This is a genomic window from Roseovarius lutimaris (assembly GCF_900115165.1).
Lineage (GTDB): Bacteria > Pseudomonadota > Alphaproteobacteria > Rhodobacterales > Rhodobacteraceae > Roseovarius > Roseovarius lutimaris.
This window is the reverse complement of record NZ_FOVP01000011.1, coordinates 56,252-151,050: the sequence shown is the minus strand read 5'-3', so window position 1 is coordinate 151,050 and position 94,799 is coordinate 56,252. Positions and strand designations below refer to the sequence as shown.

Annotated in this window: 100 protein-coding genes, 1 tRNA gene, 1 pseudogene and 1 riboswitch (1 of these 103 cut by a window edge); of the genes and pseudogenes, 52 read left to right on the top strand and 50 right to left on the bottom strand. The window is 61.0% G+C overall.

From position 1 onward, the window contains the following. Window positions 1-262, bottom strand: a pseudogene (locus tag BMZ91_RS21625) (integrase); the annotation flags it as partial. A 412-nt stretch (window positions 263-674) separates the two neighbouring features. On the opposite strand from BMZ91_RS21625, the gene BMZ91_RS11395 reads away from it, so the two are divergent. Both BMZ91_RS11395 and BMZ91_RS11390 read left to right on the top strand, forming a co-directional pair. Then, window positions 675-1,943 (top strand): glycerate kinase type-2 family protein, encoded by a 1,269-nt coding sequence (locus tag BMZ91_RS11395; protein ID WP_092838735.1) that lies wholly within the window; start codon window positions 675-677, stop codon window positions 1,941-1,943. A 95-nt stretch (window positions 1,944-2,038) separates the two neighbouring features. After that, window positions 2,039-2,422: a hypothetical protein gene (locus BMZ91_RS11390; RefSeq protein ID WP_092838684.1), complete on the top strand. Its 384-nt coding sequence runs from the start codon at window positions 2,039-2,041 to the stop codon at window positions 2,420-2,422. A gap of 41 nt (window positions 2,423-2,463) precedes the next feature. Here BMZ91_RS11390 and BMZ91_RS11385 read toward each other — a convergent pair whose 3' ends face one another. The 7 genes from BMZ91_RS11385 to BMZ91_RS11355 all read right to left on the bottom strand — a co-directional run bounded on the left by BMZ91_RS11385 (window position 2,464) and on the right by BMZ91_RS11355 (window position 12,764). Next, window positions 2,464-3,207 (bottom strand): SDR family NAD(P)-dependent oxidoreductase, encoded by a 744-nt coding sequence (locus tag BMZ91_RS11385; protein WP_092838681.1) that lies wholly within the window; start codon window positions 3,205-3,207, stop codon window positions 2,464-2,466. A gap of 133 nt (window positions 3,208-3,340) precedes the next feature. After that, window positions 3,341-4,681 carry a UDP-glucose dehydrogenase family protein gene (locus tag BMZ91_RS11380; RefSeq protein ID WP_092838678.1) on the bottom strand — a complete coding sequence of 447 codons (1,341 nt, stop codon included), beginning with the start codon at window positions 4,679-4,681 and terminating at the stop codon, window positions 3,341-3,343. Between the two features lie 83 nt (window positions 4,682-4,764). Beyond that, the gene (locus BMZ91_RS11375) at window positions 4,765-6,504 is read right to left on the bottom strand and encodes a hydantoinase B/oxoprolinase family protein (RefSeq protein WP_092838675.1); all 1,740 of its coding nucleotides are present in this window, start codon (window positions 6,502-6,504) and stop codon (window positions 4,765-4,767) included. Next, window positions 6,494-8,560: a hydantoinase/oxoprolinase family protein gene (locus BMZ91_RS11370; RefSeq protein ID WP_092838672.1), complete on the bottom strand. Its 2,067-nt coding sequence runs from the start codon at window positions 8,558-8,560 to the stop codon at window positions 6,494-6,496. Before BMZ91_RS11370 ends, BMZ91_RS11375 begins: the two co-directional genes overlap by 11 nt. Before the next feature lie 147 nt (window positions 8,561-8,707). Continuing rightward, window positions 8,708-10,444, bottom strand: a complete 1,737-nt coding sequence (gene rpsA, locus BMZ91_RS11365) for a 30S ribosomal protein S1 (protein WP_281243355.1) — start codon at window positions 10,442-10,444, stop codon at window positions 8,708-8,710. A gap of 153 nt (window positions 10,445-10,597) precedes the next feature. Further along, a complete protein-coding gene (locus BMZ91_RS11360; RefSeq protein ID WP_092838666.1) occupies window positions 10,598-12,007 on the bottom strand; it encodes a KAP family P-loop NTPase fold protein in 1,410 nt (469 codons plus the stop codon). Between the two features lie 106 nt (window positions 12,008-12,113). Beyond that, the gene (locus tag BMZ91_RS11355; RefSeq protein ID WP_092838663.1) at window positions 12,114-12,764 is read right to left on the bottom strand and encodes a (d)CMP kinase; all 651 of its coding nucleotides are present in this window, start codon (window positions 12,762-12,764) and stop codon (window positions 12,114-12,116) included. A 108-nt stretch (window positions 12,765-12,872) separates the two neighbouring features. On the opposite strand from BMZ91_RS11355, the gene BMZ91_RS11350 reads away from it, so the two are divergent. Genes BMZ91_RS11350 through arsC form a run of 3 tightly spaced genes read left to right on the top strand, consistent with a single transcriptional unit; the run spans window position 12,873 to window position 14,604 of the window. Next, window positions 12,873-13,211, top strand: coding sequence for a DUF952 domain-containing protein (locus BMZ91_RS11350; protein WP_092838733.1), 339 nt, complete (start codon window positions 12,873-12,875; stop codon window positions 13,209-13,211). Continuing rightward, window positions 13,208-14,266 carry a quinone-dependent dihydroorotate dehydrogenase gene (locus BMZ91_RS11345; RefSeq protein ID WP_092838660.1) on the top strand — a complete coding sequence of 353 codons (1,059 nt, stop codon included), beginning with the start codon at window positions 13,208-13,210 and terminating at the stop codon, window positions 14,264-14,266. The genes BMZ91_RS11350 and BMZ91_RS11345 overlap by 4 nt, the downstream gene beginning before the upstream one ends. Next, window positions 14,263-14,604: an arsenate reductase (glutaredoxin) gene (gene arsC, locus BMZ91_RS11340; protein WP_092838657.1), complete on the top strand. Its 342-nt coding sequence runs from the start codon at window positions 14,263-14,265 to the stop codon at window positions 14,602-14,604. The genes BMZ91_RS11345 and arsC overlap by 4 nt, the downstream gene beginning before the upstream one ends. Window positions 14,605-14,652: 48 nt before the next feature. On the opposite strand, the gene BMZ91_RS11335 is transcribed toward arsC, so the two are convergent. The 4 genes from BMZ91_RS11335 to BMZ91_RS11320 form a co-directional block, all read right to left on the bottom strand. Continuing rightward, on the bottom strand, window positions 14,653-16,026 hold the full coding sequence (locus BMZ91_RS11335) for an L-serine ammonia-lyase (protein ID WP_092838654.1): 1,374 nt from the start codon (window positions 16,024-16,026) through the stop codon (window positions 14,653-14,655). Continuing rightward, entirely contained in the window at window positions 16,026-16,736 is a 711-nt protein-coding gene (locus BMZ91_RS11330; RefSeq protein ID WP_092838651.1) for a glutathione S-transferase family protein, read from the bottom strand. Before BMZ91_RS11330 ends, BMZ91_RS11335 begins: the two co-directional genes overlap by 1 nt. 74 nt (window positions 16,737-16,810) lie before the next feature. Then, the gene (locus tag BMZ91_RS11325) at window positions 16,811-17,125 is read right to left on the bottom strand and encodes a DUF1244 domain-containing protein (protein WP_092838648.1); all 315 of its coding nucleotides are present in this window, start codon (window positions 17,123-17,125) and stop codon (window positions 16,811-16,813) included. 67 nt (window positions 17,126-17,192) lie between these two features. Then, entirely contained in the window at window positions 17,193-17,933 is a 741-nt protein-coding gene (locus tag BMZ91_RS11320; protein WP_092838645.1) for an N-formylglutamate amidohydrolase, read from the bottom strand. A gap of 129 nt (window positions 17,934-18,062) precedes the next feature. Here BMZ91_RS11320 and pyk point away from each other — a divergent pair, with 129 nt between their 5' ends. The 8 genes from pyk to BMZ91_RS11280 all read left to right on the top strand — a co-directional run bounded on the left by pyk (window position 18,063) and on the right by BMZ91_RS11280 (window position 24,029). Continuing rightward, window positions 18,063-19,508 (top strand): pyruvate kinase, encoded by a 1,446-nt coding sequence (gene pyk, locus BMZ91_RS11315; RefSeq protein WP_092838642.1) that lies wholly within the window; start codon window positions 18,063-18,065, stop codon window positions 19,506-19,508. Window positions 19,509-19,550: 42 nt separating this feature from the next. Continuing rightward, window positions 19,551-19,775 (top strand): hypothetical protein, encoded by a 225-nt coding sequence (locus BMZ91_RS11310; protein WP_092838639.1) that lies wholly within the window; start codon window positions 19,551-19,553, stop codon window positions 19,773-19,775. A 132-nt stretch (window positions 19,776-19,907) separates the two neighbouring features. After that, window positions 19,908-20,108: a 50S ribosomal protein L35 gene (rpmI, locus tag BMZ91_RS11305; protein WP_073196644.1), complete on the top strand. Its 201-nt coding sequence runs from the start codon at window positions 19,908-19,910 to the stop codon at window positions 20,106-20,108. A gap of 14 nt (window positions 20,109-20,122) precedes the next feature. Then, complete coding sequence (gene rplT / locus BMZ91_RS11300; RefSeq protein WP_092838635.1) at window positions 20,123-20,488, top strand: 50S ribosomal protein L20; 366 nt, start codon at window positions 20,123-20,125, stop codon at window positions 20,486-20,488. Between the two features lie 182 nt (window positions 20,489-20,670). Continuing rightward, window positions 20,671-20,744: transfer RNA gene (locus tag BMZ91_RS11295), tRNA-Gly, on the top strand. A 144-nt stretch (window positions 20,745-20,888) separates the two neighbouring features. Further along, window positions 20,889-21,872, top strand: coding sequence for a DNA cytosine methyltransferase (locus tag BMZ91_RS11290; protein WP_245736327.1), 984 nt, complete (start codon window positions 20,889-20,891; stop codon window positions 21,870-21,872). Window positions 21,873-21,936: 64 nt separating this feature from the next. Further along, complete coding sequence (locus BMZ91_RS11285) at window positions 21,937-22,830, top strand: NaeI family type II restriction endonuclease (protein WP_092838632.1); 894 nt, start codon at window positions 21,937-21,939, stop codon at window positions 22,828-22,830. A 323-nt stretch (window positions 22,831-23,153) separates the two neighbouring features. Next, complete coding sequence (locus tag BMZ91_RS11280; RefSeq protein WP_092838629.1) at window positions 23,154-24,029, top strand: AEC family transporter; 876 nt, start codon at window positions 23,154-23,156, stop codon at window positions 24,027-24,029. 11 nt (window positions 24,030-24,040) lie between these two features. On the opposite strand, the gene pyrF is transcribed toward BMZ91_RS11280, so the two are convergent. From pyrF to BMZ91_RS11265, 3 genes are all read right to left on the bottom strand, one after another. After that, window positions 24,041-24,754: an orotidine-5'-phosphate decarboxylase gene (gene pyrF, locus BMZ91_RS11275; RefSeq protein ID WP_177193851.1), complete on the bottom strand. Its 714-nt coding sequence runs from the start codon at window positions 24,752-24,754 to the stop codon at window positions 24,041-24,043. A 67-nt stretch (window positions 24,755-24,821) separates the two neighbouring features. After that, complete coding sequence (locus tag BMZ91_RS11270; RefSeq protein WP_092838622.1) at window positions 24,822-25,091, bottom strand: hypothetical protein; 270 nt, start codon at window positions 25,089-25,091, stop codon at window positions 24,822-24,824. Between the two features lie 143 nt (window positions 25,092-25,234). Continuing rightward, on the bottom strand, window positions 25,235-25,513 hold the full coding sequence (locus BMZ91_RS11265) for a hypothetical protein (RefSeq protein ID WP_092838619.1): 279 nt from the start codon (window positions 25,511-25,513) through the stop codon (window positions 25,235-25,237). A gap of 280 nt (window positions 25,514-25,793) precedes the next feature. Here BMZ91_RS11265 and clpB point away from each other — a divergent pair, with 280 nt between their 5' ends. Beyond that, a complete protein-coding gene (gene clpB / locus BMZ91_RS11260) occupies window positions 25,794-28,412 on the top strand; it encodes an ATP-dependent chaperone ClpB (RefSeq protein ID WP_092838616.1) in 2,619 nt (872 codons plus the stop codon). 43 nt (window positions 28,413-28,455) lie between these two features. Here clpB and BMZ91_RS11255 read toward each other — a convergent pair whose 3' ends face one another. The 15 genes from BMZ91_RS11255 to BMZ91_RS11190 form a co-directional block, all read right to left on the bottom strand. After that, a complete protein-coding gene (locus BMZ91_RS11255; RefSeq protein WP_092838613.1) occupies window positions 28,456-29,298 on the bottom strand; it encodes an urea carboxylase-associated family protein in 843 nt (280 codons plus the stop codon). 10 nt (window positions 29,299-29,308) lie between these two features. Further along, window positions 29,309-29,515, bottom strand: a complete 207-nt coding sequence (locus BMZ91_RS11250; RefSeq protein ID WP_092838610.1) for a hypothetical protein — start codon at window positions 29,513-29,515, stop codon at window positions 29,309-29,311. 3 nt (window positions 29,516-29,518) lie between these two features. Beyond that, the gene (locus tag BMZ91_RS11245; protein ID WP_177193850.1) at window positions 29,519-30,097 is read right to left on the bottom strand and encodes a carboxymuconolactone decarboxylase family protein; all 579 of its coding nucleotides are present in this window, start codon (window positions 30,095-30,097) and stop codon (window positions 29,519-29,521) included. Between the two features lie 109 nt (window positions 30,098-30,206). Then, complete coding sequence (locus BMZ91_RS21450; RefSeq protein WP_177193849.1) at window positions 30,207-30,368, bottom strand: hypothetical protein; 162 nt, start codon at window positions 30,366-30,368, stop codon at window positions 30,207-30,209. Window positions 30,369-30,520: 152 nt separating this feature from the next. Beyond that, entirely contained in the window at window positions 30,521-31,300 is a 780-nt protein-coding gene (locus BMZ91_RS11240; RefSeq protein WP_092838605.1) for a succinate dehydrogenase iron-sulfur subunit, read from the bottom strand. 77 nt (window positions 31,301-31,377) lie between these two features. Next, the gene (locus BMZ91_RS11235) at window positions 31,378-32,130 is read right to left on the bottom strand and encodes a class I SAM-dependent methyltransferase (RefSeq protein ID WP_092838602.1); all 753 of its coding nucleotides are present in this window, start codon (window positions 32,128-32,130) and stop codon (window positions 31,378-31,380) included. Further along, window positions 32,130-33,935: a succinate dehydrogenase flavoprotein subunit gene (gene sdhA / locus BMZ91_RS11230; protein ID WP_092838599.1), complete on the bottom strand. Its 1,806-nt coding sequence runs from the start codon at window positions 33,933-33,935 to the stop codon at window positions 32,130-32,132. Before sdhA ends, BMZ91_RS11235 begins: the two co-directional genes overlap by 1 nt. Before the next feature lie 10 nt (window positions 33,936-33,945). Beyond that, the gene (gene sdhD, locus BMZ91_RS11225; RefSeq protein WP_092838596.1) at window positions 33,946-34,317 is read right to left on the bottom strand and encodes a succinate dehydrogenase, hydrophobic membrane anchor protein; all 372 of its coding nucleotides are present in this window, start codon (window positions 34,315-34,317) and stop codon (window positions 33,946-33,948) included. Window positions 34,318-34,327: 10 nt separating this feature from the next. Continuing rightward, window positions 34,328-34,711, bottom strand: coding sequence for a succinate dehydrogenase, cytochrome b556 subunit (gene sdhC, locus BMZ91_RS11220; RefSeq protein WP_092838593.1), 384 nt, complete (start codon window positions 34,709-34,711; stop codon window positions 34,328-34,330). A 362-nt stretch (window positions 34,712-35,073) separates the two neighbouring features. Then, on the bottom strand, window positions 35,074-35,634 hold the full coding sequence (locus BMZ91_RS11215; protein ID WP_092838590.1) for a F0F1 ATP synthase subunit B: 561 nt from the start codon (window positions 35,632-35,634) through the stop codon (window positions 35,074-35,076). 4 nt (window positions 35,635-35,638) lie between these two features. Further along, window positions 35,639-36,172, bottom strand: a complete 534-nt coding sequence (locus BMZ91_RS11210) for a F0F1 ATP synthase subunit B' (RefSeq protein ID WP_092838587.1) — start codon at window positions 36,170-36,172, stop codon at window positions 35,639-35,641. A gap of 87 nt (window positions 36,173-36,259) precedes the next feature. Further along, complete coding sequence (locus BMZ91_RS11205; protein WP_073198584.1) at window positions 36,260-36,496, bottom strand: F0F1 ATP synthase subunit C; 237 nt, start codon at window positions 36,494-36,496, stop codon at window positions 36,260-36,262. Between the two features lie 102 nt (window positions 36,497-36,598). Further along, on the bottom strand, window positions 36,599-37,381 hold the full coding sequence (locus tag BMZ91_RS11200; protein WP_092838584.1) for a F0F1 ATP synthase subunit A: 783 nt from the start codon (window positions 37,379-37,381) through the stop codon (window positions 36,599-36,601). Next, complete coding sequence (locus tag BMZ91_RS11195; RefSeq protein WP_092838727.1) at window positions 37,371-37,733, bottom strand: AtpZ/AtpI family protein; 363 nt, start codon at window positions 37,731-37,733, stop codon at window positions 37,371-37,373. Before BMZ91_RS11195 ends, BMZ91_RS11200 begins: the two co-directional genes overlap by 11 nt. A gap of 265 nt (window positions 37,734-37,998) precedes the next feature. After that, a complete protein-coding gene (locus BMZ91_RS11190) occupies window positions 37,999-38,412 on the bottom strand; it encodes a universal stress protein (protein ID WP_092838581.1) in 414 nt (137 codons plus the stop codon). A gap of 188 nt (window positions 38,413-38,600) precedes the next feature. On the opposite strand from BMZ91_RS11190, the gene BMZ91_RS11185 reads away from it, so the two are divergent. Beyond that, window positions 38,601-38,936, top strand: a complete 336-nt coding sequence (locus BMZ91_RS11185; protein ID WP_092838724.1) for an ArsR/SmtB family transcription factor — start codon at window positions 38,601-38,603, stop codon at window positions 38,934-38,936. After that, entirely contained in the window at window positions 38,926-39,909 is a 984-nt protein-coding gene (locus BMZ91_RS11180; protein ID WP_177193848.1) for a glycosyltransferase family 61 protein, read from the top strand. The genes BMZ91_RS11185 and BMZ91_RS11180 overlap by 11 nt, the downstream gene beginning before the upstream one ends. On the opposite strand, the gene BMZ91_RS11175 is transcribed toward BMZ91_RS11180, so the two are convergent. Continuing rightward, window positions 39,902-40,795, bottom strand: a complete 894-nt coding sequence (locus BMZ91_RS11175) for a DMT family transporter (RefSeq protein ID WP_092838575.1) — start codon at window positions 40,793-40,795, stop codon at window positions 39,902-39,904. The two genes, BMZ91_RS11180 and BMZ91_RS11175, sit on opposite strands and share 8 nt — an antisense overlap. After that, window positions 40,792-41,673, bottom strand: coding sequence for a LysR family transcriptional regulator (locus tag BMZ91_RS11170; RefSeq protein WP_092838571.1), 882 nt, complete (start codon window positions 41,671-41,673; stop codon window positions 40,792-40,794). Before BMZ91_RS11170 ends, BMZ91_RS11175 begins: the two co-directional genes overlap by 4 nt. Before the next feature lie 539 nt (window positions 41,674-42,212). On the opposite strand from BMZ91_RS11170, the gene ffh reads away from it, so the two are divergent. From ffh to rpmE, 10 genes are all read left to right on the top strand, one after another. Beyond that, complete coding sequence (gene ffh / locus BMZ91_RS11165; protein WP_092838568.1) at window positions 42,213-43,718, top strand: signal recognition particle protein; 1,506 nt, start codon at window positions 42,213-42,215, stop codon at window positions 43,716-43,718. A 74-nt stretch (window positions 43,719-43,792) separates the two neighbouring features. Then, the gene (locus tag BMZ91_RS11160) at window positions 43,793-44,362 is read left to right on the top strand and encodes a GNAT family N-acetyltransferase (protein WP_092838721.1); all 570 of its coding nucleotides are present in this window, start codon (window positions 43,793-43,795) and stop codon (window positions 44,360-44,362) included. Then, window positions 44,359-44,964 (top strand): GNAT family N-acetyltransferase, encoded by a 606-nt coding sequence (locus BMZ91_RS11155; protein ID WP_092838565.1) that lies wholly within the window; start codon window positions 44,359-44,361, stop codon window positions 44,962-44,964. Before BMZ91_RS11160 ends, BMZ91_RS11155 begins: the two co-directional genes overlap by 4 nt. After that, window positions 44,957-45,253: a chorismate mutase gene (locus tag BMZ91_RS11150; protein ID WP_092838562.1), complete on the top strand. Its 297-nt coding sequence runs from the start codon at window positions 44,957-44,959 to the stop codon at window positions 45,251-45,253. Before BMZ91_RS11155 ends, BMZ91_RS11150 begins: the two co-directional genes overlap by 8 nt. Before the next feature lie 48 nt (window positions 45,254-45,301). Next, window positions 45,302-45,703 (top strand): 30S ribosomal protein S16, encoded by a 402-nt coding sequence (gene rpsP, locus BMZ91_RS11145; protein ID WP_092838560.1) that lies wholly within the window; start codon window positions 45,302-45,304, stop codon window positions 45,701-45,703. A gap of 18 nt (window positions 45,704-45,721) precedes the next feature. Next, window positions 45,722-46,351 (top strand): 5,6-dimethylbenzimidazole synthase, encoded by a 630-nt coding sequence (gene bluB, locus BMZ91_RS11140; protein ID WP_092838557.1) that lies wholly within the window; start codon window positions 45,722-45,724, stop codon window positions 46,349-46,351. Window positions 46,352-46,494: 143 nt separating this feature from the next. Continuing rightward, on the top strand, window positions 46,495-47,004 hold the full coding sequence (gene rimM / locus BMZ91_RS11135) for a ribosome maturation factor RimM (protein ID WP_092838554.1): 510 nt from the start codon (window positions 46,495-46,497) through the stop codon (window positions 47,002-47,004). 68 nt (window positions 47,005-47,072) lie between these two features. Continuing rightward, complete coding sequence (gene trmD, locus BMZ91_RS11130) at window positions 47,073-47,873, top strand: tRNA (guanosine(37)-N1)-methyltransferase TrmD (RefSeq protein ID WP_092838551.1); 801 nt, start codon at window positions 47,073-47,075, stop codon at window positions 47,871-47,873. 299 nt (window positions 47,874-48,172) lie between these two features. Then, window positions 48,173-48,556 carry a 50S ribosomal protein L19 gene (gene rplS / locus BMZ91_RS11125; protein ID WP_092838548.1) on the top strand — a complete coding sequence of 128 codons (384 nt, stop codon included), beginning with the start codon at window positions 48,173-48,175 and terminating at the stop codon, window positions 48,554-48,556. A gap of 11 nt (window positions 48,557-48,567) precedes the next feature. Then, on the top strand, window positions 48,568-48,789 hold the full coding sequence (rpmE, locus tag BMZ91_RS11120; protein WP_092838545.1) for a 50S ribosomal protein L31: 222 nt from the start codon (window positions 48,568-48,570) through the stop codon (window positions 48,787-48,789). Between the two features lie 80 nt (window positions 48,790-48,869). Here rpmE and smc read toward each other — a convergent pair whose 3' ends face one another. Continuing rightward, on the bottom strand, window positions 48,870-52,325 hold the full coding sequence (gene smc, locus BMZ91_RS11115) for a chromosome segregation protein SMC (RefSeq protein WP_092838542.1): 3,456 nt from the start codon (window positions 52,323-52,325) through the stop codon (window positions 48,870-48,872). Between the two features lie 224 nt (window positions 52,326-52,549). Further along, window positions 52,550-52,772, top strand: a riboswitch (cobalamin riboswitch). Between the two features lie 33 nt (window positions 52,773-52,805). On the opposite strand from smc, the gene BMZ91_RS11110 reads away from it, so the two are divergent. From BMZ91_RS11110 to BMZ91_RS11100, 3 genes are read left to right on the top strand one after another with little or no spacing between them, the layout of a single operon-like run. Then, window positions 52,806-52,970, top strand: a complete 165-nt coding sequence (locus BMZ91_RS11110) for a CbtB domain-containing protein (protein ID WP_073198549.1) — start codon at window positions 52,806-52,808, stop codon at window positions 52,968-52,970. Between the two features lie 3 nt (window positions 52,971-52,973). Next, window positions 52,974-53,654: a CbtA family protein gene (locus tag BMZ91_RS11105; RefSeq protein WP_092838539.1), complete on the top strand. Its 681-nt coding sequence runs from the start codon at window positions 52,974-52,976 to the stop codon at window positions 53,652-53,654. Between the two features lie 54 nt (window positions 53,655-53,708). Beyond that, a complete protein-coding gene (locus BMZ91_RS11100; RefSeq protein WP_092838536.1) occupies window positions 53,709-54,206 on the top strand; it encodes a hypothetical protein in 498 nt (165 codons plus the stop codon). A 4-nt stretch (window positions 54,207-54,210) separates the two neighbouring features. Here BMZ91_RS11100 and BMZ91_RS11095 read toward each other — a convergent pair whose 3' ends face one another. After that, window positions 54,211-54,540 (bottom strand): DUF1636 family protein, encoded by a 330-nt coding sequence (locus BMZ91_RS11095; RefSeq protein WP_092838718.1) that lies wholly within the window; start codon window positions 54,538-54,540, stop codon window positions 54,211-54,213. Between the two features lie 72 nt (window positions 54,541-54,612). Between BMZ91_RS11095 and cobW the strand changes: the two genes are divergently transcribed. Both cobW and BMZ91_RS11085 read left to right on the top strand, forming a co-directional pair. Then, the gene (gene cobW, locus BMZ91_RS11090; RefSeq protein ID WP_092838534.1) at window positions 54,613-55,689 is read left to right on the top strand and encodes a cobalamin biosynthesis protein CobW; all 1,077 of its coding nucleotides are present in this window, start codon (window positions 54,613-54,615) and stop codon (window positions 55,687-55,689) included. Continuing rightward, complete coding sequence (locus BMZ91_RS11085; protein WP_092838531.1) at window positions 55,686-56,135, top strand: GNAT family N-acetyltransferase; 450 nt, start codon at window positions 55,686-55,688, stop codon at window positions 56,133-56,135. Before cobW ends, BMZ91_RS11085 begins: the two co-directional genes overlap by 4 nt. Before the next feature lie 2 nt (window positions 56,136-56,137). On the opposite strand, the gene BMZ91_RS21445 is transcribed toward BMZ91_RS11085, so the two are convergent. Continuing rightward, window positions 56,138-56,305 (bottom strand): hypothetical protein, encoded by a 168-nt coding sequence (locus BMZ91_RS21445; RefSeq protein ID WP_092838528.1) that lies wholly within the window; start codon window positions 56,303-56,305, stop codon window positions 56,138-56,140. A gap of 92 nt (window positions 56,306-56,397) precedes the next feature. On the opposite strand from BMZ91_RS21445, the gene cobN reads away from it, so the two are divergent. Together cobN and BMZ91_RS11065 are read left to right on the top strand one after the other, a co-directional pair. Beyond that, the gene (gene cobN, locus BMZ91_RS11075; protein ID WP_092838525.1) at window positions 56,398-60,114 is read left to right on the top strand and encodes a cobaltochelatase subunit CobN; all 3,717 of its coding nucleotides are present in this window, start codon (window positions 56,398-56,400) and stop codon (window positions 60,112-60,114) included. Window positions 60,115-60,369: 255 nt separating this feature from the next. Then, a complete protein-coding gene (locus tag BMZ91_RS11065; RefSeq protein WP_092838522.1) occupies window positions 60,370-60,738 on the top strand; it encodes a GFA family protein in 369 nt (122 codons plus the stop codon). Here BMZ91_RS11065 and BMZ91_RS11060 read toward each other — a convergent pair. Continuing rightward, entirely contained in the window at window positions 60,735-61,118 is a 384-nt protein-coding gene (locus BMZ91_RS11060; RefSeq protein ID WP_092838519.1) for a hypothetical protein, read from the bottom strand. The two genes, BMZ91_RS11065 and BMZ91_RS11060, sit on opposite strands and share 4 nt — an antisense overlap. Window positions 61,119-61,242: 124 nt before the next feature. Between BMZ91_RS11060 and BMZ91_RS11055 the strand changes: the two genes are divergently transcribed. The 8 genes from BMZ91_RS11055 to preA all read left to right on the top strand — a co-directional run bounded on the left by BMZ91_RS11055 (window position 61,243) and on the right by preA (window position 67,341). Next, window positions 61,243-61,602 (top strand): CidA/LrgA family protein, encoded by a 360-nt coding sequence (locus BMZ91_RS11055; RefSeq protein WP_092838517.1) that lies wholly within the window; start codon window positions 61,243-61,245, stop codon window positions 61,600-61,602. Next, a complete protein-coding gene (locus BMZ91_RS11050; RefSeq protein ID WP_092838514.1) occupies window positions 61,599-62,315 on the top strand; it encodes an LrgB family protein in 717 nt (238 codons plus the stop codon). The genes BMZ91_RS11055 and BMZ91_RS11050 overlap by 4 nt, the downstream gene beginning before the upstream one ends. A gap of 18 nt (window positions 62,316-62,333) precedes the next feature. Beyond that, on the top strand, window positions 62,334-62,942 hold the full coding sequence (cobO, locus tag BMZ91_RS11045) for a cob(I)yrinic acid a,c-diamide adenosyltransferase (RefSeq protein ID WP_092838511.1): 609 nt from the start codon (window positions 62,334-62,336) through the stop codon (window positions 62,940-62,942). A 3-nt stretch (window positions 62,943-62,945) separates the two neighbouring features. After that, complete coding sequence (locus BMZ91_RS11040; RefSeq protein ID WP_092838508.1) at window positions 62,946-63,296, top strand: Lin0512 family protein; 351 nt, start codon at window positions 62,946-62,948, stop codon at window positions 63,294-63,296. Beyond that, window positions 63,289-63,663 carry a Lin0512 family protein gene (locus BMZ91_RS11035; RefSeq protein ID WP_092838505.1) on the top strand — a complete coding sequence of 125 codons (375 nt, stop codon included), beginning with the start codon at window positions 63,289-63,291 and terminating at the stop codon, window positions 63,661-63,663. Before BMZ91_RS11040 ends, BMZ91_RS11035 begins: the two co-directional genes overlap by 8 nt. A 64-nt stretch (window positions 63,664-63,727) precedes the next feature. Beyond that, the gene (locus BMZ91_RS11030; protein ID WP_092838715.1) at window positions 63,728-64,495 is read left to right on the top strand and encodes an FCD domain-containing protein; all 768 of its coding nucleotides are present in this window, start codon (window positions 63,728-63,730) and stop codon (window positions 64,493-64,495) included. Window positions 64,496-64,704: 209 nt separating this feature from the next. Further along, entirely contained in the window at window positions 64,705-66,033 is a 1,329-nt protein-coding gene (locus BMZ91_RS11025) for an NAD(P)-dependent oxidoreductase (protein ID WP_092838712.1), read from the top strand. 3 nt (window positions 66,034-66,036) lie between these two features. Next, window positions 66,037-67,341, top strand: coding sequence for an NAD-dependent dihydropyrimidine dehydrogenase subunit PreA (gene preA, locus BMZ91_RS11020; RefSeq protein ID WP_092838502.1), 1,305 nt, complete (start codon window positions 66,037-66,039; stop codon window positions 67,339-67,341). A 28-nt stretch (window positions 67,342-67,369) separates the two neighbouring features. Here the strand turns inward: preA and BMZ91_RS11015 are convergent, their stop codons facing one another. The 3 genes from BMZ91_RS11015 to BMZ91_RS11005 form a co-directional block, all read right to left on the bottom strand. Further along, window positions 67,370-69,331 (bottom strand): tetratricopeptide repeat protein, encoded by a 1,962-nt coding sequence (locus BMZ91_RS11015; RefSeq protein WP_177193847.1) that lies wholly within the window; start codon window positions 69,329-69,331, stop codon window positions 67,370-67,372. A 269-nt stretch (window positions 69,332-69,600) separates the two neighbouring features. Continuing rightward, window positions 69,601-70,218: a TetR family transcriptional regulator C-terminal domain-containing protein gene (locus BMZ91_RS11010; RefSeq protein ID WP_092838495.1), complete on the bottom strand. Its 618-nt coding sequence runs from the start codon at window positions 70,216-70,218 to the stop codon at window positions 69,601-69,603. A 38-nt stretch (window positions 70,219-70,256) separates the two neighbouring features. Continuing rightward, window positions 70,257-70,904 (bottom strand): TetR/AcrR family transcriptional regulator, encoded by a 648-nt coding sequence (locus BMZ91_RS11005; RefSeq protein WP_092838492.1) that lies wholly within the window; start codon window positions 70,902-70,904, stop codon window positions 70,257-70,259. Between the two features lie 134 nt (window positions 70,905-71,038). Here BMZ91_RS11005 and BMZ91_RS11000 point away from each other — a divergent pair, with 134 nt between their 5' ends. The 8 genes from BMZ91_RS11000 (at window position 71,039) to BMZ91_RS10965 (ending at window position 80,771) form a co-directional block, all read left to right on the top strand. After that, the gene (locus BMZ91_RS11000) at window positions 71,039-72,289 is read left to right on the top strand and encodes a Zn-dependent hydrolase (protein WP_092838489.1); all 1,251 of its coding nucleotides are present in this window, start codon (window positions 71,039-71,041) and stop codon (window positions 72,287-72,289) included. 95 nt (window positions 72,290-72,384) lie between these two features. Further along, complete coding sequence (hydA, locus tag BMZ91_RS10995) at window positions 72,385-73,848, top strand: dihydropyrimidinase (protein ID WP_092838486.1); 1,464 nt, start codon at window positions 72,385-72,387, stop codon at window positions 73,846-73,848. 93 nt (window positions 73,849-73,941) lie between these two features. Continuing rightward, window positions 73,942-74,727: an ABC transporter ATP-binding protein gene (locus BMZ91_RS10990; protein ID WP_092838483.1), complete on the top strand. Its 786-nt coding sequence runs from the start codon at window positions 73,942-73,944 to the stop codon at window positions 74,725-74,727. 198 nt (window positions 74,728-74,925) lie between these two features. Then, window positions 74,926-75,801, top strand: coding sequence for an ABC transporter permease (locus tag BMZ91_RS10985; RefSeq protein WP_092838480.1), 876 nt, complete (start codon window positions 74,926-74,928; stop codon window positions 75,799-75,801). Continuing rightward, complete coding sequence (locus BMZ91_RS10980) at window positions 75,801-76,646, top strand: ABC transporter permease (protein WP_092838477.1); 846 nt, start codon at window positions 75,801-75,803, stop codon at window positions 76,644-76,646. The genes BMZ91_RS10985 and BMZ91_RS10980 overlap by 1 nt, the downstream gene beginning before the upstream one ends. A 28-nt stretch (window positions 76,647-76,674) precedes the next feature. After that, window positions 76,675-77,667, top strand: a complete 993-nt coding sequence (locus tag BMZ91_RS10975; RefSeq protein ID WP_218145660.1) for an ABC transporter substrate-binding protein — start codon at window positions 76,675-76,677, stop codon at window positions 77,665-77,667. A 258-nt stretch (window positions 77,668-77,925) separates the two neighbouring features. Next, entirely contained in the window at window positions 77,926-79,398 is a 1,473-nt protein-coding gene (locus BMZ91_RS10970) for a D-alanyl-D-alanine carboxypeptidase family protein (protein WP_092838474.1), read from the top strand. Window positions 79,399-79,622: 224 nt separating this feature from the next. Further along, the gene (locus BMZ91_RS10965; RefSeq protein WP_425441563.1) at window positions 79,623-80,771 is read left to right on the top strand and encodes an HPP family protein; all 1,149 of its coding nucleotides are present in this window, start codon (window positions 79,623-79,625) and stop codon (window positions 80,769-80,771) included. 94 nt (window positions 80,772-80,865) lie between these two features. On the opposite strand, the gene ccoS is transcribed toward BMZ91_RS10965, so the two are convergent. From ccoS to BMZ91_RS10940, 5 genes are all read right to left on the bottom strand, one after another. Beyond that, window positions 80,866-81,024 carry a cbb3-type cytochrome oxidase assembly protein CcoS gene (gene ccoS, locus BMZ91_RS10960; protein ID WP_092838472.1) on the bottom strand — a complete coding sequence of 53 codons (159 nt, stop codon included), beginning with the start codon at window positions 81,022-81,024 and terminating at the stop codon, window positions 80,866-80,868. 5 nt (window positions 81,025-81,029) lie between these two features. Then, entirely contained in the window at window positions 81,030-83,213 is a 2,184-nt protein-coding gene (locus BMZ91_RS10955) for a heavy metal translocating P-type ATPase (RefSeq protein WP_092838469.1), read from the bottom strand. Between the two features lie 6 nt (window positions 83,214-83,219). Next, a complete protein-coding gene (locus tag BMZ91_RS10950) occupies window positions 83,220-83,675 on the bottom strand; it encodes a FixH family protein (RefSeq protein WP_177193846.1) in 456 nt (151 codons plus the stop codon). After that, window positions 83,675-85,111, bottom strand: a complete 1,437-nt coding sequence (gene ccoG, locus BMZ91_RS10945; protein WP_092838463.1) for a cytochrome c oxidase accessory protein CcoG — start codon at window positions 85,109-85,111, stop codon at window positions 83,675-83,677. The genes BMZ91_RS10950 and ccoG overlap by 1 nt, the downstream gene beginning before the upstream one ends. A 96-nt stretch (window positions 85,112-85,207) precedes the next feature. Then, on the bottom strand, window positions 85,208-86,092 hold the full coding sequence (locus BMZ91_RS10940; protein WP_092838703.1) for a LysR family transcriptional regulator: 885 nt from the start codon (window positions 86,090-86,092) through the stop codon (window positions 85,208-85,210). Window positions 86,093-86,194: 102 nt separating this feature from the next. Here BMZ91_RS10940 and BMZ91_RS21440 point away from each other — a divergent pair, with 102 nt between their 5' ends. After that, the gene (locus BMZ91_RS21440) at window positions 86,195-86,362 is read left to right on the top strand and encodes a hypothetical protein (RefSeq protein WP_177193845.1); all 168 of its coding nucleotides are present in this window, start codon (window positions 86,195-86,197) and stop codon (window positions 86,360-86,362) included. A gap of 247 nt (window positions 86,363-86,609) precedes the next feature. On the opposite strand, the gene ccoP is transcribed toward BMZ91_RS21440, so the two are convergent. Genes ccoP through ccoN form a run of 4 tightly spaced genes read right to left on the bottom strand, consistent with a single transcriptional unit; the run spans window position 86,610 to window position 90,033 of the window. Then, window positions 86,610-87,473 carry a cytochrome-c oxidase, cbb3-type subunit III gene (gene ccoP, locus BMZ91_RS10935; RefSeq protein ID WP_092838460.1) on the bottom strand — a complete coding sequence of 288 codons (864 nt, stop codon included), beginning with the start codon at window positions 87,471-87,473 and terminating at the stop codon, window positions 86,610-86,612. A gap of 5 nt (window positions 87,474-87,478) precedes the next feature. After that, a complete protein-coding gene (locus tag BMZ91_RS10930) occupies window positions 87,479-87,673 on the bottom strand; it encodes a cbb3-type cytochrome c oxidase subunit 3 (RefSeq protein ID WP_092838457.1) in 195 nt (64 codons plus the stop codon). A gap of 15 nt (window positions 87,674-87,688) precedes the next feature. Beyond that, window positions 87,689-88,414: a cytochrome-c oxidase, cbb3-type subunit II gene (ccoO, locus tag BMZ91_RS10925; RefSeq protein ID WP_092838454.1), complete on the bottom strand. Its 726-nt coding sequence runs from the start codon at window positions 88,412-88,414 to the stop codon at window positions 87,689-87,691. Window positions 88,415-88,428: 14 nt separating this feature from the next. After that, the gene (gene ccoN / locus BMZ91_RS10920) at window positions 88,429-90,033 is read right to left on the bottom strand and encodes a cytochrome-c oxidase, cbb3-type subunit I (RefSeq protein WP_092838451.1); all 1,605 of its coding nucleotides are present in this window, start codon (window positions 90,031-90,033) and stop codon (window positions 88,429-88,431) included. Between the two features lie 205 nt (window positions 90,034-90,238). Here ccoN and BMZ91_RS10915 point away from each other — a divergent pair, with 205 nt between their 5' ends. After that, on the top strand, window positions 90,239-91,078 hold the full coding sequence (locus BMZ91_RS10915) for a universal stress protein (protein ID WP_092838448.1): 840 nt from the start codon (window positions 90,239-90,241) through the stop codon (window positions 91,076-91,078). A 49-nt stretch (window positions 91,079-91,127) separates the two neighbouring features. Here BMZ91_RS10915 and fnrL read toward each other — a convergent pair whose 3' ends face one another. Further along, on the bottom strand, window positions 91,128-91,874 hold the full coding sequence (fnrL, locus tag BMZ91_RS10910) for a transcriptional regulator FnrL (RefSeq protein ID WP_092838445.1): 747 nt from the start codon (window positions 91,872-91,874) through the stop codon (window positions 91,128-91,130). Between the two features lie 70 nt (window positions 91,875-91,944). On the opposite strand from fnrL, the gene hemN reads away from it, so the two are divergent. Next, window positions 91,945-93,300: an oxygen-independent coproporphyrinogen III oxidase gene (gene hemN, locus BMZ91_RS10905; RefSeq protein ID WP_092838442.1), complete on the top strand. Its 1,356-nt coding sequence runs from the start codon at window positions 91,945-91,947 to the stop codon at window positions 93,298-93,300. Window positions 93,301-93,389: 89 nt separating this feature from the next. Here the strand turns inward: hemN and BMZ91_RS10900 are convergent, their stop codons facing one another. Then, a protein-coding gene (locus tag BMZ91_RS10900) for an ABC transporter ATP-binding protein (protein WP_092838439.1) crosses the window boundary here: on the bottom strand, window positions 93,390-94,799 show its 3' portion. The gene runs 180 nt beyond the window's last position; 1,410 of the gene's 1,590 nt are visible here — the last part of the coding sequence; the start codon falls outside the window, past its right edge; it ends in the stop codon at window positions 93,390-93,392.

Here is a 94,799-nt window from a genome sequence, read left to right as displayed (position 1 = left end):
TCTTGCCCAGCTTGGGTAGGAGGTGCAGGCGCAGCGGGCTGACCCATAGCCCGTCCGCGCCGCCATGCTTCAGGCTTGCCTTATGAATTTCGTACGCCTCCCATGCGAGGTTCTCCAGGCGACCATCCCTGGAGTTGGACTGCTGTCTCTGCAGGCGCCGCTGTTTGACCGGATGGATCTCCGTCTGCACCTGCTGACGGGCCCAGTCAGCCTTCTTGCAGGCCTCGGCCAGGCCGACCCGCTTGAACGACCCAAGCCCCATTTCCCGTTGACGGCCCTACAGTTGAAAGCGAAATATCCATTAGCCGCCGCCATCCGCGCGCTTGTGAAGCCATAGACCCTGTCCATCGCAATGTTTTCCCATTGGTAGTGATTTCAGTTGTGCGACCGTGAATGCATTTGATTTTGCCATTGATACATCTCCTTTGTTATCTACGATCTCAATTGACACTGCCCGAAATTTCCCGGAACACAGTGACACCTTAAACCACTGACCTTTAAAGAACTTTAAAGCGGGTTGAGACGTCTTGAGACCGCATGACACAAGGAGGATACCCCTTCCGAGGGGAGTATTTCTGGAAAGATGAAAATGGGCCAGAGGCTGAGCGGGGTCTTTTGCCCATGACCCAAGGCCGCTAGGGTGCCGCTGAATGGATGCCTGTGAGGACAAGACGATGAACACCCCCATCGACCCGCCGACCGTTTTGCGCGACCTGTTTGACCGGGCCGTTGCGGTGGCCGATCCGATGCAAAGCCTGCATCACGCCCTGCCCGCGCGCGCGCAAGGCCGGTTGGTTGTTGTCGGCGCGGGCAAGGCAAGTGCGCGCATGGCCGAAGCGGTCGAGGCGGTCTATGGCCCCTGCGAGGGCCTGGTGATCACGCGCTATGGTTATGGCCGCCCCTGTCAGGGCATCGAGATTGTCGAGGCCGCGCATCCGGTGCCGGACGAGGCCGGGCTTGCCGCGACCGCGCGGATGCTTGATCTGGTGGCGGGGCTTGGCGAGGGCGACATGGTGCTTGCGCTGATCTCGGGCGGGGCCTCGGCGCTTTTGGTGCAGCCTGCGGGTGACATGACATTGCCGCAAAAGCAGGCGGTCAACGCCGCGCTTCTGGCCTCGGGGGCCCCGATTGGCCAGATGAACGTGGTGCGCAAGCATCTGAGCCGGGTGAAGGGCGGGCAGCTGGCCGCGGCGGCCTATCCTGCGCGGCTGCTGGCGTTGATGATCTCGGATGTGCCGGGCGATGACCCCGGCCAGATCGGATCGGGCCCGACCGTGGGCGAGGCCAGCACCCCCGCCGAGGCCCGCGCCATTCTTGAGCGGTTCGGGATCGAGGTGCCGGACGCGGCGATGGCGGCACTGAACAACCAAAGCGGGGTGATAGCGCCGGATGATATCCGTCTGAGCCGGGTTGAGAACGTGATATACGCGGCCCCCTCGCAATCGCTTGCAGCCGCTGCCGATCTGGCCCGCGCGCAGGGGATCGCGCCGCAGATCCTTGGCGACGCGCTTGAGGGCGAGGCCCGCGAGGTGGCCCGCGCCCATGCCAATGAGGCGCTTGCGATACAGGCTGATCTTGCGGCAGGGGCGGCGCCTGCGCTCTTGCTCTCGGGTGGAGAACTGACCGTCACGCGGCGCGGCGACGGGGTTGGCGGGCCGAATGCGGAATATGCGCTTGCCCTCGCCCTGGCGCTTGACGGCGCGGCGGGCATTCACGCGATTGCCTGTGACACAGACGGCGTTGATGGCGCCGCAGAGGTGGCCGGGGCGGTGATCGGGCCGGAAACATTGGCCAAGGCACAGGCGGCAGGGCGCGATCCGCACCGCGCGCTTGATCGCAATGATGCGCATGGGTTTTTCGGCGCGATCGGCGATCAGGTGGTGACCGGCCCGACCCTGACCAATGTCAACGATTTCCGCGCCATTCTCATAGAGCCGGTCTGACGTCGGGGTGCAGCAGCTGCGCTCGCGTAAAAATTGAGTCGCGTCTTCATTCGGGATTTGCAACACTGGAGCTTGTCTAAGAAAGAGGATCACCCATGCGCCGAAGATGTTTCATCGCCGCTGTTCTGGCCAGCACGCTGGGGCCTTGCCTGCCTTTGGCGGCGGCCCCCATGGCTATCACAGCAGAGGAAATTTCTGCCCTGCTGACCGGTAACACGATTATCGGCACCTGGTCCGGCACCCGCTATCGCCAGTATTTCGATGCCAATGGCACAACCATTTACGCACCCGAAGGCGGGCGTGCCGATGATGGGCGCTGGCGGGTGAACCCCGACACCAATGACTACGAAAGCTGGTGGCGCAGCACCGGCTGGACGCCCTACCTTCTGGTGCGCACCGAGGAGGGGGGATATGCTTGGGTCAACGGCGATCGGCTTGAGCCCTTCAAGGTCGTGCAGGGCAAACAGATTGACGGGTAGACACCGCCGCGAGGCGCGCTGTCAGGCGTGATGAGCCGCCCCTAGCGCAGATCGGGCAGGCCGATACCGGTCGACTCGAATCCACCATCGACGGCAATGATCTGGCCGGTGACATAGCTGGCGTTTTCTGAACAGAGGAAGGTGATCATCGAGGCGATTTCATCCTCGGTGCCATAGCGGTTCAACGGGATCGCATCGTGATAGGCCGCAATGATCGCGGGGCTGTGCACCGCCATGGCAAGCTTGGTCGCCACTGGCCCCGGACAGACGCAATTGGCGCGCACGCCAAACTCGCCAAGCTCTGCCGCTTGCTGTTGGGTCAGGTGTTTCACCGCCGCCTTCGAGGTGCCATAGGCCACCCGCAGGGTCGAGGCCCGCAAGCCCGAGATCGAGGCGATGTTCACAATCGCACCGCGCGCCGCGCAAAGCGCCTCGCGCAGGGCCTGACTTGTCAGAAACACACCATCAAGGTTGGTCTCCATCACCGTGCGCCAGCGGGCAAAATCGGTTTCGGCAATCGGGCCGAAATCGGCCACGCCGGCATTGTTGACCAGGGCATCGACACTCTCGCTTGTGGCCGTGACATGCGCCGCCAACTGCGCCACCTGATCGGGCTTTGATACGTCACAAACCACCGCATCAACGCCCACAAGCCCAGGTGCGGCCTGTTCAAGTGCGGGTTCGTCCCGGTCGACCATGACGACGCGCCAGCCCTGGTCGAGAAACTGCTTGGTGGTGGCAAGGCCGATTCCGCGGGCGGCCCCGGTAACGATGGCGGTTTTCATTTCTGGCCTTTCTGGTGACTATAGTTCGCCAGGAGTTTACGCCGGATCGGCAGGTCTTGACCATAAGGCTTTCACGGATGCGCGAAGTCTGACAGGCTGGCGCGAAAGGGCGCCGGATCAGTCCGAAACGGAGTCAGCCGTCGCTCTGGTCTGAGTTACGCTCAAACCCTGCCCGACCGATGCTTTCATAGGCCTCGAACCCGGCGCGTCTGGCATCCTGGACCGAATAGATATTGCGCAGGTCGGCCATGCGCGGGGTGTTCATCTTGCGCGCGATACGTTTGAGGTCGAGCGCGCGAAATTCGTTCCACTCGGTCAGGATCACCAGAAGATCGGCGTTATGGACGCATTTATAGGGGTCTTCCTGCCAGACCACGCCGGGCAAAAGCGCCTCGCCTTCGCGCTTGCCCTGCGGGTCGGCCACCCGCACCTTGGCGCCACCACCCACCATCGCGGGAATGATTGTCAGGCTGGGCGCGTCGCGCATGTCATCGGTATTGGGCTTGAAGGTCACACCAAGCACGCCGATGATCTTGCCGTTAAAGCTTCCGCCGCAGAGATCGAGAAGCTTGTCGATCATCCGGCGCTTGACCTCTTCGTTGACCTTGATCACCGTCTCGGTGATCTGCATCGGTAGCCCGTGTTCCTGTCCGATCCGGGCCAGAGCCTTGGTATCCTTGGGAAAGCACGAACCGCCATAGCCGGGGCCGGCATGCAGGAACTTATTGCCGATGCGGCCATCAAGCCCGATGCCATGGCTGACCTGTTTCACATCCGCGCCGGTGCGTTCGCATAGCGCCGCAATTTCGTTGATAAAGGTGATCTTGACCGCCAGAAAGGCGTTGGCGGCATATTTGATCATCTCGGCGCTTTCCAGATCGGTGGTCAGGATCGGAAAATCGCGCAGGTACAACGGGCGATAGATATCGGCCATCACCTCTGCGGCGCGATCCGTCTGAACCCCGACGACCACGCGATCGGGCTTCATGAAATCGTCGATCGCCGCCCCTTCGCGCAGAAACTCGGGGTTGCTGGCCACGTCAAACTCAAGGTCCGGGCGGGCCTTTTTGACCACCTGCTTGACCTGGCGATTGGTGCCGACGGGCACGGTGGATTTGGTGACGATCACCACATATTCCCTGGCCGCAAGGGCAATCTCTTCGGCCGCTGCCATCACATAGGTCAGATCGGCATGCCCGTCCCCGCGCCGTGTCGGTGTGCCGACGGCGATAAAAACCGCCTCGGCCCCGTCAACAGCCGCCACAAGATCGGTGGTAAAGGTCAGGCGTCCGGCCTCGACATTCTTGGCCATCAGCGTCTCAAGCCCCGGCTCGAAAATCGGCACCTCGCCGCTCTCCAGCGTGGCGATCTTGTCAGGGTTCTTGTCAACGCAGACCACGTCATGTCCGAAATCCGAGAAACAAACCCCGGACACAAGCCCGACATAGCCGGTGCCGATCATTGCAATTTTCATCTTCAATACCCCTGACTGTCACCAAGACCTTGGCCTGTAATGCGGTCCACAGGCAAGAGTGTCAACGATGCCCAAAGGCGGGTCTAGCGTGCCGCCCCGCGGGCGATATGGGTCGCCGCCCCGTCCACCGCGCCATGCACCAGAACGACCCCGAAAAGCGCATGCGCCTGATCAATAGAGTAGCGCCCAAGACGCACGTCCTCGGCCACTGCCTCTGGGTCGCGTGCAAACGGGTCGCCATAGCCGCCTCCGCCCGGCGTGCGCACATGCACGCGGTCGCCGGGGCCAAGCGGGATATCCTGCTCTTTTGACAGATGCGGCGGCGTATAAGGCAGCCCGCCGCGCCAGACCGTCACCTCGTTTGGCGCGCCGTCCGCCCCGCCAAGCGCGCCTTGCGGGCCAAAGCGGCCATGATCCATCACGAAACTCGCCTGCGCCTGGCCGCGCCGCAACTCGACCTCGTAATCAAGCCCGAAACCGCCGCGATATTCCCCCGCCCCGCCAGAGCCTTCGCGCAGACCATAATGGTGATAAAGCACCGGATAGGCCTGCTCCATGATCTCGACCGGTGGCGCCTTGGATATCCCGATGGTCGAGCAGCCATTGCTAAGACCATCGCCCATGGCAGAGCCGCCATAGCCGCCGCCAGACAGCTGATACATCACGAAATCGCGGCGCTTTTCGGGGTCATGCCCGCCAAGCGCGAAATTGCCGCTTGTCCCGGCGGGCGCGGCGGTTACCCGATCCGGCAAGGCCGCCACAAGCGCGGCAAAGACCGCCTCGGCGATCCGCTGGCTGACCTCGGCGGCACAGCCAGAGACCGGGCGCGGATACTGCGCATCCAGAAACGTGCCCTCAATCCCGGTCACGCAGAGCGGCTCGAACGCGCCGGCGCTTATCGGCACCTCGGGAAAGATATGGCGCATCGCGAGATAAACCGAGCTTAGCGTCGTGGCGCGCACCGAATTCATCGGCCCCCGGCAAGGCGCGCTTGAGCCGGTAAAGTCAAACAGCAAATCCTCGCCGTCGCGGGTCACGCTGAGCCGGATTTCCAGCGGCTCGTTGACCACGCCGTCGCTGTCGACATAGGCAATTGCGCGGTGCGGGCCGGGGCCGATGCCGTCGATGAAACTGCGCATTTGCGCCGCCGCGCGGCTGCGCAATTCGGCAATCGCCGCCGCCACCACGCCATCGCCATAGCGATCCAGCAGCGCATCAAGCCGCGCCGCACCAAAGTCAAGCGCCGCCGCCTGCGCCGTGACATCGCCAATCCGCTGATCTGCGACGCGGATGTTGGAGCAGATGATCGCGTAGATCTCGGTATCCATCACCCCGCGCTTGAACAGCTTGACCGGCGGCAGGCGCAGACCCTCTTGCTCGACCGAGGTGGCCGAGGCCGAAAATCCGCCCGGCACAGCGCCCCCGGTATCGGGCCAATGCCCGGTGTTGCTGAGCCAGCAAAACAGCGCGCCACCCCGGTAATAGGGCCGCGCAAAGCGCACATCCATGAGGTGCGTACCGCCAAGGTAAGGATCGTTAACGATATAGATATCGCCCGGTTCCGGCGTGCCGGCGCGGCCCTCCCTGATCATCGAGATCAGGGTGCGGGTCGAATATTGCATGGTGCCGACAAAGACCGGCAAGCCGCCCAACCCCTGGGCAATCAAGGCACCGTCAACCGCGTCATATATCCCGTCAGAACGGTCATTCGCCTCGGCGATCACCGGCGAAAAGGCGGCGCGAGAAAACGCCAGGTCCATCTCGTCGCAGACCTGTTGCAACCCGGCCTGAATGACCGACAGGGTGATCGGATCAAGCGTCATTACACTGCCCCCCGATATGCATGATGATATTGCCATTTGCATCGCCCGTGGCGCGATCGCCCGGCTCGATCAGAGTGGTGGTGTCCATCTGCTCGATCACCGCCGGGCCGGTCATCTCGAAGGCCAGCGGCAGGTAATCGCGCCAATAGATCGCCACATCGTGCCAGTCCCCGCCAAAATAGACAGGGCGCCGCCCGATTTCGGCCTCTTGCACGGTGGCGCGGCGGCCCTCGGGATCAATCAGCGTCGACAAATCAAGCGGCGCGCGCGCGCCGATCACCGAGCAATTGGCATTGACCAGATTGGCGCGGATATCGGCAAGCCTGACCCGGAAACGATTGAAATAGGCCGTCTCGAACAGCGCGTGAAGCGTGGCCTTGTCCACCTCTGGCCCCGGCAGATCAACCCGGAGCAAATGGGTCTGGCCGATGAACTGCATATCCACCGAATAGAGATAACGCCGCCCGCTGAGCGCAATCGTCTCGCGGTCAACCAGCCGGTCGCCCTCGGCGGATTGCGCGGCAAAGACCTCGGCCAAGGCCCCCTCGGGCAGGGCATCCAGCGGTGTGTTCAGGGTGCGCACGAAATCATGGCGCAGGTCGGCCACGACACAGCCGATGGCATTGGTGATGCCGGGGCGCGCAGGCACAAGTACGCGCGGCAGGCCCAATTCACGCGCCAGAGCGGCGGCATGCAAGGGCCCGGCCCCGCCAAAGGCAAACAGCGCGAAATCACGCGGGTCGGCGCCAAGCGACAGCGACACCATGCGAATGGCCCCGGCCATCTTGGTGTTGGCGATGCGGATCACCGCCTCGGCTGCGGCGGTCACATCAAGCCCGAGAGGCGCACCAAGCCGGGTTGCAAACACCCGCGCCACCGCATCCGTTGCAATTGCCCCGGTCTTGGCAAGCTGCGCCGGGTTGAGCCGCCCGAGAATAAGGTTGGCATCCGAAATCGTCGGCTCTGTGCCGCCGCGCCCGTAACAGACCGGGCCGGGCTCGGCGCCGGCACTTTCGGGGCCGACCTCAAGCAGACCGGCGGCATTCACGCGCGCGATTGATCCACCGCCGGCCCCCACGGTGCGCACATCGACCATCGGCACATGGATCGGCATGGCATATTCGATCTCGATCTCGCCCGACACGGCCGGTTCCGCCCCCCGGATCAATGCCACATCGGTCGAGGTGCCGCCCATGTCATAGGTGATCAGGTTCTCCATCCCCGCCAGCCGCCCGGTATAGGCCGCCGCCATCACGCCCGACGCGGGCCCCGACATGACCGTCTTGGCAGCCTCGTGCGCAACGCTGCGGGCCGAGACCATGCCGCCATTGCCGTTCATCACCAACACATCACGGGTATAGCCCCCCGCCGCCAGCTCATCCGTAAGCCGGGTCAGATAGCGCGCCAGAATGGGTTGCACACTGGCATTGACCGCCGCCGTCACACCGCGCTCGAACTCGCGGCTTTCCGACAGGATCGCATGGCCCATGGTGATGTGGTCATTGGGCCAGATTCCGGCCAAAATCTCGGCGGCGCGACGCTCGTGAGCGGGGTTGGCATAAGCGTGCAGGAAATGCACCACCACCGAGATACAGCCCTGATCGAGCAACTGTTGCCCGGCGGCCAGAACCGCCGCCTCGTCCAGCTGGGTCACGACCGCGCCGCTGGCATCGACACGCTCGGCCACCTCGAGGCGCAGATCGCGCGGAATGATCGGGATGAATTGCCCCGTCATGCCATAGGCCTGAGGCCGCGTGCGTCGGCCCAGCTCAAGCACATCGCGGAACCCGGCGGTGGTGATCAGCCCGGTGCGACTCAGCTTGCGTTCGAGCACGGCGTTGGTGGTGGTCGTGGTGCCATGCACGATAAGGTCAAGCGCCGCCAGATCACACTCGGCGGCGGCGAGCGCCTCGATCACGCCATGGGCCTGATTGTCGATGGTGCTTGGCACCTTGGCAAGGCGCACGCTGCCGGTCTTTGCATCAAGCTGCACGAGATCCGTGAAGGTACCGCCGACGTCTATTCCGGCCACCTGCCCTGTTTGCCGCTTGTCCATCTGCCCGCCTTTGCCCCGCTTTTGCCCCAGCTTGGCGAGGGCTGGGCAAAAGTCAACGCGCTTGCGCCGATGGGGCGGGTCCGCAAAGAAAAACGGCCCCGCCAGTCAAGGCGGGGCCGTTCAATCTCTGCCTAAAGCCGGGTGGCCTTAGTCTTTGTCGCCCTTCAGGGCCGCGCCAAGAATATCGCCCAGCGAGGCGCCCGAATCGGACGAGCCATACTGTTCGACGGCTTCTTTTTCTTCGGCAATCTCACGCGCCTTGATCGACAGGCCAAGACGACGGGTCTTGCTATCGACGTTGGTCACGCGGGCGTCGATCTTGTCACCGACCGAGAAACGCTCGGGGCGCTGTTCGGCACGGTCACGCGACAGATCAGAGCGGCGGATGAAGGATTTCATGCCTTCATATTCCACTTCGATCCCGCCATCTTCGATCGCGGTCACGGCAACGGTGATGATCGAGCCACGCTTCACGCCACCAACGGCCTCGGCGAATTTGTCACCGCCAAGCGCCTTGATCGACAGCGAAATACGCTCTTTCTCGATATCGACTTCCGAGACAACCGCCTGAACCATATCGCCTTTGCGATAGTTCTGGATGGCTTCCTCGCCGCGCTCGTCCCAGCTCAGGTCGCTGAGGTGAACCATGCCGTCGATTTCGCCTTCGAGGCCAATGAACAGACCGAATTCGGTGATGTTCTTGACTTCGCCTTCGACCTCGGTGCCCTCGGGGTGGGTTTCTGCAAACACTTCCCACGGGTTGCGCATGGTCTGTTTGAGACCAAGGCTGACGCGGCGCTTGGCCCCGTCGATTTCCAGAACCATGACTTCGACTTCCTGGCTCGTCGAAACGATCTTGCCGGGATGTACGTTCTTCTTGGTCCAGGACATTTCCGAAACGTGAACAAGGCCTTCTACGCCGGGCTCAAGCTCAACAAATGCACCGTAATCGGTGATGTTGGTCACGCGGCCGGTGTGTACCGATTCCAGCGGATACTTAGCAGCAACCAGATCCCACGGATCTTCCTGCAACTGCTTCATACCAAGGCTGATACGGTGGGTTTCCTTGTTGATCTTGATGACCTGAACCTTGACGGTTTCGCCAATCGCCAGGATCTCGCTGGGGTGGTTCACACGGCGCCATGCCATGTCGGTCACGTGCAGCAACCCGTCAACACCGCCCAGATCAACGAACGCACCGTATTCGGTGATGTTCTTGACCACGCCCTCGACATTCTGACCCTCGGTCAGGTTGCCAATGACTTCGGCGCGCTGTTCGGCACGGCTTTCTTCGAGGATGGCGCGACGCGACACAACGATGTTGCCACGGCGACGATCCATTTTCAGGATCTGGAAGGGCTGTTTCAGACCCATCAGCGGGCCGGCATCGCGCACGGGGCGCACATCAACCTGAGAGCCGGGCAGGAACGCAACAGCGCCGCCCAGATCAACAGTAAAGCCACCTTTGACACGGCCAAAGATCGCGCCTTCAACGCGCTCTTCGTCGGCATAGGCTTTTTCAAGACGATCCCAGGCTTCTTCGCGGCGGGCCATTTCACGCGAAATGACGGCTTCGCCACGCGAGTTTTCGGCCGAGCGCAGGAAGACTTCTACCTCGTCGCCAACGGCGATTTCGGGGGCTTCACCGGGATTTGCGAATTCTTTAAGATCGACGCGACCTTCCATCTTGTAGCCTACGTCGATGATGGCTTGGCCTGCTTCGATTGCGATGACCTTGCCTTTGACAACAGACCCTTCGTCGGGTGTGTCCATTTCGAAGCTTTCGTTCAGGAGGGCTTCGAATTCCTCCATAGATGTGTTCTGAGCCATGTGGTCTCTGGTTTCCTTTACAAAATTTTTCTGGCCACGCGGTTGTCTCCGCAGGTCTTGAGGGTTTCATTGGTCAAAGACAGAACGCAAAACAAAGAGGGCCGGTTGTCCCGACCCTGCTCAATCTCAATGTGGTGCGGTGGTTTCCACCTTCTCGACGAGGCGTCTATAGCGCCTGCCCAAGCGATGTTCAAGCCATTCCTGCGTCTAAGCGGCGGGCGGCTCAGTGACCTCTAACCGGTGCAGGGCGTCCAGTATCGCCTGATGACCCGGAACATAGTGTTCTGCCAAATGAACGCAGACCGGAACCCACTCGAAATAGGTTCGGCCATTTCCTAAATGCGGCGACTTATATCTATCCTCAGGTAAACCAAGAAGCTCTTGGCAATTTTTTTGAATAAACTCCTTTGCTTCATACTCCCGCTTTTGCTCCTCACGCCCACTTCTATAGTTGAGCGGCTCAGAGAATTGCTCTGCTACCTTGGGCGTCAGGCACGCACGCCGAAGAAACCCTTCTGCAATCAATTCCCTGCCGTCAGGCGCAAGTCCAGACGCACCCTTGAAGGCCAGAAAAACCAAAAGCGCGCAATCCAGAGGTTCGTTGCGATAACATCGCAATGCCAGTTCGACCTTTAACAACACCCGCTTTATCTGACGCATCGACAGCTTGCTGATCGGGGCCAATTCCCCGGCCAGTTTAGCAGCCCGCGCCACGCTAAATTCCTGATCCTCGCCATAGGGAATCTCCAACGGCAATTGCTCCGCAAGGTGCCGGGTCGCCGCCTTTAGCGTTTCATCCGTCTGGGGCAATTGCAGGCGAATATCGACAAACTTGTCGAGATAGCGCTCGCCCTCGACAAATGACCCGAACCTTTTGGCGGCCACGTTTTCAAGGTAATCCGCATTCACCATGAGGCAGAATACAAAGCCCGGATGATCAAAAACCAATTTCATCGCCTCAAGCAAGGCAATTGCATATTCCGGGTGACAGCGATCCAATTCGTCAATGAGGATCACGATGCGTTTGGTGTCGCTGTCCTTGGTCAAAGCGGCGTGCAAGGCAGAAAGCTGCTCTGGAAGCTCTTTCTGACGCACCTGTTCAGAGGCAAGCTGTGCGGCAATCAGATCACCGGCAAGCTTTGACATGCCATTGCCAACATCCTCTACCACGTTCTCCAGCGCTGAAATGCCTTCCACCTGATCCGCGGCAGTGTCCGTGACAAGATCAATCACCTCGTCCGCAGCACTGCGCGCAAGCATGCGCGTAACGGTGCGCGCGGTGAGGCCCGCGATCTTTTTGCCGCGTTCAAAGGCGTCTTGCCGTGCAGTCTTGTCCTCAATAGGCAACATATTGATGAGAGCACCGACAAAACTTACAACCGGATCGCCCGAGTGGTCGGATTGCTGTGCATCAATCTCGACAACGATCTCGCCCATCTGGCGCAGATGCTCGGCCCAAGCCTTGCGGAAGAAAGTCTTGCCGCGCCCAAAGCCCGCTTCAATCGAGATGACTTTGGCCTCGTCTATCGACGCGATGAGGTTGCCGAACGTCTCGCCGATTGCCTTGTACCCCGGAAGGTCTTCATTCCAAGGGTCCGGCGGTAAAGTTGCATTCATCTAAATAACTCTATAGGAAAAAAATTATTGTCAGATGATTGCCTGCGCCAAGTTGCTCTGCAAGAAAATTCTACAATATGGAGCTGAGCCAAAGGCGCGTATTTTCTCACGCTTGGCCGCCCCCTGCGCCATTTTGCGCCTGATCGGCCACAGCAAGCCCTTGCGCCACCAGATCAATTGCCGCCTGCACCGCCGATTCAATCGTCATCGCCGAGGTATCCAGCAAAAGCGCGTCTTTGGCGGGCTTCAACGGCGCGGTGGCGCGGGCGCTGTCGCGAGCGTCGCGGGTGCGCAGATCGTCAAGCACCTCTTCCAGGGTCACGTCCTGGCCCTTTTCACAAAGCTCCTTGTGGCGGCGGCGCGCGCGCTCGTCATCGCCTGCGGTCACGTAAAGCTTTACCTCGGCATCGGGGCAGATGACCGTGCCGATATCGCGCCCGTCAAGCACCGCCCCGCCCGAACGCCGCGCAAAGGCGCGTTGAAAATCCACCAGAGCGGCGCGCACTTCGGGGATCGCGGCGACGCGGCTGGCGGCCTGCCCAACCTCGGAGCTGCGCAGATCGTCGGCCTCAAGGTCCGCCGCCCGAAGGCTTTGCGCGGCCTCGACCGCATCGAGCCCCTGAAGCATCCGCCGCCCCGTTGCGCGGTACAAAAGTCCGGTATCAAGGTGGGCAAAGCCAAAATGCGCCGCCACAGCCCGGCCAATCGTGCCTTTGCCCGCTGCCGCAGGCCCGTCAATCGCAATGGTAAAGGCCATCGGCGCCATCCTATTCTTCCCGGGTCCCCTAGCTAGCCGATTGCCGCCAAAGGCTCAAGCGTCGCTTGCCGCTTGACCCGGGTGGATTGGCAAGGCATCACCACGGCCATGCAGATTTACAAGATTTTCCGCGCCCCCGAATGGGCCGAGTTGCGCGCCAAGGGCGAAACCCGCGGCGCCCCGGTGGATCTGGCCGATGGCTTTGTGCATTTCTCGACGCTTGAACAGACGCCTGAAACCGCCGCCAAGCACTTCGCGGGCGAGGACGGGTTGATGCTTGTGGCGATCGAGGTGGACCGGCTTGGGGATGACCTAAAGTGGGAGGCCTCTCGCGGCGGGGCGCTTTTCCCGCATCTTTACCGCACTCTGGCGCTCAGTGATGTGGCCTGGGGCCAGCCCCTGCCGCTGGTGGACGGCGTGCATCAGTTTCCCGCGGGTCTCGCATGACACCGCTGGAGCGGATCGGTCTTGCGGCGCTGCACCGGTGTGACCCCGAGACCGCCCATGGCCTTGCGCTCAAGGCACTGCGTCTCGGGCTGGCGCCCCGGCCCGGCCCATTCAGCACCACGCGCCTCAAGACCAGTGTTGCGGGGCTTTCCCTGCCCAATCCGGTTGGTCTGGCAGCCGGGTTTGACAAGAACGCCGAGGCCCTCACCCCGCTCTCACGTGCGGGTTTCGGGTTTGTCGAGGTCGGCGCCGTCACCCCCCGGCCACAGCCGGGCAACCCGCGCCCGCGTCTGTTTCGCCTGAGCGAAGACAGTGCCGTCATCAACCGCTTCGGCTTTAACAACCTCGGGATGGAGGCCGCCGCCACCCGCCTTGCCATGCGCCCAAAAGATGCCGTGATCGGGCTCAATCTTGGCGCCAACAAGGATAGCGATGATCGCGCCGAGGATTTCGCCCGCGTGCTGGCTCATTGCGGCGCGCATCTGGATTTTGCCACGGTCAATGTCTCAAGTCCCAACACCGAAAGGCTGCGCGATCTGCAAGGCGCCGAGGCGCTCACGGCGCTTCTCAAGGGGGTGATGGAGGCGCGCGACTGGCTTCCCACTCCGATCCCGATCTTCCTTAAAATCGCGCCCGATCTGGGCGATACAGAGCTGTCCGAGATCGCCGATGTGGCGCGCACGTCCGGCCTGAGCGGGATCATCGCCACCAACACGACCCTGTCGCGCGACGGACTAAACAGCGCGATGAAGGATCAGGCCGGCGGGCTCTCGGGCCAGCCGCTGTTTGAAAAATCAACCCGCGTTCTGGCGCGCCTGTCGCAATTGACGGACGGCGACATGCCCCTGATCGGGGTCGGCGGCATCGCGAGCGCAGAACAGGCCTATGCCAAGATTTGCGCCGGGGCCAGCGCGGTACAGCTTTATTCAGCGCTGGTGTATCAGGGGATATCACTGGCAGGTGAGATTGCGCAGGGCCTCGATGCCCTGCTCGCCAAAGACGGTTTTGCCAACGTCGCCGAGGCCGTCGGCAGTAAAAGAGGAGACTGGCTATGATCACGCTCTGGCACAATCCGCGCTGTTCCAAATCGCGCGCCGCGCTCGCGCTTTTGCGGGACAAGGGCGCGCCCCTCACCCTGCGCCGCTATCTTGACGATCCCCCTGACCTGGCCGAGCTGCGGCGCGTTCATGCCCTTCTGGGCGGCAAGGTCATCGACATGATGCGCCCCGGTGAGGCGCGCTTTAAAGAGCTTGGCCTTGGCCGCGACACGAGCGAGGACACGCTTTTGGCGGCGATGGCCGACAACCCCATTCTGATCGAGCGGCCCATCGCCATCGCCGGGACCCGCGCCGTGATCGGGCGCCCGCCCGAACAGGTGCTTGACCTGCTTTAAGGGCTAGACCGGCGGCACCGGGCGCGCCGGATTATCCATCAAGCGTGATCAGCAGTTCGGCACGTTGACGGCCAGACCGCCAAGCGAGGTTTCCTTGTATTTCTCGCTCATATCCGCGCCGGTCTGGCGCATAGTCTCGATACAGGCATCCAGCGGCACAAGATGCGTGCCATCGCCGCGCAAGGCCAGAGAGGCCGCCGAGACCGCCTTGATCGCGCCCAGACCGTTGCGCTCGATGCAGGGCACCTGCACAAGCCCGCGTACCGGATCGCAGGTCATGCCAAGGTGGTGCTCAAGCGCGATTTCCGCCGCGTTCTCGATCTGCTCCGGGGTGCCGCCCAGCACGGCGCAAAGCCCCGCCGCACCCATCGCCGCAGCCGAGCCGACCTCGGCCTGACATCCCGCCTCGGCGCCGGAAATAGAGGCGTTGAACTTGACCAGCCCGCCGATGGCGGCGGCGGTCAGAAGGAAAACCTCGATCTGCGCCTCATGCGCGCCCGGCACATGCTCAAGCCAGTATTTGATCACTGCGGGCACCACACCGGCCGCGCCATTGGTCGGCGCGGTCACCACCTGCCCGCCGGCGGCGTTTTCCTCGTTCACGGCCATCGCATAGGCGCTCATCCAGTCGTTGATCTTATGGGGCGCATTGAGGTTGGTGCCGCGCTCGGAGATCAGCGCATCGCGAATGCCCTTGGCACGGCGCTTGACGTTGAGGCCGCCAGGCAGGATGCCGTCGGCATTGAGGCCACGCTCGATGCAACCATCCATCACCTGCCAGATCCGTGCCACGCCCGAGCGCAGGTTTTCCGGCCCGCCGCGCGCGATCTCATTGGCCTTTTTCATCTGCGCGATGGTCTTGCCGCTGGTCTCGGCCATCTCAAGCATCTCGGCGGCGGATTTGAACGGATAGGGCACCGGGTCGCCCTCATCGGTGTTCTTGCCGGCGGCAAGCTCGGCCTCGGTCATTACGAAACCGCCGCCGATGGAATAATAGGTTTCCTGAAGGATCACATCGTCCTGCGCATCGGTTGCCATCAGGATCATGCCATTGGCATGGCCCGGAAGGTTCGGCCCGAAATCAAAGGTCAGGTCATCCTTGGGGTGAAACTTTAGCTCGGGCAAGCCCGGTGGCGTCACGGTTTCGGTCTCGCGAATCTGCTCAAGCGTGGCCTCGGCCTTGTCGTGGTCATAGGTGTCGGGCAAAAACCCGGCCAGCCCCAGAATGGTGGCGCGATCACTGGCATGGCCGACACCGGTAAAGGCCAGCGAGCCGTGCAGAGAGCCGCGCAAGCCGCCATAATGAAACGGCGCGGCGCGCATCTTGTCAAGAAAGCGCGCGGCGGCCACCATCGGCCCCATCGTATGCGACGAGGACGGGCCGATGCCCACTTTGAACATGTCGAAAACCGAAAGAAACATCAGGTGGCACTACCTTCTGGTGGTGTGGCATATATCGGGGCCGAAAAGGGCGCATCGCCCAGACCTTCGGCCCTTATCGCAGTAATAACACAGCCACGACTCTCAAGTCGCGTCACCATAGCGTGCAGGCGCGACCATTTCTCGATCGAAAACCAATCCGCCCCGCCATTCGGCGCAGGGTAAAGCACCATCCAGCGCAGCAGCGGCCCCAGATAGAGATCAAACAGTGACACCTCGGGCGCGCAAAACCACGGCGGCGCAGCGGCCGCCAGCCCCTCAAGCGTATCGAGATGGCGGGCAATTTCGGACTGCATATGGCGGCGCAGGATCGCCTGCGCGCTTTGGTCATCACCAATATATTGCGCCGGATAAAACGTCATCCGCAATGCCGGGTGCAGGGTATTGGCCATGAAGAACAGCCATTTCAGGAAATCACCTCGCTCTGGGCTATTGACCATCGGGGCAAGCCGACCGTGCCGATCCGCCAGCCAGAGCAGAATCGCGCCGGTCTCGAACAGCGCCCCTTCGGGGGTTTCCAGCACCGGAATCAACCCGTTCGGATTGAGCGCCAGATAGGCGGGCGATTTATGTGCCGCATCGGCGCGATCCACCAGAACGCAGGTATAGGGTGCGCCCAACTCTTCAAGCGCCAGCCGAATGATCAGCGAGGCATTGTCGGGCGCGTAGTGCAGGCGATAGGTCTCTGTCATGGCAAGCCTCTGACGCGCATCCGGGGGCCAAGGCGCGGATGAGTATTTGCAGAAAGATGAAAGATCAGCGGCGTCTAACCCTTATCGCCGACATTTTCGGCAAAGGCGGTCTTGAAGGCGGCCTGTTTGGCGGGGCTTGCCTCGGTCTGATGCTGGGCTTTCCAGTCGTCAAAGGGCATGCCGTAGTAGATTTCGCGTGCCTCATCCTTGGTCATGTCGATACCGCGCTCATTGGCGGCCTCCTGATACCAGCGCGACAGGCAGTTGCGGCAAAAGCCGGCCAGATTCATCATGTCGATATTCTGCACATCGGTGCGCTTTTCCATCAGATGATGGCGCAGGGTGCGAAAGGCTGCGGCCTCAAGTTCGGTCCGGGTTTGGTCATCCATGGCGTGTCTCCCTATTCTGAGGTCAAGATGTGATGGCAAAGGGCGCGGCGCAAGGGGCGCGGATTGCTCAAAGCCCGGTCTCGGCCAGACTTTCTTGCAGGATCGGCGCCAGCCGGGCCGCCCAGTCGGCCTGTTGTGCGGGTGTCTCGATCAGATCGTTGCGCAGCTCGATCAGAACATTCAGCCGCTCATGGGCAATCGCATGGCGCGCGATCGCATCGCCCGGCAAGTGACCACCGTAGGGCTCGTTCTCACCAACGCAAAGATCAGGCTCAGACCTGAGCCGGGCCAGCAAAGGCCGGGCCAGCCGCTCATCCGCCGCGTAAAGCAGACCGATATGCCAAGGCCGGGGCGGGCCTGATTTCAGCCGTGGGGTAAAGCTGTGCACCGACAAGATCACCGTATCCGTGCGCCGCGCCGCCAGTTCGGAGAGGGCGGTATGGTAGGGCCGGTGGCAGCGGTTCAGCCGCTCTTGCAGCGCCTCTGGTCCGGCGTGGCGGTTGCCGGGAATGATCGTGCCGTCGTAAAGCTTCATCAACAGGGTCGGGTCATCCTCGCCCCGGTTGGGATCTATCACCAGGCGCGAAAAGTTGGACAGGATCGCAGGCCCGTCCAGCGCTACCGCCAGCGCCCGCGCCACCCCCGCCGCGCCCACATCATAGGCGATATGTCGGTTCATATCCTCATCCATGAGCCCCAGCGAGCCGCCATTCACAAACGGCGGCACGGTATTGGTGGCGTGATCGCAGGTCACAAGCCAGCGGCCCGGGCGCGTGGCCCCTTCTATGTCATACGGCTGATACATCATCGGGTTGGTTTTTCCTTTGAACTTCCTCTAGGACAGTTGCGACAGGATGTGAATTGCGCAATAAGGCGATCACGGGCGTTGTTAGCGATAACACATGTTCCCGCGCCGCGAAGATGAGAGGACAGAGACATGAGACGCCACCGCAACGTCAAGATCGTAGCCACCCTCGGCCCCGCATCGTCAGATTACAAGACGATCCGCGCCCTGCACGAGGCCGGCGCTGACGTGTTTCGCCTCAACATGAGCCATGGCGCCCATGATGAGATCGCCGAACGCCATCGCATCATCCGCCAGATCGAGCAAGAGCTTGACAGCCCGATTGCCATTCTCGCCGACCTTCAGGGGCCGAAATTGCGGGTCGGGGTCTTTGCCAATGGCGAGGAAGACCTCGAAGAGGGCGCGGCGTTCCGGCTTGATCTCGACAAGGCCGAGGGCAGCGCGACCCGTGTCTGCCTGCCGCATCCCGAGATTTTCGCAGCCCTTGAACCGGGCGCAAACCTTTTGGTCAACGATGGCAAAATTCGCCTGCAAGTGACCGATTGCGGCAAGGATTTTGCCAATTGCATCGTGGTGGCCGGCGGCACCATCGCGAATCGCAAGGGTGTCAATGTTCCCGATGTGGTGTTGCCGCTGGCGGCACTGTCGGACAAGGACCGCGCAGACTTGGAATTTGTCTGCGAACTTGGCGTCGACTGGCTTGCGCTCAGTTTCGTGCAGCGCCCCGAGGATGTGAACGAGGCCCGCACCCTGACAAAGGGCCGCACGGCGATCATGTCGAAGATCGAGAAACCCGCCGCGGTGAAATGCTTTGACGATATCCTCGCCGTCAGCGACGGGATCATGGTGGCGCGCGGCGATCTTGGGGTCGAACTTCCGGTGCAGAACGTGCCGCCGATCCAGAAACGGCTTGTGCGGCGCTGTCGCGCAGTGGCCAAGCCGGTGATCGTGGCGACGCAAATGCTCGAATCGATGATCGAATCGCCGATGCCCACCCGCGCCGAAGTCTCGGACGTGGCCACCGCGATCTACGAAGGCTCTGACGCGATCATGCTTTCGGCGGAATCGGCGGCGGGCGATTTCCCGGTCGAGGCCGTCAGCACCATGAACAACGTCGCCATCGAGGTGGAAAGCGATCCGACCTATCGCGAGGTGATTGAGGCAAGCCGACGCGCCAACCGTCAGACCGTTGCCGACGCGATCGTTGCCGCCGCCCGTGAAATTGCGGAAACGACCGATATCAAGGCGATTTGCTGTTACACCCAATCTGGCACCACCGCGCTTTTGACCGCGCGCGAACGCCCGCGCGTGCCGATCATCGCCCTGACGAACCTGCGCGATACCGCCCGCCGACTCGCGCTGACCTGGGGGGTGAACTGTGTGATGACCGGCGAATTGACCCGGTTCAAGCTTGCGGTCATCAATGCCGCGCGCGCCGCATGTGCGCAGGGCTACACCGAGGAAAGCGATCAGATCGTAGTGATTGCGGGCGTGCCCTTCAACGTGCCGGGGTCTACCAACATTCTTCGTGTCGCCCCCTGTCAGGAAAGTTTGATTTACGCGACCGATCCGGGCTAAACTCGTTTAGTTTTGCCTTTATCGGTTTAGCGGAGTTGATTTATGGATCCTGATCTAGCCATGGCGATTGGCGTTGTGCTCGGCGTGTTTACCATCCCGTCGATCATGTCGGCCATCTCGGACGGGCGCGCGCCGCGCGTCGCGGCCTTTACCATGATTGCCGCCGGTGTTCTTATCCTCTGGGCACTGTCCAACAAACCCGGCGGATATAGCTTTAGCGAGTTGCCAAACGTTCTTGTCCGGGTGATCGCGCGCTATCTGACCTGAAGCGGATCAAACCGCGCCAAGACCCCTTGCGATTTCACCACGGGGCGCGTATACGGCGCCTCTCAATGCGCGACCGGCCGAAAGTGGCATGCCGAGTCGCGCCTATACCGTCCGATTTAAGAGGAGCCGGAAATGCCCAAGATGAAGACCAAATCGAGCTGTAAAAAGCGGTTCAAAGTAACGGCCAGCGGCCGTGTTGTTGCCGGTCAGGCAGGCAAGCGCCATGGCATGATCAAACGCAGCAACAAATTCCTTCGTAACGCTCGCGGTACGACCACGCTGTCAAAGGCTGATGAAGGTATCATCAAGCCAATGATGCCCTACGCGCGCTAAGGAGGATATGATCAATGTCACGCGTTAAAAGTGGGGTAGTTACCCACGCCCGTCACAAGAAAGTCATCAAGGCCGCCAAAGGCTATTATGGCCGCCGCAAGAACACCTTCAAGGTGGCCGCACAGGCCGTCGACAAGGCCAACCAATACGCCACACGCGACCGCAAGAACCGCAAGCGTAATTTCCGCGCCCTGTGGATCCAACGGATCAACGCCGCCGTGCGCAGCCACGACGAGGCGCTGACATATTCGCGTTTCATCAACGGCCTGACCCTGGCCGGTGTCGAAGTGGACCGTAAGGTTCTGGCCGATCTGGCCGTCCACGAACCCGCCGCCTTTGGCGCGATCGTGGCACAGGCGCAGACCGCACTGGCAAAATAAGCCAGTCGCCTGCGAGGGACGAAACGAGACGCCGCTGACCCATTGGTCGGCGGCGTTTTCTTTTGGCGCCCTGTACCAGCGTGGGTTTCACCCACCCTACGCCCCCCTTTGCGGAATCGTATCCCTGGCGCGCATCGGCCCTTGACCGCAAGCGTGCAACCCCATATTTCACCGGCTCAGATGCGGGTATGGTGAAAAGGTATCACGAAAGCTTCCCAAGCTTCAGTTACGGGTTCGATTCCCGTTACCCGCTCCAGACGTTCCCTCCCCCAAGAGATCGAAGTGTGACTGCCGCCTAGAGGTTCAGGCTTGATCGAAAAGCGCCCCTTCTGTAAGAACATATTGAGAACAAAATCGTCCCTCAACTCTGGCGTTGATCCGGGCGGGCAAACAGGGTTCTATGGGCAAAAATGGGGCGGGCGAGATGCTGACATCAGTGGAACTTTGTGCCGGCGCCGGCGGTCAGGCGCTTGGGCTTGAAAAGGCGGGATTCGCGCATACCGCCCTGGTCGAGATCGACAAACATTGCTGCAATACCCTACGCCACAATCGCCCCGAATGGAACGTGCTTGAAGAGGATATGCGCCTGTTCAAGGAACGCGCGGGCGATTACAAGGGGATGGACCTCTTGGCCGGCGGCCTGCCCTGCCCGCCGTTCTCGGTGGCAGGCAAGCAACTTGGCGAAAAGGACGAGCGCAACCTGTTCAATGACGCGCTCGACATTATCGACGCCGCCCGCCCGCGTGCGGTGATGATCGAAAACGTGCGCGGTTTTCTCGATGCGGTGTTTCACGATTACCGCGAGCGGCTCAAGACTCAGCTCGACAAGCTTGGCTACAAGACCGACTGGCGGCTGTTGAACGCGTCGGATTTCGGCGTGCCGCAACTGCGCCCGCGCGTGGTGATCGTGGCGGTGCAAAAGCAACGCGCCGATCTGTTCAACTGGCCCGAGCCGAACCCGCACAACCCGCCGACCGTTGGTGAGACCCTGCGCGATCTGATGGCGGCGCGCGGCTGGCGCGGGGCCGAAGATTGGGCCGCGAAGGCCGATGAGATCGCCCCGACCATCGTGGGCGGGTCGAAAAAGCACGGCGGCCCCGATCTTGGCCCGACCCGCGCACGCGCCGCCTGGGCCACCTTGGGCGTTGAGGGGCGCACCCTTGCCCCGGAGGCGCCGGATCCGTTTCACAACGGCATGCCACGCCTGACCGTGCCGATGGTGGCCCGGATACAGGGTTTTCCCGATGACTGGCACTTTACCGGCGCGAAAACCAACGCCTATCGTCAGGTCGGCAACGCCTTTCCGCCCCCCGTGGCGCAGGCGGTCTCAAACCAGATTGCCAAGGCCCTGCGCAAGCGCGTGTTGCGCACGCTTAGCGCCTGAACTTTTCAAATCACCCGCCACGTGACAGGGGTCGCGCACAGAGCGGTTTGTCGGGGCGGCGCAGTTGAAAAAGACCATTCCAGACAGCAGTGTCGTGGCCGGGCATCCGGATCACCCGCTGCTTGCGGCCATCGCCGATGAGATTACCAGACGCGCGGGCGGGCATGCGACACTGGCCGCCAGCTTCCCGGCGATGCTTCGACAGTGTATTGACGATGTGATCATGACGCCCAAGACCGGGCGGCGGTCTTATGACGAGCTTGAAAAGACGGAAAAGACCTATATCGGCACCCGGGTCGAGATCGAGTTGCGCGCGCTTCTGAGCTTGCCCAAGGGGCGGCTTGATACGCGTATTCTGGGCCATGATGTCGATATCAAGAACACCATGGGCAGCAATTGGATGATCCCGACCGAGGCGGTTGATCATCCTTGTATCCTTGTCGCCGCCGATGAGGGGCGCGCGCGCTGTTATCTTGGCCTGATCAACGCGCGGCCGGAGTATCTGACCCTTGGTCAGAACAAGGATGCCAAGAAAAGCGTTTCTGCTCAGGGCTTTGCCAATATTCTCTGGCTGCTCAGGGATCATCCCTATCCGGCGAATTTCTGGCGCACCGTGACGCCCGAGGCGGTCGAACGGATCTTTGCCGGGACATCGGGCAACAGGCGCATGGCGACGCTGTTTCGCGAGGTGCAACAGGTGGCCATCACCCGCGATGTGGTCGAGGCCGTGGCCCGGCAACATGACTTCATGCGCCGCATTCGCTCGGACAATGGCCGGGGCACGCGCGATCTTTTGGCGCGCGAGGGGATCTTGCTTTTATCGGGTCATTTCGATGCGCCGCTGATCCGCGCGCTTGGCCTGCCGCCCTGTTCGCCAAGCGAGTTTGTGTCCTACCGATTGGAGCACGTAAAAGAATTTGCGTTAGCTAGGCAGCATGGGTTTGACCTAATGGAATGAACCGCCTTCCCGTTAAATCGAAGCTATTGTTGCGAGCAATAGGTGGAAAGATAAGTATTCCGATGGACATCGAAGTTTTGAACAAGACCGTTTGCAGCCTTGCAGGACCTGGCGCGACCAGTGCGGACGTGTTCCGCAAACGCCTTCATCGGCACCGCCTGCCAGGCTTGCCCCGCTGACTGAACAAGCGGCGCTTGTGACGCTCTGACGACATTGATAGACGCTCAAGTGAGGTAGAGGGCAGTGTGTTGCGGCATCTCAAGGTAGCTCCAATGGCGCGACAAATCCGATTGGGATCAAGAAGTTAAAGTGATGAGATTTTCATGCTAGTTCAAATTCTAGAGATTACGATACCCATTTTCCTGATTGTTTCCATTGGGTTTTTCTACAGTAAAGCTGTCAAACCAGATTTTTCTGATGCAAACCGGTTGACCATAGATATCGCGCTTCCGATTTTGATTTTTACGTCACTTTCAAGTCGGGATTTCGATCCCGCGGGGGCACTTCTTTTTACTGCCGCCGCCACATTGCATATTTTGCTTAGCGGGTTAATCGCACTGCCCTTTGCTCGCGCTTCGAGCACTGAATGGCGCGCTTTTTTGCCTTGCGTAATGTTCACCAATGTCGGTCCTGTTGGGATTCCCTTGATCGTTCTAGCCTTTGGCCCTCAGGGATTGCCCATTGCCGTCGTATTGTTAGTCTTATCGAATATTCTTCATTTCACCTTGGGTGCGGGTTTGATGAGCGGGCGCATCGAATGGCGCACATTGTTTGCGAACCCTCTGGTTTGGGCAACCGTATTGGGGGTTTCATTCGCTCAATTTGATTTGCAACTGCCCGTCTGGTTGGACACACCTTTGTTGATGATCGGCAATATACTTGTCCCAATGATGCTATTGTCACTGGGTGCGCGATTGTCCACAAGTCAGGTAAAAGACGCAGGGGTCGGGGTGAAGGGCGCAATTCTGACAACAGGTTTGCGACTGATTGCTTGCTACAGTATTTTGTTTGTCATCCCGCTGGATGGGGTCGAACGTGGTGCATTCATCCTCTACGCTTGCATGCCCTCTGCGGTGTTCAACTATATGCTAGCTGACAAGTACCAGACCGAACCGAACAAAGTGGCTTCGATGGTCGTTATGGGGCATTTTGCCAGCATCGCGGTTTTGCCGCTCGGAATATGGCTCGCACTGCAATAAAATTCGAGTTCTTATTGACTCAAACCAGCTTGAGGATTGCGCAATTCGTCCAGGATCGCCGTGGCGGCGGCCTCGGGGTTGTCTGCGGCCCAGATCGGGCGGCCGACGACGATGTGATCGGCGCCATCAGCAATCGCCTCTGCCGGGGTGGCGACGCGCTTTTGATCGCCAAGCGCCGCGCCAACGGGGCGCACGCCCGGCGTCACGATCAACTTGCCCGCCGCAGTCGGCAGCGCCCGGATCATCGCCGCCTCTTGCGGGCTGGCGATCACGCCATCGGCCCCGGCCTCGAACGCGCGCCCGGCGCGCTCGGCCACCAGATCGGGGATATCCCCCGCCCGGATCAGCCCGGCATCAAGATCGGCCCGGTCGAGCGAGGTCAGAATCGTCACCGCCAGAATCTTGAGCGGCTTGCCCGAAGCCCCCTCTTTGGCGGCACGTACAACGTGCGGATCGCCATGCACGGTCAGAAAATCAAGGTCGTATTGCGCCAACCCACGCACCGCTGCCTCGATCGTCGCGCCGATATCGAAAAGCTTCATATCAAGGAAAATGCGCTTGCCGTGCTCGCGCTTCAACTCATCCGCAAGCGCAAGCCCGCCGCCGGTCAGCATCCCAAGACCGATCTTGTAGAATGAGACCGCATCGCCAAGTTGTTCGGCCAGTTGAAGCCCGGCAAGCGCATTGGGCACATCGAGGGCAACGATCAGGCGGTCATCGGACATTTGCGGCGCTCCGGGCATGGGGACAGGCGATAAAACTCTGCCCTTGTCGCGGCGCCATCGCGCGGCGTCAAGCCCCCTCGACCGCCCCGTCAAGCGCATCCCTGGCCACGGTGATCGACGTTTTGCCGGTGCGGTACTCGGGCAGCCGCGTCAATTGCCGGATCGCATCGGCAAGCAAGGCTTCGGCAAGCGCCATCGCGTCAACCCCCTCTTCGGTCGTGACGCTGGTCTTGAGGCTGATCTGGCCAGCCTCGTTTTCGAGCAAGACGACGGCGCTGTGACGGCGATTGACCACCTCGCTTTTCAGATCGTGCAGCCTGACCTTTGTAATATCCATCCACGCACCCGTAATACTTTCCACTGACGGGCACAGGTTTAGAGCAAAACCAACTGCCGACGACGGTGAAACTGCGCGCAACTCTCCCATCGGCAGGGCCGCGCCTGATCTGGCGCTCAATCGGCGGTTGTTTGCCTAAAATCTCAGGCTGCGATGTTGCGCAACATACGCTGCACCTGCAACATGGTGCTGGCCCGTGCCGCAGAGGCCGCGTTTCCTGCCGCAAGGCGAAGCCGCAGACCCGCCCGCTTACCACGGTGTGCGGCCTCGGCATCGGCCACCAGCCCGCGCATCACCCATCCATAATCGGCATGAAGCGGCGCACAGATCTGCGCCGGATAGCTGAACCAATCATCGCCCTGCCGGATACGCACCTGCGCCTCAAAGGCGCCACGCTCGGGGTTATATCTGATTTCGTCCATTGTTAGTTTCCGGATTTCCATTGCCTGCATCCTTGTGCTCCGGGCCATCTGCCCTGTGGATAACTTTTATTAAGATTGGGATTCCAGGCCCTTGCGCCAAGGGGAGGTCACAAAAATGTGCCCGTTTGATGTATATCATCGCGTGGCGCGCGCAAATCCGTGAGCCTTGGGCTTGAACCGATGGGGCGCAAAACCCATCTCGATCATGAGGTTCCCGAACGCGTATGCCTAATGTTGGGTGCGCAACCGGGATAACGCTTGCAACAAAAGGAGAAGCCCCATGGACTTCAACAAGTTCACGGAACGGTCACGTGGTTTTATTCAGGCCGCACAGACGATTGCGATGCGCGAAAGCCATCAGAAACTAGCCCCCGAACATATCCTGAAGGCCTTGATGGACGACCCCGAGGGACTTGCCAGCAACCTGATCCGCCGGGCCGGTGGCGCGCCCGAGCGCGTGGTGCAGGCGCTTGATCTGGCGATCGGGAAAATCCCGCAGGTGTCGGGCGATACGGGCCAGACCTATATGGATCAACAAACCGGCAAGGTTCTGGCCGAGGCTGAAAAGCTGGCCGAAAAGGCCGGTGACAGCTTTGTGCCGGTGGAACGCATCCTGACCGCGCTTGCGCTGGTCAAATCCCCCGCCAAGGACGCGCTTGAGGCCGGCGCCGTATCGGCGCAGAAACTCAACGAGGCGATCAACGATATCCGCAAGGGCCGCACCGCCGATAGCGCGAGCGCCGAGGATACCTATGAGGCGCTTGAGAAATACGCGCGCGACCTCACTAAGGCCGCCGAAGAGGGCAAGATCGACCCGATCATTGGCCGCGATGATGAAATCCGCCGCGCCATGCAGGTTTTGAGCCGCCGCACCAAGAACAACCCGGTCCTTATCGGTGAGCCGGGCGTGGGTAAAACCGCGATTGCCGAGGGCCTCGCGCTGCGCATTATCAATGGCGACGTGCCCGAAAGCCTGCGCAACAAAAAGCTGTTGTCGCTCGACATGGGCGCGCTTATCGCGGGCGCGAAATATCGCGGCGAGTTTGAAGAGCGGCTTAAGGCCGTCCTTAACGAGGTGACATCGGCCGCCGGTGAAATCATCCTGTTCATCGACGAAATGCACACCCTGATCGGGGCCGGCAAGGGCGATGGCGCGATGGATGCTGCCAACCTGATCAAACCGGCACTTGCGCGCGGCGAATTGCATTGCATCGGCGCAACCACGCTTGATGAATACCGCAAGCACGTTGAAAAAGACGCAGCCCTTGCCCGCCGGTTCCAACCGCTTGTGGTTGAGGAACCAACAGTCGAGGACACGATTTCGATCCTGCGCGGCATCAAGGAAAAATACGAGGTGCACCACGGTGTTCGGATCTCGGATTCGGCGCTGGTAACGGCTGCGACGCTGAGCCATCGCTATATCACCGACCGGTTTTTGCCCGACAAGGCGATCGACCTTATGGACGAGGCCGCAAGCCGTCTGCGCATGGAAGTGGATAGCAAACCCGAGGAACTCGACACGCTTGACCGCGATATCCTGCAAAAGCAGATCGAGGCAGAGGCACTCAAGAAGGAAGACGACGCGGCAAGCAAGGATCGGCTCGAAAAGCTGGAAAAAGAGCTGGCCGAGTTGCAGGAACGGTCTTCCGAGATGACCGCGCAATGGCAGGCAGAACGTGACGTGCTTGCCGGGGCGCGCGACCTCAAGGAACAGCTTGATCGTGCCCGCAACGAGCTTGACCATGCCAAACGCGAAGGCAATTTGGCCAAGGCCGGCGAGCTGTCCTATGGCGTCATTCCGGGGCTTGAGAAAAAGCTGGCCGAGGCCGAAAAGGCCGAGGACAAAGGCGTCATGGTCGAAGAGGCCGTGCGCCCCGAGCAGATCGCGCAGGTGGTGGAACGCTGGACCGGCATCCCGACCTCGAAGATGCTTGAGGGTGACCGCGAAAAACTGCTTGGGATGGAAGAGAACCTGCACAAGCGGGTGATCGGCCAGAACCTTGCGGTCAAGGCCGTGGCCAATGCCGTGCGCCGGGCGCGCGCGGGTCTTAACGACGAGAACCGCCCGCTCGGGTCGTTCCTCTTCCTTGGGCCAACCGGCGTGGGGAAAACCGAGTTGACCAAGGCGGTGGCCGAATATCTCTTTGACGATGACAACGCCATGGTGCGGATCGACATGTCGGAATTCATGGAGAAACACTCGGTCTCGCGTCTGATCGGTGCGCCTCCGGGCTATGTCGGCTATGACGAAGGCGGGGTCCTGACCGAGGCCGTGCGCCGCCGCCCCTATCAGGTGATCCTGTTTGACGAGGTCGAAAAGGCCCATGCGGATGTGTTCAACGTGCTGCTCCAGGTGCTTGACGATGGCGTTTTGACCGATGGTCAGGGGCATCGCGTGGACTTCAAGCAAACGCTGATCATCTTGACCTCGAACCTTGGGGCGCAGGCACTTAGCCAACTGCCCGAAGGCGCTGATGCAAGCGACGCCAAGCGCGACGTGATGGATGCGGTGCGGGCGCATTTCCGGCCTGAATTCCTCAACCGTCTGGATGAGACGATCATCTTTGACCGCCTCAGCCGGGGCGACATGGGGGCGATTGTCGATATTCAGCTTGGTCTTTTGATGAAACGTCTGGCTGGGCGCAAGATCACGCTGGATGTGGATGCCGACGCCCGCAAATGGCTGGCCGATGAGGGCTATGATCCGGTGTTTGGCGCGCGCCCCCTGAAACGGGTGATCCAGCGCGCCCTACAGGATCCTCTGGCAGAGTCGCTTTTGGCCGGGGATATTCTGGATGGCAGCACCGTGCCGGTCTCTGCCGGCGCGGAGGGGCTAATCATCGGGGATCGTGTCGGCACAACCCGGCAGGAACCACCACAGGATGCCGTGGTTCATTAACCTCAAAACGCCCCCGGATATCTTTCGGGGGCGTTTTTTTCATCTAGCGACCGTGGCTTTGATCATAGCCATTCACCAGCGGGCTGTGCCAGCCCGCAAGCGCGGCGGGGTCCGGCGCGAAGACCTCGACCAGCATCGGATAGCACGCCGCGCTATCGCTCGAATGCTCGGACGAGCAATCACCCCCTGGACAGGCACTTAGCGCGCCAAGAATGTCGATTTCGGCAAAAAATTCGAGGTAATCGCCGGGGCGCACCGGGCTGGCCTTCATGAAATACTGGCCGGTGTCGCGGGTGAACCCGGTACACATGAACACGTTGAGAACGTCATGTACATGACGCTCGGCCTCGGCCAAGGCAAGGCCGGTTTCATCGGCCAGCGCGCGGATCAGATTGGAATGACAGCAATGGTGATACTGCGTTCCCACCAGAAGATTGCCGGTATAGGGATCACAGCGCGTGCCGATCACATCATGCACCGAACCGCCAAATTCGTCGATCCCGTACCAGTCAAGCGTATCGCCCACAATCGTCGCCATCGGGCGCAGATAGGGGAAACTTGACCACATCCTCTCGCCCAAGGTGAGATGCGTGCCGTGCAAGGCGCGGGATTTTCCGGAATAGAACCGCTCTGAAAGGTCGCGCGCGTTCCACAGGTTAAGATCGCCCACCTGCGGGCCCTCGACGCTGGTGATGCGGAAAAACTGCCCGGCATCGGCACGAAAACACGCCGCCTCGCGCGCAGGAATCAGCACCTCTGACACCTTGCTGGCCCCTGCGCGCGCGGCTGCGTAAAGCGCCATGTCGGGCCGGGGAAGCGTGTCATTGGGATAACAGATCACCGGGCGCAGGGCGCGGCGGGCATCGGCATCGGCGGGTTGGGTCATCTCGGGCCTCTCAGGATTTCGGCGTGTTGGCCACGCAATCCAAAGGCGGTTTTCCGGTCGATGTAAAGACCTGCGCGCCGCAGGTCATGCAGTTGAAGCACGACTCACCCTCGCGATCCTGCCGCCTGTCGGCCCGCCACCGGCAAGCCCGCGTGCGCCGGTTCGACAGGATCAAAACCAGCACAAAGGCTATGATCAGACCGACAACGACAATCATTCCCTATCGCTCCTTTGCCGCCGCCTCGATCATGTCGCCGAATTTCCCATAGGTCCGGGTCTGATCTTCGGGGCGGGTGCCGCGAGCGTGATGCCCACCGGGCGCGGTGGCATAGTCAAAATTGATCCCGGTGCCCTCGATGATCCGATTCATCATGTTGAACAGGGCACAGACCTGCACCGCCTCGTAAAGCGCCGCCTCGCTCCAGCCGGCATCATAGACCGCCTGCGCGTCCCGCGTTACCAGTTTGCTTGGCAAAGTATTGAGCTTGGCAACATAGGCCAGAACCGGGCGCAATTTTTCATCCACGGGCGCGCGGTCAAAATCCTCGATCAGGGCGTCGATCAACGCCGGGGCGATGCCGAACACCTCGGCATAGGCCCGATGCGCGCCTGCGCAAAAGGTACAGGCATTGAGCGCCGACACATAAGTGGCAATCAATTCCCGCTCGCCCACACTTAACGCGCCATCCCCCCGAAGCAGACCATCGGTATATTCCATCAGCGGGCGCACATTCTCAGGGAACAGCATGTAAAGGTCGCTCAAATGGGCGGGCTCGGGCAGGCTTGGCAACAGCGGCATGATCTTTTTCCTTCTTTGCGCCAGAGCATCCCGCAGTACGCCAGAAATGAAAACCCCCGCCACATCGGGCAGGGGGCACATTTGCGTGACAGGTTCTAGGGGGGTGGCCCTAGGCCTCGTAATAGGCGTACATCTGTTCCAGCGCGCTTTGATGCGGCGGCTCAACCTGATTGGCGGGCTCGGAGGCCGTGAAATAGGCCGTTACCCAATCGGGCAAGGCCGCAGCCGGTTTGACAGGTTCGTATTTAATCTCTTCTGCTCGGTTCGCCATGGTATGTTCTCCATTTCTATCTGAACCGAACATAAGATGCTGCGTTGCGGCATTAAACCACCACTCTTGCACTCTCGCTATGCGCCAGGCGCAAGGCAAAGGGCCCCGAGGTATCCCCCGAGGCCCATCAATAACGCATCATGGCGGGTAAATCACACTGCGCGTTCGACCATCATCTTCTTGATTTCCGCGATTGCCTTGGCCGGGTTAAGGCCCTTGGGGCACGTCTTGGTACAGTTCATGATGGTATGACAGCGATAGAGTTTGAAAGGATCCTCAAGCTCGTCGAGACGCTCGCCCGTGGCCTCGTCGCGGCTGTCGATGATCCAGCGATAGGCATGCAGCAAGGCGGCCGGTCCGAGATATTTATCGCCATTCCACCAATAGCTTGGGCAGGACGTCGAGCAGGAAGCGCACATCACGCATTCATAAAGCCCGTCAAGCTTTTCGCGATCCTCGATCGACTGCCGCCATTCTTTTGCGGGTCGGTTGGTCTTGGTTTCAAGCCAGGGCATGATGCTGGCGTGCTGCGCATAGAAATGCGTCAGATCCGGGATCAGGTCACGCACCACTGGCATATGCGGCAGCGGATAGATTTTCACATCGCCCTTGATCTCATCCATGCCGTAAATACAGGCCAGCGTGTTGATACCGTCGATGTTCATCGCACAAGACCCGCAGATCCCCTCGCGGCAGGAGCGGCGGAAGGTCAGCGTCGGGTCAATCTCGTTCTTGATCTTGATCAGCGCGTCCAAAATCATCGGCCCGCAGGTATCCATATCGACGAAATAAGTGTCGACGCTGGGGTTTTTGCCGTCATCCGGCGTCCAGCGGTAAATCTGGAACTTGCGCAGGTTTGTGGCACCCTCGGGCTTGGGCCATGTCTTGCCCGTCACCATGCGCGAGTTTTTCGGAAGTCTGAATTGAACCATCTCGTCTACTCCTTCTCAGCCAGCCAGCGAGGTCGGGCTGTTTTGGGCCATACATGTCAGGGCTGAATTTGCCCATTTCATCGCGCTGCACCCTCAGCGATTGCATCGCCGACCAGCACATCCATCACCGGCGTCATTCTTGCCATCTCGCGAAACGCGGTCAGGCCGTAGTCTTCGATTGTCAGGTCACGATAGGCGGTAACGATCTCGTCAAACGCCTCGTCAAGGACGCGGTTCTCAGGGTCAAGCCCCGACACCAACCCCAAGCCGCTTGGGCGGGGGTCCAGCACGGTGAAATCGAGATCGGGCCGATACGTCCGCAAGATCAGGATCATTTTCCAGACATCCCCGGACCAGCCTTTGGTTACCTCCGGATCCCACTCACGCGTGGCGGCAGGGGCCGAGAATGGCACCAGATCATGCAGCAACACAACGCTGTCGCGGTGACAGAGCTTTTCGGTGTTGATAAAATCGCGCAGGACATTCTCAAACAGGTGCATCCCGTCGATAAAGGTCAGATCAATCCGGTCGGTCAGCCTCTTGACCGCGCCGCTGGCAAAGAAATCATCACTGGTCTGGCGATAGAAATGCAACTCGGCGCGGTGTCCGATGACATCCTGTTTCACGCGGAAATCAGGATCGACACAGATCGCCTTGCCGGTGCCGCGCGCAAGGGAATTGCCGCGCCCGGTGCCGATTTCAAGATACCAGTCCGGATCAAGCAAGCGTTGCAGCCGTTCAATCACATCAAGATAATGTGGCCCGCTTGCGCGGAGCCACTCATCGGTGCCCGGCATCGCCGAACCCCGGTCTTGATGCGGTTTTGCCATCAGAACGTCCGTTCTTTCGGCGCAATGGTCTTGAGAGAGATACCGCCCTCGGCCTCGGTGGTGAGGGGATCGGTGACAATCGGGCGATAGTTGAGGTCAACCTTTGCCCCATCGACATGGGCGATGGTGTGGACCCGCCATTTCTTGTCATCCCGCGTGCTGAAATCTTCATGCGCGTGGGCGCCACGGCTTTCCTTACGGGCCTCAGCGCCGTTGATCGTGGCAAGCGCGTTGGGCATGAGGTTGGTCAACTCAAGCGTTTCCATCAGGTCGCTGTTCCACACGAGGCTTCGGTCGGTGACCTGAATATCACCCATCTTGGCGGCCACGGCCTGCATCTTTTCAACACCCTCGGCGAGGGTTTTCGAGGTGCGGAATACGGCGGCATCGGCCTGCATGGTTTTCTGCATCTCAAGGCGCAGATCGGCGGTTGGCACGTTGCCCTTGGCATGGCGCAGGGTGTCAAAGCGATCAAGCGCCTTGTCGACCTGCGCAGTATTGGTTGCGGGCACGGCGGAGTCAGGATCAACAACCTTGCCGGCTCGAATGGCGGCGGCACGACCAAAGACCACAAGGTCAATAAGGCTGTTCGAGCCAAGCCGGTTGGCGCCATGCACCGAGGCACAGCCCGCCTCGCCCACGGCCATCAGGCCGGGCACGATGGCGGTCGGGTCTTCCTTGGACGGGTTCAGAACCTCGCCCCAATAGTTGGTCGGAATGCCGCCCATGTTGTAATGCACCGTCGGCAGAACCGGGATCGGTTCCTTGTTGACATCAACCCCGGCAAAGATGCGCGCGCTTTCCGAAATCCCCGGCAGGCGCAGCTTGAGCGCCTCGGGCGGAAGGTGGCTCAGGTTGAGGTGGATATGATCGCCATCGGCGCCGACCCCCCGGCCTTCGCGGATTTCCATGGTCATGCAACGGCTAACATAGTCGCGCGGGGCAAGGTCTTTATAGTTGGGCGCATAACGCTCCATGAAACGCTCGCCCTCGGAGTTGGTAAGATAGCCGCCCTCGCCGCGCGCGCCCTCGGTGATAAGGCAGCCGGCGCCGAAAATGCCTGTCGGATGAAATTGCACGAATTCCATATCCTGAAGCGGAAGGCCCGCCCGCGCCACCATACCGCCACCGTCACCGGTACAGGTATGCGCCGATGTGGCGCTAAAGTAGGCGCGGCCATAGCCGCCGGTCGCAAGCACGACGGTCTTGGCGTTGAACACATGGATCGTGCCATCGTCCAGCTTCCAGCAGACAACGCCGGTACAAGCGCCATCCTCAGACATAATCAGGTCAATCGCGAAATACTCGATATAGAATTCCGCGTTGTTCTTGAGGCTTTGACCATAAAGCGTGTGCAGAATGGCGTGGCCGGTGCGGTCAGCGGCGGCGCAGGTGCGCTGCACCGGGGGGCCTTCGCCGAATTCGGTGGTGTGGCCGCCAAACGGGCGCTGATAGATCTTGCCCTGTTCGGTGCGCGAGAACGGCACGCCGTAATGTTCAAGCTCGTAAACCGCCTTGGGCGCTTCGCGAGCGAGATATTCCATCGCGTCGGTATCACCCAGCCAGTCAGAGCCCTTGACCGTGTCATACATATGCCACTGCCAGCTGTCGGGGCCCATGTTGCCAAGGCTCGCGGCGATGCCGCCCTGTGCGGCCACGGTGTGGCTGCGGGTCGGGAACACCTTGGTCACACAGGCGGTGCGCAGGCCCTGTTCGGCCATCCCGAGGGTCGCGCGCAGGCCGGCACCCCCGGCCCCCACGACAACGACGTCATAATCATGTGTCTCGTATTCGTAAGCGGCCATGGTCAATTCCTCAAAGCGCGATCTTGGCAAGGGCAAAAAGCCCGGTTGCGGTCAGCCCGTAACACAGTGCGGTTACAGCAATGATCAGGGCCCGTCGCGTGGTGCCCTTGCTATAATCTTCAATCATCGTCTGCGCGCCATTCTGGAAATGACGCAGGCCGACGAACAGGACAAGCCCGGTCAGAATGGCCACGAACGGATGGGCGAATGTGTCAATCACCTCTTGGCGGCTTCCGCCAAGGGCACGACCAAATACAAAAAGATATATAGGAACAATCAGGGCAAGGCCCACACCGCTAACCTTCATATGCCAGAAATGTTCGGTTCCGGTTCCCGAGGCACCTTTGCCTTCGGCACGTTTACGGGCGGTCAGATAACGCATGGCAGCCTCCTCAGACCAACAACAGGGTGATAAGGGTCAGAACAACCGACCCGACGATCAGACCCCAGCCGAGCTTTTCCGCCGTGGGGATATCCATGCCCTTGCCCGCATCGAAATAGAGATGCCGCAGACCGGCGAGATAGTGATACCAGATCGCCCAGAGCGAGAGCGTGAAGATCAGATCGCCGAACCACGAGGTGACAACCGCATCCGCAACCGCGAAATACGCATCGGACGTCGAGGCCGCCAAAAGCCACCACACCATCAACAGCACCGCCACGATAAGACCATTGCCGGTGATCCGGGTCAGGATCGACGTGATCGAGGTAAGTTGTGGGCGGTAAACTTGCAGATGCGGGGAAAGCGGGCGTTCAACCGGTTTGGTGTCAGCCATGGATGATCTCCTTCATGCGTACGGGCGGCGCGGCGCAAGCGTCGGCGCGGGCTGTGCCTTTGTGAAATGTTTTAGCGCCGATGTCACCTGTTGCCAGCCAGAAAATCGCGGAATGGGGCCAATGGTCGCAAATTTCGACGCTTTGTGATCACGTAAATTATCGCGTGATCACATAATGCCGCTCAATGTATCAACGACCCGACTCAACCCGGCCCTTTTCACGCCAGGGCATCGGCAGAGCACGACAGGCACCTGTGCCCGCGCGACCCCACTTGTGATCACAAAACCCGAGCCCTTGCCATTGAAACGCAAAAGCCCGGGCCGTTGCCGGTCCGGGCTTTGATACTCGCATAGTGCCGCGCTTAATGCAGCTTGGCGTCGACCTCGGAAATCGAGTCTTCGATCAGTTTGTTGCCCTCAGCGGCAGACATCTGCTTGGCGATGACATCCTTGGCCGCCGCGATGGCGATGGCGACCGCCTGATCACGCACCTCGCGGACGGCGCGCGCCTCGGCAGAGCCGATCTGATCTTCGGCCGACTGAAGCCGACGCGCGATCGAGTCTTTCAGGTCTGCCTTGGCGTCTTCGGCGGCCACAGCCGCTTCTTCCTTGGCATGGGCGACAATACGGTCGGCCTGATCCTGAACTTCTTTTTGCTTGCGCTCATAGTTGGCCAGAAGGGTCTGGGCCTCTTCACGCAGCGAACGAGCCTCATCAAGCTCGGCTTGGATACCCTCGGCGCGTTCATCAAGTTTTTTGCCAAGCAAGCCCGGCACCTTGAGGTACACAAGCGCGCCGACAAAGATCAGGAACGAGATCAGAACGACAAAGTTGGTATTGGCCAGCGAAACGAACGGCCCCGATGCCGCCAGCGCAGGGCTGGCGAGTGTGGCGGCGGCCAGGGTGGCTAGAATTTTCCGCATGCGATTACCCTTTCATCCGGGCGGTCACAGCCGCAGTTACGGTGCGCTTGTCGGCCTTGCCCCCAAGAGCAGCAACGATTTCACCGGTGGTGTCGTTGGCAACCTCTTTGACGCTTTCCAGAGCGTTGGCGCGGATTTCAGCGATCTTCTTTTCGCCCTCGGCCGTCTTCGCCGCAATTTCTGCGTCGGCCTTGGCAATCGCCTTGTCGAGATCGGCTTTGATCTCGGCCTTGGCTTGATTGACGATGGTCTGTGCCTCGCCACGGGCATCGGCCAGAGCCTTGTTATAGGCCTCTTCGGCCTCGACCGCTTTGGCCTTGAGGTCTTCGGCGGCAGCAAGGTCATTGGTGATCGTGCCTTGACGCTCTGCCAGCACAGCCGCAATCCGCGGCAGCGCAATGCGCGACAGGACAAAATAGATCACGACCAGCGTGACCAGAAGCCAGAAAATCTGGTTGCCGAAGTGATCGAAATTCAGCTGCGGCAGCCCCGGCGCGGATGCGGCGGCGTCAGCGGCGTTATGCGTTTCGCTTGCCATGTCGTTCTCCTAAGGGAAAGTTCCGTGCACCGGGCGGCGGCGACAATGCGCCGCCCCCCGGTCGAAAGGATCAGCTACCCGAGAGTCTTAGACAGCGAACATCAGCAGAAGCGCGACGAGGAACGAGAAGATCCCCAGAGCTTCGGCAAATGCGATACCGATGAACAGCGTCGCGGTCTGGCCAGCAGCGGCCGAAGGGTTACGCAGAGCGCCCGAGAGGAAGTTGCCGGCCACGTGACCCACACCAAGAGCTGCACCACCCATGCCTGTGCATGCGAGGCCTGCGCCGATGTAGGCACCCATTTGTACGATATCGCCTTCCATGTGATTTCTCCTTAAGTTGGAATTGGCATTGATCAGTCGGTCGTGAGGCAGGCGAACCCGCCGTCGTCAGGTTGTTCGTAGGGTGGGTGAAACCCACGCCGCCTAGTGGCTCGGATGCAGCGCATCCTTGAGGTAGACACAGGTCAGGATTGTAAAGACATAGGCCTGAATGAAGGCCACCAGCACCTCAAGCGCATAGATCGTCGAGATCGCAAGGATCGACAACGGCGTGACCGCAAGGCCGATACCGGTCGAAATCAGGATCATCGGCGCGAAGGCCGCGAAGACTTTCACCACGGCGTGACCGGCCATCATATTGCCTGCAAGACGAATGGAGTGGCTGACCGGGCGCACAAAGTAGGAAATCACCTCGATCAACGCCAGCACCGGGCGTAGCGCCAAAGGTGCCGAGCTTACCCAGAAGAGGCCGAGAAAGCCAAAGCCGTGCTTGACGAAGCCCACGATGGTCACGGTGAGGAACACCATCACCGCCATCACAGCCGTCACCGCGATATGGCTTGTGGTCGTAAAGGCCATCGGCAGAAGGCCGAGGAAGTTGGCAAAGAGAATGAACAGGAACAGCGTCATGATGTACGGAAAGAACACCAGTGCATCCTTGCCGGCCACATCCTCGACCATTTTACGAATGAAGTCATAGGCCAACTCGGCAATCGACTGAACCCGGCTCGGGATTGTGGCGCGCCCGGAGGTGCCCATAACCAGCAACGCAAAGATCGCCAGCACGGTCAGCGCCATCCAAAGGGTCACATTGGTCAGGGTGAAAAGGCCAACCGGCCCGTCGCCGAACAGGGGTTTGACGATGAACTGATCCATCGGGTGAAAAACCAGACCGCCTTGATCGGCACCATGCGTTTCAGTCGCCATTTTTTGCCCTCTCATTCGCACCCTTTTCGGGCGCATTGCCGTTGACCGTGTCGGCCGTGTTCTTTTGCTGCAACTCGGCCGCGCTTCGCATCATCGTCTTGATGCCGGCCGCCAGCCCCAGCAGGGTAAACAGCACAAGGAAAACCGGGAGCGTCCCGAACAGGACATCAAGCCCGTACCCTATGCCAAAACCGATCAGCAGACCGGCAACAAGTTCGATCACCATCCGCCAGGCGAGATTTGCCTGAGAATAATGCTCCTCCTGATGAGGCTTTGGCGCGTCCTTGGCCTTGAGCCGGTTGATCCTCGCCTCAAGCTGCGCAAGTCGCTCTGCCTGATCGGGATCTGTCACGCCATTGCCCCTCAAGTCTGTTGCGCCTTTGCTATGCGGCACCAGCCCTCAAGTCAAGCGCCAGGCGGCAGCGCAGAAAAACGATGTAACATTTTGTTTTCTTGAGTATTTTTAGAAAGATGAAAGGCGCGTGCGATTCCGCCGCAGGCCCTCTTTCGTGGCTTTCGCGCGCTTTGGCCATATTCAACCAAGTGGTTGAGCTTTGCCAGAGCTTTGGCGCGCCGACCCGGAGGGTCACCTGAACCGACCCGGCGCGCAGAGGTCTTCAGCGAACGATAAAGACGGAAACCTTGGCATGCTGTGCGATATAGCCGCCGTGCGAACTGAAGATATGTTCGAGGACACCCGGCACATGGCTTGCCATGATCACAAGGTCGGCGCCGGTGCGGTCGATCGCCTTCATCAGCGCAGAGGTGGTTTCAACCTCGGGGTCGTGGCTAATGATCGTCTCGGCCTCAACCTCGACCCCGTATTTGTCGCGCAGGCCCTGGGCAAAACCGGTCACGGTTTCGGTAAACTCATCCGCATTATGGCCAAGCTCGCTTGGCATTTCCCCGCCCACGCTTACCACCTTGATCATTGCGCCGTACCGCTTGGCCATATCGCCCGCAGCGTCCAGTGCCTTGGCCAGCGTATCCTTGTGAACCAGATCGACGGGAACCATGATTGTTGAAAACATTATATTTCCTTTCGCGTTTCCTGTTGTTGCGTCGCGAGCCTAGACCGGCGCCTGTTGCTTGGCTTTGTCACAGATCAACCGGTATTTGCGGCCAAATGAGCCGGAAAAGACACACTCCGCCCGCCCGACCGATGCACGGGCCCCGCATAGGCGTTGACGCCGTGCATCCGGTTAGGCTTAACAAGATCATGAGCAAATCCCAAGCACTTGATACCGTTTTTGCGGCCCTTGGCGACCCGACCCGCCGCGCGATCCTGTCGATGCTGCTTGAGGATGACATGGCCGTGACCGATGTCGCCCAACCCTTCGAGATGAGCCTTGCGGCGATTTCCAAGCACCTCAACATCCTGAGCCGCGCAGGCCTTATAAGCCAGGAACGGCGCGGGCGGGTGAAGTGGTGCAAGCTGGAACCGGACGCGCTTCGTGATGCCAGCATCTGGATGCAGGGGTTTGGCCAGTTCGAGGCGATCCATCTTGACGCTTTTGAAAGGTTCCTGCGCACAGAGTTGCCCGATGATACCTGACGCCAAGAATCTCCCCGAGGCCCGGATCGACAGGGTCAGCGGCGCGATTGTTGTGCCGATGGCGGCGGACAAAAGGCATGCCTGCGGTGTCGTGACATCAGAGGGTAAGCCGGTGGCGCAGGCACGCACCCTGTTGTCGGGCGGCCGATTTACGCCAGATCCTGACGCACCCTGCGGGCCGGTCGCGCGCCTGCCCGGTCGCTGGCTATATGCCGGGGTCGGACGGCATCATTTCGGTCATTTCCTTCTGGAATGCATAAGCCGCCTTTGGGCGCTTGATCATGCCGGAGGGCAGTTTGACGGGATCACCATCATCCCGATGCATGGCCGCGACATCGCGGCGGTGATCCGGCGCCGCCTTGGCCCGCTTCTCGACATCCTCGGGCAGGGCCTGCCCGTGCATCTTGCGACAGAGCCGGTGCAGGTCGACGAATTGGTGATCCCCAGCCAGGGCATGGGGCATATGCACTGGACGCCTGGCACACCAGAGTTTCGCGCCTATGTGCGGCGGCATCTTTGCGCCGCGATTGCGCCCGAGGGGCCGGAAAAGCTCTATATCTCGCGCCGTCGGCTCAAAAATCCTGCCCAGCAGGTGCCCCATGAGCAACAGATCGAACGCTGGCTGTCGGCGGCAGGGTTTACGGTCTTTCACCCCGAACGCCACACGATCGCGGTGCAATGCCAACGCTACATGGCCGCGCATGAGATTGTCGGCCCGGATGGCTCGGCCTTTCACATGGCGCCTTTCGTGATGCCGCTCGGCACCCGCGTCGGCCTTATCCAGCGCCGCACGCGCCAGCCGGTGTTCGACGCCATCGCGCGCCAGATCACCAGCTTTGCCAAGGCCGACCTCTGGACCACCGCCGCACTCGCGCAGTTGAAAACGGCCCCCGCCCCGAATGAGCGTGAAAGCGCGCTGCCGCCTGAATTGCGCCAATTGCGGCTGGACCTGAGAGAGGCCGGATTTATCTGAAGGCGGCAGCTTCGTCCTTGAGCAACAGGAAAAGCGCCACAACGGTCAATCCGACCCCCGCAAGCACAAGACCGCCCGGCACCGGATGGCCAAGCGCCACCTGCCAGCAGATCACCCAGCTTGGCGTGAGATAGGTATAGGCCATCACCTTGGCGCTTGGCAGGTGCAGGCTGGCATATTGCAGCAACACAAAGGTCAGCGCGGTGGCAAACACCGCCGTATAGATCAGCGTGACCCACACGATGCCCGGCAAAGCGCCCCAATCCGTTGCCGCAATATCGGACCAGCCCGCGAGCGTGATCAGACCCGCCGCCGCCAGCATCGTGCCAAAGGAAAACACCACCGGGCGCTCGCCGCGATTGAGCAGACGCACCAGCGGCGTATAGATCGCATGCGCCGCGCAGCCCCAGAAATAAATGACCTCGCCGCGCCCGACCTCAAAGGCAAACAAGGCGCCAAGGTCGGCGCGAAAGATCACCCAAAGCGCGCCAAATGCGCCGATGCCAAGCGCAAGCGCCATGCGCGGCGTGGTGATCTGGCGCAGCATGACATAGCCCGCCAGCCCCGCCATCACCGGCGTCAGGGTAAACACCGCCGCCGCAGAGACCGGCGGCGCGGTTTTCAGCCCCTCGAACATCAGCACGAAATAAAGCCCCATCGCCCCGCCCAGAAGCAGATACCGCCAGGGCGCACGCCATGTCGCGCGCGGGATGCCGGTGGTCAGGGCCGCGCCGCCCCCCACGATCATCGCCGCAATCACAAAGCGCGGCGCATTCAGAGCGGCCGGCGCAATATGACCCGCCGCCATTGACCCAAGCGCAAACGACCCTGCCACAAGCGCCGAAAACGCCAGCATCGCAAGATGCCCGCGCGCCGCTTCGTTCATTCGGGCTGCCATGCCTTGGAGCGATCCTTGAGAAAGGCCAGAAACGCCTGAACCTTGGTGGTGCGGTGCAGATCCATATGTGTCACCAACCACAGCGGTGCGACCCATTCGGGTTTGGGCGGCATCACCTGCACCAGTCCCTCGACCTCGGCGGCCTGAAGCACCGAGGTAAAGCCGATACCCGCCCCGCTTTGGATCGCGCGGCGCTGCGCATGCACGTCACCGCTGCGAAAGATGATGTTGTCGGCGGGGACGTTGTCTTGCATCCAGCGGGCAAAGGGCGCGCGGGTTTTGGGATCATCGACGCCGATAAAGCGGTGGCTGATAAAATCGCCCTCAGTCTTGGGCAGGCCATGGCGCGCCACATAGCTTTCGCTGGCATAAAGCGTGAATTCCTGACGAAAGAACGGTTGCACCACATTGTCGGGCTGATCGGGAACAGAGCCCGCGCGCACCGCCACATGCGCCTCGCCATATTCCAGCCGGAACAGGCGGTCCCCGGTCAGATAGCGCACGGTCAGCCCCGGAAAATCCTCCTGAAAATCCGCCAGCACCGGCACCAGAAGATGACTTAGCCCGCCGATGGAGGTAACCACCAATTCGCCGGACACCTCGTTGCCGCGCCCTTTGATCCGCCCGGCCAGCTGGCTGAACTGATCAGCGGTGGCCTGCGCCACACGCAACAGGTCGCTGCCCGCTTCGGTTGGCGTGTAGCCGCGCGCGTGGCGCTGAAAGAGCTTGACGCCAAGCCGTTCCTCCAGCGCGTCAATATGGCGGATCACCGTGGCATGATGCACGCCCAATACGTCCGCAGCGCCGCTGACCGTACCTATGCGCGCGACGTTATAGGCGGTGCGCACTTCATCCCAATGTTCCATTGTTCTCTCTGTGCGTTAATTCACATCACTCCCCGGAAAAACGATCGGGGGTTCATATCTTGGTAAAGCGCACACCCCCATCCTGCAACGGCAAAACGAAATCCGGCCGATTGATCTGACGCAATGCGCCATCGCCTTTGAGGGATAAAATGGACAGATCATTGATCGGACACTGCATATGCCAAATCCATTGTCCATACTCGCGCAGGCCCTTTTGATCCTGATGCTTGCCTCAGGGGCCAGCAGCGCACAGGCTCTTGATCCACACGATACATTCGAGGCGGACCAGATATATCGGATTCTTGAGGGCTTTCTTTTGCCGCCCCGCTAAGGCGTGGCGCGGCGGCGCCAAGGCTTGACTCATGAGGCGCGCGCGCGTAAACGCCCCCCAACCTCCGGAAGTTCAACGCTTCCGGTCCCTTTGCCATTGTGCAGGGATCGCCCCCCGTCAGCGCGTTGCGCCCACGGGGGAGATTGGCATTTGCACCGTCCCTGCCTATTTTGGGGCTAATGATCAACGGCTCAAAGGAGCGCTTGAGATGTTTGAAAATCTGTCCGAACGCCTCTCCGGTGTCTTTGACCGGCTGACAAAACAAGGGGCCTTGTCCGAAGAGGATGTCAAAACCGCCCTGCGTGAGGTGCGTGTCGCCCTGCTTGAGGCCGATGTATCGCTGCCCGTGGCGCGCGATTTCGTCAAGGCGATTCAGCAAAAGGCCACCGGTCAGGCGGTTACCAAATCCATCACCCCTGGCCAGCAGGTCGTCAAGATCGTGCATGACGCACTGATCGACACGCTGCGCGGGTCGGATGATCCCGGCGCGCTGCGCATCGACAACCCGCCTGCCCCGATCCTGATGGTCGGCCTGCAAGGTTCGGGCAAGACCACCACCACCGCCAAGCTTGCCAAGCGCCTGAAAGAGCGCGAGGGCAAGCGCGTGCTGATGGCCTCGCTTGACGTGAACCGCCCGGCGGCGATGGAACAGCTGCAAATTCTCGGCACCCAGATCGGGGTCGATACCCTGCCGATCGTCAAGGGCGAAGACCCGGTGACGATCGCCAAACGCGCCAAGACCCAGGCCGCGATGGGCGGCTATGACGTCTATATCCTCGACACCGCCGGCCGATTGCATATCGACACCGACCTGATCGCCCAGGCCGCCGCCGTGCGCGACGTGGCCAAGCCACGCGAAACCCTGCTGGTGGTCGATGGTCTCACCGGTCAGGACGCGGTCAACGTGGCGACGGAATTTGACGACAAGATCGGCGTGACCGGCGTGATCCTGACCCGGATGGATGGCGACGGGCGTGGCGGTGCGGCGCTCTCAATGCGCGCCGTAACCGGCAAGCCGATCCGCTTTGTCGGCCTTGGCGAAAAGCTTGACGCGCTTGAGACGTTTGAGCCAGAGCGCATCGCCGGGCGCATCCTTGGCATGGGCGACATCGTAAGCCTTGTGGAAAAGGCCCAGGCCACCATCGAGGCTGAACAGGCCGAGCGGATGATGAAGCGCTTTCAGAAGGGTCAGTTCAACATGAACGACCTCAGGATGCAGCTTGAACAGATGCAGAAAATGGGCGGCATGGAAGGCGTGATGGGGATGATGCCCGGCATGGGCAAAATGGCCAAACAGGTCCAGGACGCCGGATTTGACGACAAGATCATCACCCGCCAGATCGCGCTTGTCCAATCCATGACCAGGAAAGAGCGCGCCAATCCCGCCCTGCTTCAGGCCAGTCGCAAAAAACGGATCGCGGCGGGGGCCGGGCTTGAGGTGTCCGAGCTCAACAAGCTTCTCAAGATGCATCGCCAGATGGCTGACATGATGAAGAAGATGGGCAAGGGTGGCATGCTCAAACAGGCCATGAAAGGCATGTTTGGCGGCAAGGGGGCGGGCGGCGGCATGCCCGACATGAACGACCCCAAGGCGATGGAAGAGGCGGCGCGCGCCATGGGTGGCAAGCTGCCCGGTGGTTTGGGCGGCCTCGGCGGCATGGGCGGTGGCATGGGTCTGCCCCCCGGCCTGTCAGGCTTTGGGAAAAAGAAATAACCCATGCTTTCATCTTTCCTCAAATACTCGAATCCGACGCGGCCAACGGCATGGCGCTTGAAGGGGGCACAGCAATGAGCCTGACCCAAGCCCCCATTCTCGAAACCGAACGCCTTATCTTGCGTGGCCCCGAGCCGCGCGATATCGAGCCGATGATTGCGTTCCTGCTCGACCAAAACCGCGCGAGCGGCTTTGGCGCCGCGCCCAATCGCGGCGAGGCCTGGCGCTGGTTTGCGCTGAACGTCGGGCATTGGCATATCCACGGCTACGGCTATTTCAGCATCGAGATGAAAGACAGTGGCGAAACCGCTGGCATTTCCGGCATCTGGAACCCCGAAGGCTGGCCCGAGCCAGAGCTTGGCTGGGTCGTATTTGATGGCTTCGAGGGCAAAGGCATCGCCCAAGAGGCGGCCGCGCGTGCGCGCCGTTATGCCTATCAGGATCTTGGCTTTACCACGCTCACCTCGAATATCGTGCCGGGCAATACCCGCTCCATCGCACTTGCCGAACGGCTTGGCGCGTGGTTCGAGCGCGAATATGAAAACGTCCACATGGGCCACGATCTTTTGTATCGCCACCCCGGCCCGGGCGACCTGTTTGAGGACGACGCAGATGATGACGGCTCGGTCGAGGCCTACGCATGAGCCTGACCAGCATCCCCACCATCGAAACGCGCCGCCTTGTGCTGCGCGGGCCCACCCCCGAGGATTATCCCGACTTCAAGGCCACGTTCAGCTCCTATCGCTCGCGCTTCATGGGCGGGCCGCTCAACAAATACGAGGCCTGGATGCTTTATGCCGCCGAGATCGGCCACTGGCAGGTCCGCGGGTTTGGCATGTGGATGATCCACGACAAGATCAGTGAGACCACCCTTGGCATGGCCGGCGGCTGGTTTCCCGCCGCCTGGCCTGAACGCGAGATCGCCTGGATCATCTGGCCCGACAAGGCCGGTCATGGCTATGCACTTGAGGCCACCCATGCCGCGCGTCGCTATTTCTATACTCAACAGGGCTGGGACGGCGCGGTCAGTTATATCGACCCCAAGAACCTTGACAGCATCCGCCTTGCCGAACGCCTTGGCGCCATCAAAGACAAGGATGCGACGACCATTGACGGCAACGATGCCGTCTATCGCCACCCCTCGCCCGAGCGCCTCAAATCCGGCCAGATCGCCGACGGGATCGAGCTTGAGATCAACCATTACTGCGACCCGCTTTTCAAACCGAAAGGGATGCCCCTTGACTGATCAAAGCACCCGCGCCGCCGCGCTTTTGAAAGAGCACCGCGAGTCGATTGACCGGCTTGACGCGATCCTTGTCTATACCCTTGGCGAGCGCTTCAAGCACACTCAGGCGGTTGGCCGTCTCAAGGCCGAACACGACCTTCCCCCGTCCGATCTTGCCCGCGAAGCGGCCCAGATCGCGCGGCTCGAAGACCTGGCGCATCAGGCCGATCTTGACCCTGAATTTGCCAAAAAGTTTCTCAACTTCATCATCGCTGAAGTGATCCGACACCATCAACAACACCAATCCTAAGGTGGCACAAACGCCCCCTGATCCACGCCATTCAAAGGAGAACATCAAATGGCTATGAAAATTCGTCTTGCCCGTGGCGGCAGCAAAAAGCGCCCCTTCTATCGCATCGTAGCGGCCGACAGCCGCATGCCGCGCGATGGCCGTTTCATCGAGAAACTGGGCACCTATAACCCGCTTCTGCCCAAAGACAGCGAAGAGCGCGTCAAAATGGACGTCGAGCGCGTTCAGCACTGGATTTCCAAGGGCGCCCAGCCCACCGATCGCATCAGCCGCATGCTTGAAGCTGCCGGTGTTGTGCCGAAAACCGAGCGTGCCAACCTGAAAAAAGGCACACCCGGCAAGAAGGCCCAGGATCGCGCGGAAGAGAAAGCCGCCAAGGCGGCCGCCGCCGCTGAAGCTGCTGCTGCCCCCGCAGAAGAGCCGGCCGCAGAGGCTGGCGCAGAAGAGTAAGACAGGTAGATCGCTGGAATGTCAGGCTTTTCCCAAGACTTCCAGAATGACCTGCTTGATCTCATGCGGTGGCGGCGCGATGTGCGCCGCTTCCGACGTGATCCGGTGGACGAGGCCCTCTTGCAAGAGTGCCTCGCCACCTTTCAGCTTGCCCCCTCGGTCGGCCTGTCCGAGCCATGGCGCGTGATCCGGCTGGCAAGCGACACTGCGCGCGCCGCCGCCCTTGCCAATTTCAGAGCGGCCAATCAACGCGCACTTGACGGCTATAGCGGCGAGAAAGCCAGCCTTTACAGCGGCTTGAAACTCTCGGGGATGCAAGAGGCCCCGGTACAGCTTGCCGTTTATTGCGACGACAGCACCGCCAAAGGCGCGGGCCTTGGGGCGGGCACGATGCCCGAAACCCGGCGCTATTCCGTGGTCGGCGCAATCACCCATTTCTGGCTTGCGGCCCGCGCGCGCGGGCTTGGCGTGGGCTGGGTGTCGATCCTTGATCCCGCACAGCTTGGGCGCGATCTGGCCGTGCCCGAGGAGTGGTCGTTGGTGGCCTATCTCTGCGTCGGCTGGCCCGAAACCGACAATGACACACCAGAGCTTGAGCTTGTCGGCTGGGAAGCCCGCCAGAGCGACCTGATTATCGAGACCCGCTAGATGATTTTCCGTCCGATCCGCACGCTTGTCCTTATGGGTTTGGTTTTTGTGGCCGGAATCGTATTTGAACGCTATCAGCACAACCAACGCTGCGCGGCCGCTGAGGGCATAACGCAGGATGGGCTTTGCCGGGAGATCCGCCAATGAGTGACGAAAACCGCATCTGTGTCGGCGCCCTTGGCGGCGCCTTTGGTGTCCAGGGCGAGGTGCGCCTTAAAAGCTTTACCGCCACCCCCGAGGATATCGCCGACTACAGCCCGCTGACGTCCGAAGACGGCCAGAGATCGTTTGAGATCACCCTGACCGGCCAGCTCAAGAACGGGTTCAGCGCGCGCCTGACCGGGGTAAACAGCAAAGAGGCCGCCGATGCGCTGCGCGGCACCCGGCTTTATGCCGAGCGGGATCAGCTTCCGCATCTGCCCGACGATGAATATTATCACGCCGACCTGATCGGGCTTGAGGTTTATGACACCGGCGGCGCGCATTTGGGTCAGGTCAAGACCGTGCTCAACCACGGCGCCTCGGATATTCTTGAGGTCCAGGCACCGGGGACAAGCGCCACGGTCTTGTTGCCCTTTACCCTGCTAGCGGTGCCAACGGTCGATCTGGCCGCCGGTCGGATCATCGCCGATCCGCCGGATGGTCTTTTTTGACGCCCGCATAAGAAATTTCGCCGATTTTTCTTGGCGGCCTACCAAGCCGGAGGTTAAGGCCCAGACCTATGACAAACACGCCCAGATCCCATGGTCGCAAATCCATCAGCGCCACCGCCCAGCCCCGCGAGCTGATCACCCCCACGCCCCGCCTCGCGGGCGCCTGGACCGCCAAGGTGATCACCCTGCTGCCACAGGCATTTCCCGGAATTTTGGGTGAGAGCCTGACCGGGCGCGCCCTGCAAGACGGGCTCTGGGCCCTGGAAACCATCGACCTGCGCCAGTTTGGCGAGGGCAAACACCGCAACGTCGATGACACGCCAGCGGGCGGCGGCGCGGGCATGGTGCTGCGCGCCGACGTGATGGGCCGCGCGATAGAGCAGGCCCAGACCGGCACACCCTCTGGCTGGCCGCTGATCTATCTGAGCCCGCGCGGCAAGCGGCTTGATCAGACGATGGCGCAAACCTTGTCAGAGGCGCCCGGCGCGACCCTGATCTGTGGCCGGTTCGAGGGGCTGGACGAGCGCGTGATCGAACATTACGGCATTCAAGAGGTCTCGCTTGGCGATTTTGTCATGACCGGCGGCGAGATTGCCGCGCAGGCGCTGATTGACGCCACCGTGCGTCTTTTGCCCGGCGTTTTGGGCAATGCCGAAAGCGCGCTAGAGGAAAGCCATTCAAACGGTCTTCTGGAGCATCCGCAATATACCCGCCCCGCCGAATGGATGGGTCGCGAGATCCCGGCAATCCTTACCTCCGGCGATCACGCAAAGGTGGCCAAATGGCGACGCGAAATGTCCGAAAAGATCACCGCAGAGCGCCGCCCCGATCTGTGGGACGCTCATCAAGCGGCGCAACGGGCCAAATAGTCCCGACCAAAGACGCGCCAACAAAACGCCTTGCGTCGTTGCCGCTTTGCCCATAAACACCGCCTGTTCCCGGTCGGTTTTCCGACTCGGGGGTATGTGGCGTTTTTGAATTCTGCATATGGCATGCCGGGGTTTCTTCACCCCACCGCGGGCCATGTCGGGAAGAGCACCACAGACGGCATAAAATAATGACGACCTGATCTCTGGCGGGCGCATCTGCGGACCCGGAAGAAGACCAAGAGCTATCGGGACGCAACACACCTTTGCGGAATAACCGCAAGCAAATTAGGAGAGAAGCGATGGATATTATCGCTCAGTTGGAGGCGGAACAAATCGCCTCGCTCGGGAAAACCATTCCCGATTTCAGAGCCGGCGACACGATCCGCGTCGGTTACAAGGTGACCGAAGGCACCCGCACTCGCGTTCAGAACTTTGAAGGCGTGTGCATCAGCCGCAACAACGGCAAAGGCATTGCCGGGTCGTTCACCGTCCGCAAGATTTCCTTTGGTGAAGGCGTGGAACGTATGTTCCCGCTGTTCTCGACCAATATCGACAGCATCGACGTCGTGCGTCGTGGCCGCGTGCGGCGCGCCAAGCTGTATTACCTGCGCTCGCGTCGCGGCAAATCGGCCCGCATCGTGGAAAACGCCAACTACAAGCCCCTCTCGGGCGCTTCAGCGTAAGGACGTCTCCGATGAGAAAAGACATTCACCCCGATTATCACCTGATCGACGTCAAGATGACCGACGGCACGATCGTTCCGATGCGCTCGACCTATGGCAAGGAAGGCGACACGCTTTCGCTGGATATCGACCCGACGGTTCACCCCGCCTGGACGGGCGGAAGCTCGCGTCTGATGGATGCCGGTGGCCGCGTTTCGAAGTTCAAGAACAAATATGCCGGTCTGGGTTTCTGATCACCCAACCGCAGCATTCCACAAAGAAACGCCGTCCTTCGGGGCGGCGTTTTTCGTTTCCCTGATCTGTATAAAGCGGCTTATGCCACCAGTTGCTCGGCCTTCTTGAGGTCAACCGAAACCAGTTGGCTTACCCCCTGCTCGGCCATCGTCACGCCAAACAGGCGGTCCATGCGGCTCATGGTGACGGCGTGGTGGGTGATGATCAGGAATCGCGTTTCGGTGCGGCGGCACATCTCGTCCAGGAGGTCACAGAACCGGGTGACATTGGCATCGTCCAGCGGCGCGTCGACCTCGTCGAGCACACAGATCGGCGCAGGATTGGCCAGAAACACCGCAAAGATAAGCGCAAGCGCGGTCAGCGTCTGTTCGCCGCCCGACAACAGGCTGAGCGTCGAAAGCTTCTTACCCGGCGGCTGGCACATGATCTCAAGCCCGGCCTCAAGCGGGTCGTCGCTTTCGACCAGCACAAGATTGGCCTCGCCGCCGCCAAAGAGATGGCGGAACAACAGGGTAAAGTTTGAATTTACCTGCTCGAAGGCGGTCAAAAGCCGCTCGCGACCCTCGCGATTCAGGCTGGAAATCCCGTTGCGCAGGGTCTTGATCGCCTCTTCAAGATCGGTCTTTTCGCGGATCAACTCGTCATGCTCGACCTGCACCTCCTGCGCGTCTTCCTCGGCGCGCAGATTGACCGCGCCAAGCGCGTCGCGCTGTCGCTTGAGACGATTCACATCGGCCTCGATCGCGTCCGAGGCGGGCATCGCATCGGGATCGGCCCCAAGGCTTTCAAGCAAGGCCTCGGGGGTGATGTCTTGCGCGTCCTGAATGCGCTCGGCGGACAAAGACAGGGTTTCGCGCGCGGCATCGGTGCGGGCCTCGGCACGGGCGCGGGCCTCGCGGGCCTCGGACGCCAGGCGCTCTGCCTCGCGCTCGTCCAGCGCGGCCTGACGCGCGGCGCCCTCGGCCGTGGACAGCGCATCGGCAGCGGCGGCGCGACGGGCATCGCTGCGGTTGATCTCTTCGCCCAGTTCCGAGCGTTTGGCGGCCAGGATTTCAGGCGCGGCACTGGCATCGGCCAGTTCGGCCTCGGAGGCAGCCTTGCGCTCGGCCAACTCTGCACCGCGCTTTTCGGCGGTTTCAAGGCGATGGCGCCAGCCGCTGATTTCCTTGGTGATTTCCTGGCTGCGACGGGTGCGGCGCTCGCCGTCGCGGCGCAATTCATCCTGCGCCGAGCGTTTGGCCATCATGGTCATGCGCGCCGCCTCGACCGTAAGCTTGATATCCTCAAGATCGGCGCGCGCCGCATCCAGATCGCCAAGCGCGGCAAGACCCTTCTCGGCCTCGGTCAGATCGCGGCGCGCCGACATCGCCTCTTCTTCGTGGCGGGTCACGGCAAGACCAAGCGATTCAAGCCGCGATTCGGCAAGGTTGCGATCGGCCTCGGCCCGGCTTAGCGCGCGGTTGGCCTCGTTCACGGCAACATCGGCGGCGCGGCGCGCATCGCGGGCACTTCGATCCTCTTCGGTGCGGCGGGAAAGCTGATCGCGCAGCGCCTCATGGGCCTGCATCGCGCCATCGGCGCGCGCGGCGGCATGTTCAAGCTGTTGCTTTAGCTCCTCCAGACGGTTGAGCTGTTGCAGGCGCAGCGCCGCAGCACTTGGCGCATCCTCGGCCCAGGCCCGATAGCCATCCCACCGCCAAAGATCGCCCTCGACGCTTACCAGCCGCTGACCGGGTTGCAGCAGGGCTTGCAAACGCGGGCCATCGTCGGGATCAACAAGACCGATCTGGCCCATGCGCCGCACCAGAACCTCGGGCACCGAGACGTGATTGGTCAGCGCCGTCACGCCCGCAGGCAGGGTTTGCGGAGCGTCATAGCCCGGCAAAACCGCCCAGCCCGAAGGCCCGTCGGCCTCGACCTCGGGGGCGCGCAGATCGTCCGCCAGAGCCGCGCCAAGCGCCTTTTCAAAGCCCTGCTGCACCTGAAGCCGGTCCATGATCTGACCGCCCTCGGCGGTGTCGCGCTGTACCAGCTTGGCCAGCGCCGAAACCTCGGCGCGCAGGGCGTTTACCTCGCCTTCGGCCTCGGAGCGCTGCGCACGGGCCTCGGCCTCGCGCGATTGCGCCTCGGCGCGGGCTTCATCGGCGGCGACAAGGGCTGCCTCGGCGGCCTCGGCGGCGGCCACGGCGGTGGCTTCGGCAATGGTCGCGGCCTCGTGATCGGCGCGGGCTTTCTCAAGTGCGGCGTTTGATCCGGCCTGCGCGACACGCGCGCGCTCGGCCTCGGCCTCGCTTTTTGCAAGGGTCTTGCGGCTGTCGTCAAGCAGGCGCTGCGCCGATTGGTGGCGGGCGGACAGGCGGGCCATATCCTCGGTCATCTGGCTCAGATCGCCTTCACGCTCCTGCAAGATTTGCGCCGCCTCGCGCGCCGCGGTCTGCACCTCTTCAAGGCGCGCCTCGTGGCCCTCGGCGCCTTTGGCAAGCTCGCGCGCCTCCCAATCAAGCCGTTCGATGGTTTCACCGGCATCGCGGTTGAGACCGGTTTCACGCTCGATATCGCGGGCAAGCTGCTCGATGCGCCGCTCAAGCGTCTCAATGCGCTCGCGGGCGTTGGCCTCTTGCTCGGTCAGGGTGTCGCGCTGCACGGTGAGGCGTTGCAGGATCGCCGCCGCAATCGCCTCTTCCTCGCGCAGGGCCGGCAGGGCATCATCGGCCAGCCCTCGGGCCTTGACCGCCTCGCGAGCGGCTTTTTCGGCGCGCGCCGCCTCGGTGGTACGCTCGCGCAGGTCATCCTCGGCGCGGGCGCGGGCAAGATCGGCCTCTTTCCAGCGCCGATAAAGCAGCAGCCCCTCGGATTGGCGCAATTCCTCGCCGATCTGGCGATAGCGCGCCGCCTGCCGCGCCTGACGCGCCAGTTGCGCCAGTTGCGCCGCAAGCTGTTCGACCACATCGTCGACGCGGGTCAGGTTTGTTTCCGCCGCGCGCAGTTTCAGTTCCGCCTCGTGGCGGCGCTGATAGAGGCCGGAAATGCCGGCCGCCTCTTCCAGAATGCGACGCCGCGATTTCGGCTTGGCGTTGATCAGCTCGGAGATCTGGCCTTGCCGCACAAGGGCGGGCGAATGCGCCCCGGTCGAGGCATCGGCAAATAGCATCTGCACATCGCGCGCCCGCACATCCTTGGAATTCACCTTATAGGCGCTGCCGACATCGCGGGTGATGCGGCGCACGATCTCAAGGTTATCTGACTCGTTGAACCCCGCAGGCGCAAGCCGGTCAGAGTTATCAAGCTGGATCACCACCTCGGCGAAATTGCGCGCCGGGCGGGTGGACGCGCCGGCAAAGATTACATCCTCCATCCCGTCGCCGCGCATCGCGGTAGGGCGGTTTTCGCCCATCACCCACCGCAGCGCCTCAAGCAGGTTGGACTTGCCACAGCCATTCGGCCCCACCACCCCGGTCAGCCCATGGGCAATGATCAGGTCGGTCGGATCAACAAAGCTCTTGAAGCCGGTCAATCTGAGTTTCGAGAACTGCACGTGTGCCTCGGGTTGGGGTTGGGGGCCATCGGGCCGGTGATTCCATTAACTCACGAGTGTGACCAAGCCACACGGCCCCTGTCAACGATCAACCACATCATATTGGGCGCGAGCGCGAGTTATCCACATGATATTGCGCAAATCCCGGCAACACCCCGCCGAAAAGCATGACGCGGAAAGACGGCAAGCGGTCGGAATCAACCTTGACGCATCTCGCGCCGGGCTTCATACCAGTTGGGCAAGGTTCCCCGCTGAAGGTGCAAAGCGCCGGGGGATGAATTGGGAATGAAGTGATGGTGGACCCATACAGGGCACCTAGTCTTCAGCCGCCCCCGCGACTGTAAGCGGTGAGCCCCTGCCATATGCCACTGGGTCGCAAGGCCCGGGAAGGCGGCAGTAAGGCGACGACCCGCGAGCCAGGAGACCAGCCCTGCGTTTGTCAATCCCGCCTCGGGTGAGAGGTGTAAAGGAGATACCGCTATGACTGCACTGGTTCAAACCGCCGCCAAATCCACCGTTCTGCCCTTCGTGGCCGCCATGGTCCTCGGGCTCGGCATTGTCACGATCGCAGGCCATGTCCAGGCCTCTGCCCTGCATGACGCGGCGCATGATGTGCGCCACGCGACCGGCTTTCCCTGCCACTAAGCCATGTTTTCCAAAATTGTGACCAGCGCGTTGTTCGCTGGCTTCTGCACAGGGCTGATAGCCGCCCTGTTGCAGATTGTGTTCATTCAGCCGGTGCTTTTGCATGCCGAGCTTTATGAGGCGGGCACGCTTGTGCATTTCGGCGGCGGCGCGGTAAGTGCCAGCCCCGAATTGCCGGGGTTCGATGCGATGCGCGACGGGCTGAGCCTGTTGTTCTCTGCGCTGATTTATGTGGGCTATGGCCTTGTCCTTGTCGCCTGCATGGGGCTTGCGGCAGAGCGCGGGGCGACAATCACGGCGCGCAGCGGGCTGATCTGGGGCGTGGCGGGTTTTGTAGCCCTGCATTTCGCGCCCGCGATATCGCTTCCGCCAGAAGTGCCCGGCGGCGCCTATACCGATATCACCGCCCGTCAGATCTGGTGGTGGGGCACAGTGATTGCCACGGCACTGGCGCTTGCGCTGATCGCCTTTGGCCGCGCGCCGGTGCTGATCGCGGCGGCGGTCGCCCTGTTGCTGGCGCCGCATGTGATCGGCGCCCCGCATCCCGAGAGCTTTGCAGGCCCAGTCCCGCCGGAACTGGCGACCCTCTTTGCCACCCGCGCGCTTGGCGTCGGCCTTGCGGCATGGGCGCTTTTGGGCACGCTGGCGGGGTATTTCTGGGCCCGCGAAAGCACCGAGGCCTGATACACCAAGTCCCCGGCGGGCAATCGCCGGGGGTCTCAAAAAAGGAGAGCCGCCATGCCAAAACCCTTTGCCTTTCTGCTGATCGGGCTGTTTTTCGGCGTCGGTTTCGGCTTTCTTCTGGCCGCCACCACCGGGGCCGAGCTTGCCGGACATGACCACGCGGCCCCCGGCGCGGTGCATGATCACGCCGCCCATGATCACAGCGCCACCGGGCCGGATCATGGCAAGCTGACCGATGTAACCGGCCCTGCGCCACAGATCAGCCTGGCCCTGCATCCCGACGGCCCGCAAAGCCGCAACCTGCATATCGAGATCACCAATTTCACCTTTGCCCCAGAGGCGGTGAACGGCCCGCATGTGCCCGGCCAGGGCCATGCGCATATCTACCTCAATGGCGTAAAGATCGCGCGCACCTATGGGCCGTGGTTTCAACTTGATGCGCTGCCCTCGGGCCGTCACGATATCCGCGTGACCCTGAATGCCAATGACCATAGCCAACTTGCCGATCACGGCACCCCGATCGAGGCCACTGCCGAACTGGTAATCGAATGACGCCTCAGGCCGGCACACGCCCGACAAGGCAATGGCGCAATTGCCCGGCGGCGCGCGCATCCTCGATCCAGCCATCGGCCGAACCCGCATACAGCGCCGCAAAGGCCAATGTGTCGGCCAGATCGCGGACCGGGTCGATATCGCCGAAAAGATATGTCGCCTTGCCCGGCGCCGAGAACGCCACACTCAAAGGGCGAGAGCAGTTTGACATGCACTCGTGGTCCTGCACCTCGAAGGCCATGGCGCGTTCGGCCATCGCCACGCGCAAACCCGCAGCAAAGCTTTTGCCATCCGTGCCATCACATGTAGAACAAACCACAATCCGGTGCATCATCGCCGATCCCCTTTGGTTGGGGATTAGGCCGGTTGACCGCCCCAACGCAAGTCTTTCAAGGAGCTTTTGACCATGTCCGCAAAAATCCCCGCCACCGTCGTGACCGGCTTTCTGGGTGCCGGCAAGACCACGCTGATCCGCCATATGCTGGAAAATGCAGGCGGTCGGCGCATCGCCCTTATCATCAACGAATTCGGCGATCTCGGGGTTGATGGCGATATTCTCAAGGGCTGTGGCATCGAGGGCTGTGCCGAGGATGACGTGATGGAACTGAGCAATGGCTGTATTTGCTGCACCGTCGCCGAGGATTTCATCCCGACCCTGCAAAAGCTGCTGGATCGCGAAAATGCGCCCGATCATATCGTGATCGAAACCTCGGGTCTGGCGCTTCCGCAACCGCTTGTGCGGGCCTTCAACTGGCCGGAAATCTCGACCCGTGTCACCGTTGATGGCGTGGTGACCGTGGTCGATGGCAAGGCCGTCAGCGAGGGCCGCTTTGCGCATGACGTGGCCGCCGTCGATGCACAGCGCAAGCTGGACGAAAACCTTGACCATGAAACGCCGCTGTCCGAGTTGTTCGAGGATCAGATGGCCTGTGCCGATATGATCGTGGTCAACAAATCCGACCTGCTGGATGCGGATGAAATGACCGCCCTCGTGTCCCGTCTGCGCGGCGAAAGCCGCGACGGCGTACAGGTGGTCAGTTCGACCATGGGTGCCTTGCCGATTGATGTGCTGTTGGGCCAGGGCATCGGTTCGGAGGGCGATATGGAAAGCCGCCACGAGCTTCACCATCATCATCACGATCACGATCGCGGGGATGACCACGATGACGACGATCATGACCACCACCATGATCATGACCACGAGGCCTTTGAAAGCTTTGTCGTCACCCGCCCCGAAATCACCGATGCCGCCGGTTTTGCGGCTCAGGTGGCCGATGTGATCCGCGCCCATGATATTCTGCGTCTCAAGGGGTTCGCCGCCGTCACCGGCAAGCCGATGCGCCTTTCGCTTCAGGCGGTCGGGCCGCGCGTCGACACCTATTTCGATCAGCCCTTCGGTAGCCGGGCGCGTGAAACCCGGCTTGTGGTGATCGGGCAGGCCGGGCTTGACCGTGCGGCGATCGAAACCGCGCTAAGCGCATGATCATCGTTGCGCCGACCAGCCCGAAAGCCCCCGAGGCAAGCGCGCTCTTGCGCGCCAGCCATGGGTTGATGCAATCGCTTTTCCCGCCCGAGGATAACTTTTTCCTCGATATCGACGCGCTTTGCGCCGACGACATCCGATTCTTTGCCGCACGGATTGACGGCAAGATTGTCGGCACCGGCGCGCTCGCCCTCAGCGAGGGCTACGGCGAGGTGAAATCCATGTTCGTGGATGAAGCCGCGCGCGGCAAGGGCGTGGCCGACGCGATCCTGCGCCAGATCGAAGACGAGGCGCGCGCAGAGGGCTTGCCGGTCTTGCGGCTTGAAACCGGCAACGTCCTGCACGCCGCGCACAGGCTTTATGCGCGCCACGGCTATGTGATGCGCGGCCCGTTTGGCGCCTATCCCGAGGCGCCTTCGTCAATCTTCATGGAAAAGACCCTATGAACCTAGTCGGATTTGTTCTTCTCGGCCTGCTCTTTAAGCTTGGCGATCAACTCTTCCTTGGTCTGGCGATTGCCAAAGGGGTTTTTCGGACCACCGGGCGCGTTATGTTCTTTGTGGCGGGGGGTTCTGTTGCCTTTTTTCGCGGCGCCAAGCGCTTTGTTCTTTTCCATGATCTTGCCCTTTCGGCCAGAGGCTACACCAGTCGCAGCCGTTGCACTGCTATTGCCGCAATCTGCCCCCTCATTCAAGCTGGAACCGCCTGATGCACCTTCTTGCCGCCACCCCCGGAGCCATTGATGACGGCAAGGAGCCGGTCGATCTGGGCCAGAGCCCGGCCGATGTCGTGTTCATCTCGGCCGCCGATACCGAGCTTGCGGCGCTGAGCGCCGCGCGCGCGGAGATGACCGGCGCGCCGAGTTTGCGGCTGGCCAATCTTACCCATCTGCAACACCCGATGTCAGTCGATCTGCATCTGGACAACTGTGCCACAAAATCACGGCTGGTGATCGCGCGGGTGCTGGGCGGCACCGGCTATTGGAAGTATGGCGCCGAACAGTTTGCCGCGCGCTGTCACGAGGCGGGCGTGCCGCTGGCGCTTTTGCCCGGCGACGACAAACCCGACGCCGATCTGCGCGATCTCTCGACGGTGGCTGACGAGGATTATGATGCCCTCTGGGCCTATCTGGTTGAGGGCGGCCCAGAAAATTCGGCGAATTTTCTGGGGTATGCCAGGGCGATGATCGAGCACTGCGAGAAACCCGCCGCTGCAAGCCCGCTCTTGCGCGCGGGGGTCTATTGGCCCGGCTCGGGTGTCGCTGGCCTTGACGCGGCGCGCGCCAGCTGGGGCGAAGACCAACCTGTCGTGCCGCTCATCTTTTACCGCGCCCTGGTGCAGGGGGCGGGGCTTAACCCGATCAACCGGCTGGTCAAATCGCTGTTGCGGGCGGGTCTCAATCCGCTACCGATTTTCGTGGCCTCCCTGAAAGATCCGGTCTCGACCGCCACGCTTGAGTATCTTTTCACCGAGGCCCCGCCGTCCGTGATCCTCAATTGCACCTCCTTCGCTGTCGGCTCGCCGCATGCGGGCGATGACAGCCCGGTGAACCCGCTCGCCATGCCCGCCGCCAATGCTGCGCCGGTGTTTCAGGTGGTACTTGCCGGGTCGAGCGAAGAGGCCTGGGCCGAGGGGTTAAGTGGTCTGTCGGGGCGCGATATCGCCATGAACGTCGCCCTGCCCGAGGTTGACGGTCGTGTCCTGAGCCGCGCCATAAGCTTCAAGGGCGAGGCGTTCTTTGACGAGGCCACCGAATGCCCCATCGCCACCTATCGCGCGCAAGGCGACCGGGTGGAATTCGTGGCCGAGCTCGCGCGCAACTGGGCGCGCCTGCGTCAAACGCCTGCGCCCGAGCGCCGGGTCGCGCTTATCCTTGCCAATTATCCCAACAAGGACGGGCGGCTTGCCAATGGCGTGGGCCTTGATACGCCTGCCGCAACGGTACATGCGCTCTCCCTTTTGGCCGAGGCCGGGTATCGGGTCACCGATGCCCCGGCGGACAGCGATGCCCTGATGCAGGCGGTGATGGCGGGGCCGACCAACTGGTTGACCGACCGGGCCGTGCGGCAAGGCGGTGTGACCCTGTCGATGGCCGAATATCAGATAGATTATGGTCAATTGCCTTGGAAGTTGCGCGAAGCGATTGATGCACGTTGGGGCAGGCCCGCGGCCGATCCGTTCTATACCCCCGGCGAGCTGGACTGCGGGCATTTCAGCCTCTCGGTGCTGGAATTCGGCAATGTCGTCGTCGGCCTGCAACCGGCGCGCGGCTATAATATTGACCCGACAGATACCTACCATTCGCCCGATCTGGTGCCGCCGCACAACTATCTGGCGTTCTATTTCTGGCTGCGCCATCAGTTTCGCGCCAATGCCATCGTGCATATGGGCAAACACGGCAATCTTGAATGGCTGCCGGGCAAGGCGGTGGCCCTTGGTCAAGAGTGCTGGCCCGAGGCGGTGCTTGGGCCGATGCCGCATGTCTATCCCTTCATTGTCAACGATCCCGGCGAGGGCACACAGGCCAAAAGGCGCGCGCAGGCGGTGATCATTGACCACCTGACCCCGCCTCTGACCCGCGCTGAGACCTATGGGCCATTGCGCGATCTTGAGGCGCTTGTCGATGAATACTACGAAGCCGCAGGCGTTGATCCGCGCCGGATTGCGCATCTGCGCCGCGAAATCCTGAGCCTGAGTTCGGCCACTGGTCTCGACAAGGATGTCGGGATGCAAGGGGCGGATGAGGATAGTGACCTGGCCAAGCTTGACGCCTATCTTTGCGAGCTGAAGGAGGCGCAAATTCGCGACGGGCTGCATATCTTTGGCCAATCGCCGACCGGGCGACAGGAACGCGATCTGTTGCAGGCGCTGCTCAGGGTGCCACGCGATCAGGCGGCGGGGGGCGACGCCTCGATCATGCGCGCATTGGCACAGGATCTTGACCTCGGGTTTGACCCGCTCGATTGCGACATGGCCGCGCCCTGGACCGGGGTAAAGCCACAGGTTCTGGCGGATGCCGCGCCCGGCGCATGGCGCAGCAATGGCGACACGGTCGAGCGGCTGGAAGAGCTGGCCTCGCAGCTTCTGGAGGGCGCGACGCCCGCGCTAGGGGCGGCAAGCCGCGCGGTTCTGGCGCATGCCGAGGCCCATGTCCGCCCCACCCTGCGCGCCTGTGGACCGATGGAAGGGGCGGGCCTTCTCACCGCCCTTTCAGGGCAGTTCGTCGCCCCGGCGCCATCCGGCGCGCCCACGCGGGGACGTCTGGATGTCCTTCCGACCGGGCGTAATTTCTTTTCTGTCGACAGTCGCGCCATCCCGACGCCAACCGCCTGGGCCCTGGGGTGGAAGTCGGCAAACCTGCTGATTGAAAAGCACCTTCAGACCCATGGCGACTGGCCGCGCAGCCTGCTTTTGACGGCCTGGGGCACGGCCAATATGCGCACTGGCGGCGATGATATCGCGCAGGCGCTTGCCCTGATGGGGGTGAAACCGAAGTGGGATGCCGCCAATCGGCGGGTCACCGGGTTTGAAGTTCTGCCCCAAGGGGTCTTGGGGCGCCCGCGTGTCGATGTCACCCTGCGGATTTCCGGCTTTTTCCGCGACGCCTTTCCGCAGCTTATCGCGCTTGTGGATTCGGCCGCGCGCGCGGTCATGGTGCTCGACGAACCCGATGACCTCAATCCGGCGGCGGCGCGGGCGCGCGTCGAGGGCCCGCAGGCGCGGGTTTACGGTGCAAAACCGGGGGCCTATGGTGCCGGCCTTCAGGCGATGATCGACGAACGGCTCTGGTCCGACAAATCCGACCTGGCCGAAGCCTATCTGGAATGGGGCAGCTATGCCTATGGCAGCGCCGACGAGGGCCGCCGGGATCGAGAGGGGTTTGAAACCCGCCTGCGCCAGACCGAAGCCATCGTGCAAAATCAGGACAACCGCGAACACGACATCCTTGATAGCGACGATTATTACCAGTTCGAAGGCGGCGCGGCAGCGGCAGTCAGCACCCTGCAAGGGCAGGACCGCCCGATCTATCACAATGATCATTCGCGCCCCGAACGCCCGGTGATCCGCACCCTAGAGGATGAAATCGGCCGCGTCGTTCGAAGCCGGGTGGTCAACCCGAAATGGATCGAGGGCGTCAAGCGCCACGGATACAAAGGGGCCTTCGAGATGGCGGCGACGGTGGATTACCTCTTTGCCTTTGCCGCCACCACCGGCGCGGTGCGCGGCCATCATTTCGATCTGGTCGAGGCGGCCTTTCTGGAAGATGATGACACCCGCGCGTTCATCGCTGAGCACAACGCCCCTGCCCTGCACGAAATGGCTGAACGGCTGGCCGAGGCGATTGACCGCGGGCTTTGGGCGCCACGCTCAAACTCGGCACGCGCGCGGATCGAGGCGGCACGCCGGGGTGCTCCCCCGCCCTGACAGGCGGTGTCGCGGCGCTTAGGGCAATGGCTCAAACCCGCGAGGTCTGGGGCGCACCGACGTCACACCGGAGACCCGGATAGAACTGGTCGAAAACCACGCGACTTTTGCCGCGCTTGGCTTTCATATAGCGGACAAAACCGCCCATCCCGGATATGATCGCGCGACCAGCATCACCATGACCCGCCCCCTTGGCGGGACGGGGTGGGTGGGTGGGCGTCCCGCCAAGGGGGCGGATCGAGAGGAGCCGACAACATGACACCGATCAAAGGCCACTGTCTCTGCAAATCGGTCACGTTCGAATTGCTGGGTCCACACAACTGGGCCGGTCATTGCTATTGCGACAGTTGCCGCCGGGGCGCGGGGGCCGCCGTTGTCACATTTGTCGGGCACCCCAACGGGCAATGGAGCTGGATTGGCGCGGCCCCCACCTGCTTTGAATCTTCCCCCGGCAACCGGCGGTATTTCTGTGCGACCTGCGGCAGTTCACTCGCCTATGCCAGCGACCGCTTTCCCGATGAAATGCATTTTCATGCCGCCTTGCTAGACCACCCCGACGCGATCACCCCGTCAGGGCATTATCACACGGACGAACACCTGCCCTGGCGGCTTGACCCGCCTTAAAGGCGCGGCAGACAGATCAGATCGGCATAGCCGCCATGGATATGCTCAAGCTCGCAGTCATAGGCGAGCGTCGGCGGCAAAGGCGGCACGCCCGCCCCGCAGTCGAGCCGCGCCAGCATCACCGCCTGATCGCCCCAAAGCCGTACCATCTTGCAGCCGCTGACCTTTTGCATCGCCATCGCCCCGCGTGGCGCAACCGCCTCGAACCGGGGCGCCCATTCGGGGTTGAGCCGGATCGCCTGGGCATAAGTCCCATCCACCCGCACATCAAAGGTGCTTTTGCCGATGCTCACACGCACCGGATCAACGCCGCGGAATTCATGACCGGGCGTGTTGCAGGCCGCCAGAAGCGGCAGAAATATCCCGCAGAGCAATCGCATAGACCAAGACTGCGGTCACAATGGTTAACAGGGCCTTAGCCTGTCCTTGAAAGATCGGCGCTTTTCATCCCCACCCCGCGCGCCCTATGCTGTGACGCAACACCCCGGACAGGAAAGCCCGCTCATGGTTCTCAACCTCGCCCTCCTCCTTGCCTTTCAGCTTGTCGGCGAGGTGGTGTCGCGCGCATTGTCGCTGCCGGTGCCTGGCCCGGTGATCGGCATGGCGCTGTTACTGGCGGGCTTCATGAGCCTGCCAAAACTTGCCAAGCGCATGCTTGACACCACCAAGGGCCTGCTGGCGCATTTGTCGCTGTTGTTCGTGCCCGCCGGGGTCGGCGTGATCAGCCATGTCGAGGCCCTGGGCCAGAGTGGCGCCGCGATGATGGCCGCGCTTGTGCTGAGTACCGCACTGGCGCTTGCGGCGGGCGCGCTTACCTTTGTCGGCCTGGCCCGGCTCACCGGGTCGCGCGAGGACCGCACATGACAACGCTGCCCGATATCTGGTCTTACCTCAGCGAAGAGCCACTGTTGTGGCTCACCGCCACGCTGGTCGCCTATGTCATCGGCGATGCGGCCTTTCGCGCCAGCCATGGCAACCCACTGGTCAATCCGGTGCTGGTGGCGATGGTGATTTTGGCGGGCATCCTCTGGACCACAAGCACCCCCTATCAGACCTATTTCGAGGGCGCGCAATTCGTGCATTTCCTGCTTGGCCCGGCCACCGTGGCGCTTGCCGGCCCGCTTTACAGCAACCTTCACCATGTGCGCCGCGCGCTTGTGCCGATGCTGGGCGCGCTTGTGGTGGGCTCGGTCACGGCCATCGCCTCGGCGCTCTGGATCGCGCAGGCGCTTGGGGTCGAGGGCGCAGAGCTGGCCTCGCTTGCGCCGAAATCCACCACCGCACCGGTGGCGATTGGTATCTCCGAGCAAATTGGCGGCCTGCCCACGCTGACCGCCGCCCTGGTGATCCTGACCGGGATTCTCGGCGCGGTGATCGTGACGCCGCTGATGAACGCGCTGCGCATTCGCGACTGGCGCGCGCGCGGCTTTGCGGTGGGGGTAAGCGCGCATGGCATCGGCACCGCGCGGGCCTTTCAGGTCAATGAAACCGCAGGCGCCTTTGCCGGCATCGGCATGGGTTTGAATGCCTTGCTAACCGCCCTGATTGCGCCTTATGTGTTGTCCCTATTCCTCTAACATCCAAGGAGCCGAGCCATGACCGCCGACAGTGACCGCCACGCGATGAAGATGGCCAAGAAAAAGGCCGCCCGCGACAAGATCATGGCCACCAAGACCGACGAAAAGGGTCTGATCATCGTGCATACCGGCAAGGGCAAGGGCAAGAGCTCGGCCGCCTTCGGGATGATTTTCCGCTGTATCGCGCATGGCATGCAATGCGCCGTAGTTCAGTTCATCAAGGGCGGCATGAGCACCGGCGAGCGCGACATGATCCTCGACAAGTTTCAGGACATCTGCGCGTTTCACACCATGGGCGAAGGCTTTACCTGGGAAACCCAGGACCGCGACCGTGATATCGAGATGGCCAAGGCCGCCTGGGAAAAGGCCAAGGAGCTGATCCGCGACGAGGCCAACAAGATGGTGCTTCTGGACGAGATCAACATCGCCCTGCGCTATGACTACCTTGATATCAACGAGGTGGTCGAATTCCTGGTCGAGGAAAAGCCGCATATGACCCATGTCGTCTTGACCGGGCGCAACGCCAAGGACGAACTGATCGAGATCGCCGATCTTGTCACCGAAATGGAGCTGATCAAGCATCCCTTCCGCTCGGGGGTCAAGGCGCAGATCGGGGTGGAGTTTTAACGCATGCCGAAAACCCGCGTTTTGACTGAATTTGGCATGGGGACCTCTCTGCGCCGTCAGGATTATACTCAGGCTGCCAAGCGGGCCGTTCAGGATGCTCTGTGGCATAATTCGATCAACATGGCAGAGCTGTTCGGCTTTCCCAAAGAGGCGATGATCGTCGATGTCGAGATCGCTGTGCAACAGCCCGATCAGGTGGATATCAGCACCCTGAGCGAGGTGTTTCCCTATGGTCAGATCACCGTCACGGTGGGCCATGGCGGGCTTGATATTGCGCGCCCCACAGGCAAGCCGACGGTGATTGCCAATGCCGCAATTTCGGTCTCGTTCGATATGGAGAAGGCACATGGATGATCAACGATTCATCATCGAGATGGGCATGGGCAATGACCTGCACGGGATGGATTACCAAAAGGCCGCCACCCGCGCGATCGAGGATGCGATCCGCCACTCGACCTTGCCGATTTTTCTTAACACCGAGATTGCGCATACCGAAATGCGCGTGGCCGTGACCGTGGGCGTGCAAGAGCCCGACAAGCTTGACACAGAGGCCCTGACCAAGGGCCTGCCGCGTGGCCGCGCCCAAGTGCGCGCGGTCAGTGGCGGGCAGAATGTCACCGACCCCTGCAGCGGTGAAACCCTTGTCATTGCCACGGCGGCGGTCGAGGCGTTTTTGCCAGGGCAAGCGGGCAAGTGGCAGATGAGTGAACCACAAGATTAAAGGACAGGCTTGCCGTAACGGCGGCGCGGTCATATGATCTGACCAATTGATCAAGGTCGCGCATATGCCATTTCAGAAAGTCACACCGGAAAAGCTTTCGACCGCTGTCACCCGGCAAATCGAAAAACTTATCCTGCAAGGCATCCTGCGGCCCGGCGAGCGCCTGCCGGCCGAACGTGATTTGGCCGAGAAACTTGGCGTGTCGCGCCCCTCGCTGCGCGAGGCGGTGGCAGAGTTGCAGGACAAGGGCCTTTTGACCACCCGCGCCGGGGCCGGCATTTATGTGGCAGACGTGCTTGGCAGTGCGTTTTCAGAGGCGCTGATCCGGCTTTTTGCCAATCACGACGAGGCGGTTTTTGACTTTATCGCCTTTCGTCGCGACCTTGAGGGGATTGCCGCCTGTCGTGCGGCGCGGTTTGCCTCTGACACCGATCTTCAGGTGATCCAGACAGTGATGGACAAGATGGAAGCCGCCCATAAAAAGACCAATCCGGCGGATGAGGCCCGCCTTGACGCGGAATTTCACATGGCGATTATCGAGGCCAGCCATAACGTCGTGATGCTGCATATGATGCGCTCGATGTTCCAGCTGTTGCGCGAGGGCGTGTTTTATAACCGCCAGGTGATGTTCAAGCAGCGCACCACACGCGGCGCGCTTCTGGATCAGCACCGCGCCATCAACAGCGCCATTCAGGCGCGGGACCCGGATGCCGCGCATGAGGCGGTCAATGCGCATCTCAACTATGTCGAAAAGGCGCTAGCCGATCAGCAAAAGGCAGATCGCAACGAAAGCATTGCGCGCCAACGTTTTGAGCACGAACAAATGCGCTAATTCGGCGAACGGCTCTTCCCGCCCTTGCGTGCGGGCCTCGCGCGGCTGACCGCAAGGTCGGACAAGCCCCCCCTACGCCCCTGCCCGATTAAAAAACCGTCATGTAGCGGGTCTTCGATCTGATTTTACCGTAAATTTAAATTTTACCAATTGATAAAATTTTAAATCGTGGAATACTGAGGTCAGCCATCCAATCTATGGAGACCGCCATGAGTGACACAGCGTTGACCTCCGGCATCCTTGCCGGTCGGCTTGATCCCGCAGAGCTTGCCGATAATTTCACCGACCTGCATCCCGTGCTTGAAGACCACGAGGCGCTTGTGGCTGCGGACCGTTGTTATTTCTGTCACGATGCGCCCTGTATCACCGCCTGTCCCACCGATATCGACATCCCGCTTTTCATCCGCCAGATCGCCACCGGCACGCCCGAGGCCGCCGCGCAGACGATTCTGGATCAGAACATCCTTGGCGGCATGTGCGCCCGCGTCTGCCCGACCGAAACGCTCTGTGAACAGGCCTGTGTGCGCGAGACGGCCGAGGGCAAACCGGTGCTGATCGGACGCCTGCAACGCTATGCCACGGACACGCTGATGGCCGCCGGCACACATCCATTCACGCGCGCCGCGCCCACCGGAAAATCGGTTGCGGTTGTGGGGGCTGGCCCTGCCGGTCTTGCCTGTGCCCACCGTCTGGCGATGCACGGCCATGACGTGGTGCTTTATGACGGGCGCGCCAAGGCCGGTGGCCTGAACGAATTTGGCATTGCCGCCTATAAAACCATCGAAGATTTTGCCGCCCGCGAGGTCGAATGGCTTTTGCAGATTGGCGGAATCACCTTGCAGACTGGCAAACGGCTGGGCCGCGACCTGTCACTTGGTGATCTGCGCGATGCACATGATGCCGTGTTTCTTGGCATCGGTCTTGGTGGGGTGAATGCCCTTGGGCTTGAGGGCGAAGACAAACAGGGGCTGCGCGATGCGGTTGATTTCATCGCCGATCTGCGCCAGGCAGATGATCTTGCCGCCCTGCCCATCGGGCGCGACGTGGTGGTGATCGGCGGCGGCATGACGGCCGTTGATGCCGCCGTGCAGGCCCGGCTTTTGGGTGCGCTCAACGTCACGCTTGTCTACCGCCGGGGTCGCGAGCGGATGAACGCCAGCCGCTTTGAACAGGATCTCGCCGCCTCGAAGGGCGTGCGGATCATCACCAATGCCAGCCCGATTGCGGTGCATGGCAACGGCGCGGTCCGCGAGGTTGAATTTGAATATACCGATGACGCGCTGACCGCCACCGGCCAGACCTTTCGCCTTGCCGCCGATCAGGTGTTCAAGGCCATCGGTCAATCGCTTGACTGTGGCGACCTGCCCGATCTCGACGGGCGCAAGATCGCCGTGACCGGCGCGGGCCGCACGTCGATGAAACACGTCTGGGCCGGGGGCGATTGTGCGGTCGGCGGCGACGATCTGACCGTTACGGCGGTGGCCGAGGGCCGCGATGCCGCGATGGATATTCACGCAACACTGACGGCGGAGGGCTAAACCATGGCTGATCTGACAAGCACTTTTATCGGCATCAAATCCCCCAATCCGTTCTGGCTTGCCTCTGCGCCGCCGACGGACAAGGAATACAACGTCCGCCGCGCATTCGAGGCGGGATGGGGCGGGGTTGTCTGGAAAACACTGGGCGAGGCCGGGCCGCCGGTGGTCAACGTCAATGGCCCGCGCTATGGCGCGATCTGGGGCGCGGATCGGCGGTTGCTGGGGCTCAACAATATCGAGCTGATCACCGACCGGCCGCTTGAGGTGAACCTTGAAGAGATGAAGCGGGTCAAGCGCGACTGGCCCGACCGCGCGCTTATTGCCTCGCTGATGGTGCCGGTGAATGAGGACGCGTGGAAAGACATCCTGCACCGGGTCGAAGATACCGGCTGCGACGGAGTCGAGCTTAACTTTGGCTGCCCGCACGGGATGAGCGAACGCGGCATGGGAAGCGCCGTGGGTCAGGTGCCTGAATATGTCGGGCAAGTGGCGCATTGGTGCAAGAAACACAGCGACCTGCCGGTGATCGTCAAGCTGACGCCGAACATCACCGATATCCGCAAACCGGCACAGGCCGCCAAAGAGGGCGGCGCCGATGCGGTATCCCTGATCAACACCATCAACTCGATCACCTCGGTCGATCTCGATCTGTTTTCGCCCGAGCCCACGATTGATGGCCAGGGCGCGCATGGCGGCTATTGCGGGCCGGCGGTGAAACCGATCGCGTTGAATATGGTGGCCGAAATTGCCCGCGACCCGGCAACGGCGGGCCTGCCGATCAGTGGTATCGGCGGGGTGACCACCTGGCGCGACGCGGCCGAATTCATGGCGCTTGGCGCGGGCAATGTGCAGGTCTGCACGGCGGCCATGACCTATGGCTTCAAGGTGGTGCAGGAAATGATCTCGGGCCTGTCGCAATATATGGACGAAAAAGGATTCGCTTCGGTCGATCAACTGGTCGGGCGGGCCGTGCCGAATGTGGTGAACTGGCAGGATCTGAACCTCAATTACGTGGCCAAGGCCAAGATCAATCAGGCCGATTGCATCAAATGCGGGCGTTGTTATGCCGCCTGCGAGGACACCTCGCATCAGGCCATCGCCATGTCAGAGGATCGCGTATTCACCGTCAAGGATGACGAATGCGTCGCCTGCAATCTTTGCGTCAATGTCTGCCCGGTCGAGGGCTGCATCACGATGGAGCAGATGCCAGCGGGCGAAATTGATCCGCGCACCGGCAAGGTGGTGCAAGCGGAGTATGCCAACTGGACAACCCACCCCAACAACCCGGGAAAATGCGCTGCTGAATGATCCGGGCGTAAACCTCGTTGGATTCGCTTTACGGCTTGAGCCGGGACTGGTGGCGCGCCGCGTCGTCCTGGCGCCCTTCGGCCTGGAGTAAAGACACCGTCTTTTTACGAATGGCGGGTGACACGGGCCTGATTTCAAGAGTTCTCAGATAAGCCTCAAGCGCGCGTTCGTTATCGTTCTTGGCTTGTGCCAGATTGGCAATCAGAGCCCAGGCCTGCCATTGGTTCGGACGTTGATCCACAACGCTCTCGGCATAGTGCAGCGCCTCGTCAAGCTTACCCTCAGCGGCCAGAAACTTGGCCAGGGTCAGGCGGAAAAAGACCAGATCGGGCATCTCTTTGGCGGCTTTTTTCAGAATTTCAATGGCCTGCGCCTTTTCCCCGGTTGCATAAAGCGACACGGCAACCGCATTGATTACCTTTGGGTTGTCCGGCGCCCGCTTGAGGGTGGCCGCGGCGATCTGTCTGGCCTTGGCATAGTTCCTGTTGGTAATGTAGGCCTCGATCAAGGTCAGCCATGGCTCGAAATGCGGTGTCTGTGTCTGGCCCAACAGCTTTTCCAGATCCCTCACCGCGAAATCCATTTTGTTTTTCGAATAGTCGAGGATCGCCATGAGTTGCAGCATCGACGCCTCGGCCTTTGGCACACCCGAATTGGGATTCTGAAGAAAGACGCGCTCGACCACCGGATCGACACTTTCGATCTCGCGCATGCGCTCTACCTCAGGCTCGATGTGGCGCACGATCCGGTGGTCGGTCATCCAGACTTCGACAACATCTTCGGTGCGCCGTTCGGGCATATGGCAGGTCGTGCAATCATCGGTCGCTGCGATCTGCGGGTGCGTGGCCTCGGTTTCTTCGATCGCGGGCAGGCCATCGTCGTCAAGCTCATGACAGCTCAGGCACGCCTTGCGGTAATGTGCGGCGCGCTGTTCGGGTTTGATTTTTACATGCGGATCATGACAGCTCAGACAGCCCAGTTCACCCTTGCTTTGGATAAAACAGGTGCTTTGCTCAAGCCTGTAGGGGTGATGGTTGATCTCAAAGCGTTCTTCTCTGGATTGCTCAGCTTCCTTGATGTCAAGCTGCATGATGAAGTCCCGCAAGTCCTCGCCCGGGCGGAACGAGTAATGGTCGCGCCCCAGGCGAAGTTGCGCATTGACCGCCACATTGGATTGCATATGGCAGCCATAGCAAATGCTGTAGAGCCGCTCACGCGGCAGCTTGCCCGGGTTCACGATCGCAGAGCGCAGGTCTTCCATCTCGCCTTCGCCGCTATAGGCGCGATACACATGCTCCGAGCCGGGCCCGTGGCAGCGTTGGCATCCGATACCTTCCGGCAGGTCTTGCGGATAGAGGCCAATATGCCCCTTCATGCCCGACCTTTCACTCAATTCCCCGAACGCATTGTGACAGCCAATGCATCGTTGGTGAATGTCGCGCAACACGCCATCATGATTTGCACTCTCATAGCCAGGTGCCATCGCCCATTTGCCGGTTTGCGTGTACCAACCGAGGGGCAGTTGAAACAATGCTCCGTCCGCAGTCTGGTACAGGTAAACCCGCACATGATTGCCCGAGCCCATGATCCAGTCGACCTTGACGCTAAACTCGTCGATCTTGGTGCCATCGGCGGTTTTGCCATAGCGTTGAAACCACATTTCATCGCCGCGCCATTCCATGGTGTAATGACGTTGACTGGGTTCGTGATAATAGGGCATCGCATCGAGATCTTCGATGATCTTGTCTTTGGCAGGCCGGTACATACTGCGGGCCATGCCCATCTCGGCAAAACTTTCGGCCTTGTCTGCATGGCATTCAGCGCACACCCTGTCAGGCACGTATCCAGCCGCCGCGCCTGACGACACCTGAATCCCTTCGCCTTTCAGGAACTCTATCACGACCTCCGAGGTCGGATTGGCCCAGCCTGCATGCCCAAAAACAGAAAACAGGCCAACAAACCCCCAGAACATTATGTGCAACTTGCTCATTGCGACCTCCCGATTGCCGGTTCGCTGGCTTGCGTTTACGCAAGTCGGACCAAGCATAATATAAAGCACCCTGCGCCCGCATTAACGCGGATTCTTTGTCGCTTTGGATGCGAGATTTTAATTGCTTTACTTTGCTGACAGCGAAGCAAACCCAGTCAAATCATGACCCTGACACCAATGTAAACAGAACGCAGAAACCTTTCTGTACAGCTGTGGTTTTTTGGGCCTATTGCCATTCTGGACTGAATGAACCGAAGGAAGGCACAACCTCAGACCATCAACAGCTTGCGATAGAGCGTATCAAGATACGCATCCGCACCTTCGTGTATCGACTGGCCCCGCATCAGCACCTGCACCTGCGCATCAAAATCCGCGTAATGCTGTGTTGTGGCCCAGATCGAGAATATCAGGTGCCGCGCATCCATTTGCGCCAGCTGGCCTGCTGCCATCCAACGTTCGAACAGGGCTGCGGTTTCATCCACCAGCGGTTTCAGTCCCGACTCCAGATGCGGCCCGATGCGCGGCGCGCCCTGAAGGATCTCGTTGGCAAACAGGCGGCTTTCGCGAGGGAACTCTCGGCTCATCTCAAGCTTTCGATGCACATAGCGCAGGATTTCTTCCAGCGGGTCGCCCTCGGGGTCAATTTCGCGCATGGGCGCCAGCCAGGTATCCATCAGCCCGTTCAAAAGCCTGATGTGTATGTCTTCCTTGCCGGTGAAATAATAGAGGATATTGGGCTTGCTCAACCCCGCCTCAGCCGCGATCTGATCCAGCGTCGCCCCGCGATAGCCATATGTCGAAAACACCTCCAGCGCGGCATCGAGAATAAGCTTGCGATTGCGCTTTTGAATGCGGCTTGGTTTTCGGATCGCGCGGGGCTCGTTCATCGGGTTCTCCGGCAAGGTCCTGTTCAACATGGGCTATTTCACGCGGCGGGGGAAGGCTGTGCGCCGATCCCCTTTAGGATAATGCGCTTGACCGCCCCCTTTGCCGCCACCCATTGCGCGTCGGACAGGGGTTGCCCGCCGTTCAGGGTCTCGATCTGATGGCCGAAATCGGCGTAATGCTGGGTCGTGGCCCAGAGCATGTACAAAAGATGGCGCGGGTCGATCTCGTCCATCTTGCCCTCGGCGATCCAGCGGCGGATCACCGACATGCGCCCCTCCGTCCACTCGACGAGGGTTGTTTCAAGATAGTCCTGAATAACCGGCGCACGGTGCATCACCTCGGAGGCCCAAACCTTTGAGCCCGCCGGATGTCGGCGACTGATTTCCATCTTGGCGTCGATATAGGCACCGATTCCCTCAACCGGGCCGGGCGCGTCATCAAAGATATCCGCCGCCTTGAGCCAGTCCTGAAAAATTGCTTGAACCACCTGCCGATAGAGCGATTCCTTGGTTGGGAAATAATAGTGCAGATTGGCCTTGGGCAGCCCTGCCATATCGGCAATCAACTGCATCGTGGCCCCGCCAAACCCTGCCTCGGCAAAGACTTTTTCCGCTGCATCAAGAATAAGCCTTTCATTCTCGCGGCGGATATCCTTGCGGCTGAGCGGGCGGGAAGAGGCGGTCATCGCACATCGCTTTCAGAAAAATCTTGACCAGTTGGTCAACCTATGATGCTCTTTTCTTGACCATACGGTCAGAAAAAGCCCGATTGCAAGAGGCCGCTCATCGGCCGCATGCCCCGACACTCAGGAGATTTCAAATGGCAGCCCCCGGCGAGAACCTCAAGATCAACGCAGACCGCCTTTGGGACAGCCTGATGGAAATGGCCAAGATCGGCCCCGGTGTGGCGGGCGGCAACAACCGCCAGACGCTGACCGACGAAGACGCCGAAGGGCGCCGGTTGTTCCAATCCTGGTGCGAGGACGCAGGCCTTGCCATGGGGCTCGATACGATGGGCAACATGTTTGCCCGCCGCGAGGGAACCGACCCTGACGCCCTGCCGGTCTATGTCGGCTCTCACCTTGATACCCAACCCACCGGCGGCAAATATGATGGCGTTCTGGGGGTGCTCGGCGGCCTTGAGATCATCCGCACGATGAATGACCTTGGCATCAAGACCAAACACCCCATCGTTGTCACCAACTGGACCAACGAAGAAGGCACGCGCTTTGCCCCGGCGATGCTGTCCTCGGGGGTATTTGCCGGGGTCCACGCCCAGGAGTGGGCCGAGGACCGCACCGATGCCGATGGCACCCGCTTTGGCGATGAGCTTGACCGGATCGGCTGGCGCGGGGATGAGCCGGTCGGCGAGCGCAAGATGCATGCGCTGTTTGAGCTGCATATCGAACAGGGCCCCATTCTGGAGGCCGAAGGCAAGGATATCGGCGTTGTCACCCATGGTCAGGGGCTAAGCTGGACCCAGGTCACGATCGAGGGCAAGGATTCACACACTGGATCGACCCCGATGCCGATGCGCAAAAACGCAGGGCTCGGCATGGCGCGGGTGCTGGAACTGGTCGAGCAGATTGCCCTGTCCCACGCCCCCGATGCGGTGGGCGCGGCGGGACATATCGACATCTACCCCAATTCGCGCAACGTGATCCCCGGCAAGGCGGTGTTCACCGTCGATTTCCGCTCGCCCGACAAGGCGGTGATCGAGGATATGGAAAACAAGCTGCGTATGGGGGCCTCGGATATCTGCGGCCAGATGGGGCTAAGCATCGCCTTTGAAAAGACCGGCGGGTTCGATCCGGTGGCCTTTGACGAGGGCTGTGTTGGGGCCGTGCGCAATGCCGCCGAACGGCTGGGCTATTCGCACCGCGATCTGATTTCGGGCGCGGGGCATGATGCCTGCTGGATCAACCGCGTCGCCCCCACGGCGATGGTGATGTGCCCCTGTGTGGACGGTCTATCGCATAACGAGGCCGAGGAGATTTCGAAGGAATGGGCCGCGGCGGGGACGGATGTTTTGATGCATGCGGTGATCGAAACAGCGGAGATTGTGGAGTAATCGGGGGCGCTGCCCCCGTCGCGCAAGCGCGACTCCCCCGGGATATTTCCAGCCAGAAGAAATGCAGACGCAAGAAATGAAAACGGAGATGTGACATGACCACCAAAGTCATCAAAAACGGCACTGTCTGCACGGCGGATCGCACGTGGAAGGCCGATGTTCTGATCGAGGATGAGACGATCAAACAGATCGGTGAGGACCTCAAGGGCGACGAATATATCGACGCCGAGGGGGCCTATGTCATCCCTGGTGGGATTGATCCGCATACCCATCTTGAGATGCCCTTCATGGGCACCACCGCCGCCGAAACATTTGAAACCGGCACATGGGCGGCGGCCTGTGGCGGCACTACGATGCTGGTCGATTTCTGCCTGCCCGGTGCCGATGGCAGCATCAAGAACGCGATCAACGAATGGCACCGCAAATCCGCGCCGCAGATTTGTAGCGATATCGGCTATCACATGGCGATCACCGGCTGGAATGAGACTGTGTTTTCCGAGATGGAAGATGCGGTCAAGATGGGCGTCAACTCGTTCAAGCATTTCATGGCCTACAAGGGCGCGCTGATGATCGAAGATGATGAGATGTTCGCCAGCTTCAAGCGCTGTGCCGAGTTGGGTGCGCTACCGATGGTGCATGCCGAAAACGGTGATCTGGTCGCCGAAATGCAGCAGAAATACTTTGACCAAGGCATGACCGGGCCCGAGGCGCACGCCTATTCCCGCCCGCCCGAATTTGAAGGCGAGGCCGCCAACCGCGCCATCTGTATCGCCGATGCGGCGGGGGTGCCGCTCTACATTGTGCATGTTAGCTGTGAACAGGCGCATGAGGCGATCCGGCGGGCGCGTCAAAAGGGCATGCGGGTCTATGGCGAGCCGCTCATCCAGTTCCTGACGCTGGACGAATCCGAGTATTTCAACAAGGATTGGGACCACGCCGCGCGCCGCGTGATGTCGCCCCCCTTCCGCTCAAAGGATCATCAGGATAGCCTCTGGGCCGGGTTGCAATCCGGGTCTTTGCAGGTCGTGGCGACCGATCACGCCGCCTTTTCCACCGCGCAGAAACGCGCCGGGCGCGATGATTTCCGGATCATCCCCAACGGGTCAAACGGTGTTGAAGAGCGGCTTGCCATGCTCTGGACCCAAGGGGTGGAAACCGGCCGCCTGACCCCGAATGAATTCGTTGCGGCGACAAGCACGAATGTCGCCAAGATCCTGAATATCTACCCCAAGAAAGGCGCGATTGTCGAAGGCGCCGATGCCGATATTGTGGTCTGGGACCCCAAGATCTCCAAAACAATCAGCCCGGCGAACCACCACTCGATCCTCGATTACAACGTCTTCGAGGGCTTTGAAGTCAGGGCGCAAAGCCGCTTTACCCTGAGCCGCGGCGAGGTGATCTGGGCCTGGGGCCAAAACTCGCAACCGCAACCCGGCCGCGGGCGGTTTGTACCCCGCCCGGCGTTCCCTTCCGCGCATCAGGCGCTCAGCAAATGGAAGGCGTTGAACGCGCCCAAGATGATCCAACGCGATCCGCTGAATATTCCGGCAGGTATCTGAGAAACAACGACCTCAGCCTCACTGGCCGGAGTCGCACCTTGACAAAGACAGGCCAGAACGGCGCAATAGAGCCGGGCAAGCGGGGGATGAAGTTTGACGAAAGACACGGTGATCAGCGCAACGGACCTGTCGCTGACATTTCAAACCAATGACGGGCCGGTGCATGCGTTGAAAGACGTCAGCCTGAACGTCGAACAGGGCGATTTCGTTAGCTTTATCGGCCCCTCGGGTTGTGGCAAGACAACGTTTCTGCGGGTCATGGCCGACCTGGAACATCCAACCGCTGGGCAGATCACCGTAAATGGCGTCAGCCCCGAAGACGCCCGTAAAGCCCGCGCCTATGGCTATGTGTTTCAGGCGGCAGGGCTTTATCCCTGGCGCACGATTGGCGGCAATATCCGCCTGCCGCTCGAAATCATGGGATACGCAAAATCCGATCAGGATGCCCGCGTGAAGGCCGTGTTGGAACTGGTGGAACTGTCCGGCTTTGAAAAGAAATTCCCATGGCAGTTGTCGGGCGGCATGCAACAGCGCGCCAGCATCGCGCGCGCCCTGGCCTTTGACGCCGATCTGTTGTTGATGGACGAACCCTTTGGCGCGCTTGATGAAATCGTGCGCGACCATTTGAATGAACAGCTTCTGGATCTGTGGAAACGGACCCAAAAGACCATCTGTTTTGTCACCCACTCGATCCCCGAAGCGGTCTATCTCAGTACCAAGATCGTCGTGATGTCGCCGCGCCCCGGTCGGATCGCCGACATCATTGACAGCCCGCTGCCGCGGGACCGACCGCTGGACATCCGCGACACACCCGAGTTCCTAGAGATCGCCCATCGCGTCCGCGAGGGCCTGAGAGCGGGGCATGGCGATGACGCGTAGGCCCCCATCCGTGGCGAACGCCCTCTCCCGTATGACGGGGAGAGGGACTTTCATCTTTCACGGTCATCGGCTCTCCAGCCTGTTCCGCAATAGAAGTGAAACACCAAATACTTTCATCTTTCTAAAAATACTCAAACTCTGTGCATGCGGTATGGTGGGTCTTGTGAGTATTTATGGAAAGATGAAAGCAGGGGCGACATGATGCGCAACCTTGTTCCCATTCTTACCGTCGTGGCGACGCTCTTCGTGCTCTGGTATGGGGCGGCGATTGCGCTCAATGCACCCTGGGCGCGGGATCAGGCTGCGCGGGCAGGCCAAGAGCTTGGGTTTGGCGCGCTTGTGGTCCAGACATGGACGCAGGACAAGCCCAAGTTACCGGCCCCGCATCAGGTGGCCGCTGAAATCTGGAAGACCACCGGCAAGATGGTCCTGGCCGGGCGCGGGTTTTCCAAGCGGTCGCTGTTTTATCACAGCTGGATCACCTTCAGCGCAACGGCGCTTGGGTTCCTGCTGGGCACCGCACTTGGTGTCGCGCTTGCGATTGGGATTGTTTACAATCGCACCATGGATATGAGTGTGATGCCCTGGGTGATCGCCAGCCAGACCATTCCCATTCTGGCGATTGCTCCGATGATCATCGTGGTGCTCAATGCGGTGGGCATTTCGGGGCTTCTTCCCAAGGCGATGATCTCGATGTATCTGTCGTTCTTTCCCGTGGTCGTGGGCATGGTCAAAGGCCTGCGCAGCCCGGGCGCGATGCAGCTTGACCAGATGCGCACATGGAATGCGAGTGCCTCACAGACCTTTTGGCGGCTGCGTCTGCCCTCTTCGATGCCTTATCTCTTTACCTCGCTCAAGGTTGGCATGGCCGCAAGCCTTGTCGGCGCCATTGTCGGCGAGTTGCCGACCGGCGCCGTGGCGGGGCTTGGCGCGCGTCTGCTTGCCGGAAGCTATTATGGCCAGACCATCCAAATCTGGAGCGCGCTGATCATGGCGGCCACGCTTGCGGCGGCCCTTGTGGGGATCATCGGGCTTATCCAGCGGGTCACCCTCAAGCGGATGGGGATGGCGTAATGGGCTGGTTGATCCTCGGAGCAACGGTCTGGGCACTCGGCTGGCGGATCAATTCGCGCCTGTCGCACCGCCCCAAGACAAGGCTGACCTCTCTTTTGGTGCCCTTGATCTTTGGCCTGACCCTGATCACGATCTGGGAAAGTCTGGTACGTGGGCTTGATATCTCGCCGATCCTGTTGCCCCCGCCCACGGCGATTGCGGCGACCTTTGCCAAATCCACCGATATCCTGTGGCAGGATTTCGTGCAGACCGCCCTGAAAGGTGCGCTTTCGGGGTTTATCATCGGCTGTGGCGCAGCGTTTCTGATCGCGGTTGCGATTGATCGCTTTCCGTTCCTGCAACGCGGGTTGTTGCCGGTCGGCAACTTCGTGGCCGCCTTGCCGATCATCGGCATGGCACCGATCCTTGTGATGTGGTTCGGCTTTGACTGGCAATCCAAGGCCGCAGTGGTTGTCGTGATGGTGTTCTTCCCGATGCTGGTGAATACCGTGCAGGGTTTGCAGGACACCGATGCGATGCAGCGCGATCTGATGCGCACCTATGCGGCGGGCTATTGGAAAACCCTGTTGAAACTGCGCCTGCCGGCCGCGATGCCGTTTGTCTTTAACGGGCTGAAGATCGCCACGACGCTGGCTTTGATCGGCGCGATTGTGGCAGAGTTTTTTGGCTCACCCATCAAGGGCATGGGATTTCGTATTTCAACCTCGGTGGGCCAGCTCGCGCTTGATCTTGTCTGGGCGGAAATCGTTGTCGCGGCGATTGTCGGCTCGGGGTTTTACGGCGCCATGGCGCTGATTGAAAAGGCGGTGACCTTCTGGCACCCGTCACAAAGAGGCCGGACATAAGGCCGACATCTAAAAAGGGAGACGACCGATGAAAACGTTTTTGACAAGCCTTGGCCTTGCGGCGCTGACCAGCGTTGCGGGCATGGCGCAGGCGGCGGACGATCTGACGCTGCAACTCAAATGGGTCACCCAGGCCCAGTTTGCAGGCTATTACGTGGCCCAGGATAAGGGGTTTTATGGCGACGAGGATCTGAACGTCACGATCAAGCCGGGCGGCCCGGACATCGCCCCGACACAGGTGATTGCCGGTGGCGGTGCCGATGTCACGGTGGAATGGATGCCCGCCGCCCTCTCGGCGCGTGAAAAGGGCCTGCCGCTGGTCAATATCGCGCAGCCGTTCAAATCCTCGGGCATGATGTTGGTTTGCCTCAAGGAAACCGGCGTGACCGGGCCTGCGGATTTTCCCGGGCGCACTTTGGGCGTGTGGTTCTTTGGCAATGAGTTTCCGTTCCTGTCATGGATGAGCCAGCTTGGCATCCCGACAACCGGCGGCGCGGATGGTGTCACCGTTCTCAAGCAGGGGTTCAATGTTGATCCGCTCCTGCAGAAACAGGCCGATTGCATTTCGACCATGACCTATAATGAATATGGGCAGGTGCTGGATGCCGGGATCACCGAAGATCAGTTGATCACCTTCAAATACGAGGATCAGGGCGTCGCCACATTGGAAGACGGGCTTTATGTTCTTGAGGAGAAGTTGGACGATCCGGCCGAAGTTGATAAACTGGCGCGGTTCGTGCGGGCCTCGATGAAGGGCTGGAAATGGGCCGAGCAAAACCCCGAAGAGGCGGCGATGATCGTGCTTGATAACGATGCCACCGGCGCACAGACCGAAAAACATCAGATCCGCATGATGGGTGAGGTGGCCAAGCTGACCGCAGGCAGCAACGGCGCGCTTGATCCGGCCGATTTCGAGCGCACGGTGCAATCGCTGTTGTCGGGTGGCTCTGATCCGGTGATCAGCAAACACCCCGGCGATGGGGCCTGGACGCATGTCATTTCCGACGCCGCGTTGAAATAGCACGCGCGATAGCACGAAAATTGGCCCGGGTTTCACGCCCCGGGCCTTTTTTGATTGCCCCAAGTGGAAAAGCGCGCAGCGATCATCTTGGGGATAGGTCTTTGTTTACCACAACATATTGCCCCACACCCGCCGATGGAGGCCGAAAAACCTATTATAAATGAAGGCTTTAAATGAAAAGAGAGCTGTGCTAGTCTTGAGCGCATAAATAAAGGCCAGTCGAAAAATCGGCGGCGCGAGGCAGAAAAGAGCAGTTCTATGAAAACACGGGGCAAGCAGCCGGTCCTTTGGGGTCTGTTGGTGTTGGCAACCATCTGGATGCTGGTCGTTGTACCGCTAAGCGCCGTGGCGGCGCCCTATGCGGCAATGGTGATGGATGCACGCAGCGGCAAGGTTCTTCATTCGCGTAACGCCGATGCCCGGCTTCACCCGGCCTCTCTTACCAAGATGATGACGCTTTATATTGTGTTCGAGGCCGTCCAGAACGGCGAGATAGACCTTGATGACAAGGTTCGCATTTCTGCCCATGCCGCAAGTGAACCGCCCAGCAAACTTGGCCTGCGCGCCGGTCAGACAATCGCGCTTCGCTATCTCGTGCGTGCAGCGGCGGTCAAGTCGGCCAATGATGCGGCCACTGCCCTTGGCGAGGCAATCGAGGGATCAGAGGCGCAATTTGCCCGCCGGATGAACCGCACCGCCAAGGCGCTTGGCATGACCCGCACCACCTTCAAGAATGCCCATGGCCTTACGGAAAGCGGGCATTTGTCCACTGCCCGTGACATGACCGTTCTGGGCCGCAGCCTGTTTTACGACTATCCGCAATATTACAACCTGTTCTCACGCATCACCGCCGATGCGGGGGTGCGCTCGGTCAATCATACCAACCGCCGCATGCTCAAAAGCTATCGCGGGGCGGACGGGATCAAGACCGGCTATACCCGCGCGGCGGGCTTTAACCTTGTGGCAAGCGCCGAGCGTGGCAGTGAACGGATCATTGCCACCGTCTTTGGCGGGCAATCGACCGCCTCGCGCAATGCCAAGGTGGCCGAGCTTCTGGACCTCGGCTTTCGCAAATCGCCCAGCCGGGTTGCAGTGAACCGCCCCGCACGCCCGCCTTATATGGGCAAGATCGGCAACGGCGCCCCGGTGATGATCGCCGAAGGGCAGGATCGTCCGGCCCTGGCCGCCAAGACCATTCGCCTTACCAGTGCCGCCGCCGTGCGCAAGAGCCTGCGCCCACAGTCGCGCCCGGCCCCCGAAGCCCCGGTGGCCGTTGCCGTCAAAGACGATATCGAACGCGCACTTCTGGCCGCTCAGCAGGTTGCCAAAGCCGAGACCGAGGCAGAGGTTATCCCCGCAGGCAGCGTTGCCACCGCCGCCCCCAGGGTCACCGCAGATGTACGCCCCGAACCGCGTCCAGAAAATGTCGTTCTGGCAAGTGCGCCCTCCGGTGACCCAATTCAGGAAGTGGTCATGCGCGTTTCAACCTCTGGCGGGCGCCACTGGGGCATCAACGTGGGCCGCTATCCCAGCCAGTACAAGGCGCGCCAGATCCTGTTGAAGACCGCCCTGAGCGAGATGAGCACGCTGGACGGGTCGCTGCGCAAGGTCATCAAACGCCCCACCGGCTTTGATGCGAATTTCATGGGATTGACCCGCGAAAGCGCCGATCTGGCCTGTCGCCGGTTGCAGGCGAAAAAGATCACCTGCTTCATGATCGGGCCGGGCTGATATCCGGGGCGCATGGCAGTAGGGCAGTCGCCTATCCTCAAAGCTACAAATGATTCCTTGGCGTCCACGCCGCCAATTCGTCAGGGCGCCGCGAATGGCAACCTCCGCGAGGGCAGTAATCGCGACAAGCCTCATCATCACAACCGTGTTCGCCGCATAATAAGGCGCTTGAATACTTTGCACACTGATGAAATTTAGCGCGCATCCAGCACAGAGGCGCAAAATTGCATTTCCTGAAATCACTCGGCCCCGCCGTTGCCCACGTTTCAAGCCTTGAGGCAATGCGTGCGGGGATTGGCGCCCTAATCGGTTTAGGGTTGACCGGCCTGTTTCTGCTGTCGCCAAACGTGGATCTGGAGCTGGGCCTCTACCTTGTCGCCCCTTTCGGGGCGTCGTCTGTTCTACTGTTCGCCGTTCCGAACAGCCCTCTGGCACAGCCTTGGTCGGCGATTGTCGGCAATACCATTGCTGCCATCGTGGGGGTGGCCGTTTGCCTGCTCTTAACTGATCCTGCCTTGCGGATCGCGCTTGCGGTTGGGATTACGATCATCGTGACCATTTTGTGCCGCGCGGTCCACCCCCCCGCCGGGGCCGTTGCCATGACTGCCGCCATGTCCCCGGATGCCATCGCACATTTGGGATTTTGGTTCGCCCTTACGCCTATTGCTGTCGGGACAACAGCCCTCGTACTTATCGCAGCCGTCTACGCCCGTCTCACGGGGCGGCGCTATCCATTCCGGCAGTTCGATGACACAAGCAAGCACGGAACTGAAGACCGCAATCCGACCGAACGCCTGGGACTTTCGGAAGAAGAGCTGACAGGTATCCTCGAACGGTATAGCCAATCGTTCAACCTTGGCGTCGAGGATCTGGCCCGGCTGATCGGCGCGGCAGAATTGCAAGCCGCCGCGCATTTCTCCGGCCCACTGACCGCGCAGGACATCATGTCCTCCAACCTTGTCACGATAAGTCCAGTGACCCGATTAGGCGAGATCGCGGATCTGTTCCGGCAGCATCGTTTCGCATCGCTGCCCGTCGTGGGGCCTGACATGACGTTTCTGGGCGTCATCTTCCAAATGCACCTCATCAGCCAGGCCCGGGCCGACGCACTACGTCTTGGTCGGGGCTATGTGGCCGCGATCCGCCGCCTTCTGAATAGAGACTGGGAGAAGCCGGTGAAGGCCGGCGACATCATGAACGTCGCCGGCCCCCGCGCCACAACGCACACACCCATCGGGGCCTTGCTACCCATGATGGCCGACGGTGATACCGATGCCGTTCCCGTCCTTGAGCACAATAAAATCGTCGGCATCGTCACTCGGACAGATCTTATAGCCGCGCTCGCCCGTAGCGCGGCGCGCAACGGCGCCTAACATACAACGCTCCATCTTGTCCTAAGGATTAAAATGGTGGGTTCACCTATTGAGCGCACCCCGCATTCCCGCCGCACAAGCCACAGGATTTACACTACTGTTTCGGCTTGTCGTCGTAGTCGTCGCTCAAGATGCGACGTGCGTCGCCTTCGGGGTCATCGTATTGGTTGGATTTGACCGTGTAGATAAAGGCGACAAGCCCCACGGCGCCAAGAATCAGAGAGATCGGGATCAGATAGGTCAGGATATTCATCGCCTCTACCTCAGTCTCAAAGCGTTCAGCGAAACCGTGATCGAGCTAAGCGACATCGCCAGCGCCGCGATAAGCGGCGTCGCAAGCCCGGCCACGGCCAAGGGCACGGCAATCATATTATAAATCGTGGCAATACGAAAGTTCTCGCGAATGCGCCGGGTGGCCGATTGCGCCGTATCACAGGCCGCTGCAATCGGTGTTAGGTCATTGCCCAAGAGCACGATATCGCTGGCGACCCGCGCGGCATCAAGCGCGCTGGCGGGCGAGATCGACACATGCGCCGCCGCAAGCGCCGCCGTATCGTTAAGCCCGTCCCCGACCATCAGCACATGCGCGCCCTCACCGCTCAGCGCCTGAATGCGGGCCGATTTATCGGCCGGCAGGGCCTCTGCCACCCAGTGCGGAATGCCAAGGCGCAGCGCCAAGGCCTCGACCGCCGGGGTGGTATCGCCTGACATGAGGATCACGGTCTTGCCGCTGGATTTGAGCGCCTCGACCGCCTCGGCGGCACCGGGGCGCAACCGGTCGGCAAAGATAAAGGCCAGCGGCGCCTGATCGCCGACCTTGAGAAAACTCGCCGTGTCGGCCAGCGGCGTGGCCCCGGTCCAGCTTGCGCGGCCAAGGCGCACCTCTTGCCCGCTCCAGAGCCCGCGGGTGCCATAGCCCGGCACCTCGGTTACATCGCTTAGCTGAGTGGCGGCAAATCCGCCGTCGCGCGCCGCAGTGGTGATCGCACGGGCCAACGGGTGCGACGAGCCCTGCGCAAGCGCAAGCGCGCATTCCACCGCCCTGCGCGGCAGTGCCGCAAGGTTGGTCAGCTGCGGCGTGCCGGTGGTCAGCGTTCCGGTCTTGTCAAACACCACGGTATCGACCTGCGCCAACCGCTCAAGCGCGGTTTCATGCTTGATCAGCATGCCCCGTCTAAACAGCCGCCCCGAGGCCGCTGTCGTCACCGCCGGCACCGCCAGCCCAAGCGCACAGGGGCAGGTGATGATCAGAACCGCAGCCGCGATATTAAGCGCCGTGCGCATGTCCCATGTGTAAAGATACCAGCCCAGAAAGCTAAGCGCCGAGAGGATATGCACGCCGGGCGCATAAAGCTTGGCGGCCTTGTCGGCCAGCGAGGTATAACGCGAGCGCCCTGATTCAGCGATTGCCACAAGATCGGCCATCCGGTGAAGCGATGTATCCGCCCCTACCGCCGTGGCGCGAATGGTCAGCGGCCCGGTCAGGTTGACCTCGCCCGCCGACACCGCCTGCCCCTCGCCTGCGAACACCGGCAGGGTTTCACCGGTCAGCAAGGATCGGTCGATTTCCGAGGTGCCGGTAACGATCTCGCCATCGACCGGCATGCGCCCGCCGGGGCGCACCAAGATCAGATCGCCAAGCCGCAATTCGGCAATGTTCACCTGCGCCTCGACCCCGTCGCGCAGACGGGTGGCGCGGGGCACCTCAAGCGCCGTAAGCTCTTCGGCGGCAGAGCGGGCAATCGCGCGGGTGCGGTGATCAAGATACCGCCCGGCCAACAGGAAAAACGTCAGTGCAAGTGCCGCGTCAAAATAGGCATGCTCGCCCGACAGAACCGTTTCCCAGAGCGAGGTGAAAATCGCCAGCACAATCGCCAGAGTGATCGGCACATCCATATTGAGCCGCCCCTTGGACAGGGCCGCCCAGGCATTGCGGAAAAACGGCTGACCGGAAAAGGCAATCGCCGGAAGGGTGATCGCCGCCGATATCCAGTGGAACATGTCGCGCGTGGCGTCCTCGGCGCCCGACCAGACCGAAACCGAAAGCAGCATCACGTTCATGCTGGCAAAACCCGCCACGGCCAGCCGCATCAAAAGATCACGTCCGGCGCGCCCCGTCGCGGTGGCGCCAAGCGAGGCCCCGTCAAGCTCGTGTGCCTCAAAGCCAAGCCCCTCGACCAGGGTGCGCAACTCTTCGGCGCTGACCTCTGGCGCCGCATCAATGCTGGCGCGTTTCAGCGTCAGGTTCACCCGCGCCCCGCGCACGCCGGGATGCGCGTTCAGCCCACGCTCGATCTTGGAGATGCAGGCCGAGCAATGAATCGTCGGCAAGGACAGCGCAATTTGCGCGGGCTTCAACGCCCGTTCGGCCAATGCCTCGGCCGCCGGGGCGGCGGCACAGGCCGGACAGGCCGAAGGCGACGGACGCATGGGGACGGTCATTGCCGGTTATTCCTTGTGCAGGACAACGCGCTGTTGAAAAAGCGTGCCATCCCCGGATGTGGCTTGCATACGGATATTCCAATTGCCCTCCCCAAGGGTGACGGGCGCGAAATAGGCCTTGCCGTCAAAGCGGAAATCGGGGGTTTGATCGTCAAACACATGGGTGGCGCGCCCAACCGTGGCCTCAAGCGTATTTACCTCAACCGGCTTGCCCGCGTCATCGGTGATATGCAGCCACAGCAGGCCATCGGCGTGATCGGCCTCGACATGCCAGCCAAGCCCCTCTTGCGCGGCTTTGCGAATGTTGAATTCCTGGCTGGCGACATAAGAATTTTTAACCTCAAGCCCCGGAAAGGTGGTGACCGCCGAATAGGCCAGCACAAGATTGACGCCGATGATCACCCCAAAGGCGGCGGCAAAGCCAAGGAACACCTGCCGCCCGGTTATCTTGCGCTCGCTCATCAGTTTTCCCTTCCGTTGAAAACGGTATCCTTATAGGCGCGATCACCGTTCAGCGTGTCCTCGATCCACAGGCGCACCTCGCTGCGCTCGACCTTGGCGGCTTCGGCATCCGGTGCGGCAACGAGGTAAACCCGCTGCAAGCGCATCGAATCCGCAGGCACCGTCACCGACGAATAGGGCGTGCCCTCAAGCGCAAGGCGGATCGCGGGATCACCACTGACCGTCAGGTTAAAGCGCCGATCCTCACCGTGTTTGTTGCGCAGGCGCACCTCATAGGTGTTGCGGATCGAGCCATCCGACAACATTACATAGGTCGGGTTGCGCACCGGCGCCACCGTCATGTCAATATCCGAGCGGATAAACAACGCAAACACCAGACCAAAGCCGACAAGCGCCCAAAGGGCCGTATACATGATCGTGCGCGGGCGCAGGATATGCTTGAGGATCGGCTTGGGTGGCTTGCCCGCGCGTTCGTTTTCCTCATCGGTCAGTGCCATGTAATCAATCAGGCCGCGCGGCTTGCCGATCTTGGCCATGATGTCATCACAGGCATCAATGCAAAGCGCGCAGGTGATACATTCAAGCTGTTGGCCATCGCGGATATCAATCCCCACCGGGCAGACATTCACGCAGGCCATGCAGTCGATGCAATCGCCCTGCGGCGCGCCATCCGCAACCTCTTGCGAATGCTTGCGCGGCTCGCCCCGCCACTCGCGATAGCCAACGACAAGGCTGTCTTCGTCCAGCATCGCGGCCTGAATACGCGGCCAGGGGCAGGCATAGATACAGATCTGTTCACGCGCGATACCGCCGAAGAAAAACGTCGTCGCCGTCAGGACGGCGACGGTCGTATAGGCAACCGGGTGTGCGTTGAGGGTGAACAGATCGACCAGAAGCGTCGGCGCATCGGTGAAATAGAACACCCAGGCCCCGCCGGTGGCGAGGCCGATCAACAGCCAGCTCAGCCATTTGGTCAACCTGAGGCGCACCTTGCGCAGATCCCATTTCTTTTGCCGGTGCAGGCGCAGGCGCGCGTTGCGGTCGCCCTCGATCCAGCGCTCGACCAGAATGAAAAGATCGGTCCAGACCGTTTGCGGACAGGCATAGCCACACCACACCCGACCAAGCGCCGAGGTGAACAGAAACAGGCCCAGACCAGCCATCACCAGAAGGCCGGCGATGAAATAGAACTCATGCGGCCAGATTTCGATCCAGAAGAAAAAGAACCGCCGACTTGCCAGATCAATCAGCACCGCCTGATCCGGAAGGCTTGGCCCGCGATCCCAGCGAATCCAAGGCGTGACATAGTAAATGCCAAGCGTGACGATCAGGATCGCCCATTTCAGATTGCGAAACTTGCCACTGACCCTGCGAGGGAAAATGGGCTCGTGTGCGGCATAGAGGGATTGGGGGGCATCTGGCTGAGAATCGGCCACGGGCTCACTCCGACTTAGGGATATTTCCAGTCTTTTCGCAGGCCGGCCCCGAGGCAACCTTGACCTGCATCAAATTCTGAATCTAGAATCGATCAATTAACAGGTCTGGACCAGTTTTGCCTGTTTTTTCAACCAACTTGCAAAGGCTTTGGCCGGCGCGCGCAACACGCCCGGACGGGTGACAATATAGTATCCGCTTTCGTCCGGGTCCTCAAACAAAAGCACAAGCCGACCCGCCGCGATATCCTGCCTGACCCATTCGCGGACTGTCAGGGCCACCCCCTGACCATTGCGAAGCCCGTCCAGCAAGAGATTGACCGGCACCTGTACCAGCCCCGCGGCGCGCGCCTCGGTCACCCCGCGTTGGCGCAACCAATCGCTTGATTCAGTGGTTCCGGTTTCCTGAAGCCAGGGCAGACGCACAAGATCGGCCGGGCTGGTGATCTGCATACCCGCTACCAGTTTGGGGGCCGCGACAGCCACCAACGGTGAGCAAAACAACAACTCTGCTTCAAGCCCCGGCCAATGACCGGCGCCATAGCGCAGGGCGACGTCAATGCCGCCCGGCTCCAGCGTGACTACGTTGGGCGTGGCGTCAATCATGATGTCGATCTGCGGGTGGGCCTCTCGAAAGGCACTCAGGCAGGGCATCAGCCATTGCGCGGCAAAGCCCGGCGTCGTCGACACCTGCAAGGGGCGGTCGGCATCCGCGCCGGTCAGCGCCTCGACCGCGCGCGCGATTGCGCCAAACCCAAGGCCAAGCGCATCGGCCAGCTGCTGCCCCTCTGCCGTGAGCACAAGGTGGCGCCCCGAACGATCGACAAGAGCGACACCAAGATGTGTCTCAAGCTGTTTGACCTGCTGGCTTATCGCCGCATGGCTGACGTTCAGGCGCGCCCCCGCCGCCGCCGTCGCGCCGGTATCGGCCAGGGCCGAAAACGCGCGCAACGCGGTCAGGGGTGGCAGGGAAAGCCAATCAATCATGTTAGACTACCTTACATATCTGATTTTTTCCAGACTCGCCCAAAACGCCCGCATTGTCCATATTGAACGCAGAAACACAGCACCGGAAAGGACGACACAATGTTCAGCATCTTCGCAAATACTTTCAGAACTGCCACCCGTCTTGGCCCGCACAGCGAGGCGCGCCATCACCGTGCAGGGCGCGCGCATTGGCCGCCTGCGGAACGTTTTGACGCGCGTTCGGGGGCCGAGATCGAGGCGCATCTTCATGCCCGCCGTCGTGACTGAGGGCCGCGCAAGGGCCGACCGCTGGCCTTGGCGCAACGGGCGATGGGCCGCTCATCCGCCTTCTCGGGCCGCCTCGCGCAGCATGCACAAAAAAGGCCCCGCATTGGGGCCCGAGGATTGACAGCAACCGATCTTTCAGCAGTTTAATGGCACCGGCCCTTCCAGGAAACGCGCGAACAGGACGGAAAGACCGATGCCGACCCCGGGCCGCCTGCGCCAACACGCGGCCCGGGGTATTCTTTTTGGCTTACTCGCCGCCGCCCAATTGATGGACGTAGACCGCGACCGCCCGCACCTCGGCCTCGGAAAGGCGCGTGTTCCACGGCGGCATCACACCATAGCGGCTATTGGTGACGGTTTCCTTGATCGTTGCAAAGTCACCGCCATAGAGCCAGATCGCATCCGCGAGGTTCGGAGCCCCCTGAAAGATGTCGCCTTGGGCATTCTCGCCGTGACAGGCCGCGCAGTTGTCCATGAACACCGTCTCCCCTTCGGCGACAAGACTTGCGTCCTGCGGCGTGCCTGACAGGGACATCACGTAGTTGGCAACCTGATCAATCTGCGGGGTCTCCAGAATCTCACCAAAGGCGGGCATTTCCGAATAGCGTGCATCGTCGTCAACTTCGTTGCGGATACCATGAGAAATCGTGGTGTGGATATCCTCAATCGCCCCGCCCCAAAGCCAATCATTGTCCAGCAGGTTGGGATAGCCTTTGGCCCCCGCCGCGCCGGACCCGTGACACTGGGCGCACCAGGTCTTGAACACCGCCGCGCCCGCCGATGTGGCATAGGCCTGCAACTCGGGGGTTTCGGCAACCGAGGCCAGTTCGACCGAGGCCAGCTTGGCGTTGATCTCGGCATTGGCGGCCTCGGCTTCGGCCAGTTCGACCGCGATGTTGGCCCGCGTCGACCAACCCTTATAACCGGATGTGGCCCCCTCGATCATCGGCCAGGCCGGATAGGCGATCACATACCAAATGCCCCAGGCGATACAGGCATATAACGTCCATAGCCACCACCGCGGCAGGGGGTTGTTATATTCCTGAATACCGTCCCATTCATGGCCGGTTGTTTCGACCTCGGGTTTCTTTTTTGTGGGTTTTTTTGCCATGTTTCTCACGCCTCCTTGGCGTCGGCATCGCCGTCGGATGCCGGTTTGTCTTCATGCCGGAAGGGGATGTTCGAGGGGTTCTCGTATTTCTTCGTGGCACCGGGGCGGAACACCCAGACCACCATGCCAACAAAGAAAGCGAACAACGCCAGCAGCATCCAGCTATCGGCAAATTCACGCAGCAGAGAATAGGTTTCCATTGTGTCCATCCTCTCCTAGCGGCTTGCCACAGGCGTGAAGGTCGAGAAATCAACCAGCGTACCCAGCATTTGCAGATAAGCGATCAGCGCGTCAGCCTCGGAAATCCCGGCCTGCCCGTCAAAGTTACGGACTTGCGCATTGGGATAGCGTTCCAGCAACCCGTCGGTATCGCCAAACGGATCGACCTGAACCTTGAAGTCGGCCTTGGCGTTTTCGATCATCTCATCGGAATATGGCACCCCGACAAGCGCATGCGTCGCCAAAAGATCTCCAACATGCTCGGGTTCGATCATGCGGTTTTCCAGAAAGCCGTATTTCGGCATCACCGATTCAGGCACAACCGATTGCGGGTTACGCAGGTGATCGACATGCCATTCGTCCGAATAACGCCCCCCCACACGGGCCAGATCCGGCCCGGTGCGTTTAGACCCCCACTGGAACGGGTGGTCGTACTTCGACTCCGCCGCAAGGCTATAGTGGCCGTACCGCTCAACCTCGTCGCGCATCGGGCGGATCATCTGGCTGTGACAGACATAACACCCTTCACGCACATAGATGTCGCGACCCGTCAACTCCAGCGGGGAATAGGGGCGCATGCCCTCGACATCCTCGATGGTGTTTTCGAGCCAGAACAGCGGGGCGATCTGAACGATCCCCCCGACGGTGACCACGAGGAAGGCAAACACCGCCAAAAGCGTGATGTTCTTTTCCAGGACTGCGTGTTTATCAAGAATTCCCATCTTTCCGGCCCTCCTTATTCAGCCGGAACTGTGGAGTTCGTGGCCTCAACGGCCGGCGAACGTTTCACAGTCATCCAGAGGTTATAGCACATGATAATCGCACCCGAGAGGAACATGACCCCACCCAGACCGCGCACCACATACATCGGCAGCTTGGCCGCCACAGTGTCCGCGAACGAGTTCACAAGGAAACCGTTGGCATCGACTTCGCGCCACATCAGGCCTTCCATAATCCCCGTCACCCACATCGAGGCGGCGTAGAGAATGATGCCGATCGTCGCGAGCCAGAAATGCCAGCTGACAAGGCTGAGCGAATAAAGCCGTTCACGGTTCCACAGCTTCGGCACAAGAAAGTAGAGCGCGCCAAAGGTGATCATCCCGTTCCAGCCAAGAGCACCGGAATGCACGTGCCCGATGGTCCAGTCGGTGTAATGCGACAGAGAGTTGACCGCCCGGATCGACATCATCGGCCCTTCAAAGGTCGACATGCCGTAGAACCCGATCGAGATCACCATCATCCGGATCACCGGATCGGTGCGCAGCTTGTCCCAGGCGCCAGAGAGCGTCATCAGGCCGTTGATCATCCCGCCCCATGAGGGCATCCAGAGAATGATCGAGAACACCATGCCAAGCGTCGCCGCCCAATCGGGCAGAGCCGTGTAATGCAAATGGTGCGGTCCCGCCCAGATATAGATGAAGATCAGCGCCCAGAAGTGGATGATCGACAGTTTATAGCTGTAAACCGGGCGTTCGGCCTGTTTCGGCACAAAATAGTACATCATCCCGAGGAAACCTGCGGTCAGGAAAAAGCCCACGGCGTTGTGGCCGTACCACCATTGCACCATGGCATCCTGTACGCCGCTGAACACCTGCACCGATTTCGACCCGAAGATCGACACCGGAATGCTGAGGTTGTTCACGACATGCAGCATCGCCACGGTGATGATGAACGACAGATAGAACCAGTTAGCCACATAGATATGTGGCTCTTTGCGCTTGACGATGGTACCGAGGAAAACCGCCAGATAAGCCAGCCAGACAACCGTCAGCCATAGATCGACGTACCATTCCGGCTCGGCGTATTCCTTGGATTGCGTGGCGCCCAGAAGATAACCGGTCGCGGCCAGCACGATCATAAGCTGATAGCCCCAGAACACGAACCACGCCAGATTTCCGCCCCAGAGCCGCGCCGCACTTGTGCGCTGGACGACATAAAAAGAGGTGGCAATCAACGCGTTGCCGCCAAAGGCGAAAATCACCGCGCTGGTATGCAGCGGGCGCAAGCGCCCGAAATTGGCAAATCCTTGCGCCCACTCGAAGTTGAGCCCCGGAAAGGCCAGCTGAAAAGCGATAAACGTGCCCGCCAGAAAGCCGACAACGCCCCAAAGGGCGGTGGCAACAACCCCGGCCCGGACGACGCCATCCATGTATTCCCCCGACAGATCGACATGCCGTGTCGGTTCATCGGTTTGGCGCAGCGTCCACAGAAAAAGGCCTGCGGCCACAAGCGCCACTGTCAGCGCGTTGACCAGATAGGCCAGATCGCGCGCATAATTGGCCGCGATCAGCGCGAATAGCGTGATCAGGCCAAGCACGATCAGCTTGATATAGTTCGTCATAATGCGTCCCTTCGTCTTTATCCGCGCGATTCGAACTGCCCCGCGCGGGCGCGTTTAGACTGACGTCGTAATGCGAGCATCGCAACAGCGATACCTTGATCTGTGTCAAACCCATTCATTCCTTTGATTGATTAGCATCAAAGCGGAGGTGTTCGCACAATGCATAAGCTAAATTGAGGTGCGACCCCGAGCAAAGGAATGCAAAATGACCTACAATACCCTGTTTTCGGTTTTGACCGATGAAGCCCTGGTCGAAGAAACTCTGGCCCATGCCATTGCCGCGGCCGAGGTTCACGACGCACATCTTGATGTGCTCTGTCTTGGCGTGGATCGCAGCCAGGCCGGCTATTACTATGCCGGTGCCAGCGCCATTGTCCTTCAGGAAACCATCGCCCGCGCCCAGCAAGAGGCCGAGGCGATCGAGGCCAAGGTGCGCAACGTTCTGGGCACCACCGCGCTGCGCTGGAGTTGCGAAGGCGGCGTGGCGCAGCTTGCCGATCTTGGACGCCACGTGGCGATGCGCGCCCGGTTCTCTGATCTTGTGATCCTGCCCCAGCCTTATGGCAACGGACGCGGCGCGGAACTTGAACCCGTGACCGAAGCCGCCCTGTTTGATGGCCGCACCCCGGTTCTTGTGGCCCCTGCGAGCGGCGCCCCGGTCGCACATCCCAAACGCGTCCTTATCGGCTGGAACGAAAGCAGCGAGGCCCTGGGCGCCGTGCGCGCCGCCCTGCCCCTGCTGGCCGAGGCGGATGTAGTGCATGTGGCAATCATCGACCCGCCGACCCATGGGCCAAACCGCTCTGACCCCGGCGGTCTGTTATCGCAATATCTGGCCCGCCATGGTGTCACCGTCGAGGTTGATGTTCTGTCCAAGACCCTGCCACGGGTGTCGGATGTGCTGTTGCGTCACGCCGGTGACATGAATGCCGACCTGGTCGTGATGGGCGCCTATGGGCATTCGCGGTTCCGCGAGGCCATCTTTGGCGGCGCCACCCGCTATATGCTCGAACAGAGCAAGGTCCCGGTGTTCATGGCACATTGATCCGGTTCGGGTGGCGGTCTTGTGACCCACCGCCGCCCGCATCGTGCGTTCAGACGGGCATGCCACCGTCGCTATCGTCGCCCGCCTCATCCAGAAGACGGTTGAAATCGTGGATCGTGACCCGGCGCTTGCCTTCAAGCGTGATCACCCCGTCCTTTTTCAATGCCGAGACCTGGCGGCTGACCGTTTCAAGCGTCAGGCCGAGATAATCGGCCATCGCCTCGCGGGTCAGCGGCAGTTCAAAGGTCAACGGTCCCTTGACCCCGGCCAGGTTCAGCGAGGCATCGCGCCGCGCGATGATCGCCAGAAGCGAGGCGATCTTTTCACGCGCGGTCTTGCGGCCCAGCACAAGCATCCATTCGCGCGCGGCATCGAGTTCGTCCAATGTCATCTCAAGCAGACGCTGCGCGATATGCGGCGTCTCGGTCATCATTGTCTCGAACGGTTTCTTGCGAAAACAGCACATCACCATGTCGGTCACGGCCACTACGTCATAGGCCGCGTTGTCGCGACCGGGGCGACCCACGAAATCGCTTGGCAACAACAGCCCCACCATCTGGGTGCGCCCGTCTTCCATCGTCTGGGTCAGTGTGGCGATGCCCGACACGACCGAGCCGACGAAATCCATCCTGTCGCCGGACCAGATCACGGTTTGACCGGCCTCATAGTTGCGATAATACTTGATCTGATCCAGACGATCCAACTCATCCGTTTCACACCGCGCGCACACCGCCCGGTGGCGGATCGGGCAATCGCCGCATTGGCGGGTGGTCAGTGTCGGTTCATTGAGCAGCATGGACAATCACTTTTTTGTGGTTTGATCTGGGTCAATGTCTTTCTCGAACACGACGCCTAACCCTAGCCGTATGGATACGAAAACTCAACTAGGCAAGCTGGGTCTCTTTGATGCCAAAGTGCCGCGCTATACAAGCTATCCGACAGCACCGCACTTCAATCGCGATGTTGGCGCGGATGATTATTCCAGTTGGATCAAGGCGATCCCGGAGAACGGCGAGATATCGCTATACGTGCATGTGCCGTTTTGCAGGCGGTTGTGCTGGTTCTGCGCCTGCCGCACCCAGGGCACCCAGACCGACAAGCCCGTGGCCGCCTATCTTGAGACGCTGAAGACCGAACTTGTCATGTTGGGCAAGCTTTTGCCCAAGGGCGTCCGATTGTCGCGCCTGCACTGGGGCGGGGGCACGCCGACGCTCTTGTCGCCCGGTATGATCGACGAATTGGCCGGTGCGATTCGCGCGATTGCGCCCTTCACTGACAAAACCGAGTTTTCGGTCGAGATCGACCCGAATGAAATAGACGGGCCCCGGCTTGACGCGCTTGCCGCCGCTGGCATGAACCGCGCCTCGATCGGGGTACAGGATTTCGACGAGGAAATTCAGCAAAGCATCGGTCGGTTGCAAAGCTATGACATCACACGTCAAGCCGCCGAAGACATCCGAAGCCGCGGCGTCGCCAGCCTGAATGCCGACATCCTTTATGGCCTGCCGCATCAGACCAATACGCGCATCACCGAGAGCGTGCAAAAGCTTCTGTCGCTTAATCCTGACCGGGTGGCGCTTTATGGCTATGCCCATGTGCCGTGGATGGCCAAACGCCAGCAATTGATCCCCTCGGATGCCCTGCCCTCCCCGCAAGAGCGGCTGGTGCTGTTTGAAACCGCCCGCAAGCTGTTTCTCTGGGACAATTACGCGGAAATCGGGATCGACCATTTCGCCACCCCCGATGACGGGCTTGCCATCGCACAAAAGGCCGGGCGCTTGCGGCGGAATTTTCAGGGCTATACCGATGACACCTCTGACGTACTGATCGGTGTCGGGGCGTCGTCGATCTCTCGCTTTCCGCAGGGCTATGCGCAAAATGCGCCCGCCACCGGCGCCCATACCGGCGCCATCCGCGAGGGCCGCTTTTCCACCACCCGTGGCCACCGTTTCAGCGCAGATGACAAGATGCGCGGGCGGATGATCGAGGCACTGATGTGCGATTTCCGGATTGAATCGAGTGAGATCACAGGCTCGTTCGACATCACCCCTGCGGCCCTTTCAGAGATGCTTGATCAGATCAGCAACGCCTTTCCCGGTCTGCTTCAGACCGATCAGGGCGGGCTGTTTGTTCCGCCGGCGGCCCGGCCGCTGACCCGGATGATCGCGCGCCATCTCGACGCCTATGCCATGAACGCCGAGGGCCACAGTTCGGCGATCTAGGCCTCGTCGATCAATCTCGCCATCCCGGCGTAAGTGGGCAGGCCGCGAACCACCTGCGCAATGCTCGTGGGTCGGGTCAGGCGCATGCCTCAGGCCTTGAGGTCAAGCGCGGCCTGCAAAAGCGTGCGCGCATAGTCGGTCCTGGGCGCGGAAAACAGCGCCTCTGCCTCGCCCTCTTCAATCACGTCGCCCTGTTTCATCACCAAAACCCGATGGCTCATTGCGCGCACCACGTTCAAGTCGTGGCTGATGAACAGATAGGCCAGCCCGTATTTCACCTGTAGATCGCGCAACAGGTTCACGATCTGAACCTGCACGGTCATATCAAGCGCCGAGGTCGGCTCGTCCAGCACCACAAGCTTGGGCCGCAGGATCATCGCCCGCGCAATCGCGATCCGCTGTCTCTGGCCGCCGGAAAACTCGTGCGGATAACGATCCATCGTCGCCGGGTTAAGGCCGACCTCTTCCATCACCTCGCCCACCAGCACGCGCCTTGGGCGGCCATCCGGGCTTCCGTGCACGCCCATGCCTTCGGCGATGATCTGTTCACAGGTCATGCGCGGGCTCAGACTTCCGAACGGATCCTGAAAGACAATCTGCATATCGGCGCGACGGCGGCGCAACTCGCGCGTGGACCAGCCATGCACATCGCCGCCGTCAAAGGTAATCTTCCCCTCAGACGCAATCAGCCGCATGATCGCCAACGCCAAGGTCGTCTTGCCCGATCCGCTTTCGCCGACAATGCCAAGCGTCTCGCCGGCCCGCACCGTCAGATTGGCATCATTGACCGCCTTCACATGGCCCACGGTGCGCTTCAAAAACCCCTTCTGGATCGGGAACCAGACGCGCAACCCCTCGGTCTTTACCATCACCGGTGCATTTTCGGGCACCGCGGCGGGATGCCCCACCGCCCGCGCACCCAGCAATTTGCGGGTGTAAGGATGCTTTGGCGCGGCAAAAACAGTGACCGTTGGCCCCTCTTCGACAATCTCGCCATCCTTCATCACGCAGACCCGATCGGCGATCCGCTGCACGATGCTCAGATCGTGAGTGATGAACAAAAGGCCCATGCCCTCTTCGCGCTTGAGCTCTGCCAACAGTTCCAGAATCTGCGCCTGAATGGTGACATCAAGCGCCGTCGTCGGTTCATCCGCGATCAGGATATCGGGCTTGTTGGCCAGGGCCATGGCGATCATCACCCGCTGGCGCTGTCCACCCGACAATTGATGCGGATAGGCGCCAAGGCGGCTTTCGGCGTCGCGGATGCCGACCCTCTGCAAAAGCTCGATGATGCGCCTGCGCGCGGTGTCGCCGGTCAGCCCCTGATGCAGTTCAAGACTTTCGCGAATTTGCCGCTCAAGCGTGTGTAGCGGATTGAGCGATGTCATAGGCTCCTGAAAGATAAAGCTGATGTCGTTGCCGCGCACCTGCCGCAGCCGCCTGTCATCGGCGCCGATCATCTCTTGCCCGTCATAGGTGACACTTCCCGAAACCTCGGC

Excerpts from the sequence above, each read along its gene's own strand:
- BMZ91_RS11395 (WP_092838735.1), top strand. The coding sequence starts at position 675 with ATGAACACCCCCATCGACCCGCCGACCGTTTTGCGCGACCTGTTTGAC.
- BMZ91_RS11390 (WP_092838684.1), top strand. The coding sequence starts at position 2,039 with ATGCGCCGAAGATGTTTCATCGCCGCTGTTCTGGCCAGCACGCTGGGG.
- BMZ91_RS11385 (WP_092838681.1), bottom strand. The coding sequence starts at position 3,207 with ATGAAAACCGCCATCGTTACCGGGGCCGCCCGCGGAATCGGCCTTGCC.
- BMZ91_RS11380 (WP_092838678.1), bottom strand. The coding sequence starts at position 4,681 with ATGAAAATTGCAATGATCGGCACCGGCTATGTCGGGCTTGTGTCCGGG.
- BMZ91_RS11375 (WP_092838675.1), bottom strand. The coding sequence starts at position 6,504 with ATGACGCTTGATCCGATCACCCTGTCGGTCATTCAGGCCGGGTTGCAA.
- BMZ91_RS11370 (WP_092838672.1), bottom strand. The coding sequence starts at position 8,560 with ATGGACAAGCGGCAAACAGGGCAGGTGGCCGGAATAGACGTCGGCGGT.
- BMZ91_RS11360 (WP_092838666.1), bottom strand. The coding sequence starts at position 12,007 with ATGAATGCAACTTTACCGCCGGACCCTTGGAATGAAGACCTTCCGGGG.
- BMZ91_RS11355 (WP_092838663.1), bottom strand. The coding sequence starts at position 12,764 with ATGGCCTTTACCATTGCGATTGACGGGCCTGCGGCAGCGGGCAAAGGC.
- BMZ91_RS11350 (WP_092838733.1), top strand. The coding sequence starts at position 12,873 with ATGCAGATTTACAAGATTTTCCGCGCCCCCGAATGGGCCGAGTTGCGC.
- BMZ91_RS11345 (WP_092838660.1), top strand. The coding sequence starts at position 13,208 with ATGACACCGCTGGAGCGGATCGGTCTTGCGGCGCTGCACCGGTGTGAC.
- arsC (WP_092838657.1), top strand. The coding sequence starts at position 14,263 with ATGATCACGCTCTGGCACAATCCGCGCTGTTCCAAATCGCGCGCCGCG.
- BMZ91_RS11335 (WP_092838654.1), bottom strand. The coding sequence starts at position 16,026 with ATGTTTCTTTCGGTTTTCGACATGTTCAAAGTGGGCATCGGCCCGTCC.
- BMZ91_RS11330 (WP_092838651.1), bottom strand. The coding sequence starts at position 16,736 with ATGACAGAGACCTATCGCCTGCACTACGCGCCCGACAATGCCTCGCTG.
- BMZ91_RS11325 (WP_092838648.1), bottom strand. The coding sequence starts at position 17,125 with ATGGATGACCAAACCCGGACCGAACTTGAGGCCGCAGCCTTTCGCACC.
- BMZ91_RS11320 (WP_092838645.1), bottom strand. The coding sequence starts at position 17,933 with ATGATGTATCAGCCGTATGACATAGAAGGGGCCACGCGCCCGGGCCGC.
- pyk (WP_092838642.1), top strand. The coding sequence starts at position 18,063 with ATGAGACGCCACCGCAACGTCAAGATCGTAGCCACCCTCGGCCCCGCA.
- BMZ91_RS11310 (WP_092838639.1), top strand. The coding sequence starts at position 19,551 with ATGGATCCTGATCTAGCCATGGCGATTGGCGTTGTGCTCGGCGTGTTT.
- rpmI (WP_073196644.1), top strand. The coding sequence starts at position 19,908 with ATGCCCAAGATGAAGACCAAATCGAGCTGTAAAAAGCGGTTCAAAGTA.
- rplT (WP_092838635.1), top strand. The coding sequence starts at position 20,123 with ATGTCACGCGTTAAAAGTGGGGTAGTTACCCACGCCCGTCACAAGAAA.
- BMZ91_RS11290 (WP_245736327.1), top strand. The coding sequence starts at position 20,889 with ATGGGCAAAAATGGGGCGGGCGAGATGCTGACATCAGTGGAACTTTGT.
- BMZ91_RS11280 (WP_092838629.1), top strand. The coding sequence starts at position 23,154 with ATGCTAGTTCAAATTCTAGAGATTACGATACCCATTTTCCTGATTGTT.
- pyrF (WP_177193851.1), bottom strand. The coding sequence starts at position 24,754 with ATGTCCGATGACCGCCTGATCGTTGCCCTCGATGTGCCCAATGCGCTT.
- BMZ91_RS11270 (WP_092838622.1), bottom strand. The coding sequence starts at position 25,091 with ATGGATATTACAAAGGTCAGGCTGCACGATCTGAAAAGCGAGGTGGTC.
- BMZ91_RS11265 (WP_092838619.1), bottom strand. The coding sequence starts at position 25,513 with ATGGACGAAATCAGATATAACCCCGAGCGTGGCGCCTTTGAGGCGCAG.
- clpB (WP_092838616.1), top strand. The coding sequence starts at position 25,794 with ATGGACTTCAACAAGTTCACGGAACGGTCACGTGGTTTTATTCAGGCC.
- BMZ91_RS11255 (WP_092838613.1), bottom strand. The coding sequence starts at position 29,298 with ATGACCCAACCCGCCGATGCCGATGCCCGCCGCGCCCTGCGCCCGGTG.
- BMZ91_RS11250 (WP_092838610.1), bottom strand. The coding sequence starts at position 29,515 with ATGATTGTCGTTGTCGGTCTGATCATAGCCTTTGTGCTGGTTTTGATC.
- BMZ91_RS11245 (WP_177193850.1), bottom strand. The coding sequence starts at position 30,097 with ATGCCGCTGTTGCCAAGCCTGCCCGAGCCCGCCCATTTGAGCGACCTT.
- BMZ91_RS21450 (WP_177193849.1), bottom strand. The coding sequence starts at position 30,368 with ATGGCGAACCGAGCAGAAGAGATTAAATACGAACCTGTCAAACCGGCT.
- BMZ91_RS11240 (WP_092838605.1), bottom strand. The coding sequence starts at position 31,300 with ATGGTTCAATTCAGACTTCCGAAAAACTCGCGCATGGTGACGGGCAAG.
- BMZ91_RS11235 (WP_092838602.1), bottom strand. The coding sequence starts at position 32,130 with ATGGCAAAACCGCATCAAGACCGGGGTTCGGCGATGCCGGGCACCGAT.
- sdhA (WP_092838599.1), bottom strand. The coding sequence starts at position 33,935 with ATGGCCGCTTACGAATACGAGACACATGATTATGACGTCGTTGTCGTG.
- sdhD (WP_092838596.1), bottom strand. The coding sequence starts at position 34,317 with ATGCGTTATCTGACCGCCCGTAAACGTGCCGAAGGCAAAGGTGCCTCG.
- sdhC (WP_092838593.1), bottom strand. The coding sequence starts at position 34,711 with ATGGCTGACACCAAACCGGTTGAACGCCCGCTTTCCCCGCATCTGCAA.
- BMZ91_RS11215 (WP_092838590.1), bottom strand. The coding sequence starts at position 35,634 with ATGCGGAAAATTCTAGCCACCCTGGCCGCCGCCACACTCGCCAGCCCT.
- BMZ91_RS11210 (WP_092838587.1), bottom strand. The coding sequence starts at position 36,172 with ATGGCAAGCGAAACGCATAACGCCGCTGACGCCGCCGCATCCGCGCCG.
- BMZ91_RS11205 (WP_073198584.1), bottom strand. The coding sequence starts at position 36,496 with ATGGAAGGCGATATCGTACAAATGGGTGCCTACATCGGCGCAGGCCTC.
- BMZ91_RS11200 (WP_092838584.1), bottom strand. The coding sequence starts at position 37,381 with ATGGCGACTGAAACGCATGGTGCCGATCAAGGCGGTCTGGTTTTTCAC.
- BMZ91_RS11190 (WP_092838581.1), bottom strand. The coding sequence starts at position 38,412 with ATGTTTTCAACAATCATGGTTCCCGTCGATCTGGTTCACAAGGATACG.
- BMZ91_RS11185 (WP_092838724.1), top strand. The coding sequence starts at position 38,601 with ATGAGCAAATCCCAAGCACTTGATACCGTTTTTGCGGCCCTTGGCGAC.
- BMZ91_RS11180 (WP_177193848.1), top strand. The coding sequence starts at position 38,926 with ATGATACCTGACGCCAAGAATCTCCCCGAGGCCCGGATCGACAGGGTC.
- BMZ91_RS11175 (WP_092838575.1), bottom strand. The coding sequence starts at position 40,795 with ATGAACGAAGCGGCGCGCGGGCATCTTGCGATGCTGGCGTTTTCGGCG.
- BMZ91_RS11170 (WP_092838571.1), bottom strand. The coding sequence starts at position 41,673 with ATGGAACATTGGGATGAAGTGCGCACCGCCTATAACGTCGCGCGCATA.
- ffh (WP_092838568.1), top strand. The coding sequence starts at position 42,213 with ATGTTTGAAAATCTGTCCGAACGCCTCTCCGGTGTCTTTGACCGGCTG.
- BMZ91_RS11160 (WP_092838721.1), top strand. The coding sequence starts at position 43,793 with ATGAGCCTGACCCAAGCCCCCATTCTCGAAACCGAACGCCTTATCTTG.
- BMZ91_RS11155 (WP_092838565.1), top strand. The coding sequence starts at position 44,359 with ATGAGCCTGACCAGCATCCCCACCATCGAAACGCGCCGCCTTGTGCTG.
- rpsP (WP_092838560.1), top strand. The coding sequence starts at position 45,302 with ATGGCTATGAAAATTCGTCTTGCCCGTGGCGGCAGCAAAAAGCGCCCC.
- bluB (WP_092838557.1), top strand. The coding sequence starts at position 45,722 with ATGTCAGGCTTTTCCCAAGACTTCCAGAATGACCTGCTTGATCTCATG.
- rimM (WP_092838554.1), top strand. The coding sequence starts at position 46,495 with ATGAGTGACGAAAACCGCATCTGTGTCGGCGCCCTTGGCGGCGCCTTT.
- trmD (WP_092838551.1), top strand. The coding sequence starts at position 47,073 with ATGACAAACACGCCCAGATCCCATGGTCGCAAATCCATCAGCGCCACC.
- rplS (WP_092838548.1), top strand. The coding sequence starts at position 48,173 with ATGGATATTATCGCTCAGTTGGAGGCGGAACAAATCGCCTCGCTCGGG.
- rpmE (WP_092838545.1), top strand. The coding sequence starts at position 48,568 with ATGAGAAAAGACATTCACCCCGATTATCACCTGATCGACGTCAAGATG.
- BMZ91_RS11110 (WP_073198549.1), top strand. The coding sequence starts at position 52,806 with ATGACTGCACTGGTTCAAACCGCCGCCAAATCCACCGTTCTGCCCTTC.
- BMZ91_RS11105 (WP_092838539.1), top strand. The coding sequence starts at position 52,974 with ATGTTTTCCAAAATTGTGACCAGCGCGTTGTTCGCTGGCTTCTGCACA.
- BMZ91_RS11100 (WP_092838536.1), top strand. The coding sequence starts at position 53,709 with ATGCCAAAACCCTTTGCCTTTCTGCTGATCGGGCTGTTTTTCGGCGTC.
- BMZ91_RS11095 (WP_092838718.1), bottom strand. The coding sequence starts at position 54,540 with ATGATGCACCGGATTGTGGTTTGTTCTACATGTGATGGCACGGATGGC.
- cobW (WP_092838534.1), top strand. The coding sequence starts at position 54,613 with ATGTCCGCAAAAATCCCCGCCACCGTCGTGACCGGCTTTCTGGGTGCC.
- BMZ91_RS11085 (WP_092838531.1), top strand. The coding sequence starts at position 55,686 with ATGATCATCGTTGCGCCGACCAGCCCGAAAGCCCCCGAGGCAAGCGCG.
- BMZ91_RS21445 (WP_092838528.1), bottom strand. The coding sequence starts at position 56,305 with ATGGAAAAGAACAAAGCGCTTGGCGCCGCGAAAAAAGGCAACAGAACC.
- cobN (WP_092838525.1), top strand. The coding sequence starts at position 56,398 with ATGCACCTTCTTGCCGCCACCCCCGGAGCCATTGATGACGGCAAGGAG.
- BMZ91_RS11065 (WP_092838522.1), top strand. The coding sequence starts at position 60,370 with ATGACACCGATCAAAGGCCACTGTCTCTGCAAATCGGTCACGTTCGAA.
- BMZ91_RS11060 (WP_092838519.1), bottom strand. The coding sequence starts at position 61,118 with ATGCGATTGCTCTGCGGGATATTTCTGCCGCTTCTGGCGGCCTGCAAC.
- BMZ91_RS11055 (WP_092838517.1), top strand. The coding sequence starts at position 61,243 with ATGGTTCTCAACCTCGCCCTCCTCCTTGCCTTTCAGCTTGTCGGCGAG.
- BMZ91_RS11050 (WP_092838514.1), top strand. The coding sequence starts at position 61,599 with ATGACAACGCTGCCCGATATCTGGTCTTACCTCAGCGAAGAGCCACTG.
- cobO (WP_092838511.1), top strand. The coding sequence starts at position 62,334 with ATGACCGCCGACAGTGACCGCCACGCGATGAAGATGGCCAAGAAAAAG.
- BMZ91_RS11040 (WP_092838508.1), top strand. The coding sequence starts at position 62,946 with ATGCCGAAAACCCGCGTTTTGACTGAATTTGGCATGGGGACCTCTCTG.
- BMZ91_RS11035 (WP_092838505.1), top strand. The coding sequence starts at position 63,289 with ATGGATGATCAACGATTCATCATCGAGATGGGCATGGGCAATGACCTG.
- BMZ91_RS11030 (WP_092838715.1), top strand. The coding sequence starts at position 63,728 with ATGCCATTTCAGAAAGTCACACCGGAAAAGCTTTCGACCGCTGTCACC.
- BMZ91_RS11025 (WP_092838712.1), top strand. The coding sequence starts at position 64,705 with ATGAGTGACACAGCGTTGACCTCCGGCATCCTTGCCGGTCGGCTTGAT.
- preA (WP_092838502.1), top strand. The coding sequence starts at position 66,037 with ATGGCTGATCTGACAAGCACTTTTATCGGCATCAAATCCCCCAATCCG.
- BMZ91_RS11015 (WP_177193847.1), bottom strand. The coding sequence starts at position 69,331 with ATGAGCAAGTTGCACATAATGTTCTGGGGGTTTGTTGGCCTGTTTTCT.
- BMZ91_RS11010 (WP_092838495.1), bottom strand. The coding sequence starts at position 70,218 with ATGAACGAGCCCCGCGCGATCCGAAAACCAAGCCGCATTCAAAAGCGC.
- BMZ91_RS11005 (WP_092838492.1), bottom strand. The coding sequence starts at position 70,904 with ATGACCGCCTCTTCCCGCCCGCTCAGCCGCAAGGATATCCGCCGCGAG.
- BMZ91_RS11000 (WP_092838489.1), top strand. The coding sequence starts at position 71,039 with ATGGCAGCCCCCGGCGAGAACCTCAAGATCAACGCAGACCGCCTTTGG.
- hydA (WP_092838486.1), top strand. The coding sequence starts at position 72,385 with ATGACCACCAAAGTCATCAAAAACGGCACTGTCTGCACGGCGGATCGC.
- BMZ91_RS10985 (WP_092838480.1), top strand. The coding sequence starts at position 74,926 with ATGATGCGCAACCTTGTTCCCATTCTTACCGTCGTGGCGACGCTCTTC.
- BMZ91_RS10980 (WP_092838477.1), top strand. The coding sequence starts at position 75,801 with ATGGGCTGGTTGATCCTCGGAGCAACGGTCTGGGCACTCGGCTGGCGG.
- BMZ91_RS10975 (WP_218145660.1), top strand. The coding sequence starts at position 76,675 with ATGAAAACGTTTTTGACAAGCCTTGGCCTTGCGGCGCTGACCAGCGTT.
- BMZ91_RS10970 (WP_092838474.1), top strand. The coding sequence starts at position 77,926 with ATGAAAACACGGGGCAAGCAGCCGGTCCTTTGGGGTCTGTTGGTGTTG.
- ccoS (WP_092838472.1), bottom strand. The coding sequence starts at position 81,024 with ATGAATATCCTGACCTATCTGATCCCGATCTCTCTGATTCTTGGCGCC.
- BMZ91_RS10955 (WP_092838469.1), bottom strand. The coding sequence starts at position 83,213 with ATGACCGTCCCCATGCGTCCGTCGCCTTCGGCCTGTCCGGCCTGTGCC.
- BMZ91_RS10950 (WP_177193846.1), bottom strand. The coding sequence starts at position 83,675 with ATGAGCGAGCGCAAGATAACCGGGCGGCAGGTGTTCCTTGGCTTTGCC.
- BMZ91_RS21440 (WP_177193845.1), top strand. The coding sequence starts at position 86,195 with ATGTTCAGCATCTTCGCAAATACTTTCAGAACTGCCACCCGTCTTGGC.
- ccoP (WP_092838460.1), bottom strand. The coding sequence starts at position 87,473 with ATGGCAAAAAAACCCACAAAAAAGAAACCCGAGGTCGAAACAACCGGC.
- BMZ91_RS10930 (WP_092838457.1), bottom strand. The coding sequence starts at position 87,673 with ATGGAAACCTATTCTCTGCTGCGTGAATTTGCCGATAGCTGGATGCTG.
- ccoO (WP_092838454.1), bottom strand. The coding sequence starts at position 88,414 with ATGGGAATTCTTGATAAACACGCAGTCCTGGAAAAGAACATCACGCTT.
- ccoN (WP_092838451.1), bottom strand. The coding sequence starts at position 90,033 with ATGACGAACTATATCAAGCTGATCGTGCTTGGCCTGATCACGCTATTC.
- BMZ91_RS10915 (WP_092838448.1), top strand. The coding sequence starts at position 90,239 with ATGACCTACAATACCCTGTTTTCGGTTTTGACCGATGAAGCCCTGGTC.
- fnrL (WP_092838445.1), bottom strand. The coding sequence starts at position 91,874 with ATGCTGCTCAATGAACCGACACTGACCACCCGCCAATGCGGCGATTGC.
- hemN (WP_092838442.1), top strand. The coding sequence starts at position 91,945 with ATGGATACGAAAACTCAACTAGGCAAGCTGGGTCTCTTTGATGCCAAA.